General features: G+C 70.4%; 99 protein-coding genes (2 of these 99 running past the window's edge). 52 read left to right on the top strand and 47 right to left on the bottom strand.

What is annotated here, in order from left to right; all coding sequences use genetic code 11:
- On the bottom strand, positions 1–1,140 hold the 5' portion of the coding sequence (locus AB0C30_RS24335; RefSeq protein WP_357947980.1) for a histidine kinase. 66 nt of this gene lie to the left of the window's left edge; the window shows 1,140 of its 1,206 coding nt (coding positions 1–1,140); its start codon is at positions 1,138–1,140; the stop codon falls past the left edge of the window.
- A gap of 215 nt (positions 1,141–1,355) precedes the next feature.
- On the opposite strand from AB0C30_RS24335, the gene AB0C30_RS24330 reads away from it, so the two are divergent.
- Positions 1,356–2,351: an MASE1 domain-containing protein gene (locus tag AB0C30_RS24330; protein ID WP_357947977.1), complete on the top strand. Its 996-nt coding sequence runs from the start codon at positions 1,356–1,358 to the stop codon at positions 2,349–2,351.
- Between the two features lie 12 nt (positions 2,352–2,363).
- Here AB0C30_RS24330 and AB0C30_RS24325 read toward each other — a convergent pair whose 3' ends face one another.
- The 5 genes from AB0C30_RS24325 to AB0C30_RS24305 all read right to left on the bottom strand — a co-directional run bounded on the left by AB0C30_RS24325 (position 2,364) and on the right by AB0C30_RS24305 (position 6,832).
- Entirely contained in the window at positions 2,364–4,205 is a 1,842-nt protein-coding gene (locus tag AB0C30_RS24325; RefSeq protein WP_357947974.1) for a rhamnogalacturonan lyase, read from the bottom strand.
- 21 nt (positions 4,206–4,226) lie between these two features.
- The gene (locus tag AB0C30_RS24320) at positions 4,227–4,745 is read right to left on the bottom strand and encodes a family 43 glycosylhydrolase (RefSeq protein ID WP_357947971.1); all 519 of its coding nucleotides are present in this window, start codon (positions 4,743–4,745) and stop codon (positions 4,227–4,229) included.
- Positions 4,746–4,893: 148 nt separating this feature from the next.
- Positions 4,894–5,202: a hypothetical protein gene (locus tag AB0C30_RS24315; protein ID WP_357947968.1), complete on the bottom strand. Its 309-nt coding sequence runs from the start codon at positions 5,200–5,202 to the stop codon at positions 4,894–4,896.
- 68 nt (positions 5,203–5,270) lie between these two features.
- Positions 5,271–6,263, bottom strand: a complete 993-nt coding sequence (locus AB0C30_RS24310; RefSeq protein ID WP_357947966.1) for a CU044_5270 family protein — start codon at positions 6,261–6,263, stop codon at positions 5,271–5,273.
- Positions 6,264–6,265: 2 nt separating this feature from the next.
- Positions 6,266–6,832, bottom strand: a complete 567-nt coding sequence (locus AB0C30_RS24305; RefSeq protein ID WP_357947963.1) for a sigma-70 family RNA polymerase sigma factor — start codon at positions 6,830–6,832, stop codon at positions 6,266–6,268.
- 103 nt (positions 6,833–6,935) lie between these two features.
- Here AB0C30_RS24305 and AB0C30_RS24300 point away from each other — a divergent pair, with 103 nt between their 5' ends.
- Positions 6,936–7,610 (top strand): MOSC domain-containing protein, encoded by a 675-nt coding sequence (locus AB0C30_RS24300; RefSeq protein WP_357947961.1) that lies wholly within the window; start codon positions 6,936–6,938, stop codon positions 7,608–7,610.
- Positions 7,611–7,628: 18 nt separating this feature from the next.
- Here AB0C30_RS24300 and AB0C30_RS24295 read toward each other — a convergent pair whose 3' ends face one another.
- A complete protein-coding gene (locus tag AB0C30_RS24295) occupies positions 7,629–8,957 on the bottom strand; it encodes a GH1 family beta-glucosidase (protein WP_357947959.1) in 1,329 nt (442 codons plus the stop codon).
- A gap of 499 nt (positions 8,958–9,456) precedes the next feature.
- On the opposite strand from AB0C30_RS24295, the gene AB0C30_RS24290 reads away from it, so the two are divergent.
- Positions 9,457–10,869 carry a glycoside hydrolase family 6 protein gene (locus AB0C30_RS24290; RefSeq protein ID WP_357947956.1) on the top strand — a complete coding sequence of 471 codons (1,413 nt, stop codon included), beginning with the start codon at positions 9,457–9,459 and terminating at the stop codon, positions 10,867–10,869.
- A 118-nt stretch (positions 10,870–10,987) separates the two neighbouring features.
- On the opposite strand, the gene AB0C30_RS24285 is transcribed toward AB0C30_RS24290, so the two are convergent.
- Positions 10,988–12,493, bottom strand: a complete 1,506-nt coding sequence (locus AB0C30_RS24285) for an IclR family transcriptional regulator C-terminal domain-containing protein (protein ID WP_357947953.1) — start codon at positions 12,491–12,493, stop codon at positions 10,988–10,990.
- 187 nt (positions 12,494–12,680) lie between these two features.
- Between AB0C30_RS24285 and AB0C30_RS24280 the strand changes: the two genes are divergently transcribed.
- A complete protein-coding gene (locus AB0C30_RS24280) occupies positions 12,681–13,454 on the top strand; it encodes a CoA transferase subunit A (RefSeq protein ID WP_357947950.1) in 774 nt (257 codons plus the stop codon).
- Positions 13,451–14,080: a CoA transferase subunit B gene (locus AB0C30_RS24275; protein ID WP_357947948.1), complete on the top strand. Its 630-nt coding sequence runs from the start codon at positions 13,451–13,453 to the stop codon at positions 14,078–14,080. Before AB0C30_RS24280 ends, AB0C30_RS24275 begins: the two co-directional genes overlap by 4 nt.
- 13 nt (positions 14,081–14,093) lie before the next feature.
- Here the strand turns inward: AB0C30_RS24275 and AB0C30_RS24270 are convergent, their stop codons facing one another.
- The gene (locus AB0C30_RS24270; protein ID WP_357947946.1) at positions 14,094–15,287 is read right to left on the bottom strand and encodes an Ig-like domain-containing protein; all 1,194 of its coding nucleotides are present in this window, start codon (positions 15,285–15,287) and stop codon (positions 14,094–14,096) included.
- A 306-nt stretch (positions 15,288–15,593) separates the two neighbouring features.
- Between AB0C30_RS24270 and kstD the strand changes: the two genes are divergently transcribed.
- From kstD to AB0C30_RS24255, 3 genes are all read left to right on the top strand, one after another.
- Entirely contained in the window at positions 15,594–17,369 is a 1,776-nt protein-coding gene (gene kstD, locus AB0C30_RS24265; protein WP_357947943.1) for a 3-oxosteroid 1-dehydrogenase, read from the top strand.
- A gap of 95 nt (positions 17,370–17,464) precedes the next feature.
- The gene (locus tag AB0C30_RS24260) at positions 17,465–20,533 is read left to right on the top strand and encodes an NACHT domain-containing protein (protein WP_357947940.1); all 3,069 of its coding nucleotides are present in this window, start codon (positions 17,465–17,467) and stop codon (positions 20,531–20,533) included.
- A gap of 184 nt (positions 20,534–20,717) precedes the next feature.
- Entirely contained in the window at positions 20,718–21,968 is a 1,251-nt protein-coding gene (locus AB0C30_RS24255; RefSeq protein ID WP_357947938.1) for an MFS transporter, read from the top strand.
- On the opposite strand, the gene AB0C30_RS24250 is transcribed toward AB0C30_RS24255, so the two are convergent.
- From AB0C30_RS24250 to AB0C30_RS24240, 3 genes are read right to left on the bottom strand one after another with little or no spacing between them, the layout of a single operon-like run.
- Positions 21,949–22,359, bottom strand: a complete 411-nt coding sequence (locus tag AB0C30_RS24250) for a hypothetical protein (protein ID WP_357947936.1) — start codon at positions 22,357–22,359, stop codon at positions 21,949–21,951. The two genes, AB0C30_RS24255 and AB0C30_RS24250, sit on opposite strands and share 20 nt — an antisense overlap.
- Positions 22,360–22,373: 14 nt before the next feature.
- Positions 22,374–23,549, bottom strand: a complete 1,176-nt coding sequence (locus AB0C30_RS24245; protein ID WP_357947933.1) for a hypothetical protein — start codon at positions 23,547–23,549, stop codon at positions 22,374–22,376.
- Positions 23,542–24,051, bottom strand: coding sequence for a SigE family RNA polymerase sigma factor (locus tag AB0C30_RS24240; RefSeq protein ID WP_357947930.1), 510 nt, complete (start codon positions 24,049–24,051; stop codon positions 23,542–23,544). Before AB0C30_RS24240 ends, AB0C30_RS24245 begins: the two co-directional genes overlap by 8 nt.
- Positions 24,052–24,208: 157 nt before the next feature.
- On the opposite strand from AB0C30_RS24240, the gene AB0C30_RS24235 reads away from it, so the two are divergent.
- From AB0C30_RS24235 to AB0C30_RS24190, 10 genes are all read left to right on the top strand, one after another.
- Positions 24,209–24,580 carry a hypothetical protein gene (locus tag AB0C30_RS24235; protein WP_357947927.1) on the top strand — a complete coding sequence of 124 codons (372 nt, stop codon included), beginning with the start codon at positions 24,209–24,211 and terminating at the stop codon, positions 24,578–24,580.
- 346 nt (positions 24,581–24,926) lie between these two features.
- Positions 24,927–25,922 carry a UDP-glucuronic acid decarboxylase family protein gene (locus AB0C30_RS24230; protein WP_357947924.1) on the top strand — a complete coding sequence of 332 codons (996 nt, stop codon included), beginning with the start codon at positions 24,927–24,929 and terminating at the stop codon, positions 25,920–25,922.
- A complete protein-coding gene (locus tag AB0C30_RS24225; protein WP_357947922.1) occupies positions 25,923–26,285 on the top strand; it encodes a nuclear transport factor 2 family protein in 363 nt (120 codons plus the stop codon). It begins immediately after the preceding gene.
- 178 nt (positions 26,286–26,463) lie between these two features.
- A complete protein-coding gene (locus AB0C30_RS24220) occupies positions 26,464–27,627 on the top strand; it encodes a hypothetical protein (protein ID WP_357947919.1) in 1,164 nt (387 codons plus the stop codon).
- Complete coding sequence (locus tag AB0C30_RS24215; RefSeq protein WP_357947917.1) at positions 27,620–28,651, top strand: glycosyltransferase family 2 protein; 1,032 nt, start codon at positions 27,620–27,622, stop codon at positions 28,649–28,651. Before AB0C30_RS24220 ends, AB0C30_RS24215 begins: the two co-directional genes overlap by 8 nt.
- Positions 28,648–29,856 (top strand): ATP-grasp domain-containing protein, encoded by a 1,209-nt coding sequence (locus tag AB0C30_RS24210; RefSeq protein WP_357947914.1) that lies wholly within the window; start codon positions 28,648–28,650, stop codon positions 29,854–29,856. The genes AB0C30_RS24215 and AB0C30_RS24210 overlap by 4 nt, the downstream gene beginning before the upstream one ends.
- Positions 29,853–30,545, top strand: coding sequence for a hypothetical protein (locus tag AB0C30_RS24205; protein WP_357947911.1), 693 nt, complete (start codon positions 29,853–29,855; stop codon positions 30,543–30,545). Before AB0C30_RS24210 ends, AB0C30_RS24205 begins: the two co-directional genes overlap by 4 nt.
- Positions 30,546–30,547: 2 nt before the next feature.
- Positions 30,548–31,825: an AMP-binding protein gene (locus tag AB0C30_RS24200; protein ID WP_357947908.1), complete on the top strand. Its 1,278-nt coding sequence runs from the start codon at positions 30,548–30,550 to the stop codon at positions 31,823–31,825.
- Entirely contained in the window at positions 31,822–33,057 is a 1,236-nt protein-coding gene (locus tag AB0C30_RS24195; protein WP_357947906.1) for a hypothetical protein, read from the top strand. Before AB0C30_RS24200 ends, AB0C30_RS24195 begins: the two co-directional genes overlap by 4 nt.
- Complete coding sequence (locus AB0C30_RS24190; protein WP_357947904.1) at positions 33,054–34,067, top strand: NAD-dependent epimerase/dehydratase family protein; 1,014 nt, start codon at positions 33,054–33,056, stop codon at positions 34,065–34,067. Before AB0C30_RS24195 ends, AB0C30_RS24190 begins: the two co-directional genes overlap by 4 nt.
- A gap of 40 nt (positions 34,068–34,107) precedes the next feature.
- On the opposite strand, the gene AB0C30_RS24185 is transcribed toward AB0C30_RS24190, so the two are convergent.
- Both AB0C30_RS24185 and AB0C30_RS24180 read right to left on the bottom strand, forming a co-directional pair.
- The gene (locus AB0C30_RS24185) at positions 34,108–36,237 is read right to left on the bottom strand and encodes a hypothetical protein (protein WP_357947902.1); all 2,130 of its coding nucleotides are present in this window, start codon (positions 36,235–36,237) and stop codon (positions 34,108–34,110) included.
- 34 nt (positions 36,238–36,271) lie between these two features.
- Complete coding sequence (locus AB0C30_RS24180; RefSeq protein WP_357947899.1) at positions 36,272–36,484, bottom strand: hypothetical protein; 213 nt, start codon at positions 36,482–36,484, stop codon at positions 36,272–36,274.
- 380 nt (positions 36,485–36,864) lie between these two features.
- On the opposite strand from AB0C30_RS24180, the gene AB0C30_RS24175 reads away from it, so the two are divergent.
- The 3 genes from AB0C30_RS24175 (at position 36,865) to AB0C30_RS24165 (ending at position 39,053) form a co-directional block, all read left to right on the top strand.
- Positions 36,865–37,062 carry a hypothetical protein gene (locus AB0C30_RS24175; RefSeq protein WP_357947896.1) on the top strand — a complete coding sequence of 66 codons (198 nt, stop codon included), beginning with the start codon at positions 36,865–36,867 and terminating at the stop codon, positions 37,060–37,062.
- Positions 37,063–37,154: 92 nt separating this feature from the next.
- Positions 37,155–38,408: an FxsB family cyclophane-forming radical SAM/SPASM peptide maturase gene (locus tag AB0C30_RS24170; protein ID WP_357947893.1), complete on the top strand. Its 1,254-nt coding sequence runs from the start codon at positions 37,155–37,157 to the stop codon at positions 38,406–38,408.
- A gap of 156 nt (positions 38,409–38,564) precedes the next feature.
- Positions 38,565–39,053, top strand: coding sequence for a DUF4832 domain-containing protein (locus AB0C30_RS24165; RefSeq protein ID WP_357948148.1), 489 nt, complete (start codon positions 38,565–38,567; stop codon positions 39,051–39,053).
- Here AB0C30_RS24165 and AB0C30_RS24160 read toward each other — a convergent pair.
- Complete coding sequence (locus tag AB0C30_RS24160) at positions 38,945–40,543, bottom strand: protein kinase (RefSeq protein ID WP_357947890.1); 1,599 nt, start codon at positions 40,541–40,543, stop codon at positions 38,945–38,947. The genes AB0C30_RS24165 and AB0C30_RS24160 overlap by 109 nt on opposite strands.
- A gap of 261 nt (positions 40,544–40,804) precedes the next feature.
- Between AB0C30_RS24160 and AB0C30_RS24155 the strand changes: the two genes are divergently transcribed.
- Positions 40,805–41,707 carry a TauD/TfdA family dioxygenase gene (locus AB0C30_RS24155; RefSeq protein WP_357947888.1) on the top strand — a complete coding sequence of 301 codons (903 nt, stop codon included), beginning with the start codon at positions 40,805–40,807 and terminating at the stop codon, positions 41,705–41,707.
- 124 nt (positions 41,708–41,831) lie between these two features.
- Here AB0C30_RS24155 and AB0C30_RS24150 read toward each other — a convergent pair whose 3' ends face one another.
- From AB0C30_RS24150 to AB0C30_RS24140, 3 genes are all read right to left on the bottom strand, one after another.
- Positions 41,832–42,239, bottom strand: coding sequence for a nuclear transport factor 2 family protein (locus AB0C30_RS24150; protein ID WP_357947886.1), 408 nt, complete (start codon positions 42,237–42,239; stop codon positions 41,832–41,834).
- A gap of 86 nt (positions 42,240–42,325) precedes the next feature.
- Complete coding sequence (locus tag AB0C30_RS24145; RefSeq protein ID WP_357947883.1) at positions 42,326–43,036, bottom strand: dienelactone hydrolase family protein; 711 nt, start codon at positions 43,034–43,036, stop codon at positions 42,326–42,328.
- Positions 43,033–43,722: a type 1 glutamine amidotransferase domain-containing protein gene (locus tag AB0C30_RS24140; RefSeq protein WP_357947880.1), complete on the bottom strand. Its 690-nt coding sequence runs from the start codon at positions 43,720–43,722 to the stop codon at positions 43,033–43,035. Before AB0C30_RS24140 ends, AB0C30_RS24145 begins: the two co-directional genes overlap by 4 nt.
- A 242-nt stretch (positions 43,723–43,964) precedes the next feature.
- Here AB0C30_RS24140 and AB0C30_RS24135 point away from each other — a divergent pair, with 242 nt between their 5' ends.
- Together AB0C30_RS24135 and AB0C30_RS24130 are read left to right on the top strand one after the other, a co-directional pair.
- Positions 43,965–45,122: a DUF418 domain-containing protein gene (locus AB0C30_RS24135; protein WP_357947879.1), complete on the top strand. Its 1,158-nt coding sequence runs from the start codon at positions 43,965–43,967 to the stop codon at positions 45,120–45,122.
- A gap of 58 nt (positions 45,123–45,180) precedes the next feature.
- A complete protein-coding gene (locus AB0C30_RS24130) occupies positions 45,181–48,486 on the top strand; it encodes a glucodextranase DOMON-like domain-containing protein (protein WP_357947876.1) in 3,306 nt (1,101 codons plus the stop codon).
- Here the strand turns inward: AB0C30_RS24130 and AB0C30_RS24125 are convergent.
- Positions 48,458–49,096 carry a helix-turn-helix domain-containing protein gene (locus AB0C30_RS24125; RefSeq protein WP_357947874.1) on the bottom strand — a complete coding sequence of 213 codons (639 nt, stop codon included), beginning with the start codon at positions 49,094–49,096 and terminating at the stop codon, positions 48,458–48,460. The genes AB0C30_RS24130 and AB0C30_RS24125 overlap by 29 nt on opposite strands.
- A gap of 113 nt (positions 49,097–49,209) precedes the next feature.
- Between AB0C30_RS24125 and AB0C30_RS24120 the strand changes: the two genes are divergently transcribed.
- On the top strand, positions 49,210–50,793 hold the full coding sequence (locus tag AB0C30_RS24120) for an MDR family MFS transporter (RefSeq protein WP_357947871.1): 1,584 nt from the start codon (positions 49,210–49,212) through the stop codon (positions 50,791–50,793).
- A 667-nt stretch (positions 50,794–51,460) separates the two neighbouring features.
- Here AB0C30_RS24120 and AB0C30_RS24115 read toward each other — a convergent pair.
- Entirely contained in the window at positions 51,461–55,063 is a 3,603-nt protein-coding gene (locus AB0C30_RS24115; protein ID WP_357947868.1) for a DNRLRE domain-containing protein, read from the bottom strand.
- A 185-nt stretch (positions 55,064–55,248) separates the two neighbouring features.
- Here AB0C30_RS24115 and AB0C30_RS24110 point away from each other — a divergent pair, with 185 nt between their 5' ends.
- A complete protein-coding gene (locus tag AB0C30_RS24110; protein ID WP_357947865.1) occupies positions 55,249–55,563 on the top strand; it encodes a DUF6289 family protein in 315 nt (104 codons plus the stop codon).
- A 91-nt stretch (positions 55,564–55,654) separates the two neighbouring features.
- Here AB0C30_RS24110 and AB0C30_RS24105 read toward each other — a convergent pair whose 3' ends face one another.
- The gene (locus tag AB0C30_RS24105) at positions 55,655–56,521 is read right to left on the bottom strand and encodes a fumarylacetoacetate hydrolase family protein (protein ID WP_357947862.1); all 867 of its coding nucleotides are present in this window, start codon (positions 56,519–56,521) and stop codon (positions 55,655–55,657) included.
- Between the two features lie 106 nt (positions 56,522–56,627).
- Between AB0C30_RS24105 and AB0C30_RS24100 the strand changes: the two genes are divergently transcribed.
- The 10 genes from AB0C30_RS24100 (at position 56,628) to AB0C30_RS24055 (ending at position 67,132) form a co-directional block, all read left to right on the top strand.
- Complete coding sequence (locus AB0C30_RS24100) at positions 56,628–57,329, top strand: FadR/GntR family transcriptional regulator (protein WP_357947859.1); 702 nt, start codon at positions 56,628–56,630, stop codon at positions 57,327–57,329.
- Between the two features lie 8 nt (positions 57,330–57,337).
- Positions 57,338–58,102, top strand: coding sequence for an enoyl-CoA hydratase/isomerase family protein (locus AB0C30_RS24095; RefSeq protein WP_357947857.1), 765 nt, complete (start codon positions 57,338–57,340; stop codon positions 58,100–58,102).
- Positions 58,102–59,280, top strand: a complete 1,179-nt coding sequence (locus AB0C30_RS24090) for a CoA transferase (RefSeq protein ID WP_357947854.1) — start codon at positions 58,102–58,104, stop codon at positions 59,278–59,280. Before AB0C30_RS24095 ends, AB0C30_RS24090 begins: the two co-directional genes overlap by 1 nt.
- Positions 59,268–60,311, top strand: coding sequence for a hypothetical protein (locus AB0C30_RS24085; RefSeq protein WP_357947851.1), 1,044 nt, complete (start codon positions 59,268–59,270; stop codon positions 60,309–60,311). Before AB0C30_RS24090 ends, AB0C30_RS24085 begins: the two co-directional genes overlap by 13 nt.
- Entirely contained in the window at positions 60,308–61,012 is a 705-nt protein-coding gene (locus AB0C30_RS24080; protein ID WP_357947849.1) for an SDR family oxidoreductase, read from the top strand. Before AB0C30_RS24085 ends, AB0C30_RS24080 begins: the two co-directional genes overlap by 4 nt.
- On the top strand, positions 61,009–62,055 hold the full coding sequence (locus AB0C30_RS24075) for an aldose 1-epimerase family protein (RefSeq protein WP_357947846.1): 1,047 nt from the start codon (positions 61,009–61,011) through the stop codon (positions 62,053–62,055). Before AB0C30_RS24080 ends, AB0C30_RS24075 begins: the two co-directional genes overlap by 4 nt.
- Before the next feature lie 367 nt (positions 62,056–62,422).
- The gene (locus AB0C30_RS24070; RefSeq protein ID WP_357947843.1) at positions 62,423–63,817 is read left to right on the top strand and encodes a family 2B encapsulin nanocompartment shell protein; all 1,395 of its coding nucleotides are present in this window, start codon (positions 62,423–62,425) and stop codon (positions 63,815–63,817) included.
- A gap of 21 nt (positions 63,818–63,838) precedes the next feature.
- Positions 63,839–65,113: a family 2 encapsulin nanocompartment cargo protein terpene cyclase gene (locus AB0C30_RS24065; protein WP_357947840.1), complete on the top strand. Its 1,275-nt coding sequence runs from the start codon at positions 63,839–63,841 to the stop codon at positions 65,111–65,113.
- A gap of 55 nt (positions 65,114–65,168) precedes the next feature.
- The gene (locus AB0C30_RS24060; RefSeq protein WP_357947837.1) at positions 65,169–66,023 is read left to right on the top strand and encodes a geranyl diphosphate 2-C-methyltransferase; all 855 of its coding nucleotides are present in this window, start codon (positions 65,169–65,171) and stop codon (positions 66,021–66,023) included.
- 101 nt (positions 66,024–66,124) lie between these two features.
- The gene (locus AB0C30_RS24055; RefSeq protein WP_357947835.1) at positions 66,125–67,132 is read left to right on the top strand and encodes a LacI family DNA-binding transcriptional regulator; all 1,008 of its coding nucleotides are present in this window, start codon (positions 66,125–66,127) and stop codon (positions 67,130–67,132) included.
- On the opposite strand, the gene AB0C30_RS24050 is transcribed toward AB0C30_RS24055, so the two are convergent.
- The 4 genes from AB0C30_RS24050 to AB0C30_RS24035 are packed head-to-tail and all read right to left on the bottom strand — an operon-like array spanning position 67,129 to position 70,948.
- Complete coding sequence (locus tag AB0C30_RS24050) at positions 67,129–68,004, bottom strand: nucleoside hydrolase (protein ID WP_357947832.1); 876 nt, start codon at positions 68,002–68,004, stop codon at positions 67,129–67,131. The genes AB0C30_RS24055 and AB0C30_RS24050 overlap by 4 nt on opposite strands.
- A 12-nt stretch (positions 68,005–68,016) precedes the next feature.
- Positions 68,017–68,802 carry a carbohydrate ABC transporter permease gene (locus AB0C30_RS24045; protein ID WP_357947829.1) on the bottom strand — a complete coding sequence of 262 codons (786 nt, stop codon included), beginning with the start codon at positions 68,800–68,802 and terminating at the stop codon, positions 68,017–68,019.
- A 2-nt stretch (positions 68,803–68,804) separates the two neighbouring features.
- Positions 68,805–69,650, bottom strand: a complete 846-nt coding sequence (locus tag AB0C30_RS24040) for a sugar ABC transporter permease (RefSeq protein WP_357947826.1) — start codon at positions 69,648–69,650, stop codon at positions 68,805–68,807.
- Positions 69,647–70,948 (bottom strand): sugar ABC transporter substrate-binding protein, encoded by a 1,302-nt coding sequence (locus tag AB0C30_RS24035; RefSeq protein WP_357947824.1) that lies wholly within the window; start codon positions 70,946–70,948, stop codon positions 69,647–69,649. Before AB0C30_RS24035 ends, AB0C30_RS24040 begins: the two co-directional genes overlap by 4 nt.
- 285 nt (positions 70,949–71,233) lie before the next feature.
- Between AB0C30_RS24035 and AB0C30_RS24030 the strand changes: the two genes are divergently transcribed.
- Positions 71,234–73,243, top strand: coding sequence for a beta-galactosidase (locus AB0C30_RS24030; protein ID WP_357947822.1), 2,010 nt, complete (start codon positions 71,234–71,236; stop codon positions 73,241–73,243).
- A 65-nt stretch (positions 73,244–73,308) separates the two neighbouring features.
- On the opposite strand, the gene AB0C30_RS24025 is transcribed toward AB0C30_RS24030, so the two are convergent.
- Positions 73,309–73,773 (bottom strand): PPOX class F420-dependent oxidoreductase, encoded by a 465-nt coding sequence (locus tag AB0C30_RS24025; RefSeq protein ID WP_357947820.1) that lies wholly within the window; start codon positions 73,771–73,773, stop codon positions 73,309–73,311.
- Between the two features lie 62 nt (positions 73,774–73,835).
- Positions 73,836–76,319, bottom strand: a complete 2,484-nt coding sequence (locus tag AB0C30_RS24020) for a caspase family protein (RefSeq protein ID WP_357947817.1) — start codon at positions 76,317–76,319, stop codon at positions 73,836–73,838.
- Positions 76,320–76,401: 82 nt separating this feature from the next.
- On the opposite strand from AB0C30_RS24020, the gene AB0C30_RS24015 reads away from it, so the two are divergent.
- The gene (locus tag AB0C30_RS24015) at positions 76,402–76,875 is read left to right on the top strand and encodes a GNAT family N-acetyltransferase (protein ID WP_357947815.1); all 474 of its coding nucleotides are present in this window, start codon (positions 76,402–76,404) and stop codon (positions 76,873–76,875) included.
- Positions 76,872–77,354, top strand: coding sequence for a metallophosphoesterase family protein (locus AB0C30_RS24010; RefSeq protein WP_357947813.1), 483 nt, complete (start codon positions 76,872–76,874; stop codon positions 77,352–77,354). Before AB0C30_RS24015 ends, AB0C30_RS24010 begins: the two co-directional genes overlap by 4 nt.
- Before the next feature lie 30 nt (positions 77,355–77,384).
- Here AB0C30_RS24010 and AB0C30_RS24005 read toward each other — a convergent pair whose 3' ends face one another.
- Positions 77,385–78,146 carry a poly-gamma-glutamate hydrolase family protein gene (locus AB0C30_RS24005; RefSeq protein ID WP_357947811.1) on the bottom strand — a complete coding sequence of 254 codons (762 nt, stop codon included), beginning with the start codon at positions 78,144–78,146 and terminating at the stop codon, positions 77,385–77,387.
- A gap of 72 nt (positions 78,147–78,218) precedes the next feature.
- Here AB0C30_RS24005 and AB0C30_RS24000 point away from each other — a divergent pair, with 72 nt between their 5' ends.
- Entirely contained in the window at positions 78,219–78,755 is a 537-nt protein-coding gene (locus AB0C30_RS24000) for an XdhC family protein (protein ID WP_357947808.1), read from the top strand.
- 24 nt (positions 78,756–78,779) lie between these two features.
- On the opposite strand, the gene AB0C30_RS23995 is transcribed toward AB0C30_RS24000, so the two are convergent.
- The 8 genes from AB0C30_RS23995 to AB0C30_RS23960 form a co-directional block, all read right to left on the bottom strand.
- Positions 78,780–79,013 carry a DUF6289 family protein gene (locus tag AB0C30_RS23995; RefSeq protein WP_357947806.1) on the bottom strand — a complete coding sequence of 78 codons (234 nt, stop codon included), beginning with the start codon at positions 79,011–79,013 and terminating at the stop codon, positions 78,780–78,782.
- A gap of 136 nt (positions 79,014–79,149) precedes the next feature.
- Entirely contained in the window at positions 79,150–80,457 is a 1,308-nt protein-coding gene (locus AB0C30_RS23990; protein WP_357947803.1) for an alpha-glucosidase/alpha-galactosidase, read from the bottom strand.
- Entirely contained in the window at positions 80,454–81,404 is a 951-nt protein-coding gene (locus tag AB0C30_RS23985) for a carbohydrate kinase family protein (RefSeq protein WP_357947800.1), read from the bottom strand. Before AB0C30_RS23985 ends, AB0C30_RS23990 begins: the two co-directional genes overlap by 4 nt.
- A gap of 26 nt (positions 81,405–81,430) precedes the next feature.
- Complete coding sequence (locus AB0C30_RS23980) at positions 81,431–82,309, bottom strand: carbohydrate ABC transporter permease (protein WP_357947797.1); 879 nt, start codon at positions 82,307–82,309, stop codon at positions 81,431–81,433.
- A complete protein-coding gene (locus AB0C30_RS23975) occupies positions 82,306–83,256 on the bottom strand; it encodes a sugar ABC transporter permease (protein WP_357947795.1) in 951 nt (316 codons plus the stop codon). The genes AB0C30_RS23980 and AB0C30_RS23975 overlap by 4 nt, the downstream gene beginning before the upstream one ends.
- Positions 83,257–83,266: 10 nt before the next feature.
- Positions 83,267–84,589, bottom strand: a complete 1,323-nt coding sequence (locus AB0C30_RS23970) for an ABC transporter substrate-binding protein (protein WP_357947792.1) — start codon at positions 84,587–84,589, stop codon at positions 83,267–83,269.
- A gap of 34 nt (positions 84,590–84,623) precedes the next feature.
- A complete protein-coding gene (locus AB0C30_RS23965; RefSeq protein WP_357947789.1) occupies positions 84,624–85,385 on the bottom strand; it encodes an endo alpha-1,4 polygalactosaminidase in 762 nt (253 codons plus the stop codon).
- A 367-nt stretch (positions 85,386–85,752) separates the two neighbouring features.
- On the bottom strand, positions 85,753–86,640 hold the full coding sequence (locus tag AB0C30_RS23960) for a hypothetical protein (RefSeq protein ID WP_357947786.1): 888 nt from the start codon (positions 86,638–86,640) through the stop codon (positions 85,753–85,755).
- A 119-nt stretch (positions 86,641–86,759) separates the two neighbouring features.
- Between AB0C30_RS23960 and AB0C30_RS23955 the strand changes: the two genes are divergently transcribed.
- From AB0C30_RS23955 to AB0C30_RS23945, 3 genes are read left to right on the top strand one after another with little or no spacing between them, the layout of a single operon-like run.
- Positions 86,760–87,068: a hypothetical protein gene (locus AB0C30_RS23955; protein ID WP_357947783.1), complete on the top strand. Its 309-nt coding sequence runs from the start codon at positions 86,760–86,762 to the stop codon at positions 87,066–87,068.
- Between the two features lie 10 nt (positions 87,069–87,078).
- Positions 87,079–88,425: a hypothetical protein gene (locus tag AB0C30_RS23950; protein WP_357947781.1), complete on the top strand. Its 1,347-nt coding sequence runs from the start codon at positions 87,079–87,081 to the stop codon at positions 88,423–88,425.
- A gap of 60 nt (positions 88,426–88,485) precedes the next feature.
- Positions 88,486–88,797, top strand: a complete 312-nt coding sequence (locus AB0C30_RS23945; RefSeq protein WP_357947780.1) for a hypothetical protein — start codon at positions 88,486–88,488, stop codon at positions 88,795–88,797.
- Positions 88,798–88,839: 42 nt separating this feature from the next.
- Here AB0C30_RS23945 and AB0C30_RS23940 read toward each other — a convergent pair whose 3' ends face one another.
- The 6 genes from AB0C30_RS23940 to AB0C30_RS23915 form a co-directional block, all read right to left on the bottom strand.
- Positions 88,840–92,079 (bottom strand): discoidin domain-containing protein, encoded by a 3,240-nt coding sequence (locus AB0C30_RS23940; protein WP_357947778.1) that lies wholly within the window; start codon positions 92,077–92,079, stop codon positions 88,840–88,842.
- A 211-nt stretch (positions 92,080–92,290) separates the two neighbouring features.
- Positions 92,291–93,298, bottom strand: coding sequence for a hydroxyacid dehydrogenase (locus tag AB0C30_RS23935; protein WP_357947775.1), 1,008 nt, complete (start codon positions 93,296–93,298; stop codon positions 92,291–92,293).
- Positions 93,299–93,414: 116 nt separating this feature from the next.
- On the bottom strand, positions 93,415–95,415 hold the full coding sequence (locus AB0C30_RS23930; protein WP_357947772.1) for a DUF2264 domain-containing protein: 2,001 nt from the start codon (positions 95,413–95,415) through the stop codon (positions 93,415–93,417).
- A 72-nt stretch (positions 95,416–95,487) separates the two neighbouring features.
- Positions 95,488–96,207, bottom strand: coding sequence for a cupin domain-containing protein (locus tag AB0C30_RS23925; protein ID WP_357947769.1), 720 nt, complete (start codon positions 96,205–96,207; stop codon positions 95,488–95,490).
- On the bottom strand, positions 96,204–96,326 hold the full coding sequence (locus AB0C30_RS23920; RefSeq protein WP_357947766.1) for a hypothetical protein: 123 nt from the start codon (positions 96,324–96,326) through the stop codon (positions 96,204–96,206). The genes AB0C30_RS23925 and AB0C30_RS23920 overlap by 4 nt, the downstream gene beginning before the upstream one ends.
- A gap of 101 nt (positions 96,327–96,427) precedes the next feature.
- The gene (locus AB0C30_RS23915; protein WP_357947764.1) at positions 96,428–96,766 is read right to left on the bottom strand and encodes a hypothetical protein; all 339 of its coding nucleotides are present in this window, start codon (positions 96,764–96,766) and stop codon (positions 96,428–96,430) included.
- 111 nt (positions 96,767–96,877) lie between these two features.
- Between AB0C30_RS23915 and AB0C30_RS23910 the strand changes: the two genes are divergently transcribed.
- Positions 96,878–97,531, top strand: a complete 654-nt coding sequence (locus AB0C30_RS23910) for a response regulator transcription factor (RefSeq protein ID WP_357947761.1) — start codon at positions 96,878–96,880, stop codon at positions 97,529–97,531.
- A gap of 70 nt (positions 97,532–97,601) precedes the next feature.
- Positions 97,602–98,732 (top strand): ATP-binding protein, encoded by a 1,131-nt coding sequence (locus AB0C30_RS23905; RefSeq protein ID WP_357947758.1) that lies wholly within the window; start codon positions 97,602–97,604, stop codon positions 98,730–98,732.
- Positions 98,733–98,800: 68 nt separating this feature from the next.
- Here AB0C30_RS23905 and AB0C30_RS23900 read toward each other — a convergent pair whose 3' ends face one another.
- Positions 98,801–99,280: an Rrf2 family transcriptional regulator gene (locus tag AB0C30_RS23900; protein WP_357947755.1), complete on the bottom strand. Its 480-nt coding sequence runs from the start codon at positions 99,278–99,280 to the stop codon at positions 98,801–98,803.
- Positions 99,281–99,363: 83 nt separating this feature from the next.
- Between AB0C30_RS23900 and AB0C30_RS23895 the strand changes: the two genes are divergently transcribed.
- Together AB0C30_RS23895 and AB0C30_RS23890 are read left to right on the top strand one after the other, a co-directional pair.
- The gene (locus AB0C30_RS23895; protein WP_357947752.1) at positions 99,364–100,659 is read left to right on the top strand and encodes an MFS transporter; all 1,296 of its coding nucleotides are present in this window, start codon (positions 99,364–99,366) and stop codon (positions 100,657–100,659) included.
- A gap of 126 nt (positions 100,660–100,785) precedes the next feature.
- Positions 100,786–101,640, top strand: a complete 855-nt coding sequence (locus AB0C30_RS23890; RefSeq protein ID WP_357947749.1) for an SGNH/GDSL hydrolase family protein — start codon at positions 100,786–100,788, stop codon at positions 101,638–101,640.
- Here AB0C30_RS23890 and AB0C30_RS23885 read toward each other — a convergent pair.
- Positions 101,629–102,861 carry a helix-turn-helix domain-containing protein gene (locus AB0C30_RS23885; protein ID WP_357947746.1) on the bottom strand — a complete coding sequence of 411 codons (1,233 nt, stop codon included), beginning with the start codon at positions 102,859–102,861 and terminating at the stop codon, positions 101,629–101,631. The two genes, AB0C30_RS23890 and AB0C30_RS23885, sit on opposite strands and share 12 nt — an antisense overlap.
- Positions 102,862–103,013: 152 nt before the next feature.
- Between AB0C30_RS23885 and AB0C30_RS23880 the strand changes: the two genes are divergently transcribed.
- The 4 genes from AB0C30_RS23880 to AB0C30_RS23865 are packed head-to-tail and all read left to right on the top strand — an operon-like array spanning position 103,014 to position 106,497.
- Complete coding sequence (locus tag AB0C30_RS23880) at positions 103,014–103,667, top strand: ABC transporter permease (protein WP_357947744.1); 654 nt, start codon at positions 103,014–103,016, stop codon at positions 103,665–103,667.
- Entirely contained in the window at positions 103,654–104,712 is a 1,059-nt protein-coding gene (locus AB0C30_RS23875; RefSeq protein ID WP_357947741.1) for an ABC transporter ATP-binding protein, read from the top strand. The genes AB0C30_RS23880 and AB0C30_RS23875 overlap by 14 nt, the downstream gene beginning before the upstream one ends.
- Positions 104,709–105,476, top strand: coding sequence for an ABC transporter permease (locus AB0C30_RS23870; protein ID WP_357947738.1), 768 nt, complete (start codon positions 104,709–104,711; stop codon positions 105,474–105,476). Before AB0C30_RS23875 ends, AB0C30_RS23870 begins: the two co-directional genes overlap by 4 nt.
- 55 nt (positions 105,477–105,531) lie before the next feature.
- Complete coding sequence (locus AB0C30_RS23865; protein ID WP_357947735.1) at positions 105,532–106,497, top strand: glycine betaine ABC transporter substrate-binding protein; 966 nt, start codon at positions 105,532–105,534, stop codon at positions 106,495–106,497.
- Positions 106,498–106,633: 136 nt separating this feature from the next.
- Here the strand turns inward: AB0C30_RS23865 and AB0C30_RS23860 are convergent, their stop codons facing one another.
- From AB0C30_RS23860 to AB0C30_RS23850, 3 genes are all read right to left on the bottom strand, one after another.
- A complete protein-coding gene (locus tag AB0C30_RS23860) occupies positions 106,634–109,126 on the bottom strand; it encodes a PEP/pyruvate-binding domain-containing protein (RefSeq protein WP_357947733.1) in 2,493 nt (830 codons plus the stop codon).
- Positions 109,123–109,851: a helix-turn-helix domain-containing protein gene (locus AB0C30_RS23855; protein WP_357947730.1), complete on the bottom strand. Its 729-nt coding sequence runs from the start codon at positions 109,849–109,851 to the stop codon at positions 109,123–109,125. Before AB0C30_RS23855 ends, AB0C30_RS23860 begins: the two co-directional genes overlap by 4 nt.
- 61 nt (positions 109,852–109,912) lie before the next feature.
- Entirely contained in the window at positions 109,913–115,069 is a 5,157-nt protein-coding gene (locus AB0C30_RS23850) for a tetratricopeptide repeat protein (RefSeq protein ID WP_357947727.1), read from the bottom strand.
- Between the two features lie 123 nt (positions 115,070–115,192).
- Here AB0C30_RS23850 and AB0C30_RS23845 point away from each other — a divergent pair, with 123 nt between their 5' ends.
- Positions 115,193–115,343 carry the 5' portion of a hypothetical protein gene (locus AB0C30_RS23845; protein ID WP_357947724.1) on the top strand. 395 nt of this gene lie beyond the right edge of the window, so the window shows 151 of its 546 coding nt (coding positions 1–151); its start codon is at positions 115,193–115,195; its stop codon lies off the right edge, out of view.

Raw genomic sequence — 115,343 nt, 5'->3', positions numbered from 1 at the left:
TCCGCCCAGCGGCAGCGGCCCTGCGTTGATCGTTCCCTGATAAAGCCTGACACGTTCGGTCATGCCGATCAATCCGTGCCCACGAGAACGGGAGCTCCCGGTGGCCGCGGCGCCGTCGTTGGTCACGCGAAGGGCCAGCGTGGCGGGGCCGTACGTCACCCGGATCTCCACCCGGGCGCGACCGGCGTGCTTCAGCACGTTGGTCAGGGACTCCTGGACGATGCGGTAGGCGCACATGTCCAGGCCGGGCGGCAGCGGCCTGACCTCACCCTCGACGATCACCGTGAGCGGCAGACCGGCCGCGCGGATCCGCTCCGCCAGGGGTTCGAGGCTCTGCAGGCCGGGGGCGGTGGAGTAGAGCCCGTCGTCCTCGTCGTCGGCCTCGATCCGCAGGATCGACAGCAGCCGCCGCATCTCGGCCAGCGCCTCGTGGCTGGTGTCGGCGATGACCCCCAGCGTGGCGTGCGCGGTGGCCGGGTCGGACAGGGCGACGTAGCGGCCGAGCCCCGCCTGTACGGAGATCACCGACATGTGATGGGCGACGACGTCGTGCAGCTCGCGGGCGATCCGTACCCGTTCGTGGGTGACGGCGCGGCGGGCGGCGGCGTCCTGCTCCCGGTGGAGCTGGTCGGCCAGCACGGCGAGCTGCCGGGTACGTTCGGCCAGCAACCGCGTGCTCGTGCCCGCGCCCACGGTGTAGGCCGCCACCAGGAGCGACTGCCCTAACGCCGACCACAGCGCGACGTCGGGCTGGCGGACCGAGGCCTGCGTCCACTCCGTCACGATCAGCCCCGCCCCGGCCAGGGTGAACGCCCAGGACCGGTGGGCGGCGACGGTGTAGAGCGTCACCAGCGGCCCCATGCTGTTGAGCCCGAGATGGTAGCCCAGCATGTGGTAGACCAGCGCCGCCCCGGTGGAGACCACCAGGACGGCGACCGGCGCCCGCCTGCGCAGTGCCACCGGCGCGTTCACCAGCACGGTCAGGGACAGGGACAACGTGTCCGGAGGCCGCCCCTTGCCCGGGTCGTACATCTCCCACAGCCAGGTCCCGACGACCAGCGCCAGGGTCAGGGCGCCGTCGAGGAGCAGGGGGTTGACCGCGGACACTCGCCGGACGAGTGATGCGGCGCTGATGGGCATCCGCCACGCTAACTCCGGGATCGGCCGTTACGCATCTACCTGGGGTTTACCTCGGCTGCCGCGGAAGTTGCAGGCCAGCTCGCGCCGGAAACCCCGGCGGGCCCGCGCCGCACGTCGCGTGCGCGAGAGCCCGTCCAGCGGCCGGTGACCGCGGGCCCATCCCGTAGCAGAATGTCATGGGGGCAGTTTTCGCAGGTGAGAGGGAGTGAGGCGGCGTGCTGAACAACATTCGGCCCCGCTCATATGCCGTGAACGGCTTGCGGATGCTTGCCGTCGCAGGCGCCTATTTCGCAGCTGCGAAGGTGGGGTTGGCGCAGGAGCTGGTCGGCGGGCAGGTCACGCCGCTCTGGCCGCCGACGGGCATCGCGCTGGCCTGTCTGCTTCTCATGGGCATCCGAGTCTGGCCCGGGATCACTCTCGGTGCGTTCCTGGTCAACCTGATGCTCGGACCGTCGTTGCTCGCGGTCGCGGCGATCTCCGTGGGGAACACCTTCGCTCCGGTGTGCGCTTACCTCCTGCTCGTTCGCGCGCGTTTCTGCATCGAGCTGGATCGGTTGCGGGACGCGCTGGCGCTGGTCTTCCTCGGCGCCTTGACCGCGATGCTGATCAGCTCGACGGTGGGCAGTGGCGTGCTCCTGCTCGCCGGCGCACTGCGAAGCGGTGACTTCTGGCCGACGTGGTCGGTGTGGTGGACGGGCGACGCGATGGGCGTGCTCGTAGTAACGCCCATCCTGCTGGTGCTGCGCACATCCCGGACTCCGTGGGACGCTCGTCTGTCCCGTTGGGGCGAGGCTGTGGCCTTGGCCGTGGGCACGCTCCTCGTCACGGTGGTGGCAACGGTGAGCTCCATCAACCTGCTCTTCCTCGTCTTCCCGTTCCTGATCTGGGCCGCCCTGCGTTTCCAGCTGGCGGGCGCCGCGGCATGCGCGCTGATCGTGTCGACAGTCGCGATCGTCGCGGCCGCGCAAGGTTCGGGCCCGTTCGCCGAGCACGGCCTCTTCCTCAACATGGTCACTCTGCAAGCGTTCAACGGGGCCGCGTCGCTGACCGCCCTGCTGCTGGCAGCGATCATCGCGGAGCGAAATCAAGCCCATGAGAGACTCGAGCACATCTGTGCGCGCCTTACTGAGGTCGCGGACCGGGTCGACCGGGAACGGACCGCGGCCCAACGGTTGCCGCCCGCACCCGAAGTACGGCGCGAAAGCGGCTGATGTCATAACGATCTAGCGCACGTAGACGTTCGGCTGGGCCGGGGTGGGCATGCCGTTGCCGATGAAGTAGCTCGGGTGCGGCGGCTGGTTGTAGGCGGTGTTCTGCCAGGCGATCGCCACCCGGTACATCGGGTCGTGCATGAGGGTCCACAGCCGCCGGGTCGTCACGGTGGGGGTGCTGTAGATCCGCAGCGCCGTCTCCGACGTCGTCGGCCAGACGACCTCCTCGCGCCAGTCACCGAACAGGTCGGCGGACAGGGACGGGGTCGACTTGGTGCCGTTGTTGGCGTGCACGCCCGAACCGGTGAGCAGGCGGGTGTCGGCGCTGGTGCCGTACTTGTCGATGTGCGTGCCGTCGAGCAGCTCGCGGACCGGGTCGGCGTCCCACCAGATGAGGAAGTTGGTCGAGCCGGGCTTGCGGCCGATGTTCGCGCCGGAGGTGTTGAAGATCCCGGAGACGGCCGACGACCACGATTCGGCGCCCGCGCTGCCCGCGTACACGTCGTCGGACACGCCGCGCCCGTTGTCGCACCCGCAGGAGGGGTTCGTCCAGATGACGGCGCCGGTCCGGGCGTCGACCATGGAGGTGGCCGGCTGGTTGGTGTTCTCGTGCGGCTTGAACACCTCGAGGCCGGAGCGGGCCGGGATCAGGTCGCCGACGTGCAGCGCGTCACCGTGGAACAGCCGGGTGTTCCACAGCGGGCTCCCGTTGTCGTCGATCGCCTCCGAGCCGTAGATGATCTCGTCCCGGCCGTCGGCGTCGGCGTCCGCGATCGACAGCTGGTGGTTGCCCTGCCCCTCGTACTGGGAGCCGGACACGTTGGAGTCGAACGTCCACCGCTGGGTCAGCGCGCCGCTTCGGAAGTCCCACGCGGCGATCACCGTACGCGTGTAGTAACCCCGCGCCATGATCAGGCTGGGCCGCTGCCCGTCCAGGTACGCCGTACCGGCCAGGAACCGGTCGACCCGGTTGCCGTAGGAGTCGCCCCAGCTGGACACGGTCCCGCGCGGCGGGTTGTAGTTGACGGTGGACATGGCCGCCCCGGTCTGACCGTTGAACATGGTCAGGAATTCCGGCCCGGACAGGACGTATCCGGAGGAGTTCCGGTAGTCCGCGGACGCGGAGCCGATGACCCGGCCGGTGCCGTCGACACTCCCGTCGGCGGTCTTCATCGCGACCTCGGCCCTGCCGTCGCCGTCGTAGTCGTACACCTGGAACTGGGTGTAGTGCGCCCCCGCGCGGATGTTGCGGCCCAGGTCGATGCGCCACAGCCTTGTCCCGTTCAGCCGGTACGCGTCCACGTACACGTTGCCGGTGTAGCCGGACTGGGAGTTGTCCTTGGCGTTGGACGGATCCCACTTGAGCACGAACTCGTAGCGGCCGTCACCGTCCAGATCGCCCACGCTCGCGTCGTTCGCGCTGTAGGTGTAGGCGACCCCGTCCGGCGTGGTGCCGCCGGCGGGCCGCTGGATCGGGACGTCCAGGTACCCGTTGGCGAACTGCGTCGCCGCCGCGGAGGGCGCCTGCTCCACCCCGCCGACCACGGCGCGCACGGTGTAGGTGGACGTCGCCGCGGCGCCGGAGTCCAGGTAGTTCGTCGAGCTCGTGATGGGCGACGAGGTCAGCAGGGTCGAGCCGCGGTAGACGTTGAATCCCGTGCTCATGCTCTCGCTGCCGAGCAGCCGCCAGGACACCAGGTTGCCGCTGCCGGAATGGACGCTGATCAGGCCGCGATCCAGGTTCTCCACCTGCCTGGCCGCGGCGGCTGAGGCGGTACCGACGTTCATGGTCCCGGTCAGGGCGAGGACCACGGCGATCACGAGAGAGAGGGAGCGCCTTCGCGCGGGAAGCATGCCTGCTCCTTTCGGACCTGATCAGTAGACGTAGGGCCAGCCCGCGCCGTCGTAGGCGATGAGGTTGATGCCCAGCAGCGAGGCGCCGTTGTCGGCGTAGTAGTGGTAGAACAGGACGTCGGCGTCGCTGTCCGTAATCACCGCCTGATGCCACAGGTAGTAGTACGACCCGTGCCGGAAGATGAACGGCGCCTCCACGGCCGTGCTGGCGCCGGTGCGCTGCGCGATCGAGTAGAGCGCGCTCCCGCTCCGCAGCCCGGTCGAGGAGTTGAGCGGGATCAGCTTGATGCCGTTCCAGAACGAGCCGAAGGACAGCCACCAGTTGCCGGCGGCGTCCGTGACCAGGTTGGGGTCGATCGCGTTGTAGCTGCTGGCGGAGGTGGTGGAGATGACCAGGCCCTGGTTGGCCCACGTACCCGAGGCGCCGGTGGCACTGGTGGCCAGGAAGATCGCCGAGTTGCGGGAGCCGAACGTGGAGGCGGCGTAGGCGATCACCGCCGTGACCAGCATGGTCACTAGAGAGACGAGGAATCGCGCCATGGGCCACCTCGCTGTTATCGCTAACACCTGAGGGGATCGCCGGTGAGTCTTCTCGGCCGTACGGGGAGCGTCAAGGCGCGGGCTCGGAGCCTTCGGGTCTTGCCGGGTCAGCTCGGTGCGGCCGGTGAAACGTTCACCCCGTGATCCATCACCGCGAAACGCGTAGAAGGACCAGCGCTCCCCCGTACGCCACGGCGTACCAAGTGGGCGGCCACGCGCCTCCGGCAACAGCGGCGGCGAGGCTGATCGCCGAGATCGCGGCGATCAGCAGGACGGCTGTGGCCCGCTCCCGTGCCGCCAGCGCCGCCAGGGCGGCCCCGCCCAGGATGCCCGAAGCGGCGAGGAGATCCAGCAGCAGCCACGCGTCCAGCAGGCCGGCCCGGGTCAGCAGGTGGAGCAGTGGGAGCGGCAGCGACGGTGTCCAGATCCAGGTGAGCCCGCCTGCCAGGTTCACCACCGGCGGGAGCACCAGCAGCAGCGACGCCGCCGGCGCCGCCCACCGGTGCGGGCGGGCCGTGCCACCGTTCAGGGCCGTACTCCGGGCTTGTCGGTGATTCCGATGGCGAGGCGGACGGAGCGGCTCATGATCGTCCCCTTCTTGATCGAAAAGACGATGTCCGGGTTGGGGGATACGTAGTCGGCGATGGCGACGGCGCGCTCGCCCAGGTACGTGTAGGTGGTCCGATCGAGCAGGATCTCGTGACCCACCCAGCCGTCTTCGACACAGCCGACGGCCAGCGCCGGACGTCCTGCGACGTCTACCGCGTCCGGGTTCACCGTCACCCCGGGGATCTTGGCCATCGCCTGGTAGACGGCGGCCTCCTGAGCCGGCGGGACGAGGTTGTTGTTGAGCAGGGAGCCGAGTATCAAGTAGGCGGTGACATCCCGCTTCTGGCGAACGCCCACGTTTCCGTACAGCCAGGTCAGGAGCGCATCGGGATCCGTTGGCAGCGCCGCGACCGTGGCGAAGTCGGTGGGGGGCATGCCACCTCCGGTGGGCGAGCGGACCAGCTTGCCGCCTTCGAACATGGCCAATACCTTGCCGTCGGCCCGTGTCCAGGCTCGATCCACCCTGCTCTCCAGCGGCGTCTCCGCGGTCTGCACCTCGCCTGAGGTGGCCTGGGGGACACCCTGGTAGCGCGTCTCCATGTAGATCCATTGCTTCGGGCGGGGTGCTGTGAAGGGCCGGTCCCGGGCGGCGGCGGCCGCCTTGTGGAGCAGTACCTGCGCGTTGGCGGCCGGCAGCGCCAGGCCGGGGACCATCGGGCGCGGTGTGTCTCCCTCGGGGTTCCCGACGACGAACGCGACCGCCGTGATCGCGGCGGCCAGTGCCCCCACCGCGAGGACGCGCCCGCCCGCGCGAGGCAGGCGGAAGCGGCGCGCACGCCGGGGAAGCGCCGCGGTCGCCTCCTGGAGGAGTGCGGTCCTGGCGGCGGAACAGGTGTCATGGGACGGCGGGACGGGCTCGGGCCAGGCCCGGCGCAGGGCGTCCAGATCGGCGTCCGGATGTTCGCTCATGATCAGCTGTCCTTCCTGGTGAGTGCCGGGTCCAGCGCGGCGCGGATCTTCGTCCGGGCCCGGTGGAGCCGGGACCGGACCGTGCCCGCCCGAACGCCGAGCGCCTTGGCCGCCTCTTCGGAGGTCAGGTCGGCCCAGGCGACCAGCAGCAGTACGTTGCGTTCCGCTGCGGGCAGCCTGGCCAGCGCCGCCGCCAGCCAAGGCCGGTCCGCCAGCGAGGCGGCGATCCGGTCGGCGTGGTCCTCGCTGCTCTCCTCGACACCGGCCCTGGCCAGCGCGCGGTACTGCCGGACCTCGGCCCGGTGGTGGCGGGAGATCAGGTTCGAGGCGATCCCGTACAACCAGGGCCGGGCGTCCGGCCGGGACAGATCGTAGGTGTCGCGCCGGCGGAACGCGATCAGGAACGTCTCGGCGGCGATGTCGTCGGCCAGGGGCCGGGTGAGCCGCCGCTCGGCATAACCGTGGATCGGCCCGTGGTAGCGGTCGAACAGCTCGGCGAAGCACTCGGGCTCCCGTAAGGACCGCTCGATGATCGCGGCGTCCTCCGCCCGCTCCGTCATCGGGGCCATGTCGTAGCTCTTCGAGTCATCGCCTGTCTTCCGTCGCGGGGGATCGGTCCCCCCTCCTTCACCGATCGCCCCAAAAGTGTTCGCTCCGCATAGCTTGGGGGTCATGAGACTTCTGTCGGTGAACGTCGGCCGCCCCATGCCCGTGGACTACACCGATGCCCCGGGCGGGATGACGGGCATCGACAAGCGCCCGGTGACGGGGCCGGTCCAGGTGTCACCCGTCGGCCCCAAGGGCACGGCGGGCGGCGGCGTGGCGGGGGACGCCGTCTGCGACCGCCGCTTCCACGGCGGCAGTGACCGTGCGGTGTACGCGTTCGCGCGCGAGGACCTGGACGCCTGGGAGCAGGCTCTCGGCCGTACGCTGGCCAACGGCGCCTTCGGCGAGAACCTCACCACGTCCGGGCTGGACGTGGCCGAGGCGCTCATCGGGGAACGCTGGCAGGTGGGCTCCGACCTGGTGGTCGAGGTGACCGCCGGCCGGATTCCCTGCCGCACGTTCGCGGGGTGGGTCGGAGAGCAGGGCTGGATGAAACGGTTCATCGAGGTCGGCCGCACCGGCGCGCTGCTACGGGTGATCGCGCCGGGAGAGATCCGCGCGGGCGATCCGATCACCGTCGTCCGCCGTCCCGACCACGACATCACGGCGGCTCTGCTGCTCCGCGCCGCCACCACGGAGCGCCACCTGCTCCCGCGTACGCTGGCCGCCGCCGAGTGGATGGAGTCCGAGCTCCTGCGCGTTGCCCGTACATATGCGGAGAAGTACCGGCAACGCGGCTGAACCTATCTCGTGGTCAGTTCACACCAGGCCGCCCTTTCGGATGCGGGCGGCGTACCAGAGGGCGGAGTCCTTCGGGGTGCGCCGCTGGGTGTCGAAGTCCACGTGTACGAGGCCGAACCGCTGTCCGTACCCGTGGGCCCACTCGAAGTTGTCCAGCAGGGACCAGGCGAAGTAGCCCTTGAGCGGGACGCCACTGTTCACCGCCTCGGCGCAGGCGTTGATGTGGCGTTCCAGGTAGTCGACGCGGTCCGGATCGTGCACCGCGCCGTCCTCGCTCACCTCGTCGGCGAAGGCCGCGCCGTTCTCGGTGATGTAGAGGTCGATGGCCGGGTAGTCCTTGCGTAGCCGCTGGAGGAGGCGCAGCAGGCCGTTCTCGTCGATCTCCCAGTTCATCGTGGTGCGCTTGCGGCCGCCGTCCACCCAGCGGACGTCCTCCGCGCCGATCCACGGCGTACTGCCGGAAGGTACGGGCTCGCCGGCCGCCACCAGGGCGGGCGAGTAGTAGTTGACCCCGAGCATGTCGATCTTCCGGGAGATGAGCGCCAGGTCCCCGTCCAGGACGTGGGAGAAGTCGCTGTGGGGCGCCAGGTCGCGGACGACGTCCTCGGGGTAGGAGCCGCGCAGCACCGGGTCGATGAACAGCCGGTTCTGGATGCCGTCTACCCGGCGGGCGGCGTCCGCGTCCGCCGCCGACTCCGTGGCGGGCGTCACGTCCGACATGTTCAACGTGATGCCGATATTTCCGGACAAGATGGGGACGGCTAGGCCGTGGCCCAGCAGCAGGTGGTGCACCGCCTTGACGGCCTCGGACGGCTCCTGACGCCCCGGCGCGTGCTCCCCGTTGGCGTACCCGAGCAGCCCAGAGCACCACGGCTCGTTCAACGTCGTCCAGTTCGCCACCCGATCGCGCAATGCCGTATGCACAATGTCGGCATATTCCGCGAACCGATAGGCTGTGTCCCGGTTGGGCCACCCGCCCGCGTCCTCCAAGTACTGCGGCAGATCCCAGTGATAGAGCGTCGGCCACGGGGTGATGCCGTGCTCCAGCAGCGTGTCCACCAGGCGGCGGTAGAAGTCGAGACCCTTCTGGTTGACCACCCCGCGCTCCGGCACGATGCGCGGCCACGCGACGGAGAACCGGTACGCCCGCAACCCCAGCTCCGCCATCAGCCGCACGTCGTCGGCGTACCGGTGGTAGTGGTCGCAGGCCACGTCGCCGTTCTCGGCGCCCCGCACCTTGCCGGGGACGCGGCTGAAGGTGTCCCAGATGGACGTCCCCCGGCCGTCCTCCGCGAACGCGCCCTCGATCTGATAGCTGGACGTCGCCGCGCCCCAGAGAAAACTCATGCCCTGACGGCCCTCTCCATGATGCCGCCGAGGTGATCCGGCGGCGCAATCCGCTAAAGGTCGTGACCACCGGCTCGATCGTCCCGCCCGCAACGGCCGATCCATTGAGCCGTTGCCACCGCCGCAGGCGACCTCGGCGTCCGGTGCGCGGTCGCGGCTCTCTTGGGAACAGACCTGACCTGTGCCGATCGGCGCCTCAACCGCCTGGGAGCGCTCCCATAAACGGTAGACCATCACCTGTGCCGGAGAGAAGAGGGCCCATGGGATGGATATTTACCACTACCTAATCCCTTGACCGTATCTAGGGTGGTCAGTAATGATCACGCCGACGCCGCGGTACCGCACCGAGAGAGGTCCGGCATGCCTGTTCGAGTGCGGCCGGCGTGTGCGCCGGCCGTGGTGACCCTCCCCCTCCAGCGCCTCCGTCGACGACGCTCTCCTGGTGCGCCAAACCCCACCGAGCCCTTCGGCGCACCACACCCCACTGAAAGGTGATTTAGTGCGATTTATCGCAGCAAAAGCCGCCGCGGCGTTAACCGCGGTCGTGGCCGCTGTCCTGGCCGTCCCACCGCCTGCCTCAGCCGCCGCCCAGCTGATCGGCAACGGCGCCTTCACCAGCTCGACGGCCCCTTGGCAGACGATCGGCCAGACGACGATCACGGCCGAGTCCGGCCGAATGCGGGTGAACGTGACGTCCGTCGTCGCCAACCCGTGGGACGCCATGGTGTCCAGTCCCACCACGACCGCCCTGAACGCCGGCAAGAGCTACACGCTCTCGTTCGACGCGTACTCCACGACGGCCTTCAAGGCCACCACGACCGTGCAGTACGTGGCGACGCCCAGCTCCAACCAGTCGCTGGCCGCGCCCGTCCAGCTCACGACGGGCAGCAGGCGCTACAGCATCCCGTTCGTGGCCGCGTCCGCCACCAACACCGCCGCCGAGGTGACCTTCCAGCTCGGCGGGTCCGGCGGCACCCCGACAGTCCGCTTCGACAACGTCTCACTGATGGAGACGCAGACGACCCGGCCCACGGCCCTGTACGTCAACAACCAGTCGAACCCCGCCAAGTGGGTCGCCGCCAACCAGGGCACGAGCGACGCGACGGCCATCGGCTCGAACATCGCCAACAAGCCGATCTTCGAGTGGTTCGGCGGCTGGTTCACCGACCTCACACTGGCCGTGGACACCTACGTCGGCGCCGCCCAGGCCGCGGACAAGCTGCCGATGCTGGTGGCGTACAACATCCCGAACCGCGACGCCTGCGCGAACCAGTCGGGCGGCGGCGCGGGTGACGCGGCCGGTTATCACGCCTGGATCACCGAGTTCGCCAAGGCGATCGGCAACAGGCACGCGATCGTCGTACTGGAGCCCGACGCCGTCGCCGCCGCCGGCTGCGTGACCCAGATCGGCAAGGATCCGGAAGACCAGTACAAGATGCTGCTGGACGCGACCCAGGTGCTGAAAGCCCAGGCGCCGAACGCCTGGGTGTACCTCGACGCGGGCAACGCCACCTGGATTCCGGCCGCCGACATGGCTCCGCTGCTGGTCAAGTCGGGCATCGCCAACACACGCGGCTTCTCCGTGAACGTCTCCAACTACATCACCACCGCCAACTCCGAGAGCTACGCCGTCGCGGTCAACGGCTACCTTTCGGGGAGCGTGGGCGCCAAGAAGTATGTGATCGACACCAGCCGCAACGGCAACGGCCCTTGGACCGGCGTGGACAACTGGTGCAACCCGCCCGGACGCAAGCTGGGCACCGCGCCCGCCAAGCAGACGAGCGGCGCCGAGTACGTCTTCTGGGTCAAGGTCCCGGGTGACTCAGACGGCAGCTGCAACCTGGGCGCGGGCATCCCGGCCGGCACTTTCAGCCCCAAGCTGGCCATGGCCCTGATCAACGGCACCTCCTAACCCCTAAGTATTTCTGGAGTAGCCCTGGAGGGTGACGTGCCCCGGCCGGCCACGGCGGGCCGGGGTACACGTGGCGCCACCGACCATCGTGGTGGCAAACGTTCAGTGAAGAGGACGTTCAGTGAAGACGCGCGGCACCGCGTGTGTGGGCCAGGTCCGCCTCCATGCGTGCGGCGGCCTCGGTGAGCGCGGGCAGGACGTCGCGGATCAGCTCGGCGGGGGTGGCGCGGCTGGCGTGCGTGGCCACGTTGACGGCCGCGACGGCCCGGCCGCTCCGGTCGCGAATCGGCACCGCGATGGACCGCACGCCTTCCTCGAGCTCCTGGTCGACAAGGGCGTACCCGTCCAAGGCCGTCTGTCGTACGGCTGCCGCCAGGTCGGCGGGCGCGGTGAGCGTGTGGCGGGTCAGCGGGGGCGAGGGCATCCCGGCCAGCCGTTCCTCGGGGAGGTCGGCCAGGAGAACCCGGCCCATCGAGGTGGCGTACGCGGGGAAGCGTGTGCCCACGGTGATGTCGACGCTCATGATGGCGACGGTCGGCACCCGCGCCACATAGACGACATCGTCCCCGGACAGCATCGCGACCGAGGCCGACTCGTGGACCCGCGCCACCAGGTCCGCCAGGTGCGGCTGGACAATCTCGCCGAAGGTCCGGCCCGACAGGTGGGCGTACCCCAATTCCAGCACCTTGGGCAGCAGAACGAAACGCGCGCCGTCGGCGGCGACGTACCCGAGGCGGTCGAGAGTCTGGACCGCCCTCCGTACGGTGGCCCGCGGCAGACCGGTGGCTTTGGCCGCGGCGGCCAGGGTGAGCCCGCCACGCGCCGAACCGAGCGACACCAGCACGGCCAGACCCCTGGCCAGCGACTGGAGATACTCCGCGCCCAACTCCTCCTTCCTGGCACGAGACGTGTCCACGCCCGCAGCACTCGGCACGGGCGGAGCGGACGGGGCAGCCAGGAGAGGCAGGGCAGGCGGCGGGAGTGGCGGGTCGGTCAGGGGCGCGGCCATGTCCGCCGCCGTTTTCAGCAGGCTGGGCAGGGCGTGGTCGCGCAGGCCGGCGGCCGTGTGCCTGCTGGTGTGGCTGGCGACGGTCAGCGCGCAGACCGTCGTCCCGTCCGCGTCCCGTACCGGCACCGCGACCGCGACCAGGCCGGGCTCGGTGAGCTGGTCGTCCTCGGCCCACCGCGCGGCGGGGTCGAGCAGGATCAGACCGGCCGCGCAGCGGTCGGCGGGCAGCAGGTCGCCGACGCGGAAGGCCACCGACATGGTTCGCCGGCGGACGAAGCGCCCGACGAAGCGGACCCCGTCGCCGTCCCGTACGGCCAGCGACACCGACTCGTCCAGCTCGTCGGCGAGCCGCTCGGCGTACGGATCGAGCGCCCCCAGACCGCCGCACGTCAGGTACGCCTCCCCCAGCTCCATCAGGCGCGGCGCGAGCAGCACGTCGCGCTCTTCCGCCCGCGCGTAGCCGAGCCGGACGAGCGTGGCCACGATCCGGTCGACCGTCGACCTCGCCAGGCCCGTGGCCCGCACCAGGTCCGTCGCACGCATCGGCCGCCTGGGACCGGCGGCCAGCACGCGCAGCACGGCCAGCCCGCGCTCCAGAGTGCCCGCCGGTTCCATCCGCCCTCCTCCGACCTCAACCAACCTGCCTCCTCCAACCTCAACCCATCCGCCTCAACCCGCCTCAAGCCGCCCATCCTCGGCCTAAGCCGCCCCAAGGACTTTGACAGGGAGCGATGCGGCTCCGCATACTCGACCAGGATAATGAACTGAAGTTCACCTGGCGAACACTACGAAGCGGAGTGTCGTGCGGAGAGACAAAGTGGTGGCCACCGCCCATGAGGCGCTGGCCGATGTGCGGGACGGCGCGTCGTTCGCGGTCGGCGGCTTCGGTCTCTGCGGCATTCCGGACGTGCTGATCCAGGCGCTGTACGACTCGGGCGTGCACGGCATCAGCGTCGTGTCGAACAACTGCGGCGTAGACGGCGGCGGCCTGGGCACCCTGCTGGCCGATCGGCGGATCGCCCGCGTGACCGCCTCCTACATCGGTGACAACAAGGAGTTCGCCCGGCAATATCTGGGCGGCGAGCTGGAGGTGGAGCTGACCCCGCAGGGCAGTCTGGCCGAGCGGCTGCGCGCGGGCGGCAGCGGCATCCCCGCCTTCTACACCCCGGCCGGGGTCGGCACGCCGGTCGCCGAGGGCGGTCTGCCGCTGCGCCACGCGCCCGACGGGTCGGTCGCGCTCGCCTCGCCTCCCAAGGAGGTCCGCGAGTTCGGGGGCCGGCAGTACGTTCTGGAACACGCCATCACCACCGACTTCGCGCTGGTCCGGGCGGCGAAGGGCGACCGGCACGGCAACCTGGTCTTCAACAAGGCCGCCAGGAACTTCAACCCGCTGGCCGCGATGGCCGCGCGAATCGCGATCGCCGAGGTCGAGGAGCTGACCGAGCTCGATCCCGACGAGGTCCACCTGCCCGGCGTGTTCGTCGACCGCGTCGTGGCTCTCACCCCGGAACAGGCCACCGCCAAGTCCGTCGAACGACGTACCACCTCAACTCCCCCCGAAGGGACCTCGTCATGAGCTGGACCCGGGACGAGATGGTCGCGCGCGCGGCCGCCGAGCTGCGCGACGGCGACTACGTCAACCTCGGCATCGGACTGCCCACGCGCATCCCGTCCTTCCTGCCCCCTGACGTGGACGTGATCCTGCACTCCGAGAACGGCATCCTCGGCGTCGGCCCCTACCCGACGCCGGAGGAGATCGACCCGGACCTGATCAACGCGGGCAAGGAGACGGTGACCGTAAGGCGGGGGGCGTCGTTCTTCGACTCGTCGCTGTCGTTCGGCATGATCCGCGGCGGCCACATCGACGTCGCGGTGCTGGGCGCCATGCAGGTCTCGGCTCGCGGCGATCTGGCCAACTGGATGGTTCCCGGGAAGCTGGTCAAGGGCATGGGCGGGGCCATGGATCTGGTCCACGGCGCCCGCAAGGTGCTCGTGATCATGGATCACACCGCCAAGGACGGATCCCCCAAGATCGTCCAGGAGTGCTCGCTGCCGCTCACCGGCAGGGCGTGCGTGCACCGGATCATCACCGACCTCGGCGTCCTCGACGTCACCGACAAGGGCCTGACGCTGGTCGAGAGCGCGCCCGGTGTGAGCGTCGCGCACCTGCGCGAGCGTACGGATGCGCGGGTCATCACCTGAAAAGCCGACGCGGCTAGCCCCCGTTGACGGGCTTGCCCAGCGCGCTGCCGGCCAGCCAGTCGTCCCATGACTTGGCCCACGGTGTCGGGCCGTTGCCGAACCGCAGCTTCCGTGACGTACCGCTGACCTGGATGATGTCACCCCGCTGGGTGAACTCGAAGAACCAGCGGGCGTTGGCCGGGCTGGCGTTGACGCAGCCGTGGCTGACGTTGGAGTTGCCCTGCGCGCCGGTCGACCAGGGGGCGGCGTGGAAGAAGGTGCCGCTGTAGGTCATCCGGACGTTCCACTTTGTGGGGATGCGGTATTCGCCCGGGTGACCGGTGGTCGCGGAGTCCATGATGATGTCCGCGGCCTTCTCCTGGGCGATCATGGTGCCCGAATAGCTGTCGTCGCCCGGTCTGCCAAGGCTGACCGGGATGGTCTTGACGACCTTGTCCCCGTCGCTCACCTCCGCCTCGTGGGTGCGGGCGTTCACCTTGGTGATGTGCTTGGCGCCGACGGTGAAGCTCAGGCTGCGGTCCTTGGTACCCCACACCCCTTCACCCGCCCGTACGCCGGCCAGATGCGCGACGACCTTGACCTTCTCCCCGGTCGGCCAGTACTCACGCGGCCGGAACTGGACCTCCCGGTCGCTCACCCAGCTCCACGCGCCCTCGACCGGCTCGGACATCTCGACCACCAGGGCCCGCTCGATCGCGGCCCGCTCCTCCTTGCCGGTCACCGACCGCGACAGCAGCAGCTGGACGGGCATGCCGACGCCGACCTTCTCGCCGTCCAGCGGCGACATGCCGCTCTCCAGCGCGCGCTTCGGCTTCAGCGTGGTGAATTTCGCCTGCGTCGTAACCTCCTTGCCGTCCGTGCCGGTCACCTGGGCGCTGACCGTGTACGCGGTCGAGGGGCGCAACGGCCACTTGGGGCGCCAGGTCCCGTCGGTGCCCACGGCGCCGCTCACCTCTCGGCCCTTGGAATCGGCGACGGCCAGCCGGGCGACCTTGCCGTCGGTGACCTTGACGCTGACCCCGGCGTCCGGCGCGACCTTCTTGGTCCCGTCCGCGGGGCTGATCGCCACCTTCGCCACCGGGCCTTGTGATCGGGGGGCGGCCGCCGGGTTCCGCGCGCCACCGCTGGAGGTGCATCCGGCGGTCAGGGCCACCGCCAAGGCGAGCGCGCTCGCGAACATCGTCGTGCCGGTCCGGCCGTTCCGCATCCTTGATGCCTCCCGTACCTGACGAATAGTCAAATTTCACTCAATCATGTTTGCCAATGGGCCGTACGGCCTTTGCCCCGACGCCGCGGGATCATGCGCCGCCACGCCGCCGCGGCATTGATGATCGCCACTCCCGCACAATCTGTTGACAGGCGTTCCCAACCAAGCGCATGCTTCATGCTGTGACGGGGGCCACACCCCCCAGCTCTTCCGTAGCGTCGCACCGGCGCGAGGTGCCACCACGGTTGTTCCTCCGACCACCTGTGCTGCCCGCAGCGCACGCACGTTGAAGGGATCCGATCCACCATGGCCGATTCGACGCCCGCAACGCCCGTAACGCCCACAGATGGACCGAGCCGCCGCACGCTGCTGCGCGGCGCCGCCATCGCCGGCGGCGTCCTCATGACCGAAGCGGCCCTGGGCCGCGCACCCGCGTACGCCGCCGACGTCGAGTACGACGTGGTGGTCGTCGGGTCGGGCGCGGCCGGGATGACCGCCGCGCTCACCGCGGCCAAGCGCGGCCTGCAGTGCGTGGTGGTCGAGAAGGCGCCGACGTTCGGCGGGTCGGCGGCCCGCTCCGGCGCCGGGATCTGGATCCCGAACAACGAGGTGATCCTGGCCGCCGGAGTCCCGGACACCCCGGCCAAGGCCGCCCAGTATCTCTCCCGCGTCGTCGGCGACACCGTGCCCCAAGCGCGACAGCAGGCCTTCCTGACCAACGGCCCGGCCATGATCTCGTTCGTGATGCGGAACAGCCCGCTGCGGTTCCGGTGGATGGAGGGGTACTCCGACTACTATCCGGAGTACCCCGGCGGCATGCCGAACGGCCGCTCCATCGAGCCCGACCAGATCGACGGGCACATCCTCGGCGCCGAACTCGCCCACCTGAACCCGCCGTACATCCCCACCCCGGCCGGCCTGGTCGTCTTCAGCGCCGACTACAAGTGGCTGAACCTCACCCTGGTCAACCCGAAGGGCCTGGAAGTGAGCGCCGCGTGCCTGGCCAGAGGCACGGCGGCCGCGCTGCGCGGCGAGAAACCGCTCACCATGGGCCAGTCCCTGGCGGCGAGCCTGCGCGCCGGACTGCTCGCCGCGAACGTACCGGTATGGCTGAACACCCCGCTGCTCGACCTGCGCGTCGAAGGCGGCCGCGTCACCGGCGTGGTCGTGACGCGGAACGGCGTACAGACGCTGATCAAGGCCCGCCGCGGCGTCATCGTCGGTTCGGGCGGGTTCGAGCACAGCGCGGCGATGCGCGCGGAGTTCCAGCGGCAGCCCATCGGCACCGGCTGGACGGTCGGCGCCAAGGAGAACACCGGCGACGGCATCGAGGCGGGCGAACGCGCCGGGGCCGCGCTGGACCTGATGGACGACGCATGGTGGGGACCGGCGATCCCGCTGCCCGACGAGCCGTACTTCTGCCTGGCCGAACGCACGCTGCCCGGCTGCATCCTGGTCAACGGCAAGGGCGAGCGCTTCGTCAACGAGGCGGCGCCGTACAGCGACGTGGTGCACGTCATGTACGACCGCAACACGGCGGCGTCACCGCACATCCCCGCCTGGCTGATCGTCGACCAGAACTACCGCAACCGCTACCTGTTCAAGGACATCGCGCCGCTGCTGCCGTTCCCCCAGTCCTGGTACGACAGCGGCGCCGCCTTCCAGGCGTGGACGATAGAGCAGCTGGCGCAGAAGATCGGCGTCCCGGCGGCGACGCTGCGCGCCACCGTCACCCGGTTCAACGGTTTCGCGGCGACCGGCAAGGACACCGACTTCCATCGTGGCGACAGCGTCTACGACCGCTACTACGCCGACCCCGTCGTCAAGCCCAACCCCTGCCTGGCGCCCCTGTGGCTGGCGCCCTTCTACGCGTTCAAGATCGTCCCAGGTGACCTGGGCACCAAGGGCGGGATGCGTACGGACGCGCGGGCGCGGGTGCTCCGGGCGGACGGCTCGGTCATTCCCGGGCTGTACGCGGCCGGCAACGCCAGCGGCGCCGTCATGGGACACAGCTACGCCGGCGCCGGCTCGACCATCGGACCGGCCATGACCTTCGGCTACGTGGCGGCGAACGACATCTGAGCCATGGAAGCGACCCCCAGTCACACGGGGATAGATTCTGATCACCTTCCGTAGAGATCCGGACGTGGCCGCCGTCGCCGGTGAACGATGGTCGGATGGTCGGCAAGCTCGTCAGGTGGCTCCTGGCGGCCATCGTTCCCCCGTCGGTGGCGGTGGCCGCGTGGGGACCGCGGATCTGGGACGACCCGGTGGTCACCGGCATCCTGCTCGCGCTCTACGAGGGCCTGCTCGCGCTCGCGCTCTTCGCCGGGCAGATCGCCGGGCAGGTCGTGGAGCGCTGGCGGCAGCGAATCGTCGACAGCCTCGACCGGGCCGTGGGGCGGCGCGTCTCCCGGTTCGACAAGCGCTACCGGGAGTCCCTGCTGGGCAGCCTCCGCTACATCGATCTCAAGGGCTTGCCGACCATCGGCTACTACACCCCCGAGCTGGACGAGGTCTTCGTCGACGTGAGCCTGGCCTATCGGGCGCCGCGTGACGTACGCCAGGACGTGCTCGCCCAGCTGCCCGCCGAGGTGAGCGACCGCCATTCGATCGGCGACTTCCTCGACCGCCGGCGCCCCGTGGTGCTGGCGATCGTCGGCGTTCCGGGCAGCGGGAAGAGCACCCTGCTGCGCCACACCGCCCAGCAGATCTGCCGGGCTGGGCGGGGACGGCGGCGTAGCGTGCCGATCCTGCTCTACCTGCGCGACCACGCCGCCGAGATCGTGGCGGCCCCGACGGTCACGCTGCCGCAGCTCGTACGGAACACGGTGGAGCCGGGCGTCAAGGAGCCGGCCGGCTGGTTCGAGGAGAAGCTGCGCGACGGCGACTGCGTCGTCATGCTCGACGGCCTGGACGAGATCGCCGGCCAGGACGACCGCAGGAGCGTCGCCGACTGGGTGGAGACCCAGATCAGGCGCTACCCCAAGAACGACTACGCGATCACCTCACGGCCGCGGGGCTACCTGTCGGCCCGGGTCGATGGCGCGACGGTCCTCCAGGTGTGCGGTTTCACCGACGAGCAGGTCAACCGGTTCGTCCGGGGCTGGTACACCGCCGTCGAAAAGCACGGCGAGGCGGGCGAGGACGCGCGGCGGCTCGCCGAGGCCGCGGCCGACGACCTGCTCGACCGGCTCAACCACACCCCTGAGCTGTACGAGCTGACGATCAACCCGCTGCTGCTGACGATGATCGCCAACGTCCATCGTCACCCGGGCGCCCTGCCGGAGAGCCGCGAGCGCCTCTACAGCGAGATCTGCCAGGTGATGCTCTGGCGGCGGCAGAAGGCCAAGAAGCTCCCGCTCGAGCTGAGCGGCGACAAGAAAGAGGTGCTGCTGCGCCGGGTCGCGCACGCGATGATGCAACGCGGCGTCCGCGACCTGCCGAGCACCGCCGTACTGGCCGAGATCCGGCCGGCCCTGCGCCGCATGGCGACGCGGCTCACCGCGGAGGAGCTCCTGTGCGACGTCCGCTCGAACGGCCTGCTCATCGAGCGCGAGAGCGACCTCTACTCCTTCGCCCACCACACCTTCCAGGAGTACCTGGCCGCCGCGCACATCCGCGACAAGGGCCGGCCCGACGTGCTGGTCGCCGCCGTCGACGACGTGTGGTGGCGGGAGACGACCCTCCTGTACGCCGCCCGCTCCGACGCCGACCCGATCGTGGCGGCCTGCCTGTCCTCGGGCACCGTCACCGCGCTGTCCCTGGCCTTCGACTGCGCCGAGGAGGGCAGCGAACTCGACCCCGCCCTGCGTACGCGACTCGACCGGCTCCTGGGCTCCGCCTTCACCCCGGACGCCGACCCCGAGCGCCGCCGGCTCATGGCCGGCGTCCTGGTCGCCCACCATCTGCGCCACCTGACCAGGACCGGCGCCGGCGGACGCGTCTGCGCCCGCCCGATCACCGCGGGCATCTACTGGCTGTACGTGCTGGACACGCGGGCTCCGGAGCCGGATGGCCCGGCCAGGGTCGAGCCCATCGCGTACGGGCCGTGCGGCGACCACCCGATCACGGGGGTACGCGCGGGTGACGCGGCGGCCTTCGTCGACTGGGTCAACGGAGTGACCGGCAACGAGCCCGTCTATCGGCTGCCGACCCATGACGAGATCGAGAATCCGGTGGTTCAGCGCTCGCTCAACCCCGGGGCGCCGGCGCTGAGCGTCTGGAGCGAACCCGGCGATCACCGCGCTCCCCGGCTGTGGACGCCTCCCGGCGCCGGGCAGCCCTACGAGGTGGCCGCCGCGACGCTGATCCGGCATGTCAACGATGACGTCCGCCGCTCCATGCCCACCTTCGTCCGCCTGCTCCTGCTGCGCGCCATCGTGGGCGTCCGCGTGCTGCGCCGCGGCCTCGACCTCGTTCCCGTCTTCGACCCGGCGCTCGACCACGTTCTCGACCACGCCTTCGACCTGAGCCGGACCATCAGTCACGTACGAGGGATCGGCGACGCGTTCGGCCTCGCCCACCCGGCCGGCCTCGACCAGATGGAGGCCGACGTTCGCGCGCTCAGCCGATGCCTCGACCACGAGCGTGACCGCGCCCGCGCCCGCGCCATGGCCGACACCCTGGCCGCGTCCTTCACCCACGCCCGGACCGCAAACCCCGGTGGCGGGTGGACGGCGGCCGACGCCCTTGATGTCGTGCTCGACCCCGACCTCGTGCTCGATCACGCGCTCGACCTCGATCACGCCTTCGACCGGGCCCTCGACCGGGTCATGGGACGCGCGCTGTCGCACGCTCTGGCGCGGGTCCTGCGCCTGGACACGGCCCCCGCCGACTGGCCGGCCCAGTTCGCCCGGGCGTTCCTCAAGCAGACCAGCCTCCCGGCCGGCCCGTACGTCGTGCCGCCGGACACGCTGATGAGCAGGCTGCACACAGTGGACGAGGCGCTCAGGAGCGCCCTCGGGCCGCTCGACGCGGGCACGCCGGCTCCGTGGGCGCACCGGATCGCGGACGGACTGCGCGCGGCGGCCGTGCCGCTGTTCACCCGCCGCGAGCGGCTCACCTCAGGCACCGCGACGACGCTGCGGCTGGCGACCCTCTGCCTGGCCGCCGAGGCCGACACCCGCGGCGCCAACGAGCTCGCCGTCGCCTTCCGCGAGCTCGCGGCCGGGATCACCCTTCTCGAACGACGCTCCACCGGAGAACTGCCACCCACCGAAACCATCATTCTCGCGACCGTGTGACAAATATGTGTCACACATAATAACCAATATTGTCATCATAAATCGCAGAATGTCGCTTTTTCCCAATCGCCCTATTACGCCGACGACCCCAGCACAGGTCGCGAATCACGCCCAGAAAGACCACGTCGCGCGTGATACTGACACAATGCGCCATTCCCCCGTCACCGCCGGCCATTTTCGCCCGATGTCGCGCCGCGGCCTCGTCGCGGCCACGATCGGCCACGCGCTGGAATGGTTCGACTGGAACGCGTACGCGATCTTCTCCGTATTCTTCGCCGGCCAGTTCTTCCCCGCGGACGACCCCGCGCTCGCCCAGGTCAAAACCATGATGATCTTCGCGATCGGCTTCCTCTTCCGCCCCCTCGGCGGCATCCTGCTCGGCAGCTACACCGACCGGTTCGGCCGGCGCGGCGGCATGACGCTGGCCGTGCTCCTGGTGTCGGGCGGCAGCCTGATCCTGGCGGTGTGCCCCACGTACGCGGAGATCGGGCTGCTGGCACCGGCGTTGTTGCTGGTGGCGAGGATCGTGCAGGGGCTGTCCACGGGCGGGGAGATGGCCGCCGCCGCCACCTATCTCGCCGAGATCGCCCCGCCCGGCCGCCGGGGGTTCTACTCCAGCTTCGCGTACGTCACCGGCACGCTCGGCCCCCTGACCGCCACCTTGCTGGCGGAACTGCTCTTCAGCGTCCTGGGCGAATCCGGCCTGGCCGAATGGGGGTGGCGCGTGCCGTTCGCGATCGGCGCCGTGTTCGGGGTCTACGGCCTCCAACTGCGCCGCACCTTGCACGAAACCAGTCCCTTCCTGGCCGGACGGGACCTCAGAGTGCGCCGTCCGACCTGGGAGGTGCTCCGCAGGCATCCGGTCAGCGGACTCCGCGTCGTCGGATTCACCGTCGGCGCGACGGTCGTCTACTACACCTTCCTCGTCTACCTGCCCAGCTACGTACAGGACAACTTCGGCATGCCCGCGGAGTCGGCGCTGTGGGCGTCGGTGATCGCGCAGACCGCCATGATCATGGTCCTGCCTCTGTACGGCGCTCTGTCCGACCGGATCGGGCGCAAGCCGTTGCTGTGCGCCTTCGCCGGGGGCTATGTGGTGCTCATCGTGCCGCTGTTCACGCTGCTGAACTCGACGCCCGAGTCGCTGGTGATCGTGATGACCGTCGGGCTGCTGCTGTTCGGCTGCTACGCCTCCGTCGCGCCGACCGCCATGGCGGAGCTGTTCCCCACGCAGGTGCGCTCGGTCGGCCTGGGGATGCCCTATTCGCTGACCGTGGCGGTGTTCGGCGGCACGTCACCGCACCTCGTCGAGCGGCTGACGGACAGCGGCCACGCCAGTTGGTTCCCCTGGTATCTCGCGGCCCTGTGCCTGATCAGCCTGGTGGTCTTCCTGACCGCCCGCGAGACGAAGGGCATCAACCTCGACCAGTGCTGACCGAGGCCGGATGAGGATCGGCGCGACTCTCGGCCGCGTCTCGGCGCGGCCGAGAGCGCGACAGCGTCGCCAGTGCCGCCGCGTACGCCAGGCCGTACCAGAGCGGCGGACATCCTTCCGGCCCGGTCGGGACGGCGGCGAGGCTGACCGCCGCCACCAGGCCGAGCAGTGTGGCGGCGACCGCCGGGCGCCGGACGGCCACCGCCACGACGGCGGCGCCACCCAGCACGCCCACGGCGGCGAGGAGGTCGAGCAGCAGCCACGCGTCCAGCAGCCCGGCCCACGCGATCGCGTGGAGCAGCGGCCCCGGCAGGGATCGAGTCCAGATCCAGGTGAGCCCGTCGTCAGCCAGGTTGACGGCCGTGGGGAGCGCCACGAGCACGATCATCACGCAGGGGCGTCTGATCAACGGACCCGCGCCAGACGGTAGGAGGAGCCGTCGTTCCACAGAAGCCAGTCGCCGGCCGCGTACGCCACGCCCTGGAGCTCGAACGACTGTCCGCTGCGCGGGTCGTAGACCACGGACTGCCAGCCGGGCCTCTCGTCGAACTCGGCGTGCCCGGTGTACACGATGAGCCGATTGCCCGCGGTGAGGTGCGCGCCCAGGTGGGCGTACATGGCTTGATATTTTCCCTTCGACATCCCGGTGAGGCCCCAGTTGAGCTCCACCGCCCGGCCGACACGCGGGCCCTCGGTGACCTGCCAGTCGGCGCGGTCCGCCGTTCTGAGCACGCCGTCGACGACCCAGGCGAACGTGTCACGGTTGGCCGCGGCCAGCCAGAGCTGCCACCGCTCCGCACTGGTCGCCCGGACGTTCACCCCCTCGGGCAGGGGGCGCCGGGCGGCCACCGCCCCCGACTCGACGTCCACCTGGCGCAGGCCCTTGGCGTCGAAGGGGTCGGCCACGAACAGGTCGGGATAGGAGAACGCGACCGCCTCGCCGGAGACGCCGGACACCGGGGCTCCCTGGGTGCAGCCCTTGGCCGTCCACGGCCGCATCTGCGGGTCACTGCCGACGATCGTCCCTCCGCTGACCCAGAACGGCGATCCGACCAGGTTCAACGGCATGACCGGTGTGATGCCGTTCTGGTCCTGGCAGTAGAGCGGGGCGACGATATTGGTCCCCGGCCATACGCGGATACCCGATCCGGTGGCCGGTGTCTCGCCCGCGTCCACGTTCAGCGGTCGCAGCGAGCCGCCGTCCGGACCCGTCTCCCACAGCTTCTTCGCCTTGTCCGACCGGCCCAGCACGGACCCGTCCTCGCCCAGCGCCTCGGGAAAGAACTCACCGGCGTCCTTGGTCTCCTTCTGCAAAGCGACCGAACCAGGCATGTCGACCAGGTCTTCGAGCCCGTCGATGGAGTTGGCGACCGTCTGCTCCCCTCCCCCGATCTGCCGCCACGCCACCGGCACGCCCACCGCCAGCACGACCGAGCACGCCGCCGCGGCGAACGCCAGAGCCCGGCGCCGTCTCCGCCTGACCGCGACGCCCCGGTGGACGCGGTCGGCGAGGTCCGCGGGCGGATCCGTCCGGCCGGGATCGCCCAGCACGTCACCGAGCCGCGACTCCACGTCATCCATGATCGACCTCCTGAGTATCGAGAGCGGTGCGCAGCCTGGCGAGCGCCCGTGACGCCTGGCTCTTGACGGTGCCGGTGCTGCAGCCCAGCAGGCGGGCGATCTCCTTCTCGCTGCGCTCCTCGACGTAGCGCAGGACGAGGACCGCGCGCATGCGCGGGGGCAGCTCGGCGAGCCGCGCCCTGAGGCTCGCGTCGGCGAGCAGACCTTCCAGTCCGCTGTCCTCCATGGCAGGCTCGGGCGGCTCGGCCACGGCGACCTCCCGCCGGGGGCGCCGCCAGCGGTTGGTCATGATGCGCAGCATCGCCGTGCGGACGTAGCCCTCCGGGTCGTCCTTGCGGACGATCCTGCGCCAGTGCACCCCCGTCCTGGTCAGCGCCTCCTGCACCAGGTCCTCGGCGTCGTGCCGGTCGCGGGTCAGGACCATGGCGTAGCGGTACAGCGCCGCCAGCCGAGCGGCCACGAATGATTCGAACGACCTCTCGCCGTCCTGCGGATCCTCCACCCCTACAAGGACACGCAACGGCGGAGGAAGGTTGCGTCCCCCCTCTATTTTCTTTTTCCACCACAATTCGCGGGCCGCCCATTAAACGGAAAGTACGCGTACCCGAGAGCTGCTAAATTCCATGCCATCGACCCCGACCAGGAAATAGGAGAGAGCAATGAAGGCCATCCGTCGCACCATTACCACCGCCCTTTCAGCGCTTACCGTGGCAGGCGGTCTGCTGGCCTTCGGGGCGCCCGCCGTGGCCGCGTCGCAGTGCACGTCGACGGGCGTGGGATATTTGTGTGTAAATATCGACCCGCGCGGATACGACGCCTCCTACCAGAAAGTCGCGGGCAGCACGGCGCACGTGGACTTCAACCTCGTCTGTGCCAACGGGCGCTGGTTCGGCGACGAGGGATCGTTCTACATCTCGGCCGGCGAGACCCGCACCTACACCTTCGCCGTGGGGTCCCAGGGCAGCTGCTTCCTGAAGCTGATCGACATGAACACCGGGGCGACCTGGCAGACGCCCAGCATCAGCCGGTGACCCGCCGGGCCGATTGACGGCGCTCCCGATGGCGGCGCCCTCTGAGGCCGCCGCCATCGGGAGCGGCACGGCCCCGACGCTGGACGGATCGACCAGAACGCAAGCGAGTGGTTACTGAATGGAGGCGGGCGGAAAGCTCCTCTATGACAGATGTCTTGACGCTGGCGAGCAGGCCGACATAGCATCGCCCCGAAATCGCAAAGCGGGACATTAAACATCTTACGCAGCGCAGCCCGCCGCATTACCGGAAATAAAGACAGCGGGCGTTACGCCGCGCAAGTAAGCTGGAGGAATACAACGTGTCCTGTTCGGGCGCCCTGATCTGGCGACTTCACGAGAAGCTGTTATGAACCGCCCCACCGTGGCCATTACCGGTGGGGCCGGTTTTCTCGGTTCGCATCTGTGCGAACGGTTCCTGGCCGATGGTTATCAGGTCGTCTGCGTGGACAACTTCCTCACCGGGTCGCCGGCCAACGTCGAGCACCTCATGGCCGACGAGCGGTTCCGGCTGGTCCGGGCCGACGTGTCGCTGCACCTGGTCGTCCCCGGTGACCTGGACGCCGTCCTGCACTTCGCCTCCCCCGCCTCGCCGACGGACTACCTGCGACTGCCGATCGACACGCTGCGTGTCGGCTCCAACGGCACGTTCAACGCGCTCGAACTGGCCAAGGAGAAGGGCGCGCGGTTCGTGCTCGCCTCGACCTCGGAGACGTACGGCGACCCGCTGGTCCACCCGCAGCCGGAGAGCTACTGGGGCAACGTCAACCCGGTGGGCCCGCGCGGGGTCTACGACGAGGCCAAGCGGTTCGCCGAAGCGATGACCATGGCCTTCCGCAGGGCCCACGGCGTCGACACGGCGATCCTGCGGATCTTCAACACCTTCGGCCCCCGGATGCGGCCGTTCGACGGGCGGGCGATCCCCACGTTCGTCCGCCAGGCACTGCTCGGCGAGCCGATCACGGTGGCCGGTGACGGCACCCAGACCAGGTCCATCTGCTACGTGGACGATCTGATCGAGGGGATCGTCCGGCTGTGCAACTCGGACCTGGGCGGCCCGGTCAACATCGGTAACCCGCACGAGCTGTCCGTGCTCGCGCTGGCCGAGTGGATCAAGCAGCTCACCGGCTCGGCGTCGGGGATCGCGTTCACGCCACGGCCCCAGGACGACCCGACCGTGCGCCGCCCCGACATCACGCTGGCCAGGACCCGGCTGGGCTGGGAACCGCGGACGCCGATCGAGGAGGGGCTGCGGCGCACCATCTCCTGGTTCCAGGAGCACCCGCACTTATGGCAGGCCAAAGGCGCCGAAGACCAGGCCGGCCTCACCGCCGCGGCGCCCTAGATGGAATTCTCACCAGCGCTCGCCGCGCATTTGCGGGCGATAGAAACCCGTGACCTGGCCGGATTCATGGCAACCGTCCACCGGGACGCCACGGTGATTCTGCCCAACGGAAAGCTGCTCACCGGAAAAGACGCGATCGGCGAGTTCCATACCGCCTGGTTCGGCGATCCTGATTGGTCACTCCAGCCGACGGTCATCCGGACGGAGACCTATGGCGAATCAGCATTGGCGGTGCTGTCCGTCGCTTATGCCGACCTGGATGCCGAAGGCCGGCCGTACGAGAAGTCGTACTACCTCACGCTGTACTTCGCCGTAATCGACGGACAGTGGCTGCTCGTGCACGACCAGAACACCTTCAGTTGAGCGAGGTGGCCCCCTGAGCAGGCTTCGATCCACGATCAATCTCGCCCCGGTCGCCTATCATCTGGCCCGGATCCGGCGGCGGGAGCGCCTCGACCACGCCGCGCAGTTACGCCTCCAGGCCACGCTGTTACGCACCCTGGTACGCCACGCCTACGACAACGTCCCCCACTACCGACGGTTGCTCGACCCGGCGCTGGTCCGGCGATTGCAGAGCGCGCGGGACCTGGCCGAGTTTCCCGTCCTGGACCGTACGGACCTGCATGGCAAGGCCGGCGACGAGCTGCTCGCGACCGGCTTCACCCCGGACAACACCCGGGCGGCCACGACCAGCGGCTCCTCCGGCATCCCGATCACGATCCGCAACTCCGAACGGGATCTGGGCTACCTGCGCGCGACCTACCTCCAGGACATGCTGTCCAACGGGCTGCGCCCCACCGACCGGATCGCCTACTTCCGAGTCAATCCGTTCCTGCGCCATCCTCTGGAGCGCTTCGGCGTCCTGCGTAACTTCCACATCCCGACGAGCCGTTCGCTGGACGACCAGGTGGCGGCGTTCCTGGCCGCCCGGCCGACCTTCCTGATCGGGTTCCCCAACGTCATCCGCAGCGTCGTCGAGGAGCTGCGGCGGCGCGGCGTCCAGCATCGGGGCGTACGGACCGTGCTGTTCGGCGGCGAGCGGCTGTCGCCGACCACGCGGGCGCAGATCCTCGACTACTTCGGCGCGGCCCACCGGGAGGTGTACGCCTCCGTCGAGGTCTTCACCATCGCCCGCACCTGCCCGCGAGGGGCGCTGCACCTGCGCTCGGCCGACCTGGTGGTGGAGGTGGAGCATGAGGACGGGACCGTGTCGGTGGAGGACGGCGAAGGTGACATCCTCATCACCCGCCTGCACAGCGAGGCGATGCCGTTGATCCGCTACCGGCTCGGCGACCGGGTCCGGATCGGTCCGAACGACTGCCCGTGCGGGGTGGCCCGAACCCCGATCGTGCGGGAGGTGATCGGCCGCAGCCAGGACCGGATCGCCGGCGCCGACGGCAGGCGCTACTACGGCAGCTTCATCACCTTCCCCGTGCAGAGCTTCCCCGAGGTGAGCCGGATGCAGTTGGTCCAGTATCGGCCGGGGTCCCTGGAGGTGCGGGTCGTACTGGCCCATGACGCCCGTCCTGGCGTGACGGCCGAGATCCGGAACGCGGTCCTGCGCGCGGTACCCGACCACGAGGTCACTGTCCTGCCGGTCGAGGAGATCGCCCCGGAACCCAACGGCAAGATCAAGATCGTCAAGGTGCTCGATCCCTCCGGGAATCTCGCGCCGCCAGAGAAGGGGGCCGCGGCGGATGTCTGATTCCACCCTGAGGGAGAAGCCACCGGCCGCCAAAGCGGCGAACCGCCCCAGGCCCGGCATCACCGCCATGATCCCGTGTTACAACGAGATCGCCTGCGTCGAGCGGGCGTACCGGGAGATCCGCGCCGAGCTGGCCGCCTACGACGACGCCGAGCTGCTCTTCGTCGACGACGGGAGCACGGACGGCACCCTTGAGGCGATCAAGGGCTTCGCGGCCGAGGACCCCCGGGTGAAGTACCTCTCCTTCGCCCGCAACTTCGGGCTGGAAGCGGCGTTCTCCGCCGGGTTCAAATACGCCTCGAAACCGTGGACCGTGCAGTTCGACGCCGATCTCCAGTCCCCTCCCCAGGAGATGCACCGCCTGGTGGACAAGGCACTCGAGGGCTACGACGTGGTGTTCGCGGTCCGCGAGAACCGGCAGGACGCCTGGTACCGGCGTCTCGGCACCCGCGGCCACCAGACGATCGCCCGCCGCTGGCTGGGCATCGAACTGCCGCCCGGCGCGTCGGTGTTCCGCATCGTCAAGACCAGCGTGGCGCGCAAGGTGGTGGACAGCCGGCTCTCCACGCCGTACTTCATCGCCACCGCGCCGCTGCTCGGCGCCCGCTACACGACGCTGCCCACCTCGCATCGCCCGCGCCTGGACGGCCAGGGCAAGTGGAATCTGCGCAAGCTGGCCGCCCACGCGATCGAGCTCTTCGTCGGATTCTCCTTCCGGCCGCTGGTCTGGCTGAGCGCGCTGGCCGCCGCCGTGGTGGTGGCCGGGGTGGCGATCCTGGCGCTGGCGCTGGCGGGCCGGTTCGGCCCGACCGAGCTGGCGGAGGCCAGCCTGGTCACCGGCCTGGTCACGCTCGTCACCCTCGCGGTGGTGGCCCGCTATCTCGTGCGGATGATGCGCGTCCAGGCGATCGGCATGCCGCGCTATCAGATCAGGGAGGCCAACATCCCGATCCGCGCGGACGAGGCCCTGTACGGCTACGCGACCCCCTACGTCGCCACCGAGGTCTGGGAGAACGCCACATGAGAAACCTCATCGTGCTCGGCGGCGGCGAGGACCAGCTTCCCGCCTACCGCGAAGGCCGCCGGCTCGGCTACCGGGTGATCGGCGTGGACCAGCGCCCGGACGCTCTCGGTGCCGCCGAGGCCGACCAGTTCCTCTGCATGACCAGCCGGGATCCGGAGGGGATCGCCCAGGCGCTGGGCCCGATCGACGTGGCGGCGGTCATCTCGCCGGCCAGCGACGCGGCCCAGGAGGCGGTCGCCGAGCTGAGCCGCCTCTACCGCACCGCCCACCAGCCCGCCCCCGACGCGCTGCGCTGCTCGGTGGACAAGGGGTTCTTCCGCGACGTGGTCGGCCGTCTGGGTCTGCCCACCTACCGCCACGCCCAGCACGACAGCATCGACGAGCTCACCGAGGCGGCGGACCGGCTGGGCTATCCGCTGATCGTCAAGCCGGCCGACTCCTCGGGCAGCAAGGGCATCACCGTGCTCGACGATCCCGCCGGGCTGGTGGGCGCCATCGAGCACGCCTGGAAGTACTCCTTCTCCCGGCAGGTGATCGTCGAGGAGCTGGTGGCCGGGCGGCACTGCGCCGTGGAGTCCTTCTTCGCCGACGGCGAGCTCGCCTTCATGGCGGTCACCGACCGCGTCATCACCGGGCCACCGGCGATGATCAGCCTGTCCCACGTCGTCCCCGCCGACCTGGACGACGACGTGCACGCGCGGCTGAGCGCGGCGGTCGCCGCGATCTGCGCGGCCGTCGACCACCGGCACGGGCCGGTCAACTTCGACTTCGTCCTCACGCCCGGCGGCGACATCTGCTTCATCGAGATGGGCGCCAGGTTGGGCGGCAACGGCATGCCGCTGATGGTCCAGCACGCGTTCGGGCTGAACACCGTCGAGGCGGCCATCCGGCTGGCCCTGGGCGAGCCGCTGCGCATCGGCGTCTCGCGCCGCCGAACGGCCGTGCTGCGCATCCTGGCCGCCGACGTCGACGGGGTGCTCACCGCCATCGAGGGCCTGGACGCGCTCCGGCGGATGCCCGAGGTCGTTGACGTCCAGGTGTTCAAGACGGTGGGTGAGCACGTACGCGCCTACACGCAGGCCGGCCACAAGCTCGGCTACCTGGTCATGGTCGCCGACACGCGTGAGCAGCTGGAAACGGCATTGGACGAAGCACTGCGCACCCTCCGGTTCGTGATCGAGCCTGATACGAGAGGTTCAGAATGATCCCCCGCAAGCACCTCGGCTTCCTGATCTTCGCGGCGCTGGCCGTCCTGGCTGCGGCGTTCGTCTGGTTCGGGCTGCCGCACGACCGCCAGGTGAAGTCGCTGTGGATCTTCCTGGTGAAGTTGCTGCCCTTCGTCCTCGCCACCGAGGCCATATCCCGGCTCGACGTGGAGTGGGCCAGGCGCCTCAAGCTGCACGTGCTGGCGATCCCGGCGGCGTTCCTGGTGTACTTCCTCTACTTCGTGCCCAAGATCTTCTTCTTCGGCTCCGAGGTGGCCGGCACCAGGGAGGCGTACTACGACCTCTACTACCACGTCCTCACGCTGACCCCGTTGATCATCGTCTCCCTCGCCATGGCGTTCCGGCTGGGCGGCGGCTCGGCGGGGACGGTACGCAGGCTCGGCTACGGCATGCTGCTGCTGATGCTGTCGGGTCTGGAGGACCTGGCGTTCCTGACGGTCAACAACCACGTCGACCCCGCGTACACCACCATTCCCGAGGTGTGGACGTGGGCCACGCACATGAGCGTGTTCATCGGCCACGCGCCGACCAAGTACGAGGCGTACGCCTTCATCGCCGTTCACGTCGTACTGGCGCTCGTCGTCTTCCTCAGCCCGCAGCGCTGGTGGGAGTCGCTGGGCCGCAGGCTCACGCCGAAGACGCTCCAGGCCCGCTCGGAGAGCGCGTAGCGATGATCATCCGCGAGGCGGGCTACGTCCCGCTCAGCATCGCGCGGCAGTACGGCGGCGCCGCGGGGCTGCGCCGTCGCCAGCTTCGCGGGGTGAACCGGATGCTGGAGCTGGCGCGTACCCGGGTGCCCTACTACCGCGACGACCCCCGCTACGCCCGCGGTCCCCTCCGCGACCTCACCGAACTGGCCGAGCTGCCGGTGCTGGACAAGCAGGTGCTGCGTGAGCAGCCACTGGAACGGCTGCTCGCCGACGGCGTGGACCCGGAGCGGTGCCTGTCCTTCCATACCAGTGGCAGCACCGGGCACCGGGTCAGGGTCCTGCACGATCAGGACAGTCACGACTACCACATGGCGGCCTGCGTACGCCGGTTCCTGGCCACCGGCCGCTACCTGCCGACCGACCGGTTGAGCCACATCCGGCCGTTCGCGCCACCGTCCCGGGCGTTCGAGCGGTTCGGGCTCTTCCGACGGCACGTGATCCTCTCCTACCGGCCGATGCGCGAGATCAAGGCGGAGCTCCTGGCCAACCGGCCCAAGGTGCTGATCGGCTATCCCGTGCACCTGCGGGCTCTGCTGCGCGAGCTCACCCCGGAGGAGCTCGCGCGGCTGCGGCGGACTCTGCGCATCGTCCTGACCGAGTCGGAGCTGCTGCTGCCCGAGCACCGGGCGATGTTCGCCGAGCGGTTCGGCGCTCCGGTCTTCGACGAGTACTCGGCCTTCGAGGTGCTCAACGTCTCCTACGACTGCCGGTACGGCCGGGCGCACCTGGGCGAGGACCGCGTCTACTGCGAGATCGTCGACGCGGCGGGCAAACCGGTCCCGGACGGCGAGGCCGGACAGGTGGTCGTCACCGCCTTCATGGAGCGGGCCATGCCGCTGCTGCGCTACAGCCTGGGCGACATCGGCCTCATCGAGCCGGGCCGGTGCCGGTGCGGCCGCCGGTTCCGCACCCTGCGGCTCACCACCGGGCGCAGCAACGACTACGTCACGCTCCCGTCGGGCAGGCGGCTCTACGCCGACGCCTTCCTCCTCTTGGCCGCCTTCCATCCGGGCATCAGCGAGTGCTTCGTGCACCAGGACGCGGCGGGGCTGGTGCGGGTACACGTCGTGCCCAGCGCCGACGAGCCGGACGAGGTGCTGGCGACCGTGCGGGACAAGCTCTTCGGCCTGGCCGGTGGCGAGTTCCCGCTGGAGGTGGTACCCGCCGAGACCGTCGAGATCACCGCCGGCGGCAAGGGCAGATTCGTCACCTCCGACTACGACGCGCCGTCCCTATGAGGCTCGCGGCACCGAGACAGCTCATGGTGCTGCTCGGCGGGCGGGCCGCGTACCGGGGCACGCTCCTGCTGGCCAACGTCGTGCTGCTGGCGGTCTGGAGCTCCGGAGACTACGCCGGATACGCCCAGGCGATGGGCGGCGCGGCGTTTCTGTCGCCGCTCGCGTCGATCGGCATCGAGAAGTGCGCGCTGAAGCTGATCCCGCGGGCTCGGCACACCGTCGGCCTGCTGGTCGGCGTCTTCGTGGCGCTGGCCGGGCTGCTGCTGGTGATCGCGATCGCGGTCCTGGCGGGCGTGCTGCTGTTCGGGCACAACGGGCCGTGGCTCCTGGCCGGGCTGGCGGGCCTGTACGTGATCGGCGTCGGCGGCAACCAGGTGCTGGTCGGCCTGAGCCGGGCCATCGGCCGGCCGGGGCGGGACGTGGCCAACCATCTCGTCCTGGCCACGGGACTGGCCTGCTGGACCGGGGCGGCGGCGACCGGGCACGCCTCGCCCACGGTGTTCCTGGGTCTGTGCCTGACGAACGTGTCCATGCTCAACGTGGTGCTGCTGGCCGGGTTGCGGCCGAGTTTCGCCGGGCTGCGGCGCCGGGTCCTCGTACGCGTCGCGGTGGGGACGTCCCTGCTGATGGCGATCCCCGACGTGGTCGCGGGGGTGTCGATGAGCCTGCTGTTCGTGACGCTCTCGGTCAGCGGCGCGCAGGCGGAGAGCACCGGGCTCTACATGGCCTCCGTCGCCTCGGGGACGCTGCTCAACGCGTTCGGCTACCTGCTGCGCGTCCTGCAGCCGGGCGTCTCCCAGGCACTGCACCAGCGGGACCTGACCGCGGCGTACGACCGGCTGTCCCGCTGGCTGCGCCTGCTGCTGCTCGCCGGCACCCCCTACGTGGCGGCCGTCTCCTGCGCGGCGCCGCCCCTGCTGCGCCCGCTCGGCGATCTGGGGGTCGTCGTCCTGTACGTGGCCTGCGTCCCGATCATCTTCGCGGTGGGCAGCGCCAGCTACCTGATGGAGAACGCCACTCCCCTGGCGCTGCGCGTGACCGCGGTGGGCGCGGTGGTGTCGCTGGCGGCGGTCGTGGTGCTGGCGGCGGTCGTCGTGCCCTGGGCCGGAGCGCTCGGCGCGGTGGGTGTGCTGGCCGTCGGCGCGCTCGTCCACGCGGCGGTCCTGTTGCGCTGGCTCCGGCCGCGGCGCGCTCTCTCCCCTCACCCTGTAGCGAAGGAGTCCTTGTCATGACGCATACCTCGCTGGTCACCGGCGGCGCGGGTTTCATCGGCTCGCATGTGGCGACCGACCTGCTCCGGGCCGGTCATCGCGTGGTGGTGCTCGACGACCTCTCCGGCGGCGACCCGGCCAACGTCCCGGAGGGCGCCCGCTTCCACCAGGGCAGCGTCTGCGACCCCGAGGTGGTGGACGCGCTGTTCGCGGAGTGGCGCTTCGACTACGTCTTCCACCTGGCCGCGTACGCCGCCGAGGGGCTGAGTCACTTCATCAAGCGCTACAACTACACCAACAACGTGATCGGCAGCGTCAACCTCATCAACGCGGCCGTCAACGCCGGAACCGTCCGGTGCTTCGTCTTCACCTCCTCCATCGCCGTGTACGGCCACGCGGAGCCGCCGATGACCGAAGACCTGACGCCCGCGCCCGTGGACCCGTACGGGATCGCCAAATACGCGGTCGAGCAGGAGCTGAAGGTCACGCACGAGATGTTCGGCCTGCCGTACGTCATCTTCCGCCCGCACAACGTCTACGGCGAGCGGCAGAACATCGGCGACCGCTACCGCAACGTCATCGGCATCTTCATGAACCAGATCCTGCGCGGCGAGGAGTGCACCATCTTCGGGGACGGCGAGCAGACCAGGGCCTTCAGCCACATCGACGACGTCGCGCTGCCGATCGCCCGCTCGATCGGCAACCCGCGGGCCTACGGGGAGACCTTCAACATCGGCGGCGACCGGCCGTACACGGTCAACGAACTGGCGGGCGCGGTGGCGGCGGCCATGGACGCGCCGCTCCGGGTCCGGCATCTGCCGGCGCGGCACGAGGTGGTGCACGCCTACTCCTCCCATGACAAGGCCCGCGACCTGCTCGGTGTGGGGACGGGGTCGGTGCCGCTGGCCGACGGGCTCGCGCAGATGGCCGCGTGGGCGAAGAAGCACGGTCCGCAGGAACCGTCGGTGTTCTCGGGGATCGAGGTGGCCCGCAACATGCCGCCGTCGTGGCAGGCGCTCATCGTCCCGTGACGGCCTACATCGTGGCAGGCGCTCGTCGTCCCGTGACGGCTTATTGACGGGACAGGGCCCGGGTGATGCCGGTGACGATGGTCGTGACCAGGATCCAGCCCGCCAGCACCAGGCCGTAGGCGACCCACTGGGCGCCGCCGACCGGCTGGAACGCCTTCTCCTGGCCGAAGTCGATCAACGGGAACAGCAGGTCCAGGGCGTACACCACGGCGTTGAACACGGGCCCCTTGCCCGCCTCGGCAGGCGGCGGGCGGTCGAGCGCGAACACCGTCGCCCCCACGACCAGCAGCGCGACGAACCAGGCGGCGGCGCGCAGCGGCCGGAAGCCATAGCCGACCGTGACGTCCTGCAGCACGCCCCATGCGCGGGCGGGCCTGCGGAGCGTGGCGCGCCGCCGCCGCTGCTTGGCCAGCAGGACCGTGCGGGCGTCCTCGTCGTGCCCGAGCCGCCGATAGGTGTTGGCCAGTTGCTCGTACGGCTGCGGCACGTACTCGTCCGAGCCGTCTTCCAGCCAGGCCAGCCGCCGGGCGGCGGGCAGCGTGGGATCCAGTGCCTCGTACGTCAGGCCGTCCTGCAGACGCGGCGACCAGGTGGCGGGGTCGTCGCGCAGCACCCCGATGCGGGCGTGCCGCAGGTCGACGGTGCCTTCGGGGGCCGACTTCGGGCGTAGGTACAGCTCACTCGCCTCCAACTGCCAGGCCGCCAGCGCCCGGCCGCCGGGGTTGGCGAGTGTGGCGTCGTTGAAGTACACGTGCCGGCGGACCTGGGTGCCGATCAGCGTGATCTCGCCGTCGGAGGTGAAGCCATGCCCGCAGAACAGCCCGCTGCCGATGGTCGCCGCGGCCGCGTCCAGCGTTTTGCCGCCGGGGGTGTTGCTCAGGCGGGCGCCGCTGAAGTCGGCGATCGTGCCGATGGTGGCGTCGACCAGCCGTACCACGCCCGCGGACCGGAACCCGTCGACGCAGGCCAGCGCGCCGCCGATGGAGATGCCGTCGGCGTCCAGCGCCACCTTGCCCGGGGCGGAGAGGTCGGCGCCGGCCAGGCGCAGAGATCCGGTGACGCGGGCCTGGGACAGGTCGACCCGGCCGCGTGCCGTGAGCCCGCGCGCCTCGATCGTGCCCTCGACCTGGATCTCCTCTGCCTGGAGCGCGTCGCCGCCGGGGTTGTCCAGGCGGGCGCCGGTCAGGTTGAGCTCGCGGTCGACGCGGGAGTCCGCCAGCCGTACCGTGCCGTTGGCGGAGAAGGTCCCGCCCAGGTAGAGGCCGCCTTCGGCGGTGATCCGCGAGCCGCGGAAGGCCATCTCACCCGGGTGGTCGATGGTGGTGCCGGTCAGGGCGAAGGGCCCGGTGACGCGGGCGTTGCGCAGGCTGATCATCCCGGTGACCGTCATGCACCGGCAGAACACGTTGCCGTCGGCGACGAGGCCGTCCAGCGTCAGAGCGTGCCGGTCGGTCGCGGTCAGCCGGGCGTCGTCCATGATCAACGTACCGCCGACCTTGACGTTGGACAGCCGCACGTGGCCCTCGGCCCGCAGCTCGATGGCGGCGATCCCGCGGTCGGCCTGGAGCCGGTCGCAGTCGATCGCGAGCCCCGGCGCCCGCACCTGGGCGTGGTCAAGCGTGAGGCTGCCCGCGATGTGGGCGCCGCGCAGCTCCACCCGCCCCGTGAACAGGCAGCTCTCCAGCCTCAGGTGGCCGCCGATCTGGGCGTTCGACGCCGACAGGCCGGGCAGCCGGGACCGGGTGAAGCTCAGCTGCTGGCAGCGGGCCCAGTACAGGCGCGGCACCTGCTCGAAGTCGCAGGAGAGGAACCGCGCCGGGTGGCCGATGGTGGCGTGGGTCAGGTCCAGGAGTTCGGTGACGCGGGCGCCCTTGAGGCGCAGGGCCGGTAACCGCGCCGATTCCTCCCACTGGGCGGGTACCCGCACTGATTCCTCCCGCAGGGCGGGTGACCGCGCTGATTCCTCCCACCTGGCCGGTAACCGCGCTGATTCCTCCCGCAGGAGGAGCTCAGTGATCACTCCGGCGCGGACCGTCCGCTCCGCGCCCCAGCTCGCGCCGGTCGCCGGGTCGTCCTCGTCCGGTTTCCCGGTGCGGAAGTCGACCAGCTCGCCCCGGGGGAACGCCTCCCACACCCGGCGCTCGGCCGCGGACAGCTCCTCGACGCGCATGGCTGAATTCTGCCGCACGCCCAACGGCCGCCGATCATTTGACGCCGATCGACATCTCCACCTCTGAGCCGGTGCATGCGGTCGCTCCGGCGGGCGGGCTCAGGGCCGCCACCTTCCCGATCCAGTCGCGACCATTCCGGTCGCCGGCCTTCTCCACAGCCGCCTTTCCCGCGTCGAGCGGCCAGCCGCGCGCGCCCGCGGGCAAGCCGACGAGCTGCTCCGGCGCGATGTACGAAGGGGTGCCCATGATCTGACTGGTCGCCGTGGCCGTGGTGTCCGCCTCACGAGCGATGCCGAAATCGATGACGCGCGGCGCCGCAAGAAAGCCGACTCGACGAATGAGACAAATAGTAGAAAAGTTAACATTAAGGCGATTTCCTCTTAGCGGTCCGTTGGATTACGGGTGGCCTTCTCAAACACCATCTCCCCGGACGTAGCCTGGCCGGCCCGCATTCAGCACCGTCCGCGACCTGGCGTTTCGCCACGCCGAGGCCTCGAGCGGCTGCTGCTGTGACATGAAATGTCACGGTCCACTGAAAAGGACGGTAAAAACACAGGCTTGCGGACGAAGATCGCCATGCCTACGATCTGGAGGTAATTAATTCCTTTACAGGAAAGAGATATCACATGCCCGAAAAGTCCAACCTGGAACACCTGCGGCGAGTCGCGGCCCTCGCCGCCGCTACTGCGGCCGCGGCCGCAGCGCTCACTGTCGGCGCGGCCGCGGCTTCGGCCGACACCGGTTCTAGCGCGCTGGGCGCGGCGCTCGACCGCGTGGCCAGCGACGACGCCGTCTACACGCCGGCGCGCTGGTTCAATAGCTGATCCCAGGGCAACCGAGTTCCGGCTGCGCGGCGTCTTGCAGTCCAAGCCGCGCAGCCTTCTCCCTGCGAAAATACAGGGTAAGGATGGTTTAAGTGAGAGAACTCCCCCTGATCAGCCTTAACTCGATGGTGAGCCTAGGTACCAAGGTCAGTGAGTGGCCGACGAAGGATGTCGTCGACGCGGCCCTGGCGGATCCGCAGTGGCGGCCAAAACCATTCGTCGAATTCGTTCTCAAAGTTCACAGCAGGTGCAACCTCTCGTGTGACTATTGCTACGTATACGAGATGGCCGATGACAGCTGGAAAGACAACCCGGCCACTATGTCGAAGGACACCGTGGACCAGGCCGCCGCCCGCTTCGGTGAACACATGCGGGCCCACGCCGATGACATACCTGATGCCAAGGTGGTTCTGCACGGCGGCGAGCCGCTCATGGCGGGCCCCGAACTGATCACCTATCTCACTGAGCGCTTCCACGCCGAGACGCCACCTGGCATCGAGCTCGACATCCGTATGACCACGAACGCGGTGCTCCTCACCCCGGACAACCTCCGGCTGATGCGTGAATGTGGAATCCGCGCCTACGTCAGTCTGGACGGAGGCCGGGAAGCGCATGACCGGCACCGCAAGTACGCGAACGGTCGCGGCAGCTACGACGCGACCATCAGCGGCCTCAACGCCCTGCGCACCCCGGAGTATCGCGACCTGTTCTCCGGCCTGCTGTGCACGGTCGACGTGGCCAACGACCCGATCGACGTCTACGAGATGCTCATTGCCCATGAGCCGCCCATGGTCGACTTCCTGCTCCCGCATGGAAACTGGAACCAGCCGCCGCCGGCCTGGGGTGGCGACTCGAATACCACGACGTACGCCGACTGGCTGATCCCGATTTTCGATCGATGGTATGACGCTCCGGTACGTCCGACGTCGATCCGCCTGTTCGACGAGATCATCAACCTCGTCCTGGGCGGGCACAGCCACGCGGAGACCGTGGGACTCGCACCCTTCCAATCGCTCACTATCGACACCAACGGCTCGATCGACTTCTGCCACCAGCTCAAGTCGTCCTTCAATCGAGCCGCGATCAGCGGCCACCATGTGTCACGTGACTCGCTCGACGCGCTCATGCTGCAGCCCGGCTCGGTCGCCCGGCAGATCGGTGCTGACGCGCTCTGCGACACATGCAAGGCCTGCCCGATCAGCAACATCTGCGGCGGTGGACTCTACGCCCACCGCTACAAGGTCGGAACCGGCTATCTCAACCCGTCCGTCTACTGCGCCGACTTGTCCCGTCTTATCGGCCACATCGTCGAGCGTGTGGCCAAGGACGTACTGGAACACAACTAACCCAGCGGCGCCTTCCCGAGCAGGACAGCCCGAAGACCGCGAACACGACGCGGTCTTCGGGCGTTCGGCGAAATTCTTAAGTTCCTCAGGCCCCGCGCGCCCACCGGGCAGAGTCCTCGGTAACCAGGCCGAACCCGTCCGGGTTCACGAACGCACCTGAACACCGACTACTACCCCGACGTCATCAGCGGCTGGAACAGCGGCGACTGCCTGGCCGAGATCACCCGCCGCCTAGGCCGTGTACCGCTTCCCGCTCAACGCCATCCCCGCCTCTGTCTCGCGGGCGGCACGGCGGCGATCGACCACGTGACGCTGCCGTCGGGCATGTCGGCGGGCACCTACGCGCTGCTGCTCGACCTGCCCGACCCGCAGCTGTCGTCCCGGCCCGAATACTCGATCCGGCTGGCCAACGAGAACGTCTGGGAGGCCACCAACGGCTTCAACAGCCTGCTGCCACCGTCCACAGCCGGCGCTCGGCCGTGGACAGCTCCTCGACGCACATGCCTGAATTCTGCCGCGCGCCCAACGGCCGCCGATCATTTGACGCCGATCGACATCTCCACCTCTGTGCCGGTGCACGCGGTCGCTCCGGCGGGCGGGCTCAGGGCCGCCACCTTGCCGATCCAGTCGGGTCCCTTCCGGTAGCCGACCTTCACCGTGAAGCCGGCCTTCTCCACGGCCGCCTTTCCCGCGTCGAGCGGCCAGCCGCGCGCGTCGGGCACGCGGGCGCGGGCCGCGCTCATCACCAGGTCGACCGTGCTCGTGCCCGGCCGTAGGGCGGCGCGCAGGACTTTGCCGGGCGGGCCACCGGTGGAGCAGTCCGGGGTGAGCTTTCCGGGGGCCAGCCCGGCCTGCTGGAGTCTGGACGCCGCGTCCTTCTGCCGCAGCCCGGCCACGACCGGCACCGTCGGGCTGGGTGTCGCGCTGGGGGTGGCCGGACTGGTCCCGGTCAGGCCGGTCGTGGTCAGGTTGGTTGTGGTCAGGTTGGTTGTGGTCAGGTTGGCTGTGTCCAGGCTGGTCGCGCTCGGGCTGGGCGTCGGGGGGTGGGTGGTGACGGTCGCGCCGGTCCGGGTGTCCGCGCTCACCGTCCGCGGGGCCCACGGCCGTACGGCTGCCGCGCCTACGCCGACACCGACCAGCAGGGCGGCGGCCACCGTGAGCGCCACGCGACGCCCCGACCGCGCACCACCGGACGGCCCGGCGGACGGCCCAGTGGACGGCTCAGCGGGTTGCTCGGTAGGCGGATCAATAGGCGGCTCGGCGGACAGGGCGGCGGGTGGGGCGAGGTCGGCGGCGGCCTTGAGGTCGCCCGACCTGCCCCCGAGCAGCGTCAGCAGGAGCTCCTGCGCGGTGGGCCGGGTCGCCGGGTCCTTGGCGAGGCATCGCTCCACCAGGTCGCGCAGCGGCAGCTGGATCGGGGACAGATCGGGCGTATCGTTCAGCACGCGGTTGATCACCGCAGGAATCGAGTCCTGCCCGAACGGCGCCTTCCCCATGGCCGCGAACGCGATCGTCACACCCCAGGCGAACACGTCGGAGGGGGCGCCCGCGGGCAAGCCGGCGAGTTGTTCCGGCGAGATGTACGCGGGCGTGCCCATGATCTGGCTGGTCGCCGTGGCCGTGGTGTCCGCCTCACGGGCGATGCCGAAATCGATGACGCGTGGACCGTCGGGACCGATCAGCACGTTTCCCGGCTTGAAGTCGCGATGCACGATGCCGGCCTGGTGGATGGCGGTCAGGGCGGTGGCGGTCCCGATCGCGAGCCGCTCCAGCGCGCTCCCGATGACCGGACCGTCCTTCGCCACCCGTTCGGCCAAGGAGGGCCCGTCGATGAACTCACTGATCAAGTACGGCTGACCGCCGAGCATCCCGGCGTCCACCACCTGGGCCGTACAGAATCGGGCCACCTGTTTGGCCAGGGCCACCTCGCGCATGAACATGCGCTGCGCCCGCTCGTCGTCCCACGAACCGGCGTTCAGCAGCTTCGCGGCGACACGCTGCCCGGTCGGCCCTTCCGGCCGGTCCGCTTCCGCGAGGTACACCTCGCCCTGGCCGCCTCTGCCGATCCGGCCGATCACCCGATAGACGCCCAGCCGGCGTGGGTCACCCGTACGCAGGGGTTCGATAGCGCGCATCGCTTCCTCCCGTGGAAAGTCACCCCTTATTCGAGTCAGCCCCACACGCGGATTGCGCACGGCACCAGCAGCCGGAATCGGCAAAACCTATATTTCCTACCTGTTGTGTTGACTATAGGCATCTCCCGATCTACGGTGAGAACTGTGACGACCACGGCTCTCACCATCCGAGGTCACGTGGACTTCTGCCGCGTGGCCAGCGCGCTCTGTCCGTCCTTCCGTTGATCGGCCGACATCCCGTCTTCTGGAAGGACCACATCCATGTCAACCCTGCACATCGACCCCGTAGCGGGCCGGATCGGCGCCCAGGTCAGCGGTGTACGGCTCGGCGGCGACCTGCCCGCCGACGTCGTCGCCGAGATCCGCCTCGCGCTGCTCGCCCACAAGGTGCTCTTCTTCCGCGGCCAGGACCACCTGGACGAGGAGCGGCAGGTCGCCTTCGCCCGGCTGCTCGGCGACCTGACCACCGCGCATCCCACCGTGCCCGCCCTCGACGACAACGCGCACATCCTCGACCTCGACTATCGCAAGGGGCACAAGGTCGACCGCTGGCACACCGACGTCACGTTCGTCGACCGGCCGCCGCTCGCCTCGGTCCTGCGGGCCATCACCATTCCCCCGGCGGGCGGCGACACGCTGTGGGCCAACACCGTGGCCGCCTACGAGTACCTGCCCGCCGAGCTGCGTGACCTGCTCGACCGGTTGCGGGCCGTACACACCAACCAGTACGACTACGCGCGCATCGCGACGTCGGAGGATCCCGCGCGGACCCGCGAGTACGCCGAGGTCTTCGCCGCCACCGTCTACGAGACCGAGCACCCGGTGGTGCGCGTACACCCGGAGACGGGCGAGCGGGCCATCCTGCTGGGCGACTTCGCCAAGCGGCTGATCGGACTGTCGGCGCAGACCTCCGCCTCGGTCATCAAGCTGATCCAGGAGCAGGTCACCCAGGTGGAGAACACCGTCCGCTGGCGATGGGCGCCCGGCGACGTGGCCATCTGGGACAACCGCGCCACCCAGCACCGCGTCGTGCACGACTTCGGCGACCAACCGCGCCGCCTGCACCGGGTCACGATCGCGGGCGACGTCCCGGTGGACGTGGACGGACGGACCAGCACGGTGCTGAAGGGGGACGCGGCCGCGTACTCACCTGTCGCGGCCTGACCCCGCGAACGGCCTGTCGTCCAGGGAGACGACTACGCGGCCTGGCCGAGCGAGACCGCCGATCGATCGAGGGGGTGGTCCCGCCCGGCCAGGCCGGGATGGTGGGCGGCCGGGCGTGCATTTCCTATTGGTCGCGGACCGGGATCGGCTCGGCCAGCGCAGCCCGGCTGGGAGGTGCGGGGAAGGGGTCGGCGAAGTATTGGGTCTCGTGCGTCACGAGGCCATCGGTGATCTCCATGACGCTGAGCGAGTGTGTGGGCACGCCGTCATAGGTGATCACACACTCACTCACCCAAACGCCGCCGCCGCCCAGGATCCGGCGGATGGTGAAGTGGCGTTCGGCCGGGTGCCCGCCGCGTTGCGCCTGGATCCTCGCCCGGCCTCTGAAGCGCTCGCCCGACTGCGGGTAGTCCAGGATCGCGTCCGCGGCGTAGATCGAATGCTCGGCGTCGACATCGCCGCGTTCGGAGGCCGCCCAATGCTCCTGGAGCCGAGCCCGGATCTCAGCTTCGGGATCCCTTGCGCTGTTCACTCGTTACACCCCTCGTGACCAGTAGAAATGTCGCTCGGCCCGCACGATAGATGCTACTTGAGGGTTCGCCTGCGGCTCGGGACGGCTCAGGCCAGTTCGTCGGCGAGGGCCCGTTCGATGCGCTGCCAGGTCTCGGCGTGGTACGGCGAGTCCTCCTGTGCCAGGAAGGCGTGTGGGGCGCCCGCCAGGACGACCATCTCGTGCCTGATCCCGTCGGCCCGAAGGCGCTCGGCGATGGCCGTCCGCTGCTCTTCGGTGATCGCGTGGTCGCGGTCGCCGACGATGTACACCAGCTTGCCCTTGATGCCCGGGGTCAGGTCGAGCGTGGGTTCCGGGCTGCTCACCGGGATGTCGGTGCCCGTCAGCCAGCCCGCGTACAGGACCACGGTAATCGGGAAGCCGAGTTGGGTGGCGGCCAGGTAGGCCAGGTGGCCGCCCAGGCTCAGGCCCACCATGCCGACCGCGCCACTCGTGTCGTCGCGGGCCGCGAGGTAGTCGACGGCCGCGCGGGTGTCTTCCAGCACTCCTGTACGGCTCAGCGTCGCTATCAGTTCGAACCCGCGTGCGCGGCCCTCGTCGGTGGCCGGCAGCTCCACGCCCGGGTCGGCGCGATGGTAGTAGTCGGGGGCCAGCACCACGTACCCCATGCCCGCGATCCGGTCCGCGACCGCGCGCACGTCCTCGGTCAGCCCGAACAGCTGGTGGGCCACGATGACGGCCGGATACACGCCGTCCCCGGCGGGGCGGACGAGGTATCCACCCATGGGACCGTCGCTGGTCAGCACCGTGGGATTCACGGTGCCGTGCCGGTGCCTGAGGCGACGTCGGCAAGGGCGGACAGGACGGCTTCGGCCACACCTGTGGCGGAGGCTGGGTTCTGGCCTGTCACCAGGCGGCCGTCGCGGATCACCTGGGGCTGGAAGTCGGGGGCGGGCACGTGGTCGGCGCCCAGTTCGCGCAGGCGGGAGGCGAGCAGGAAAGGAACCACCGAGGTCAGCCCGACGGCCGCCTCCTCGGCATCGGTGAAGGCCGCCACCCGGCGCCCCGCCACCAGCGGCGTGCCGTCGGACAATGTCACGCCGACCAGGGCAGCCGGGCCGTGGCACACGGCGGCGACTACGCCGCCGTTCTCCCAGATGGTACGGGTCAGAGCGGCCATGGCAGGGTTGTCAGGGAAGTCCCACATCGTGCCGTGCCCGCCGGCGAACAGGATCGCGCTGTACCCGGACGGATCAACATCCTCCGGCCGAGGTGTTTTGCCAAGCGACGGCAGGGCGAGGAAGCGTTGCTGGACGGGGTCGTCCAGGTCCACCCCGTCGCGCGGCGGCTCGCCACCGGCGACGCTCACGAGGTCGACCTCGAATCCGGCCTTGGTGAAGAGCTCCCAGGGATGGGCCGCCTCCGGGACGTAGAAACCCGTGTCCCTGCCGGTGTCGCCCAGTGCGGCGTGGCTGGTCAGTGCGATCAGAATGCGTTGGGTCATGGCCCCATGATCGCCCTCGGGGGCCATCGGCCGCCAATAGCCCCATGTGGGTGCATCCATCAGCATTCTGATAGCTGGCCGCTCCGCCCACGACCGTATCCCTGTGACGGTCCGTGGTGGCTAGGGTCCTTCGGGAAGGACACCTGCTCCGGAGGAACGGAAGGATCCAGCGACTTTGGTCGGCCTTGGAGGCTGCCAAAGGTCGATGTGCCGGTGGGCTCGGCTTCTCTAGCGTCGGGATCATGACACTGACCGAGGCGCCGGGCTCACGGCGTGTGCACGAGATCGACGCCGTCCGGGGGTTCGCGCTGGCGGGCATCCTCGTGGCGAACATCGGGTTCTTCGCCGATCCCGGCTACGCCGTGGGGACGGGCATCTTGCCCATCACCGAGGGGCCGGTCGCGTACCTCGTCAGCACGCTGGTGCTGACGAAGTTCTACATCCTGTTCTCCTTCCTGTTCGGCTACTCCTTCACGCTCCAGACGCGCGACGGGGTCAACGTCAAGGCCAGGATGCTGCGGCGCTGCCTCGGTCTCTTCGTGATCGGGGTGCTGCACGGGTTCCTGCTGTGGGTCGGCGACATCCTCACGCTGTACGCCACCCTCGGAGTGATCCTGCTGGCGATGCGCGGCATCTCGCCCAGGAAGGCCGTCGTCACCGGCTGCGTCATCATCGGCGTCATGTCGGTGATCTGGCTGCTGCTGGCCGGGCTGACCCTGCTCGACCCGGCGACGGGCACGGCAGCGGGCACGGCGGCGGTGACCGACGCGGCGGCCGGGGCGCGGGCGGAGGCGCTGGTCACGGGTGGGCCGTTGAGCTTCCTGTCGTTCCAGGTGGAGACGTACCCGGCGCTGGCCGCGATGGTGTGGATCGGGCAGGGGCCGATGGCGATGGCGATGTTCCTGTTCGGGCTGGCGGCGGGCCGGTCAAGGCTGTTCGAGGAGCCGGAGCGCTGGGCCCATCTCGTGCCGCGCGTCCAGTGGTTGGGCTTCGGCGTCGGCCTGCCCGCCGCGGTCTTCTTCACCTGGGCGTCGTCCTCGTCCGGGGACACGCTGGATCTGCTCGCGCTGGCGGTGAACAACGTGGGCTCGGTGCTGCTGACGGCCGCCTACGTGGTCACCCTGCTCCAGGCGTTCAAGCGCTTTCCCGCCGTCATCGGCGTGCTGTCGCCGGCCGGGCGGGTGGCGGCCTCCAACTACATCGGGCAGTCGCTGCTCTGCTGCCTGGTCTTCACCGGCTACGGACTGGCCCTGGCGGGCAAGTTGTCGCCGCTCGCCGTGATGGGCGTGGCCGCGGTGATCTACGCGCTCCTGCTCGGGCTGAGCTGGTGGTGGCTGCGGAGCCATCGTTACGGCCCGATCGAGTACGGCCTTCGCCGCCTCACCGCGGGTCGGGGTTGACACGGATCAGGGCCTGGTCTTCTCTGCAACGAAAAGGGCGGATCCGAGGGGGCACGGCATGGCCACGGTTCGACGGTTCACACTTGCCCTCGTCGTATCCGCCGCGCTGGTCGGACTGCCCGCCGCGCCCGCCATGGCCCGGGGTCCCGCTCCGGCCGGGCCGGGCGCGGCGTCCCACTTCGGGTTGGCGCGCAAGGACTGCGTCGGTACGGCCGCGGGCCGGGCCTCCAAGGTCTGGTACACGGTCGCGGGCGGCGTGCTGTCCGACGTCTACGAGCCGACCATCGACAACACCAACGTCGAGACGATGCAGTTCGCCGTCACCGACGGCACGACGTTCACCGAGCTGCAGTCCCGCGACACCACCTACAAGGTGAGCACCGACCGCTCCGGCATGACCTGCACGATCACCTCCTCCAGCAAGACCGGCCGCTACCGCCTGACCACCACCTATCTCACCGATCCGGACAGCGACGCCGTCGTGGTCAGGACCCGGCTCCAGCCCGCCGGACTGCGCCTGTACGTACGGCTGGACGCGAGCGTCAACGGCAACGGAGGCGGCGGCACGCCGAACGGCGGGGCAGACAGCGGCGTGGTGGACGGCCAGACCGGCGCCCCGGTGATCTCCGACCCGAACACCGAGACCTCCGCACCCGCCCGCGACTACGCCGTACCCACCCACCTGGCGCTGCGCGCGGAGCGGCGGCTGCCGCAGGCGGGCGTCGGCTACGCGGGAACGCCCAGCGACGGCGCCGCGCAGTTGGACGCCGACCACACGCTGACCCCCAACGCCACCGCGCCGGACGGCAACGTGGTCGCCACCGCCCGGCTGCCCCTGGACGGCTCGGGTGCGGTGACCTTCGCGCTCGGCTTCGGCCGTACGGTGGCCGCCGCGTTGCGGACCGCGGGCGAGGCCGCCACCCGGCCGTTCGAGACCACCCGAGCCCGGTACGAGGCGGGCTGGGCCACCTACGACGCCGGGCTGCGCAAGCCGCCCGCCTCGCTCGCCGACGCCTACCGCTTGTCCGCCAACGTGCTGAAGGCGAGCGAGGACAAGACCTTCCCCGGAGCCGTCGTCGCCTCGCTGGCCAGCCCATGGGGTCAGGCGGTCGGCGCGGGCGAGAAGGTGGGCGGCAAGGCGGTCTATTTCGGGTCGTATCGCGAGGTGTTCGCCCGCGACCTGTACGAGGCGTTCACCGGCTTCCTCACCGACGGCGACCTGGCCACCGCCCGCGCCACGGCCCGCTTCCTGCTGGAACGCCAGCAACTGCCCGACGGCCGCCTGCCGCGCAACTCCCTGCTGAACGGCCAGCTCGCCCCCGACTCGGGCGGCGACCAGCTCGACGAGAGCGCGTACCCGATCCTGATGGCCCACCAGGCCGGGATCGGCGCGGAGCTGTGGGAACACGTCCGCCAGGCCGCGGACTTCCTGGTCGCGCACGGGCCCGCGTTCGGCGTCGAGCGCTGGGAGGAGCAGCAGGGCTACTCGCCGTCCACGATCGCGGCCGAGATCGCCGGTCTCGTCGCCGCCGGGGAGATCGCCGCCGGCCGCGACGACCAGGGCCGGGCCAGGCTCTACCGCGCCACCGCCGACCACTTCGCCCGCTCGGTCAAGGGCTGGACGGTCACCACGACCGGCCCGTACGCCCCCCGCTACTTCCTGCGCCTGTCGCGCACCGGCGACCCGGACGCCGCCGCCCCGTACAACCTCGGCAACGGCGGCCCGACCGAGGACCAGCGCCGGGTGGTGGACGCGGGCTTCCTGGAGCTGACCCGGCTGGGCGTCCTGCCCGCCACCGACCCCGACGTGCTGGCCAGTCTGCCGGTCGTGGACCGGGTGATCGGGCGTACGACGCCGAACGGCCGGGGCTGGTACCGCTACGGCTCCGACACCGCGGGCACCGAGGACGGCTACGGCGACTGCTACGAGCCCGACCCCACCTCCTGCGCCCCGTCCGGGCGGCCCTGGCCCACCGCGAACACCGGCTCGGGCCACCTGTGGCCGGTCCTGTCCGGCGAACGGGCCGAGCAGGCGTTGCAGACCGGCGACCCGCGTACGGCGGCGTCCCTCCTGGCGGCGATGCGGGCCATGTCCTCCGGCACCGGCCTGGTCCCGGAGCAGGCGTGGGAGAACCCGGACCTGGCCGCCGCGCCGTACGGCACCGACCCGGCCACCGCCTCGATCGGCTTCCGCGACGGCGAGCCCGCCGGCTCGGCCTCCCCGCTGACCTGGGCGCAGGCCCAGGAGGTACGGCTGATCCTCTCGCTCGCGATGGGCCGCCCGGCCGAGCAGCCCGAGATCGTACGCCGCCGCTACGCCGCCCACGGCATGCCCGCGACGGCGCCGCTCACCGTCACCGCCCCGGCGGAAGGGAGCACCGCCACCGGCACATCGGTCACGGTCGAAGGGACCACCGCGCCCGGCGCGCGCGTCGACGTCGCGGCCACGCCCATCGACATCGGCGCAGCCACCAAGGTCGTCTCGGTACGGGCCGGAGCCGACGGCCGCTTCACCGCCCAGGCGCCGGTCTCGTTCGGCGAGGTCGTACTCACCGTGACCGCCACAACCCCCGACGGCCGCACAGTGACCACCCCAACGACCAAGACCTTCGACGGCCGCACCGGGTACGCCCGGCGGTCGGTCATCGGCGACATCACCGGCGCCACGACCGTCCTCGACGTCACCGACCCCGAAGGCGACGACGACGGGCCGGGCACCTACGCCTACCCGACGGCCGCCGACTTCCACGCGGGCGCCTTCGACCTGCGCAGGTTCCAGGTGATCACGGACGCGAGCACCGTCTACCTGCGCGCCGAGATCGCCGACCTCACTCCCACCTTCGGCAGCCAGATCGGCGCCCAGCTGCTCGACGTGTACGTCCAGGACCCGGCCGTGACCGCACGCTCGACCGATCCGGCGTTCCCGCAGCGCAACTACCGCATCGCCGAGCAGGACGCCTGGTCGCAGCGGATCGAGGCGCAGGGCTTCGCCGCCCCGGTCTGGGTGACGGCCGCCGGCGCCGCCCGGTCCGGAGCCGCCGTCCGCGGCTCCGGAACCACCCGAACGATCACGATCGCCCTGCCCAAGGCGGACTTCGGCACGCCGGGGCCCGGCTGGCGGTTCGCGGTCGTGCTCGCCGGTCAGGACGGGTTCAGCGCCGACCAGGCCAGGGGTTTCACCGCCACTCCCCAGCCGTACCAGTTCGGCGTGTGCGCCCCCGGCGGGACCGCTCCCCTGTGCTCCGTCGACCCCGGCGGCGTGCCCAAGGCCGTGGACGTGCTCACCCCGGCCGGACAGTCGCAAGCCGACGAACTGAACCCGCTCCTCGGCCCGGTCACTCTGCGGGCGGTTCCGGTCCCCTGAGGCTGAGGAGAGGCAGGTCGGGGAACAGGTGGCTGACCAGGAGGGTCGCCGTGCGCATCGCGGCGGCGACGATGTCGTCGTTCGTCGCCTCGGTGCCCTGAGCGGCCAGCACGGCGCTGTGCACGCTGAGCAGAGCCAGCCGGACGCTGAGCTGATCCTGCACTGAGGCTCCGGGCCCCAGGATGAGCCGGGTGGCCCGGTCGGTCCGCTCCAGCGGGCTGCTCTGACCCGTCGGCATGGCCGTCTTCAGCGCGGTGTGGTTGGCGACGGCGAACCGCATGTTCCGCACCCCCTGCTGGCTGCTCATCGTGAGCCACCGGCTCAGGAGCTCGGCGGCCAGCTCCGGGGAGTGCGGCTGCCCGGCCGCCCAGTCGAGCAGCTCGTCCATCGCGCGCATGTGGTCGGTGAAGAGGCTGACGATGACGGCCTCTTTGCTGTCGAAGTGGTAGTAGAGCGCCGCCTTGGTGATGCCCAGTTGCTCGGCGATCTCGCGCATAGAGGTGGCGTCGTAGCCGTGCTCGGTGAACAGGGTCAGCGCGGCCTCCTGGATCTCGGCTCGCGTCTGGCTGCCCTTGCGCCGCGCACCCGGCGCCGACTCCGTCTTGGTCATGGCTCTTCCCTCTTGCTTCAAAACTGTTACACAGCCTATTTGCCTACCGGTCGGTTAGCAAGTACGCTTGCCGACCGACAGGTAAGTTCTATGGATCGACAGGAGTGCACGTAATGGCCAAGGACAGCGCGGACACCGCCTCGGGAGCGGAAGAAGAGCAGGTCGGGTTAGGGTTCAGCCATCGCCAGATCCTGGTGACCATGAGCGGTCTGGTCGTCGCCATGCTGCTGGCGATGCTGGACAACATGATCGTCGCCCCGGCGATTCCCACGATCGTGGGCGAGCTGGGCGGCCTCGAGCACCTGGCATGGGTGACCACCGGCTATGTCCTGGCCTCCACCGTGGCCACACCGATCTGGGGCAAGCTCGGCGACCTCTACGGCCGCCGCATCATCTTCACCACCGCTGTGGCGATCTTCCTGCTCGGTTCGGTGCTGTGCGGCGCGTCCCAGGATATGGCGCAGCTGGTCGCCTTCCGCGCCGTCCAAGGGCTGGGCGCGGGCGGACTGATGGTCGGCGTGCTGTCGATCATCGGCGAGATGATCCCGCCGCGCGACCGCAGCAAGTACCAGGGCGTGATGATGGCCGTCATGCCGGTCGCGATGATCGGCGGCCCGCTCATCGGCGGTTTCATCACCGACAACCTGAGCTGGCGCTGGGCCTTCTACGTCAACCTGCCGCTCGGCGCGGTCACCCTGGTCCTGTGCTGGATCACCCTGGCCAAGCTGCCCAAGGGCACCGGCAAGGCCGTGATCGACTGGTGGGGCACCGGCCTGCTGACGATCTGGATCACCGCCCTGGTGCTCGTCACCAGCTGGGGCGGCACCCAGTACGAGTGGGGCTCCGGGCAGATCCTCGGGCTGATCGCCCTGGCCGTGGTCGCGTTCGTCGCCTTCATCTTCGTCGAGCGGCGCGTGGCCGAGCCGATCATGCCGCTGCGGGTCTTCAAGAGCCTCAACTTCTCGCTGTCCGGCGCGGTCGCCTTCATCTCGGGGTTCGCGATGTTCGGCGCGATGGGCTTCCTGCCGCAGTTCCAGCAGTTCGTCCAGGGCTCCTCGGCAACCAACAGCGGCCTGCTGCTGATGCCGATGATGATCGCCTCGATGGCCGTCAGCCTGGCCGCCGGCCAGCTGATCAGCAAGACCGGGCACTACAAGTCGGTGCCGATCGTCGGCGCCGTCCTGGTCACCATCGGCCTGGCGCTGTTCGCCACCATGGACGTCGCCACCTCCACCACGGTGACCGCCCTCTACATGGTGGTCCTCGGCGCCGGCATGGGCGGGCTGATGCAGACCAGCACCCTGATCGCGCAGAACAGCCTCGCGCTGCGTGACATGGGCGCGGGCACCGGCGTGTCGACCTTCCTCCGCAACATGGGCAGCTCGCTGGGTGTCTCGCTGCTCGGTGCCGTCTACACCAGCCACCTGACCGACACCCTCGTCGGCACTCCCGCCGTCGCCGGCCAGGCCGCCTCGATGACCCCGCAGCTGCTGCGCCGCCTGCCCGAGGCGGTCCAGAACCTGTTCCAGCAGGCGGTCACCAACGGCATCACCGCGCTGTTCACCTGGGGCGCGGTCGTGGCCGCCATCGGCATCGTGGCCGCACTGTTCATCCGCCAGGTCCCGCTGCGCGGCGCCGTCAAGCCGCAGGCGGACAACGCCAAGGCCGAGGCCGAGTCGGTCGCCATGAGCGGCTGAGTCCGCACGGGCCGGGGGTCTCCCCGGCCACGTAAGGGTGCGGTTCCGATCACCTGATGACCGGAACCGCACCCTTACGGTTTTGTCGGGCCGCTCGAAGAAGCGGCTCAATAGGGCTGCTTCTTCGAGCGAAGCGGCCCGGGATCAGTAGGGACGTTGGAGGAAGCGGCCCAGGCGCGGGTCGTAGAGGCGCCCGCCGATCAGGACCGTCCCGTCCGGCGTGGTCGAGTGGAGCTTCCCGCCGAGCCAGCCGTACCTGCGCTGCTGCGACGCCACTCCATACTCGTCGTAGCCGAGCACGGTGGCCTCGCCGGTGCCGAGGTCGAGCTCGGTCCCGACGCTCCCCCCGACGGTGAGCAGCTGGAGCCGCACCGAGCCCCCGGCGCCCGTGAGCGCGCCCAGCTCGCCTCCGGCCCCGATGACGTTCCTGACGACTTCCCCCTTCTCAACAAGCCACGCGGGCTGATCGCCGGCCGAGCCGTAGTGATGGACCGTGACCGCGCCCCCCGAGGTGGTCTCCGACCTGACGCGGCCCGCCGGGTCGCGGGTCCAGGTGAGGCTGGTGCCGCCGACTGTCTGCTTGACCGGTACGCCGTCGGCGAAGTAGTCGATCCCCCGGCCACCGGGCAGCGAGGTGGTGCGGCCGGCCGGGTCGTAGGCGTAACCGTCACCCACCAGCCTGCCGTCCGCGTACGCGTAGGTCGTGATCTTCGAAGCCGCGTCGTTGGCCTCCGGACACTCCTCGTCGGACTCCTGTACGGCCAGCCGGACCCGGTTGCCCGCGCCGTCGTAGCCGTAGCGGCGCAGCGTGCACAGCGGGAACGCCATGTCCAGCACCGAGGCGAGCTGCCCCGCCTTGTCGTAGCCCAGCTGCCGCTCGCTCATGGTGTCGCTGCGCATGTTCAGCAGTTCCTGACCGTGGATGTTCCGGCCGGTCGTAGGCCGTCACGATCTTCTCCGTGCCGCGCCACCGCTCGGTGGGCCGGCCGCTGGCCGGGCTGTAGCCGATGCCGATCTCGCTCTCCCCGCCGGCTTTGGTCGTGATGGGCCGACCGGCCGCGTCGCGCTTGACCGTGGTGGCGACGCCGCCCTCGATGACCGTGTCCAGCAGGCCGGTGGCGGTGTAGGCGGAGGTCCGTCCGCCCTCCTGGCACACCAGGCCCGCCCATTCCGGCCGCCCGCCGCAAGGGGCGCCGCCGGTCGCCGTGTAGAGGACGGGCGGGGCGGTGTCGGCGGTGACCGCCCGGCCGCCGGGGTCGCGGACCGTCCTGGTCTGCCGGCCGGTGGCCCAGTCGTAGGCGATGGCGGTGGCCTTGACGTCCACGTCCGGCTTGGACTCGCGCCCGACTATGACGGCGCCGGTCTTGACGGGGGTCGGCAGGTCACGGGCCGCCGCGCCGGTCGGGCGGCCCTCGTCGTACGTGCTGACGGTCCGGCTCCTGGCGCCGATGCCGTATCCGGCCGGCAGGTCGTCCACGTCGGACTCCAGGTTGATGATGTGGACCGGGCTCAGCTCCTCGATCTTGCGACGGCCGGAGTCGTCGTAGACCGAGCGGGTGGACAGCAGGTCCGCCCGCTCCTCGGAGCTGTAGGCGGTGATGGCCAGCTCGGCGAGCCGGTTGTCGGTGGTCGGCCGCTGTGACAGCTCCCTGTTCGCCGCGGTGAGCACGCGCGTCGCGTGGCCGAACCGGTCATAGTCGGTGGCGGACAGGTGTCCGCCGGGGGTGAGCACGTTGACCGCCCTGCCCGACTCGTCCAGGTACGTCACGGTGGGGCGGGTGGTGGAGTTCGGGGGGTGGACCGCCGTGGCCGTCACGGGTGCCACCGCCTGCCCCCAGGCCGCGATGGTCGTGGCCGTCAGGTCGGCCGGGCCGCCGGCCGCCTTGCTGAGCGGCACCCCGTACACGATGGTGGTCTTGGCCTCGCCTGCGATCTGGTCGGCGGTGCCGGGCTTGAGCGTGGGGCGGGCGACGCTCTTCAAGCGGCCGTCGGCGTCGTAGCCGAAGGTCCACGGCAGCTCTCCCGGCGGGGTGAGCGTCGTGACGCGGCCCGCGCTGTCATAGCCGTAGGTGGTCTTCAGCGCCGGGGTGATTCTCGGGTCCCAGGTCTCGGACAGGCGTCCGGCGGCGTCGTAAAAGTACTGGGTGACCACGGCTCCCTGGAAGGACACGGTGCTGAGGCGGCCGTCCGTGCCGTAGCCGAAGTCGATCGTGTGGCCGGATCGGGTGAGCGACTTCGGCCGGTCCTGGTCGTAGGTGTACTCGGTGGGCAGGTACCGGTCGCCCTGCTTGGCGAACGTGGTCGTCTGCCCTCGGGAGTCGCTCAGCGTGTACGTGCCGGTGAGCGTCAGGTCCTCGGCGCCCCGCTCGGGCCGCCATCCGTCCTTGGTCCTGGTGAACTGGATTGGCGTGCCGTCGGCCCTGGTCACCTGGACCGAGTTCGGCGAGGTCTCCACGAGTGAGGCGAGGCCCTGGGACCACCCGGGGTTCCGGGACGTGGCCGTCCGGGTCAGAGTCAGGCCGAACGGGCCGCCCCCGGTCGTCTGGAGGCGGTAGTCGCCGGTCAGCAGGTTCACCGTGCCCGGCCCGACCTCGCTGGTCGCCGCCTCGGTGGCGCGGCGGTCGACGACGATCTCGGCGGACGTCGACGCCACCGGGCCCGACGTGCTGCCGACGAGCGCGCGCACCTGCGCCGCCGCGTCGCCGAGCTGGGTTCCGGCGTCCCAGACCAGGCCGGACACCCCGTTGGGCGCGGCCACGGGCCAGGCGGTCAGGGGCCTGCCGTCGGCGGTGAGCACGTTCGCCACGGGGAGGTCGGCCCACTCGTCGGTGTCGGCCCGCCGGTACTGGAACGTCGCCTGGGTGAAGCCGAAGCCGGTCACTGCGAGCGGGACCTTGCCGGTGCTCCGCAGGCCGTCCTTCGGCGCGGCGAGCGTGGCCACGGCCGCGCCCGAGCCCACGTTGAAGGCGTACGCGGTGGCCGGCGAGGCGTTCCCGGCCTTGTCCAGGGTGTACACGGTGAGCGTGTGGGGACCGACGGCGGCCGGGGTCAGCTTGACCGAGACGGCCGCGCCGGTGGTGAGCACCTTCGTGACCGCCGCACCGTCCAGCCGGTAGGCGAGCCAGCCGGAGTCGGTGTTCGCGGGCTTGAGCGTGAAGGTGCCCGCTTTGCCGGCGTCGCCGTGCCAGCCTCCGTCGGCCGGGTAGTCGGCCGAGGCCACCGAGGGGGCGGGCGGCGCGACGGTGTCCACGGCGAACGTGGCCGTCTGGTACGCCTTCGACGTGAGCGAGCCGTCGTTGGCCCACGACCGGATCGTGTAGGTCTTGCCGTTGGCCAGCTTGCCGGCCGGCACGTTCGCGCCGGAGAAGCCGTTGCTGGCCACGTACGCGCCGTAGAGGTTGTCGATGACCAGCGTCGAGCCCGCGTACACGTCGAACAGGCCGCGCACGTTGCCGCCGTCAGGGTCGCGCACGTGGTTGCGCAGCTGCGGCGTGAGCGTGTTGGTCCAGATCGTGCCGTCGTAGTCGGTGTACGGGGACAGCCAGGTGGAGACCGGGGTGCTCGGGTAGGAGTTGTACGTCACCGAGATGTACGGCACGTGGGCCGAGGCGTTGCCCGAGTTGAACCGCTTCCAGGCGTACTCGTCGGTCTCACTCGCGGCCCGCAGGCCCATGCCGGAGTCCTTCCACCCCTCGTTGGCCCAGTACTGGACCAGCGAGGTGACGTTGGCGCTCACCCAGCCGTCCGCGCAGCCGCTCCCCCAGCCCTTGGTCTCGCTGGAGGCGGCATAGCGATCGGCCAGTGCCGGGCCCGGCCAGCGCGAGGACGTCGAGGCCCGGTTGGCCGACCACACCTCCCACGACCTCGTGTTGCACGACCAGGAGTGGAAGTTCCACAGCTTCAGCGACGCCGAGACGATCTTCTTGCCCGCGATGCCGGGGGTCTTCCACGTGATGAACGACCTGGCGACCTGGCCGCTGCCGTTGTTGCCGATCTTGAGCTCGGTCGAGCCGGACTGGTCGGTGCCGTAGCCCTCCTGCACGAAGGTGTCGAAGACCTGGCCGAGGTTGAGCGAAGGGTCGACCGTGACGGGGTACTTGGTGGCCGGGTCGCCGAGGAAGGCGGAGTCGGGGGTGAGGAGGAGGTCCTGGCCGGACACCTTCATGGCGACGGGCGCGCGGTGCGGGTGGTCACCGGACCCCGGGTTCACCGTGGCATCCCACATGACGGGCGCCGGGATGGTGGCGGTCGTCCGGCCCTTGCCGTCCACCAGCTCGAATGTCCTTCCACTATCGGTGGGGGCAACGCACAAACGCCGCAAACGTAAAGATCATTATTGGCCGGTTAGGTGATCTTGGATGGCCGGACGGTAAACGTTTGCTGTCGTCAGCTGTCCCATCACGGAACGCGATGGAACGCCTTCCTTTTGGAGAACTCATAGGAAGGGACGTCTCTATGATCAGATCCAGCCGCCCGCGCGGCGTCGGCTTCGTCCTGGCCTGGATGCTGGCCGTCCTCGTGGCGGCGGCCGTCGCCGCCGCGCTCACGCTGCTACCGGCGAGCACCGCGTCGGCCTCGGCCCCCGTGCCCGAGCCGTCGACCTTCATCTCGACTCCCCCGGGCGGAGGCGACGTCCTGCTTGTCATGGACTACTTCGACGGGAACGACAAGCTCGTCGGCCAGTTCTGGAGGGGCTGTGGCCAGCCCTCCGGAGGCTGGGGCGTACGGCAGGGGATCCTGCGCATCTTCACTCCGCCCTGCGGACCGTAATCACGACGGGCCGTAATCACGACGGGCCGGGCACCGAAGACGGTGCCCGGCCCTGGTCGTGCCTGCCTTAGCGCTATACGGTGAACCGCGCTCAGCCCATGGCGGCCAGGCCGTGCACCACGGTGCTGGTCAGCGTGCCGATCTCGGCGATGCCGATGGTCACCGTGTCACCGTCGCGCAGCGTGAACGGCAGGTCGGGCACCAGGCTGGTGCCAGTGGAGAGCACGGCCCCGTCGGGGAAGGCGTCGGCGCGGAACAGGTAGCCGGCCAGGTCGTCCAGGCGCCGGTGCAGCTCCGAGGTGGACGCCTTGCCGTCCCACACCGTCTCCCCCACCCTGGCGATGGTCAGCGTGATGTCCAGCGCGTACGGGTCGGCCACCTCCCAGACGGGCCGGATCGCCGGGCCGACCGCGCACGCGCCCAGGTAGATCTTGGCCTGCGGCAGGTACAGCGGGTTGACCCCCTCGATCGTGCGCGAGCTCACGTCGTCGACCACCGTGTAGCCCGCGATCTCGCCCGCGGAGTTCAGCACCAGGCCCAGCTCCGGCTCCGGCACGTCGATCTCGGAGTCGGCGCGCACGGCGATCCGGCCGCCGTCCCCCGACACCTTCCAGGCCACCGACTTGAAGAACAGCTCGGGCCGTTCGGCGTCGTAGACCAGCTCGTACACGTCGGCCGCCCGCTCGCTCTCGGTCACCCGCGCCTCGCGCGAGCGCCGGTAGGTGACGCCCGCGGCCCACACCTCCATCAGCCCGTCCACGGGCGCGAGCCTGCGCACGGACGCGGACGGGTGCTGCGGGCCGGCCGCGGCGACGCACCGCTCGCGTAGCTCCGCGACGGGCAGGCGGAGCAGCTCTCCGACGGTGGTGACCCCCTCCAGCTGCGTCACCTGGTCGCCGTCGTCGACGCCGACCGCGTCCGCGCTGGTCAGCGGGCTGACAAACCGTACGATGTGCATGACACTCCCAGCTTCATCTGATGAAGTCCGAACTTCATCAGATGAAAGTCTATGAAAAAACCGACCGTCCCGATACTGTGCCAAACATCCGAATACGGAGGAAACCGTGGCAACTGATCCTTACCCGGACACGGCTCGGCATGCTCACGTCGTGCACGCCCTGGGTGCCCGGATCGTCGACGGTTCGCTGGTGCCCGGCACGCCCATCCCGATCGAGGAGCAACTGGTCAACGAGCTCGGCGTGGGCCGCTCGGCCGTACGGGAAGGCGTGAAGGTGCTGGCCGGCAAGGGTCTGCTGGAGACCAGGAGAAGCGCCGGGACCCGCGTCCGGCCGCGCGAGTCCTGGAGCCTGCTCGACGCCGACGTGCTGAGCTGGCGGTTCGGCGCCGACGCCCATGCCGGGGACATCCGGGTGCTGGCCGACCTGCGCGTCGCGCTGGAGCCCGGGGCGGCCCGGGTGGCGGCCGAGCGGGCCGACGCGGCGGCCATCCAGCGCATCGACGAGGCCCTGGCCGCGCTGCACGCCACAGCCGACGACCCCGACCCCTTCATCGACGCCGACCTGGCCTTCCACCGGGCCGTGTTCGGCGCCGCCGACAACGACCTGCTGCTCTACATCTACGACATGATCAGCATCGCCCTGCGCTCGGTACGGCAGGTGCACACCCGATCGGTCGCGCACAACAAGGAAACGCTGCCCAACCACGAGCGCGTAGCCGTGGCGATCCGGCGCCGCCATCACCGCAAGGCCGAGGAGGCCATGCGCGAGGTGGTCGAGGTCGCCCGCGCCGACGCGCTCCACTGCTGAGGGAATCCATGGACGTCCTGCTCGACGTGGCCGGCCCGGTGGCCGTCATCACCCTGAACAGACCCGCCAAACTCAACGCCATCACCCCCGAGATGGCCGACGCGCTGCGCGCCTGCCTCGACCGCGTGGACGCCGACCCCGCCATCCGGGTGGCCGTGCTCACCGGCGCCGGGGAGCGCTCCTTCTGCGTGGGCAGCGACATCCGCGAGCTCAACGCGTACGCCACGCCGTGGGAGTTCCGCAACCGTGGCGACTACGGCGACGCGGTCCGCGCCCTGCGCAAGCCGATCGTCGCCGCCGTCAACGGCTACGCCTACGGCGGCGGCCTGGAGCTGGCCATGGCCTGCGACATCCGACTGGCCGCCACCACCGCCACCTTCGCCGCGCCCGAGATCAAGCTCGGCTGGATCGGCGGCAGCGGCCAGTCCGCCCTGCTCGCCCACTCCGTCGGCCCCGGCAACGCGGCCACCATGCTGCTCACCGGCGACCCGATCGACGCCGCGCGGGCCAAGGACTGGGGGCTGGTCACCGAGGTGCTGCCTCCTGACGAGCTGCTGCCGGCCGTACGAGAGCTGGCCGGGAAGATCGCCGCCCGGCCGCCGATCGCCGCCCAGACGGCCAAGGCCAACCTCAAGGCGGCCTACACCATGCCGCTCGACCAGGCCATCCAGTACGAGCGCGACCTGCAGACCGTCTGCATGGCCACCGCCGACGCGGCCGAGGGCCGGGCCGCGTTCGCCGCCCGCCGCGAGCCGGTCTTCGAGGGGCGCTGATGGGCGTACTCGATGGTTACCGCGTGGTCGACCTGTCCATCGCCATGGCGGGCCCGCTGGCCGCCATGCGCCTGGGCGACCTGGGCGCGGACGTGATCAAAGTGGAGCCGGTGACCGGCGAGTGGCAGCGCCACGCCCCCGCGGGAGGCGCCACGGGCAACCAGGTCAACGCCTCGTTCCTGTCCCTCAACCGCAACAAGCGCAGCCTGGCCGTGAACCTCAAGTCGGACGAGGGCCGCGACATCGTCCACCGGCTCGCCGCGACGGCGGACGTGTTCCTGCAGAACTACCGGCCCGGCGTCGCCGAGCGCCTCGGCATGGATCACGACACCATCAGCGGGCTCAATCCGCGCGTCGTCTACGTCTCCATGTCCGGGTACGGCGAAAGCGGCCCGTACGTGACGCGGCCGGGACAGGACCTGCTGCTCCAGGCCATGAGCGGCGCCATGCTCAGCACCGGCCGCGACGGCGACCCCCCGGCGCCCGCCGGCACGTACGCGATCGACGCGATCACCGCCTACAGCGCCTTCGAGGGCGCCCTGGCCGCGCTGCTGCACCGCGAGCGCACCGGCGAGGGCCAGCGGGTGAGCGTCAACATGCTGGACGCGGCCATCGCCGTACAGATGCAGGAGCTGTCGGTCTTCACCGTCGGCGGGGTCCCGCAGCGGCGCGGGCGCGAGCCGCACGGCCACACCTACATCCGCGCGCCGTACGGGGTGTTCGCCACCAAGGACGGCTACCTCGCGCTCGGCATGCCCAGGCTCGACGGGCTGGCCGTCGCGCTCGACCTGCCCGAGCTGGCCGGCATGGACGGACACACCCAGCGCGACGAGATCACCTCGACCGTCGCCCGGCGGCTGCCCGAGCGCACGACCGCCGAGTGGCTGGACATCTGCGCCCGCCACGACCTGTGGGCGGGCCCGGTGTACGGCTACGCGGAGCTGGTGGCCGACCCGCAGGTCCGGCACAACGGCTCGTTCGTCACCTACGACCACCGCACCGAGGGCACGGTCACCACGCCCGGCTTCCCGTACGGCCTCAGCGCCGCCCCGCCCCAGGTACGCAGGGGCGCGCCGCTGGTGGGCGAGCACACCGCGGAGATTCTCGGCGAGCTGGGCTACCCGGCGGAGCGCGCCGCCGAGCTGGTGGAGAAGGGCGTGCTGGCGTGCGCGGACTGACCTGGGACCACCCCCGCGGCCACGCCCCGCTCGACGAGCTCACCCGTCTCGACCTGGCCGGGCCGAACCCGTACAGCGACGTGCCCGAGCCGATCGAGTGGGACCGGCAGCCGCTCGAAGGCTTCGAGTCCGAGCCGATCGCCACGCTCAGCGCGTCGTACGACGTGCTGGTGATCGACCACCCCGGACTGGGCGCGTCGCTGGACTCGCTGGTGCCGATGGACGAGTTGTTCGCGCCGTCCGAGCTGGCCGATTTCCGCGCCCGCACCGTCGGCCGCTCCTATGAGAGCTACCACCTGGACGGGCGCCAGTGGGCGCTGCCGCTCGACGCGGCCGCCCAGGTGGCCGCCGCCTGGCCGGGCACGCACATTCCGGAGACCTGGCCAGAGACGGTGGAGTTCGCGCGGAAGGGCGGGCGGCTGACGCTGTGCCTGGGCGGGCCGCACGCCTTCCTCATGTTCTGCGCGCTGTGCTCCGGCGACTTCCTCGACCGCGAGGCGGGACTGCGGGCGCTGGAGCTCATGGCCGAGCTGCTCGCGCTGGCCGACCCCGAGGTCTCCCTGCGCAACCCGATCGGCGTCCTCGACGCCATGGCGGCGGGCGGGCCCGACCTCTGCCCGCTGGTGTACGGGTACGCCACCTACCCGCTGGCCTTCGCCGACGCCCCCGCCTGGCCCGGCGAAGCGCCGGGGAGCGTGCTCGGCGGCACCGGGCTGGCGGTCTCCAAGAGCCGGGTGCGCGACGGCGGGACCAAGGACGCCGTACGAGCCCACCTGCGCCGGTTGCTCTCGGAGCCGGTGCAGACCGGGCTGTTCCCCGCCACCGGCGGCCAGCCCGCCGCCCGCTCCGCCTGGGACGCCTCGGGCTTCTACCGCGACACCCGCGACACCGTGGAGGCGGCCTGGATCCGGCCGCGCTTCCCCGGCTACATCGGCAAGCAGGAGCGGACCTCCGCCCTGCTCCGCGACGGGCTGACCGCCCGCAGACCGGCCAGAGACCTGCTCGACGACCTGCACAGGGAGTGGACATGACCACGGCGCTGGTAACCGGCGCGGCCGGCGCGCTCGGCCAGGCGATCGTGCGCCGCCTGACGGCCGACGGCCACCAGGTGGCGGCGCTCGACCTCGACGCCGGCTCGCTCGACGGCGCGCTCAACCTGGCGGCCGACCTGCGCGACCCGGCCGCCATCGAGGACGCCTTCACCCGTACGGCCGCCGCGCTCGGGCCGGTCGGCATCCTGGTCAACAACGCGGCCATCTATCCCAGCAGACCCTTCCTGGAGGTGCCGCTGGCCGAGTACGACGACGTGCACGCGGTCAACCAGCGCGCCTACTGGCTGGCGGCCCAGCACGCGGCCAGGCAGATGACCTCGCTGGGCGCCGGCGCGATCATCAACATCGCGTCGATCACCATGCACGGCGGCTGGCCCGACCTGGCCGCCTACGTCGCCACCAAGGGCGCCGCCACCGCCCTGACCAGGGCCCTGGCCCGCGAGCTCGGGCCGCGCGAGATCCGCGTCAACTGCGTCTCGCCCGGCGCGTTCCCCACGGCCGCCGAGGAGATCCATTCGGATCCCGAGGCGTACAACCGGTTCGTCCTCGAACGGCAGGCGCTCCAGCGGCGCGGCCGCCCGGAGGAGCTGGCCGCCGTGGTGTCCTTCCTGGCCGGCCCCGACGCGTCCTTCGTCACCGGCCAGACCATCGAAGTCAACGGAGGGTGGGTGATGGCATGACGCCGACCCGCAGGCAACTGGCGGAGCTCACCGGCGACCCGGCCGCGATGGGCGGGGTGCGCCTGGTGACGCTCGGCGACGGCGCCGAACGCGGCATCCGGACGCTGGAGTTCCGCACCGGCTCGGGGCTGGCCTTCGACGTGCTGGTCGACCGGTGCATGGACATCGGCGCGGCCGAGCACGCCGGGCGGTCCTTCGGCTGGCGCTCCCCCACCGGCTTCCGCCATCCGGGGCTGCACGAGAACAACGACGAGGACGGCCTGTCCTGGCTGCGCTCGTTCTCCGGGCTCATGGTCACAGGCGGCCTCGACCACACGCTGTTCGGCGGCGAGGTCCCCGCCGACACCTACCGATATCCGCCCCGCCAGTCCGTACGGCATGGCCTGCACGGCCGCGCGGGCAACCTGCCCGCCCGGCTGACCGGCTACGGCGAGCGCTGGGACGGCGACCGCTGCGTCCTGTGGGCCGAGGGAGAGGTACGGCAGGCGGCGGTCTTCGGCGAGAACCTGACCCTGACCCGCCGCATCGAGGCCGACCTGGGCGGGGACGAGATCCGGCTGACCGACACCGTGACCAACGCCGGGTTCGAGCCGACGCCGCACATGTTCCTCTACCACATCAACCTCGGCTGGCCGCTGCTGGACGAGGGCGCCCGGTTCGAGGCGGACATCCGTGAGACCCTGTGGCAGAGCGACAGCGTCGCCGAGCAGGGGGCCGACCACCTGACGCTGCCGGGGCCGGTGCCGGGCTTCGTGGAGCAGGTGTACGAGCACGCGCTGAACCCCGGCGCCGAGGGCCTGCACCGGGTCGCGGTGGTCAACGACCGGCTGGGCATGGCGGTCAGCGTGGAGTTCCGGGCGGCGCAGTTCCCGTGCTTCTTCGAGTGGCTGAACCTGCGCTCCGGCAACTACGCGATCGGCCTGGAGCCGTCCACCCACCACGTGGGCGGCGACGCGGCGGCCCGCGAGGACGGCAGCATGATCTGGCTGGGGGCTCAGGAGTCGCGCACCTACCAGACCACGTTCAGGGTCGAAACGGCCTGAGTTCATGAGGAGGACCCGGTCCGCACCTGACTTTCGGTGCGGACCGGGTCCTCTGCTTTTTCCGCCGGTAATTCATGAATTATCGTCTAAATCAGACGTGCTTGAATGGTCGAATAGCCAGAGAGAGCCATTGATTGGCTGCGGAACGGCCTTTAGCATCGAAGACGCCTCGACCGGACCACCAGCGTGAAGGCGACCGAGAATTCGATGACAGAGCCGCTCACATTCCGCGCCACCACGACCGAGGAATTACCCTCATCGCTCTGATGCTCTCCGGAAGAGATTTCCCACCCGTACTCTCAAAGCCGCAGAAATCGGCCCGCTGAGCCGACGGGTTACATTCCACGATCAGAGAGTGCGAGGAAACATGCCCCCCGAGCAAGCGGAACACCGGCTGAGCCTGGACACCCGGGCCGCGCGCAACCTGGCCACCACCACCAAGACCCGTCCGCAGATGCAGGCCATCACCTCCCGCTGGCTGCTGCGCATGCTTCCGTGGGTGGACGTGGCCGGGGGCACCTATCGGGTCAACCGCCGCCTGACCCACGCGGTGGGACGCGGCCGGGTCAGCGTGGTGCAGAACGGCGCCGACGACGTGTGGATCATCTCGGAGACGCTCACGGAGCTGCCCGCCCTGCGCGGGTTCGGCGACCTCGACGTACTGAGCGCGCTCGCCTCGACGTTCACGGCTCGCCACTTCCAGGCCGGGGAGGTCATCGTCGAGGCCGGGACGCCGGTCACCGAGACCTTCGTCATCGCCCACGGCCGGCTCAACCGGCTGTCCACCGGCCAGTACGGCGGCACGGTGGTGCTCGGGGTCATCGCGGACGGCGATCAGTTCGGCGACGAGGTCTTCGCCCAGGACGATGCCCGGTGGCCGTGCTCGATCCAGGCCACCACCGCCGGGACGGTCATGGTGTCGCCGCGGCGGGAGTTCCAGCGGCTGCTCGACCAGTCGCCCGCCCTGCGGGAGCACATCCAGCGTTACCTGGAGGGCACCCGCAAACCGGTCAACAAGCGCGGCGAGGCGGCGGTCCACGTGGCCGCCGGGCACGTCGGCGAGCCGGACATCGGCGGCACCTTCGTGGACTACGAGCTCCACCCTCGCGAATACCCCCTGAGCGTCTCGCAGACCGTCCTGCGGGTCCACACCCGCGTGGCCGACCTCTACAACGAGCCGATGAACCAGTTCGACGAGCAGCTCCGCCTGACGATCCACGAGATCCGCGAGCGCCAGGAATGGGAGCTGCTCAACAACCGCGAGTTCGGGCTGCTGCACAACGCCGACTACAGCCAGCGGATCAACACCTGGTCCGGTCCCCCGACCCCGGACGACCTGGACGACCTGATCAGCATGCGCCGCAAGACCCGCCTGCTGCTCGCGCATCCCAAGGCGATCGCGGCCTTCTTCCGCGAATGCAACAAGCGCGGCCTGACCGTGGGCAGCGCCAACGTCAACGGCCACGAGATCCCGGCCTGGCGCGGAATCCCGATCTTCCCCTGCGGCAAGATTCCGATCACCGACGGGCACACCAGCTCGATCGTGGCCATGCGCACGGGCGAGGAGGACCAGGGAGTGGTCGGCCTGCACCAGGTCGGCATCCCCGAGGAGTACGAGCCCGGCCTGAACGTCCGCTTCATGGGGATCAACAGCCAGGCGGTGATGTCCTACCTGGTCAGCGCCTATTACTCGACGGCGATCCTGGTGCCCGACGCGATCGGGATCCTGGAGAACGCCAACATCGCCGCCCCCCGCTCCTGACAATCTTAGGAAGAGGGCCGCATGCCCGCAGACGACACCGCAGAACCTCCGGCCGCCATCACGCTGCCGACCGGCCCGTCCATCCGCCGACCCGCCGAATCCCGGCTCCAGGCCGTACCAGACAAGCCCGCCGGAGCGGACGCGCCGGCCCGGATGGTGGCGGGCCCCACCGGTCTGGGCACCTCTGCGCTGCGCGTCCCGTCCCCGGACCAGTGGCCCCCGCCCAGGGTCTGCGAGCACGACGGGCACGAATCCCCGCAGCCGCGGCTGACCCTGTCGAGCGCCATGCTCACGTACGACCTCGAGCCGCTCGCCTACCAGGAGCGGGAGTGGGGCGACGGGTCGTACCCCCCGCTGTACTGCCCCGAGACCGTACGCGACGACGAGGACCTGGGCGACGAGGTCAACCGGCGCCTGGTGGCGTGGGCGGAGCGGGTCGGGCTCCACGAGGGCCGGATGAAGGAGTTCAGCGACACGGGCTACGGCCGGCTGGCCATGCTCACGCACCCCGACGCCGACGACCCCGACATGCTGCTGATCGCGGCGCAGACGAACGCCGCCTGGTGGGCGGCCGACGACTACTACGCCGACGAGACCGACCTGGGCGCGACGCCGACCGAGCTGCCACCGCGGCTGGCCCTGGTGACCTCCGCCATGGACCCGCCGCCGCCCGCGGGCGACTACACCCGCCGGCTCGAGGAGGCGATCCAGGCCGACCCCGTCCTGGTCTCACTGAGGTCGAGCATCAGCCACATCTCCCGCCACGCCAGCTCGGCACAGATCGGGCGCGTCTGCAACATCACTTCCCAGATGTACGTGAGCTGGGCGGCCTATGCGGCTTGGCGCTATCTGGAGACGCCGCCGCCGGTCTGGCGCTACCTCGCGGCACGTCAGCACGACAGCTTCTACACCTCTATGACGCTGATCGACATCGTGGGCGGCTACAACCTGGGCGCCGACCTGTTCTTCATGCGGCGCTTCCACACCGCGCTCATGCAGGCGGGCACCGCCAGCGTCCTGGTCAACGACCTGTATTCCGTCGAGAAGGAGGCCGCGGACGAACTCCCCGACTCCAACGTGATCCTGCTCATCGCGGCCGAGGAGAAGTGTTCCATCCGCGAGGCGACCGAACGCGCGGTCGCCCTCCACAACGATCTCGTCAAGGGCTTCGAATCCAGCCATCGCGCGCTCATTTCCCTCCGGTGTCCCGAGCTCCACCGGTTCCTGCGCGGCGCGCAGGCGTGGATGGCCGGATGCCTCGAATGGCACGGCTCCACCAGCCGCTATCAGTCTTGACCGCACCCCCCGAAGTTCATTGAAGAGCAGTTCATTGAAGAAGGGAATCCCTCAGGTGACCGCTACGCAGGACTCCTCCGTTCTCAGCAGCCTCTACCAGCGATCCGTCGCCGACTACTGGAACACCGAGCAGAACCCGGTCAACCTCCGGCTGGGCGAAGTGGACGGCATCTACCACCATCACTACGGCATCGGCGAGGTCGACTGGACGGTCCTGGACGGCCCCGCGGAGACCCGGGACGAACGCGTGATCAAGGAGCTCCACCGGCTCGAATCCGCGCAGGCCGACTTCCTCATGAGCCGGCTCGGCCCGCTCGAACCCCACCACCGGGCCATGGACGCGGGCTCGGGCCGAGGCGGCTCCAGCATCGTCGCCAACCTGCGGTTCGGCTGCCACGTGGACGGCGTCTCCATTTCCGAGTCGCAGGTCGCCTTCGCCAACGAGCAGGCCAGGAAGCGCGGCGTGGCCGACAAGGTGCGCTTCCACTTCCGCAACATGCTCGACACCGGGTTCGAGTCTGGAACGTTCCAGGCGATCTGGAACAACGAGAGCACCATGTACGTCGAGCTCTCGCTGCTGTTCGCCGAACACGCCCGGCTGCTGCGCCGCGGTGGCCGATATGTGTGCATCACCGGCTGTTACAACGACGCCTACGGCCTGCCGTCCCGTGCCATCAGCCAGATCAACGCGCACTACATCTGCGACATCCATCCGCGCAGCACGTACTTCAGGGAAATGGCGGCCAACCGCCTCGTCCCCATCAGCGTCGTGGACCTCACGCCCGCGACGATCCCCTACTGGGAGCTCCGCGCCCAGACCGCCCTGGCCACCGGCATCGAACAGCCCTTCCTCGACGCCTACAAGAACGGCAGCTTCCAGTACCTGCTCATCGCCGCCGATCGCGCCTGACAGACCTGCCGTCCCGGCCGCCGGCGACGCGAGCGTCGCCGGCGGCACCCCTCCCCGGGCGGCGCTCAAAGGCGTGTACCGGGCGGTAAAGTGGTGTGATCGTGGTAACCCGTAACGACGTGGCGCGCCTGGCCGGGACCTCGCCCGCCGTGGTCAGCTATGTGATGAACAACGGCCCCAAGCCGGTGTCCGCGGCGACCCGGAGCCGGGTGCTGGCGGCCGTCGAGGAGCTGGGCTACCGTCCCAACGCCGTGGCCAGGTCGCTGCGCGCGCGGCGGACCTGGACGATCGGCGTCATCGCCTCCGACAGCGCGGGCGGCAAGAGCCCGTTCTTCGGCGAGTTCACCAGATCGTGCGAGGACGTGGCCTGGGAGCGCGGCTACTCCGTCCTGCTCGGCAACTCGGCCGAGGATCCCGCACGCGCCGAGGGCTACGTACGCTCGTTCATGGAGCGGCAGGTCGACGGCCTGGTGCTGATGCGGGTGCGCCCGTCGCCCCAACAGGTCAAGGAGATGGAGGGCGGCATCCCGGTCGTGACGATCGACCACGAGGCGCCCCCCTTCTTCTCCAGGCTGGCCGTGGACGATGAGGAGGGCGGCCGGCTCGCGGCCGCGCACCTGGCGGGGCACGGCCACACCCGGCTCGCGTTCATCGGAGGGCCGCTGGACATCACGGCCGTCGAACTGCGGTTGGCGGGGTGGCGCAGGGGGCTGGCCGAGGCCGGGCTCGACAGCTCACTGGTCGCGCTGGGCCCGCTCAGCATGGAGGGCGGCTATTCGGCCGCCGTCGAGCTGCTGGCCCAGCGGCCGACCGCGGTGTTCGCCACCACTGACCATCAGGCGATCGGCGCCATGCGCGCCGCCGCCGACCTGGGCCTGCGGGTGCCCGGTGACCTGGCGATCGTCGGGTTCGACGGGGCACGCGAGTCGGCGTTCACCGTGCCGGGCCTGACGACGATCAGGCAGCCGATCGACGAAATGGCCCGCTTCGCCACGGAGACGCTGATCGCCGGGGTCGAGCAGGGCGCCCACCAGCCGGTGACGAAGATCTACCCCGCCGAGCTCGTGGTCCGCGGCTCGTGCGGCTGCCAGGACCGGCGGACGCCCTAGGTGGCGTGATCCGCCGCCACGGTCCTGGCGACGATCTGCGCGGCGACCTCGTCCGCGCGCGCCGCGACCGTGATCCTCGTGCGGCCCGCGCCTTCCGTGAACACGCTCCCCCCATCGGGACCGATCGCCACGTGGCCCTCCGGCGTGAATCCGAACAGATCGGGCGCCAGCAGGGTCAGCACCGTGATCGGGTCGTGCGGGCTGTTCCACTCCTCGTTCCAGAACCGCCACCACTGCTCGATCTCCGCCTTCAGCGCCTGCCCGAACTCGCCTGCCTCAGCGATCCTGGCCACGTCGCCGGCCTCCAGCCGCACGGTCGTGGTGATCTCCAGCCCGGTCACGGTGATCGGAGCGCCGGAGTCGAACACGATCTTCGCCGCCTCGGGGTCGCACTTGAAGTTGTGCTCCGGCTTCGCGGAGTCGAAGCGCCCGCCCATGATCCACAGGTGCCCGACGTTCGCCGCGAACTCCGGGTCGGCCTGGATGGCGTTCGCGATGTTGGTCAGCGGGCCGATCGCGACGACGTCGATCTGGCCCGGTGCCTGGCGTACCAGCTCGGTGAGGTAGGCGGTGGCGTCCGGCTCATGAGAGATCCGCTCGGTGTCGAGGTCGGGGAAGAGCTTGCCCTCGTGGCCCGCCCACCAGACCTCGCGGTCGGTGAGCGTCTTCTCCGCGCCGGGCACCACGGTGAGGGTACGGCCGGCCAGCCGTACCAGCCGCTGGGCCAGGCGCGCCCGCAGCGCCGTGTCACCGTAGACGGTGACGCAGCCGAGCAGGTCCACCTCCGGCGACCCGAGCAGGACGGCCAGCGCGAGCGCGTCGTCCACGTCGGAGCCGAGGTCGGTGTCGAGAACGATCTGACGGTCAGCCATGATGGCCTTTCTCTATTTGAGCCCGGTCGTCGCGATGGACTGGGTGAACTGGCGCTGGAAGCGCAGGATGATGACCAGCGGGATCACGGTCAGCACGACCGAGCCGGCGAACAGCTGCCCGTAGTCGATGGTGAACTGCCCGCGCATGTTGGCCAGCGCGATCGGCCCCAGCTGGTGCTCGGCGTCGGTGCCGATGAGCAGCGGCCAGACGTACGCCTGCCACTGGAAGATGAACAACGTCAGACCCGCACTGACCAGGGCGGGACGCGACAACGGCAGATACAGCCGGGCGAACACCCCGAACCACCCCAGCCCGTCGATCCGCGCCGCCTCCACCAGTTCGGCCGGGACGGCCAGGAAGAACTGACGCAGCAGGAAGATCGCCAGGCCGTGACCGAGTCCGGGCAGGATGAGGCCCGCGTAGGTGTTCTGCAGGTTCCAGTCGCGAAACAGCGTGGCCAGCGGGATCGCGATCGCGTCGAACGGGATGAGGAAGCTCAGCACGACGAGGCCGAAGAGCACGCCCTGGCCCCGGAACCTGATGGCCGACAGGCCGAACGCCGCCGCCGCGGAGATGGCCAGGCCGATCAGGACGGTGGCCAGCGCGACGAGCAGCGAGTTGGCGATGGCCCGGCCGAAGCCGCCCGTCAGCAGCGCCAGATAGTTGGCGAGCGTCGGGTCGGCGGGGATCAGCGAGTTGCCGAGGTTGCCCGTGCCGCGCAGCGAACTGCTGAGCGCCCACAGCAGGGGCAGCGCGAAGGCGAGGCCGACGACGCCGGCGAGTGTCTTTCTGAGCATGCTCAGTCCTTGGCGCGCAGCAGGCGGAACTGGACGATGACGACCGCGAGCACGACCAGCACCAGCAGCATGACCTCGGCCTGGGCCAGATTGAGGTCGCCGACGCTGTAGGCGCGGGTGAAGATGTCGAACATGGTGACGTTCGTGGAGCCCTGCGGGCCGCCGTTGGTCAGCATCTGGACCGGGGCGAAGACCAGGAAGTTGGAGACCGTGTCGGCCACCAGGACGAACGCCAGCGGCCTGCGCAGCAGCGGCAGCGTCACGTGCCAGAATCTGGCCCAGGACGAGGCGCCGTCGATGGCCGCCGCCTCGTAGAGCGCGCGCGGGATGTCCTGCATGCCGGCGATGAGGAACATCATCCAGTAGCCGACCCCGATCCACGACAGCAGCACGATCAGGCACCACAGCGCCTGCTGCGGCGAGGTCAGGAACGGCTGCTGCGGGATGCCCAGCACGTGCAGCACGGCGTTGAGCATCCCGTCGGGCCGGTAGGCCACGCTCCAGATGGCCGCCGACACCGCCGGCGGCACCGCGATCGGCAGGATCACCAGGGAGCGCAGGAAGCGCACCCCGGCGAACTTCTGCGTGTAGAGGACCGCCAGCGCGAGGGCGACCGCGATCTGCAGCGGGTTCACGATCAGGCTGAACACCAGCGTGACCTTGACGCTCTGCAGGAACGTCGGGTCGTCGAACAGCGTCGCGTAGTTGCCGAGGCCGACGAACGACGTCTCACCGGTGACCAGGCTGGTGTGCCGCAGGCTGCTGCCGATGGCGATGCCCGCGGGGATCAGCCGGAGCGCCAGCAGAGCCACCAGCGCGGGCGCCAGAAAGGCCAGCGCGACCTTCATCGAAGCTGCTTCCAGGCGGTGGTGATCTCCTGGGTCGCCTGGTCGAGCCGGGCCTTGGGGTCGGCGCCGTTACGGATGTCGGCGAACGCCTTGGTCATGATGTCCTCGAACTGGATGTAGCCGACCGACGCGGGCCGCGCCACCGCCGTGTTCTGGGCGTCGTACTTCATGATCTCGCCGACGCCCTTCGCCTTGGCGTCGAGCAGGGGTACGTACTTGCCGAACGCCGCCTTGTTCGACGGGATGATCGTGGTGTTCTGCGTGGTCTGGAGGTTGCCTTCGGGGTCGAGCGCGGCGTACTCGATGAACTTCTTCGCCGCCGCCTGCCTCTTGGAGGCCGGGTTGACGCCCCACGACCACGAGCCGGTCGGGGTCACCGGCTTGCCGCCCTGGAAGTAGGGGTACGGTGCCACGCCCCACTTCAGCCCCTTGGCCGCGGCGAACGTGCCCACGTCCCAGGGGCCGCCGGCGAAGAAGGCCACCTTGCCCTCGCTGAACAGCGGCGAGGTCTGGAAGGAGCCGACGCCGCGCGGGGCCAGCTTGTTCGCGAACAGGCCGTGGTACCAGGTCATCGCCTTGAGCCAGCCGTCGGTCGTGATGGCGGGCGTCAGCATCTCGGGGCCGGTGATCCCGGATCCGCCGCCGAGCGACTCGGCGAGGCTCTGCAGCTGGTAGAACTGCTCGATCTGCTCAGGGATGACCGCCCACTGGGCGCCGGCCTTCTCCTGCGCCTTCTTGCCGGCCTCGACCGTCTGCTCCCACGTCCACCGCTTGGCCGGGTCGCTCGGCGGTGGCTGGACGCCCGCCTTCTCCAGCAACTCGGTGTTGTAGAAGAGGAACTGGTCGGAGGTCCAGATGGGCAGCGCCCACAGCTTGTCTCTGAAGACGTTGACCTCGTACTGCCCGGGGAGCGCGGCGCTCTTGGCCTTGTCCGTCAGGTCGCTCAGGTCGGTGAGGAAGCCGCGGGTGGCGAGCGCGGCGACGCGCGGCTGGTCGACCGTGTAGACGTCGATCGAGTCGTCCTTGGCCGCGAGGCGCTGCTGGAGCACGCTGTTGAGCTGGTCGAAGGGGACCTGGGTGTAGTTGACCTTGGTCCCCGGGTTCTTGGCCTCGAACCCGGCGATGACTGGGGCGAAGGTCTTGGGGTCCTCGGGGCCGACGAACTGGATCGGGCCCGAGGCGTCGGCGGCCTGGCTCGCGCCGCCCGACCCGCCCGACCCGCCCGACCCACCTGAGCCGCAGGCGGCCAGGGCGCCGGCCAGGGCTGTCGTGGCGATAACCACCCTGAAGAACTTCATCCCCTAGCTCCTTCTGGACCGAGGTCTACACGTGTCACCTTCAGGCGGCCAGGATGCCACCAAGCGCGCAGAAGGACAAGGGCCAGGTCAGGCGGCTCGTACGCCGCCCGACTGGACATTTAGGACGCACCACCTAAAGACGTTGACATACCCGCAAACCGGGCCATAGATTTTTTGCGAAACGTTTTCACCGACTCGTCTCGGCCCACTGCTGCGCCGAGCCGCCCAGGCCGGAGTGGAATGACTTCGTTAGGCTCGGGCCCGGCGCGACGGAGCAGGCATTCGATGGCCTCGCCGCGACTGGGCACGCACACCCTCACCGAAGAGCGCGGGCTGCTCTTCGGCGGCGACTACAACCCCGAGCAGTGGCCAGAAGAGGTCTGGACCGAGGACGTCGAACTGATGAGGGCGGCCGGGGTCAACCTGGTCACCGTCGGCGTGTTCAGCTGGGCGCGGATCGAGCCGAGGCCGGGCGCGCGCGACTTCGGCTGGCTGGACCGGGTGCTCGACCTGCTCGGCTCGGCCGGGATCGCGGTCGACCTGGCCACCCCGACCGCCTCGCCGCCGCCGTGGCTGGGCCACCGCTGGCCGCGGACCCTGCCCGTGGACGAGTCGGGACACCGGCTCTGGTACGGCTCGCGCAACCAGTTCTGCCCATCGTCCCCGGCCTACCGGGAGAAGGCACTGGCCATCGTCACCGACCTCGCCGACCGCTACGCCGACCACCCGGCGCTGGCGCTGTGGCACGTGGGCAACGAGTACGGCCAGGTCTGCCACTGCGGTGACACGGCGGCGGCGTTCCGTACCTGGCTGCGGGAGCGCTACGGCGACCTGGACGCCCTGAACGAGGCGTGGGGCACCAGCTTCTGGAGCCAGCATTATGGCGAGTGGGCCGAGATCATCACCCCGCGCCGCGCCCCGTACATGATCAACCCCACACAGCAGCTCGACTTCTGGCGGTTCTGCTCGGACGCGCTGCTCGCGCACTACCGCGCCGAACGCGACATCCTGCGCGAACGAACACCGGACGTGCCCATCACCACGAACTTCATGGGTCTGTTCAAGCCCGTCGACTACTGGGCGTGGGCGCCAGAAGAGGACATTGTCTCAAACGACTGGTACCCCGACCCCGCCGACCCGCTCTCTCCCGCCCGCTCGGCGCTCACCCACGACCTGACCCGCTCACTCGGCGGCGGACGGCCATGGTTGCTGATGGAGCAGGCCACGAACGGGGTGAACTGGCGCCCGCACAACCTCCCCAAACAGGCAGGACAGCTGCGGCTGGAGTCGCTGCAGGCACTCGCCCGCGGCGCCGACGGGCTGTGCTACTTCCAGTGGCGGGCCTCCCGGTTCGGGGCCGAGCGCTTCCACGCCGCGATGGTGCCGCACGCGGGGCCGGAGACGCGGCTGCACGCCGAGGTCCGCGCCCACGGCAACGAGCTGCGCGGGCTGGCCTCGGTGGCGGGCACGCCGGTGCCCGCCAAGGTGGCGATGGTGCACGACTGGGCCAGCTGGTGGGCACTGGAGGAGCGCGGCCGGCCCAGTGACCGGCTCACCCTGCCCGACCAGCTCCTGCGCTTCTACCGGCCGCTGTGGGAGCGCGGCGTGACCGTGGACCTGGTGCCGCCGTCCGCGGACCTCAGTGGGTACGCGCTGACCGTGGTGCCGAACCTCTACCTGATCAGTGACGGGGACGCCGCGTCCCTGACCGAGTATGTGCACCGCGGCGGTGTGTTGCTGGTCGGCCCCTTCTCCGGGGTGGCGGACCCGCGGGCGCACGTCCGTACCGGCCGCTTTCCCGCGCCGCTGCGCGAGGTGCTGGGCGCGTCCGGCGAGGAGTGGCTGCCCGCGCCGGAGGACCGGCCGGTGCGCTGCCACTGGGCCGACGGCACCGGCTTCACCGCGCGGATCTGGACCGAGCTGATGGCCGCCGAGGGCGCCGAGCCGGTGGCCACATTCGCCGACGGCGATCTGGCCGGCCGCCCGGCGGTGCTGCGGCACGAGAGCGGCGCGGGCGTCGCCTGGTACGTGGCGACGGTGCCCGAGGCCGACGGGCTGGCCGAGCTGACCGCGCGGGTGCTGGCCGACGCGGACGTGACCGGCGCCCTGCCCGAGCTGCCGCCCGGCGTCGAGGCGGTACGCCGGGGGCCCGTGCTGTTCGTGCTCAACCACGGTGACGAGACGCGGCGCGTGCCGATCCCCTATCCGGCCGAGGACCTGCTGACCGGGTCCACGGCCGACGGCATGGTGACACTGGCGCCGCGCGCGGTCGTCGCACTACGGCCTCTCGACTGATCCCGTCAGAGCTGATCCCGTCAGAGCTGATCCCGTCAGAGCTGATCCGGTCAGAGCTGCTCCGGTCAGAGCGCCAGACGGGCCGGGAATCCACCGGTCGCGATCGGACTCCAACGGTCGATATGGAGGCGGATGAGGGACTTGCCCTGCCGCTCCATGGCGGCCCGATAGTCATCCCAATCGGGGTGCTCGCCGGAGATGCACCTGTAGTAGTCCACCAGCGCGTCGAGCGCCTCGGGCATGTCCAGCACCTCGGCCCGTCCGTCGACCTGGACGTACGGGCCGTCCCAGTCGTCGGACAGCACGCAGATCGACGCCCGCTCGTCACGGCGGGCGTTGCGCGTCTTGGCCCGGTCGGGATAGGTCGACACCACGATCCGGCCGCCTTCGTCCACCCCGCAGGACACCGGCGAGAGCTGGGGCCGCCCGTCGGCACGGGTGGTCGACAGCAGGCCGTGATGCCTGGGACGGAGAAAATCGAGGAGTTCGGGCAGTTCGACACGGCGGGCGGTCGCGACCCTCGGAGCCATTTCTTCCCATACCTTTCCGCGCCCGGCCATCGGCGGCGGCCGGCGCCAAGACTCCGATCCTTTCACCTCCTCGGTTCAGACGACGGGTCGCGTTCCGTTGTGGCGCTCGGACGGCTCAGATAGGCGCCGACCGCGACGCAGACCGCCGCGAGAGACAGGACCAGCAGTCGCGCCGGCTGAGTCGGAGCCGCCTCCGGGGTTTCCGGCCCCCACTGAGAGAGATTGGGGAAGGAGTTGTAGTAGTAGCCGACCCCGTACAGCAGCCCGACGATCACCGAGAGCCGCGCGGCGGCCAGGAAGTACGATCGCGGACGCGCCGACAACGCGGCGATCAGCAGCATCACGAGCAGCGCGGGCTGGTAGGCGGCGGCCAGCTGGTTCCTGCCGGTGGTCAGGTGATACACGTCGACCAGGTCGTACGTCACGAGCAGGGTCGCGGCCAGCCCGAGCGCCATCGGGCCCCATGGCAGGCCCTGGCGCGCGTGACGGACAAGGTGGAGGACGGCCAGCACGACGAAGCCGCCGGCGAGGGCGACCGTGGCGATCCATATCGCGGTCTCCCCCGGACCACGCGTGATGGCTTCGGGGGCGGCGAGATGGGCGGTGATCGCGGCCAGAGCCAGGACGGCCACGACCCGGTCGAGGAATCTCCACCGGCCGGGGGCGGCGGATGTCGTCTCGAACAGCACGGCCGCGAGCACCAGGACGCCCGCGGCGGCCGCCACCCATCCGGCTACGGACTGCGGTCCCCGTGCCCAGGAGAAGACGGACAGCCCGCCGAGGTAGACGGCGGCGAGCCCGAACGTGGCGCCGACGGCCACATCGCGCTCAAGGCGGCCGGGCGGCAGCAGGCCGACCAGGACGGCGGCGGTCACCAGAAGCGCCAGCCAGATCGAGGCGATCGGCGTGGCGAGCGCGATCATCGGCGTGCTGACCAGCAACAGGGCCGCCAACAGCGCCAAGGCCCGCACGGGAATGAGCCACCTCGACGGCCCGGCCGCCGATGACACGGGCACGGACGGGGAGACCGTAATGGTCGCAGGCGTGGGTGTCGGTGTCGCGGGCGTCGGTGTCGGCGACGCGGGTGTCGCAGGCGCGGGCGTGGGTGGAGCGGGCTTTGGTGTCTTGGGTGCTGCCCCGACGGGCTCGGCGGGCCCACTGGCCCGTTTCGCGACCCGGGGAGCCGTGGCCTCGGCGCCCAGAGCCTTGGTGGCGGCCCCCGACACGAGTCGGCTGTCGTCGTCGGCCAGCGCCTCCAGGGCCAGCCGCGCCGCCAGGGCCAACCCTTCGTGCCTGCTGTGGCGCAGCCGTTCCAGTTCCCCGACCGCACCAGCCCTGATCTTGGCGATCGGGTGGTCGATCGCGTGCTGGAGTTCTTCCGGCAGTGACACCGGCCGGCTGACGGGCCGCGCTCTCCTGGCGATGTACATGTCGCCCTGCACGTCGAACGTCCACTTGCCCGGTGTCTGGCTGGCTGTGGTGCGCCGTACGGTGTCGTAGACGTGGTCGTACAGCTCGTCGATGGCGACATAGCCATCCGAGTCCCGGTCGGCCTCGCCGCTCTCCAGCCCTTCCACCAGGGCGCTGGTGAAGACGGAGGGCGACAGCTCCTGGGTGTCCGCCAGTTCGGTGCCGTCGAAGGCGTACTCCATGGCGTTGGACGCGGTGATCACCACGCGACCGCGCCCGCCGAACTGCTCCTCGACGTTGACGCCCAGTCCGGCGCGCGGCAGCGCCCCGCGCGCGAAGGCGCCCGCGTAGCAGCAGTCGAGCAGCAGGACGATGCGGCGCGACCGGCTGCGACTCATCCGCCGGTTGACGAACTCGGCCGGCACCGCGGTCGCCGCGAGCCGGTTGAGCTTGGTGGTGGGCGTGGCGAAGTACAGTTCGCCGGATTCGTCCTTGACGCCGTGACCCGAGAAGTGCAGCAGGAGGAGATCGTCGGGATCGCGGTCGGCGAAGAACTCCTCCACCGCCTCGTTGACGTCCTGCGTGGTCTCGTTGAGCATCGTCCGGACATCGAACCCGCCGATCCGGCGGTCTCCCAGCACGCGGGCCAATGCCTGGGCGTCCAGCGACGGGGCGCGCAGCCGCCGCAGCCCGGGATCGGCGTACTCGTCGCTCGCCACGATCAGCGCCATCCGAGTGCCGCTCAGCGGACGCTCGCCGCCGCGGGCGGCGCGCCGGCGCAGCCACTCGTCGGTGAGCCGCCGCTGCTCGCGGGACGGTACCCCGGTCAGTTCGAGCAGGTCGCCGTCGACACCGAGCTTGACCGAGCGGTTCTGATCGCGCTGCAGCCAGGCCGTCACCGCGTTCACGACCGCCGCGAGCAGGTCCATGCCCGCCAGCGAGATGACCAGGCCGCCCACGGCGAATGACAGGATCGCCCTGGCCCCCGGCGGCGGCTCTCCGGTCTCGGGTGCGACGTCCAGTACGTCGAGTTCGAGTAATTCGCCGCGCAACCCGGCCGTCAACCGCTCCAGCTCCTGCGCGTCCGCGCCGCCGTCGACCACGTGCACGGTCAGCCGCGTCACCTCATCGGCCATCCACTACCCCCCGCCCCGGAGCGTGTCGAGCGCATCATAAGCCCGGGGATAGACCCTCGAACAGCCCGGATATCGTGAGCGTATGGACATGATCGAAGCCCCACGGCTGGTCCTGCTGCCCCTGCGGGTCGAGCACGCGGACGAGATGGCCGTCGTGCTCGCCGATCCCGCCCTGCACGCCTTTATCGGCGGCGCGCCCGCGACCGCGCAGGAGTTGCGCAGCCGCTACGAGCGGCTGGTCGCCGGGCCGGTCGGCTGGCGCAACTGGGTGATCCAGCTGCGTGAGGACGGCGCTCTGGTGGGCTACGTGCAGGCCACGATCGACCGCCGCACGGCCGAGCTCGCCTGGGTGGTCGGCACCCCCTGGCAGGGCCGCGGCCTGGCCGGCGAGGCCACCAAGGCGCTGGTCGGCTGGATCGCGGGCCAGGAGATCGACACGATCGTCGCGCACATCCACCCCGACCACGCCGCCTCGGCCGCCGTCGCCGCCTCCGTCGGGCTGCGCCCCACCGACCAGTGGCAGGACGGCGAGGTGCGGTGGGAGGCGCCGGTATGAGAGTGGCGGTCCTGTCCGACACCCATGCCCCTCGGCATTGGAAGTCGTGTCCGGACCGGGTGGCCGCGCAGTTGCGTGGGGCCGACGCCATCCTGCACGCGGGCGATGTCTGCACGGGCGCGGTGCTGGCCGAGCTGGCGGCGTACGCGCCGGTTCACGCGGTGAAGGGCAACAACGACGGACCCGACGTGGACGCGCCCGAGACGCTGGAGCTCGAGCTCGCCGGGCTCCGGGTGGCGATGATCCACGACAGCGGTACGGCCAAGGGGCGGTGGGACCGCATGCGGCGGCGTTTCCCGGACGCCGAGCTGGTGGTGTTCGGGCACTCGCACATCCCGCTCGACCATCACGAGGACGGGCTGCGGATCTTCAACCCGGGCTCCCCTACCGACCGCCGCCGCCAGCCGCACGGAACGATCGGTCTGCTCGTGATCGAGGAGGGGCGCCTGGTGTCGACGGAGATCGTGCCCGTCACCTGATGGCGCCGCGTCGACGGACCGCCCCCGATATCAGTCGCTCAGGGCCTTGTTGATCACCGCGGTGTAGGCGTAGAACGCCTTGGTGCGGTTCGCCGGATTCTCGATCGAGCTACGGGTGAGATCGCCGTCGGCGAAGAACCGCTTCCGCTGGGCGCTGCTGATCTCCAGCTGAAGGCCCTTGCCCCGGCGGTTCTTGTTGGCGATGTTGTCCGGGCTCGACCCGTCGAGACCGTCCGGGATCTCCCGCGCGACCGTGAACCCGGCGGCGCGCAGCCCAGCGGTGACCCGCTCGACCAGCGCCGTGTCCCGGCCGCCGACGTACGTGCTCGCCTCGGTGCTGTCAGAGTAGCCGTGCCAGGAGACGGTACGGTCGACCCGGGACAGCAGCGTGAGCGCCCGCGGCTCGTCGAACCGGCTGGCCGTGATGTGCAGGGTGCCGTTGCCCGTGGGCTTAATGCCCTCGAACGCGTAGAAGGCGGCCTGGCTCGCTTGGGCGCTGTAATCCGCGAGCTGGGACGTGCCGGCCTCGATGCTCCCCCCGTGGATGGCGATGTGCGCCACCTTCGCGCCCTGGGGGAAGCGCTTGACGCGCCGGTAGTCGGTGCCCTCGGTCTCGTGCGCGGCGAGCTCGGCGTAGTTCGGGTACGTGTCGGCGAGGCGGTGCTGGGCGGCGACGGGAGCGCGGTGCTGGGCGGCGGCGGAAGCGGGCGCCGGAACGAGCGCGACACCGCTCGCGACGAGGGCGACCCCGGCGAGACCTCGTACCGTCGGGAGAACGCTTGCCATGGTCATGCCCCCAGCTTTGGAAACGGTTGATGGGTCCACGGTAATGGAGCCGATCCGATCGCGTGCGAGACTGCTGGCATGGCCCATTCGCATGACGCCCACGCGCATGACGCGGACGCGCTCTGTGACGTCGCCCATGGCGAGGCGGCAGCCGGTGCCGAAGGCCGCACCCTCGTCGCCGTGTTCGCCTCACCGGTCGCCGACTACCTGCTGCGTTACGGCGCCGACCTGGGATTCCGCGGGATCCTCTTCGAGCCCGACCCCGGCCGGGCCGCCGCACCGGAGGGGTTCGAGGTCGTCACCACGCCCCCGGCGGACCTGGACGGCACCGCGGACATCGTGCTCACCGACCACCACCGTCCCGAACTCGCGGCTGTGCTGCACGAGCTGCTCGCGCACAAGTGCCGGTGGATAGGGGTGATGGGCAGCCCGCGCCATCCGGCGCCCTATCTCCAGGCGCTGGCCGAGCTGGGCTCGCGGGAGGAGGACATCGCCCGGGTGCACCGGCCGATCGGGCTCAACATCGGCTCGCGCACGCCACCGGAGATCGCCGTCGCGACGCTGGCCGGTCTGCTCGCCGACCGCAACGGACGGCCGGGCGGCTTCATCTTCTGAAGCCGCCCGGCCACGGTGCCCGGTTCAGCAGGGGGTCTCGACGAAGTCCTTGTAGATCGAGCGGGAGCCCCATCTGGACTCGGCGCCCTCACAGTCCTCGTACATGGCGCCCACCACCGTGGTGTAGCTGGAGTCGGAGTAGTACGTGGTGACGCAGTGGTTGCCGAGCGCGCAGACTCGGGCGTACGCGGGAGCGCTGGTGAAGGTCGTGAGGGTGGCGAGGGCGAGGAGTACGGCCAGCAGTACGCGGCGAATCATGAAGATCCTTCCCGATCGAGGAAGTGGCACTGCCGTCGATGATCGATCACCGGGGGCCCGAGCTCAAGATGCGTGAGGATCTTGACTTCTACTGTCCTGAGCTCGGGTAGCCGACGGTCATGAAAAGGCGGCAGGCCTAGCCGAGGGTGGCGCGCAGGGCGGGCTGCAGGCGATCGGCGTGGGCTCGTACCATGTCGTCGCACAGCTCCCAGATCCGCTCCACGGGCAGGGCCGCGGCGGTCGCCGGGTCCGTCATGGCGGCGTGGCGGATGTGGCGTGGATCGTCCTCCAGCGCGGCCCGTACGACCAGGTCGTTCATGCTGAGGTAGGTACGGTTGAGTGCGGCCAGTTGCGGGGGCAGCTCGCCGACGCGGGTGGGCTGCACGCCCATCGCGTCGACCAGACAGGGCACCTCGACGGTCCCCCGGGCGGGGAGGTTGCTGATCAGGCCGTGGTTGGGCACGTTCCCGTAGATGGTCCTGGGCGTGCCCGTGGTGATGCTGTGGATGATCTGCGGGGCGTACTCCATGGTGCCGTCGACCGGTAGCGGCTCTCCGGCGGCCAGGGCGTCGCGGGTCCGCTCGTAGATGGCCACGTTCTCGTCGACGATGTCCAGGTAGGCGCCGATGGGCAGGCGCAGCCGCTCGATCTCGCTGTCGTGGCCCAGGTACCAGGGCACGTACTCGGAGGAGTGCTCGCTGGTCTCGGTCGGGTAGTAGCCCAGCCGCCGGTACATGTCGACGCGGACGCGGCGGCGCAGCTGCTCGTCCGCGGCGATCAGGGCGTCGAGGCGGGGGTACAGGTCAACGCCGTCGTGCTCGAACCGCAGCACCCACGCCTGGTGGTTGACGCCCGCGGCCCGGTAGGTCACCTGTTCGAACGGCACGCCCACCAGGTCGGACAGGTCGCGCATCGTCCAGTAGACCGAGTGGCACAGCCCCACCACGCGGGTGAGCCCGGTGGCCTCGGCCAGGTATTGGACGTTCATCGCCATCGGGTTGGTGTAGTTGAGCAGCCATGCCTCGGGGCAGACGGCGGCGATGTCCTCGCCCAGGGCCTTCAGCAGGGGGAACGTACGCAGCGCGCGGAAGATGCCGCCGACGCCGAGGGTGTCGCCGATGGTCTGGCGCACGCCGTACCGGGCGGGGATCTCGAAGTCGGTGCGGGTCGCCTCGCCCATGCCGACCTGGACGATGTTGATGACGAAGTCGGCGCCGGTGAGCGCTTCGCGCCGGTCGGCGTGCGCGGTGATCAGCGGGCTCGCCCCGCGCTCGGCGGCGATGTGCCGGGCGGCGGCGGTCGCGGTGCTCAGGCGCTCGTCGTCGATGTCGTGCAGGGCGATGCGGGCCTCCTTCAGCTCGGCGAACGCGAACAGGTCCGCCAGGAGGCCCTGGGTGAAGACGACGCTCCCGGCGCCGATGAATGCGATCTTCGGGGTGTTCATGTCGGCTGCTGATCCTTGCTGGGGACGTGTGCGACGGCCTCATCCCAGGTGGGCTGGGCCGGGGTGCCGCCTTGGGCACGGGTGGACAGGGCGCCGCAGACGGCGGCGAGGTCCAGGGCTCGGGCGGGGGGCAGTCCGGCCAGGGTCGCGGCGATGAAGCCGGCGTCGAAGCTGTCGCCCGCGCCGACCGCGTCCACGGGTGTGACAGTGATGCCGCGGGTGGTGACGAGCGTGCGCCCGTCGTGGCAGAGGGCGCCGTCCGCGCCGTTCTTGACCACCACCAGCGGACCCCGCGCGGCGAGCGCGGCGGCGGCCCCCTCCAAAGACCCGTCCATGGAGCGCGCGAGGTGACGTGCCTCGTGCGCGTTGGGGAGCAGGATGTCGGTCTCGGCGAGTACGGCGGCCAGCCCCGACGGATCCCACAACCCGGCGGGGTCGTCGTTGGTGTCGAGCGAGGTCGTGGCGCCGTGGCCCCGCGCGGTGCGCAACAGGCCGGGCAGCGCCTTCGCCAGCCCCGGCATGAGGAAGTAGGAGGCGGCGTGCACGTGCCGGGTGGTGGCCAGCAGCGACTCGGGCACGTCGTCTCCGCCGGTGGCGGTCAGGGTGCCGGGTGCGGTCAGGATCGCGCGGTCGCCGCCGTCGCGGGTGAGCACGACGGTGAGCGGGGTGGACAGCTTCGGATCCACGCGCAGCGCCTCGGTGTCGACCCCGCGCGCGTTCAGGGCGTCGCGGACGTAGCGGCCGGCGTCGTCTTCGCCGACACGCCCGGCGAACGCGACGCGCAGGCCCAGGCGCGCGGCTCCGCAGGCCATGATCGCCGCGGAGCCGCCGAGGGTGAGCGCGCCGGCGCCGACCAGTTGCTCGCGCTGCTCGAAGGCGAGCGGGGCGTCCAGGGGGCCGAGGACGACGTCGGGGTTGGCGTCGCCGATGACAAGCAGGTCGAACATGGACTTCCTGTAGCTGGAGATGGATTTCAGCCCTTGAGGCCGCTGGAGGTGATGGACCGGATGAAGGACTTCTGGGCGCCGACGAAGGCGAGCAGCACCGGCAGGACCGTGATGACGTTCCCGGCCATGACCGCCGCCCACTGCGTGTGGTGCCTGCCCTGGAAGGTGGCCAGGCCCAGTTGCAGGGTGTACTGGGTGTCGTGGTTGATGGCGATCAGCGGCCAGGTCAGATCGTTCCAGGTGGACAGGAACGTCAGGATCGCCACGGTGCTCAGCGCGGGCCGCGACAGCGGCAGCACGATGCGGAACAACACCCGCAGCCGCGAGCAGCCGTCCATCCAGGCGGCCTCCTCCAGCTCCCTGGGCAGCGAGAGGAAGAACTGCCGCAGCAGGAACACCGCGAACGGCGTGACCAGCGACGGCACGATCAGCGCGCCCAGCGTGTCGATGAGCCCGAAGCTCTTCATGACCAGGAACGTCGGGATCATCGTCAGCTGGAACGGGATGGCCATCGTGGCCAGCATCAGCACCAGCAGGACGCGGGAGCCGAAGAACCGCATGCGGGCGAAGGCGTAGCCGCCGAGCGCGCCGAACACCAGGTTGGACACGACCGCGACACCGGAGACGATGAGCGAGTTGACGAACCAGCGCGGGAACAGCGCGTTGTTGAGCACGTACCGGTAGCCGCCCAGGTTGATTCCTGACGGCCATAGCGCGGGCGGGAACCGGTTGATCTCGGCGTTGGTCATCACGGAGCTGATCAGCAGCCAGACCAGCGGGATCGCGAAGACCAGCGCGAGCGGCGCCAGCAGCAGGTGCCAGGGGCTGAAGGGCAGCCGCGCGCGGCCCGGGCGGCGCACGCCCGCGTGCGCGGCGCGGCGTTGGGTGGTGGCGGTCGCCGTCATCGGGTGGCTCCTTCGAGGCGCTGGCGCTCGCGGCTGCGGATCACGCGCAACCCGGCGGCGATCACGAACAGGGCCACGGCGAGGACGTATGCGGCGGCGGCTCCGTAACCGGCCGTGAAGTTCTTGAACGCCTGCTCCCAGATGAAGTAGACGATCACCGTGGTGGCGCCGAGCGGGCCGCCCTTGGTCGTCACGTACACCAGGTCGAAGACCTGCAGGGCGTTGATGGTCTGCCAGAGCACCAGGAACACGCTGACCGGCGTGAGCGTGGGCAGGGTGACGTGGCGCAACAGGTGCCACCGCCCGGCACCGTCCAGCCGCGCCGCCTCGATCAGCGGCTGCGGTACGTCCTGGAGGGCCGCGAGGTATACCACCACGCAGAACCCGAGGCCGCTCCACAGGCTGACGGCCACCAGGACGGGCAGGGCCTGGGCGGGGTCGGTGAAGAACCCCTGGGGAGAGACGCCGAGCCAGTGCAGCACCGAGTTGGCCGCCCCGAACTGCGGGTCCAGGATGAACGAGAACAGCGTCCCCTGTGCCGTGGCCGAGATGACGAACGGCACGACGAACAGCGTGCGGTAGAGGCCGACGAACCTGATCCGCCGGTTCAGCGCGAGGGCGAGGGCGAGTCCCAGCACGATGCTGAGCGGTACGTACAGGACCGTGTAGAGCAGCGTGTTGCGTACGGCCTGGCCGAAGTGCGGGTCCTTGGTCAGCGCGTAGTAGTTGTCCAGCCCCACCCAGCGGCTGGGCGTGACCAGGTCGTCGGCCTGGAAGGACAGCAGGAACGACCAGACCGTGGGCACGATGCTGAGCCCGAGGATGATCAGGACGGCGGGGGTGATGAACGTCCAGGCGGTCGCCGACTCCTGGCGGCGGGCCTGGCGCCGGGCCCGTTGCCGCAGCTCGTGGCCGGAGATGGTGATGGGGGTGGGCAGAGACGACATGCGAGGCTCCTCAACGCGGGATGAGCAGGGCGGCGTTGGCCTCTTCGGCACAGGTGCGCAGCGCTTCGGCGGGGGTGCTCCTGCCGAGCAGCACGGCGATGACGGCCTGCCCGAGCGCCTGGGAGATCTGCGGGTAGGCGGGGTGCGTGGGGCGTACCCGGGCCGTCTCCAGCGTCTTGACGAACACCGGCAGGCCCTCGGTCTCCGCCTCCGGCTTGCGCCAGGCGGGCAACTGCTGGGTGGAGCGGCTCAGCGGCAGGCTGCCCGCCTCCACGTCCCAGCGCACGTCCTGCGTGGGTTGCATGAGCCAGGTCAGGAAGGTACGGCTGGCCTTCACGCGCGCTTCACCGTTGTCGAACATGGTCCAGGTGTCGGGGCCCGAGATCGTGATCGGCCGCCCGCTGAAGGTGGGCAGGGGCACCACCTGATAGTCGATCTTGGCGGTCTGGATGTCGGGCAGCTGCCACGGGCCGGTGACCGACATCCCCATCAGGCCGGACAGGAACACCTGGTACATCTGCTCGCTGCCGGGCTTGGGGTCGATGTAGACGCTCTTGTCCTTGGCGAGCGACTCCACCACCTGTAGCGCCTGTACGCCCACGTCGGCGAACCCGATGCCGCGCCCGTCCTTGCCGATCACGTCGCCGCCCAGGTCCCAGATCAGCGGCCACAGCCGCCAGACCGTGTCCTCGTCGGCCGCGCCCGGCCAGCCCGTGCCGAACCGGCCGCGGCTCGCGTCGGTCAGCCGCTTGGCCGTCTCGATGAACTCCGGCCATTTCCAGCCCGGCTGGGGCAGCGGCACCCCGGCGTCGCGGAACACCTTCTTGTTGCAGACCACGGCCAGCGAGTCGAGCAGCGCGGGAGCCGCGCGTACCCGGCCGTTGATCGTGACGGCGGCCCGCGCCGGCGCCCAGAAGTCGTTCCACGGCGTGGGACCGGACTCGACCATGCTGGTCAGGTCCACCACCTGCGGGCTGCGTGCGACGTTCGCCAGGTCCGAGCCGAAGATATAGGCGATGTCAGGGTAGGAGCCGGACGCGAGCGCTGCGGTGATCTTCTGCAGCATCGCGTCGGCCAGCACTCCCCCGCCCATGTCCACCCGGATGTCGGGGTGGGCCCGCTCGAAGTCGGCCACCAGTCGCGCCATGGCCTCTTTGGCGGTGTCGGTCTGGCCGTGCCAGAGCTCGATCGTGACCCGCCCGTCGGCGCCGACACCGTCGCCGGCGCCGCTCGCGCACCCGGCCAGCGCCGTTCCCGCCACCGCCGAGAGCGCCAGGGCATATCCGCCGCGCAACACGTCCCGGCGGGAGGGCGGTGGGGCAACGCGCTCCATCTTTACCTCCAAAAACCGTGGGTCAGGAGACCGTTCAGCAGGTTTTGCGGACGTATCCGCTGGCGCCCTTGGGCGAGACGTCCACGTCGCGCTGGACGATGCTCAGCTTGGTGCCCCAGCCCGAGCACGCCTTCTTCAGGCCCGACGCGGTGTACTCGATCACGATCACGTTGTTGCCGAACGCCGCCGTGTAGTCGCCGCACTCGTCCCAGGTGCCGCACTCTTCGGCGACCGCGAAGTCGAGCCCGTTCGCGACGCGCGATCCGGCCAGTTCCGAGGTGTTCTTCTGGGCGATGGCCACGCCCTGGGCGTGGGCGTGGGTGCTGAGCAGCCGGATGTAGGCCTGGGCGTTCGAGGCCGTCAGCAGCTTCTTCGAGCGGGTGTAGCTGTCGTAGTTGTCGGGCTCGATGGCCTGGTAGCCCTTGGCCTTGCAGCCGTCGATCCAGCCGTTCACCTTCGCGGCGACCCGCTTGCGCTTGGCGTCGGTCCGCAGGTCCAGCAGCGCCTCGCCCCAGTCCTCGTCGATGACCACCTTGCCGTTGGCGTCACGCAGCAGCAGGTCGGAGTCCCAGTCGTCCTCCTCGCCCGGCTGGACCTGGAAGGCGTTGACGTAGCAGATGTTGTACAGCCCCGCGGCGGGCGCGGCGCCCCGGTCCCTGCTGACCACGGTGACCCCGGCCGGCGGCGTGTACGCGCCGCCGATCTGGTAGTCGAACCCGGCATGTACGGGGGGCAGGGTCACCGCGGCCGCCGAGGCGGTCGAGGGGACGGCGACCAAGGCGGCCGAAAGGGCCACGGCAGCGCCTAAGCATCTACGGGTGGGGCTCATCGTCGCGTCTCCAGACGATAGGGGGTACGTCCCCGCCTCGGACGCTGACAGCGATCCTGGCGACTTAGTCCGGGCTTGTGGCGGTGGCCACTTACCGGCTAGGCGTACCTCTGGGGCCGGTGCTCGATACCGGCGTTCCTCGGAGTAAATCGAGCACCAACGCTCCTGTCAAGAGTCCGGAGCTGCTCACTTCTGGCACATTCAGCGCAGCATTGCACAGGGGATACGTCACCGCAGTGCGGAGCAGCCTACCGGTGCGCGGAAGCCGGGGCGGGGCGATCAGTCCGCCCGTACATGCCGTCAAACCCACCCATCTGCTCGCCCGCACCCGCCGTCAGACCCGCCCGTTGCGGAGCAGAATGCCGAGCGCGCCGACGGTCGTGTAGCCGCGCCAGTCCAGGACGCCCGCCGGTGAGATCTTGGCGTAGTCGACGGTCCAGCCGCCGTCGTCCTTCTGCATCCCGGCCAGGCGGTAGAGGTCGGCCTCGATCACCTCCGGGGCGAACAGGGCCCGCACCGGACGGTCCGGGAACGGCGCGAAGTCCAGCGGGCGCAGCATCTCGTGCTCGGTGCCGCCTTCGACGCGCACCTGGCCGCCGGCCGGCAGGTACGCGCCCAGCCGCTCGAGCAGCCCGGCGGCCTCCGGGTGGGTGTCGTGCACGGCGTCCAGGAAGCGCAGCGCGAAGGCGAGTATGTACGCGGGCGGCTGCCGGTCGAGGGCGGCGATCGTGTCCAGGCAGTACCGGGTGGCCCGCTCCAGCCACGGATGTGCGGCCACGTCGGGCAGGTGGGCGGCGACGCGGTGCGCGACGGCCGCGGTGACGGAGGTGATCTGCAGCGAGGACACCGTACTGTCGGCGCCCGCCCACCAGGGGGCGTTGCCGGCGTTCGAGGTGCGGGGCAGCGCGAACGGCAGCCCGCCGTCGGGCAGCGAGACCGACTCCAGCCAGTCGCACAGCTCGCTCGCCCGCGGGCAGGCGGCCGGTGCGACGTCCTCGAACACCTCGAAGGCGTGCAGCGCGGCCCCCGGCTGACTCTCGGGCGAGCGCAGGTCGGGCTCCAGGCCCCAGCCGTAGCCGCCGTCCGGATTGCGGTAGCCGTCGAGCGCGGCCAGCACGGCGGCCGGATCGCGCTCGCCCATCAGAAGCTGGAAGCGACGGCGGTCCAGGACCCGTGCGTGGGTGGCCATGAAGTCGGCGGCCACGGAAAGATCGATGTTCATGCGTTCATCATGACCCGGTCACCGTGCCCCGGTCTTGAAGGAAACAGCCATGCTCACGCCTGGTCTAGCATGGGACAAAAGGGGCTATAGGTGCCCCTGTGTCTGTATGAGGGTGACCGTTGGGCCAGGAGCTTCTCTTCGACCACGCAGCATTGAGCGGCGCCGGGCGGCACATGAAGGACTCCGCTGCCCTGTTCCGGCGCCATGCCGACAACCTGCTCCTGTCCGTGGGCGGCAGCGGCGGGTCGGCGTTCGGCGGCACCCTTCTGGGCGCGGCCGTGGACCAGCTCAACGAGCTGCTCCACCAGGCGTGCGGGCAGACGCACCACAACCTGCACGCCACCGGCACGGGCATCGAGGTGATGGCCGACGACCTGCGCAAGGGCGTGGCCGCCGCGGAGGAGGCCGTCCGGGCGACGGGTTCGTGAGGCGGGCCTCATGCCGGTGACCCTCACGCCCGAGCTGGAGCCGGGGTTCCGGCTGCTCGGTGTGAAATGGCCGAAAGAGGACGAGGACGGCATCCGTACGTGCGCGACGGCGTACCGTACATGCGCCACCTCCCTGCAGCGCGAGGTGAGCCCCGCGGCGCACGGGGCCGTCGCGCGCGCCGGCACGAACAACGCCGGCGACCACATCAACGCGGTCAACGCCTATTGGGCCGACTACAGCGAGCCCGGCTCCGGTCACCTGGACAGCCTCGCGGCCTCGCTGCACGCCATGGCGGACGCCCATGACCTGCTCGCCCGGCTCATCGAGATGCTCAAGCTGCTGCTGAAGCTGCTCGCGATGTACGTGCTCATCGCCCTGACCTGGGCGCTGGCCTCGGCGGTGATCTCGGGCGGGCTCGCCGCGCTGCGGGCGCGGGCCACTGTCGGGATGCTGCGCACCTTCGCCAGGCAGGCCGTGGCCACCCTGCGCCGCAAGCTGGAGCGCTACTTCGGCCGGACGCTGATCCGGGCGCTGGAGACCCGCCTGCGCCGCCTGCTGGGCGCCAAGCCGCCCAAGTTCCCGGCCGTGGCCACGGCCTCGCGGCTCAAGAAGGCGCTGGGGCCCGCCGGAATGCTGGCGGCGTCCGGAGGCGCCCTGTTCCTGGACGAGGAACGGCCGGAGCGTCACCCGCACGACCCGCCGATTCCCCCCAAGGGCGCCCCGTTCACCGGGGAATACCGTATCGGCCCGCCCCAGGACCCTGGCATCCACTTCGACGATCCCTGGCCGTACGACCCCGACGCCAAGCCCACCGCTGAGGACTACGCGAACTGGTACAAGTGGCGGGGCCTCATGCACGGCGAGGAGGCGATGCCGGGCTGGGACGACGCCGCCGCCACGGTCAAGCACTATCTGGACGGTTCCGGCGCCGACTTCGAGGTTGACTACCAGAAGGCGTACGACGAGGACGAGAGCGTCCGCCAGTCGGTCGACGCGGCGGTCCGCCAGGCGCAGGAGCAGGCCGAGCGGCTCTACCGGGAGAGCGGCAAATCGGAGTTCCAGATGACCGGCCAGCCGCTCAAGGCCAAGACCGAGACGGACAACTGGAACGGCGCCCTGGGCAGCCACTCGATCTGGGGCAGCGGGAACGTCCGGATCGACGGGAACCAGGCGACGATGGAGATCACCGTCCACGCCCACGACCGGTACAACTTCAACAAGTACGACGACAACGGCGCCAAGACCGGGTGGATCAACCAGGAGAACGGTCGTTTCGAGGAGCTCGGCTGGGCCAGGTCGTACACCACGCGCGGGCAGCTGACCCGCACCGTGACGTGGACCATCCCCTCCCATTGACGGTCGCAACCATTCTTAGGAAACTTTCCTAAACGATTCTCGCCGACCCAGGAGCCCTGTATGAACGCGAGAAAATGGTCCGCCTCGGCCGCGACGCTCACCCTCACCATCGGGCTGGAGCTCGGCCTGGGACCCAGCGCCTTCGCCGCCCCCACCGGCTGCAGCTACCAGCTCAACACCGCGGAGCGGTGGGCCTCCAGCTACTGCACCTCGGGCACCGGTGAGCACCGGATCCACGTCCTGCAGCGGCACTTCCTGCCGGAGGTCGGGCTCATCCCCATCGAGGGCCCGTGGGCGCCCGCCGGAGCCACCTCGTACACCGGCATCAGCCCGCACACGACGATCAGCGTGTGGATCGACACCCGCGGCTGAGACCGTGAAGGGGGCGTGCCCCGAAAGGCACGCCCCCGCCGGTCACGGTCCGTACGCCTTGACCTCCAGGAGGCCGACGGAGCTGGTGCCGTTGCCGGTCATCAGCACCCGCAGGCGGGTGGTGTTCGTCGCGGTGAAGTTGACGGTGTTGTACTGGTTCTTGGCCAGCCCGTACGCGCTCGCGCCGGGCACGTCGACATAGGCGCTGCCGTTCCAGTACTGGAGCTTCCAGGACGCGGGCATGTCGATGCCCTCGTCATCGTCGAAGAAGTACACCTCCGCCTTGTTCAGGTTCTGGGCCGAGGACCAGGTCAGGTCCACCCACTGCTGCCCGGTCTCCGGCCAGCAGCCCCAGCGCGGGTTCACGGTGTCGTTGGAGGAGGGCGGGTCGATCCCGTCGTTGACGGCGGCGACGCTCTCCCAGGAGGAGGTGTTCGACGCCGACGGGGTCGCCGAGGCGGCCAGGTTGCCGCTCGGCGGCTGCTGGGTGCCGCCGCGGTTGAACATCTTGATCTCGGTGAGCCCGGTCTTGGCCCCCGAGGCGTTGGTGGCCAGCACCCGTACCCGCTGGGCGCTGATCGCCGGGAACTGCACCACGTTGTAGTTCGCCCGCGGCGCCGACGGGCTCTTGGCCTGGCTGGGCACGCTGACCCAGGTGCTGCCGTTGTAGTACTGGATGTCGTACGAGGCGGGTGCCCGGTAGGTGGCGCTGGCCGGGCGGCTGTCCTTGAAGTAGAGCCGGACCTCGTTGAGCGTGCGGGCGGCCCCGAAGTTCACCTCGTACCAGTCCTGACTGGCGCCCGTGCCGCCCCAGAACGGCTCGTTGATCGGGAAGCCGTCGACCGCGCCCGCGGCGCTGCTGCCCGACGCGGTGGAGGAGGTCGAGACGCTCGCCCCCTGAGCCAGGTTGGTCAGGTTGGCGGTCAGGTCGACCCCGGCCTTGGCCAGCAGGTCCACCATCCGGGCGCTGCTCTGCGTCACCTGCGCGGGCGCCTGCAGCCCGGGCGAGGACACGTGGTAGGTGACCGTGCCGCTCGTGGTGACGTCACCGGTGGCGGGGTCCCAGGTGAACGGCACCAGCGAGTTGACCGTGGCGACCCTGCTGCCGTTGATGAAGATCGAGTAGCCCTCGGGCACGCCCGGATAACGGACCACGCCGTCCGCCGGGTCGTCCCAGACGATGGTCAGGTCGGCGTTGCGGTAGCGCAGGTTGTTGACGGTGAAGTTGGGCCAGCCGATGTTGATCGGCGAGAGCTCCACCTTCGCGTCGTTGCGCGGGCGCAGCCCGGCCACGTCCTCGATCACGGTCCAGTTGCTGCTGCCCAGGATGTTGTGGTGGATCCAGGAGCGGTAGGTGATCGAGGAGCCGTTCCAGTCGGCCCAGAACTCGTTGGCGTCGGGGTACTGGGTGTTGCCGTTGATGTACTGGGCCCAGGCGTTCCAGTACAGCAGCTTCTTGTACCAGGTGGCGTCGATCCACGAGTTGGAGTAGTTCCGCAGCACCGAGGAGAGCAGGCGGAACTGCACGGTGGAGTTGATCGTGGAGAAGTTGTTGCTACCGGTGCCCGAGGCCGCCTTGTCGGCCTGGTTGGCCGTGTAGAAGGGGAAGATCGGATACTGCGCCGGATCGTCGAACAGGCGCAGCGCCTGCTTGTACGTCGCGGTGTTGGGGATGGCGCCGACGGCGAACGGGTAGTAGTTGTTGATCTCCTTCCACGGCACCCACTCGTTGGTGGACTTCAGCCGGTGCTCGAACAGCTGCCGGTTGGGGTTCCACAGCACGTTGACGATGGCGTTCTGGATCTGCGTGGCGAGCGTGCGCATCTCGGTGGCCTTGGCGGTGTTGCCGACCGCCTCGTACGCCTGCGCGGCGGCCAGCGCGCCACTGTACTGGTAGGCCGACTCGGCGCGGTCCATGTTGCCGGGCTTCCAGTGGAAGGAGACGGCGTCGGCATCGTTGCCGGTCAGGGCGCCCCAGTCGTACTCGATGAGCTTGTTGTTGTCGTGGTCGTAGTACGACAGCTGGCCCTTGACGTCCCCCTCGGCGTAGCGCGCCAGGTTGGCGGCGATCGCCGGCTGGCCGCCGTGGATCTGGTAGCTCTTCCACGCCGCCTCGGCGATGTACTGGGTGTAGCTGTTGGACCAGTTCTCGGGATCGCCCGGATTGTCGAGGAAGCGGCCGTTCTTGGAGATCTGCCCGACGCTCAGCCAGTCGCCGTAGGAGTAGATCGGGTTGCGCAGGTACTTCAGGTCGTCGATGTGCATGGGCTGGGTGAGCGCGATGGCGTTGTTGTAGCCCAGCACGCCTTCGGTCGAGGTGGGGAACTGGAACGTCTGCCCGGGAATGTCGGCGTCGAGGTTGTTGAAGCGCATCAGCCACCAGCGGTAGTAGATGTTCTTCTTGATGGCCGGCTCGGGCACGTCGATGTAGGGCACGTTCTGCGCCCACCACAGGTTGTAGGCCCGTACGTGGGTGGCGAAGGCGGTGGCGTTGGTGTATCCCGCGTAGGCGTCGTACTCGGTCCGCGACTCGGGGATCTCGTTGGTGACGAAGCCCATGACCACCTTGGCGGTCACGGTCCCTCCGGCCGGGATCGTCACGGACCTGTTCAGGCCGCCGCTGGAGACGGTGAAGCCGTCACCCGTCAGCCGGGGATAGATCGTGGTGAGGTTGTTGTAGGCGTTGACCTGCCCGGTCAGCTCGCTGCCGCTCCCCGAGGTGGCGTACGGGGAGGTGGCCCGCAGCTGCAGCGTGGTCGAGCTGGAGCCGCCGTTCGTGATCGACAGGTTCGTCACGGCGACGTTGTTGTTGGTGATGAACTTCGTCTGGTTCACCGTGATGGAGCCGCTGGTGTGCACGCTCTTCCAGTAGCTCGGCGCCTGCCAGCGGGAGTTGACCTGCTCGGTGAAGGTGCCCGGCGTGATGGCCACGGTGTAGGCGTCGTTGTTGCTGATGCTCTCCCAGTACGCCACCTGGCCGGCGAAGCCGAGCGTGCCCGGTGTGTGGGTCTTCATGAACAGGGCGCGTCCGCGGGACATCAGCCAGGTTCCGGCCGGGTCGTTGCCGGGGCGGGCCAGCAGCCGGTCCATCCAGAAGTCCGTGCCCGAGCTCTCCGCGTCGTAGATGGCCTGCATCATGTTGCCGGTCGTGTACGAACCGGGCGCGGCCGGGATCGACGGGCCGTTGAAGGTGGGGTATCCGATGGTCTGGGCAGCCTGCGCGGGAGCGCCTAAGACGAGTGATCCCGCGATGAGCAGGAGGGCCGTGATGATTCTTCTCATGCAGAGTGATCCGATCCGATCGAACGCTTGGGGGTGTGATCGAACCTAGCGCTTGGTTGTGGTAGCGCTAACAATCCTTTCTGTCGAATCGGTGAAATAAAAGGTTTTCGGCAACGTAAACCGATATAAGGGCCCTGTCAATCGGCGTGGCAGCCTGCCTTGGCGAGCGTTGCGAAAAGGTTTTCGGCTGTTTTCGGCTTTCGGCAGGTCGTCAGGCCAGGCGAGCGAGCTGCTCGGCCGTCACCCGGCCGCGCATCGGGCGTCCCCGCATGAAGTGTTCAAGGTCGGTGATCGCGTACTCGCCGAGCCGCCGCAACTCACGCCCCTGCGCGCCCGCCACGTGCGGGGTGACGAGCACGTTGGGCAGGCCGAAGAGGGGATGGCCCGGAGGCAGCGGCTCGGGTTCGGTCACGTCGAGCACGGCCGAGACGCGACCGGACGCGCACGCCCTGGTGAGCGCCTCGGTGTCGATCAGCGAGCCACGGGCGGTGTTGATCACGACGGCCCGGTCCGGCAGGAGCCCGAGGCGGCGCTCGTCCAGCAGATGCCGGGTCTCGGCGAGGGCCGGAGCGTGCACGGTGACCAGGTCACTGCGCCGGCACAGCTCGTCCACGTCCACCAGCTCGGCCCCCATTTCGGCCGCCTCCTCCGGTGAGACGTAGGGGTCGGACAGCAGGATGTCGACCTCGAAGTCGCGCAGCCGCCGCAGCACGTGCCGGCCCACCCGGGAGGCCCCGATCACGCCCACGGTGCAGTCGTACAGGCCGGTGCCCGCGCCCTGCTGCCAGGCGGACCGGTCGGCGCCGGCCGCGTAGTGACCGGCCCGTTCGAAGACCCGTTTCGCGCCGAGCACCAGCATGGCGATGGTGTACTCGGCGACGGGCACGGCGTTCGCCTCCGCGGCGGACGACACGAGGATCCCCCGCTCGAACACGACGGGATCGACGATCGCCTTGACGGAGCCGGCGGCGTGGACGACGGCCCGCAGGCCGGGCGCCGCCTTCAGCACCTCGGCGTCGATCCGCGGGCAGCCCCATCCGGTCAGCAGGAACTCCGCCCCGGCCAGGGCCCGCGCCGCCGCCTCTCCCTCGAACGAGGTGAACGTCACCGTCGCGTCGACCTCCACCGACTGCCGCAACCGTTCGATGAGGTCGGCGGGGAAGACGTCGTGGAAGGCCCAGGGCGCGATGGCGAAGACCGCGACGGGTGACCGTGACATCAGGCAGGCTCCTCAGGTGGGTGAACGGTTACGCGGGGTGCCACTTCACGTGCGGTCTCGGTGAGGCGGGGCGCCACCTCACGCGGGATGCCGGTAGGGAGACCGTCGCCGTCACTTCACGTCGGGTTCTTCCCGCCGCCGGCGACGCGGACGCAGGTGGGGGTCTCGGTGAGGCGGACCGTCGCCGTGTCGCCGCCCGGCAGGTCGAGGGTGACCTGGTCGCCGTCGACCCGCACCTCCGGGGGCGGCGCCTCGGCCGTGCCGGTGAGCAGGACAAGGCTGACGTACACGGCGGTTCCGCCCGGGTGGGCGTCCGCGAGCACGTACGGGGTGGCCGAGTGCCGTCCGAAGGCGTTCGCGCCCGTCGCGGTCGCCACCCCGGCCGTCGTGTAGCCGTGCAGCCCGCGCACCACGCTGACCAGCCCGTCCGCCCGCCGAGCCGACGCCCAGAGCTCGCCGCCGCGCGCCGTGGGCGGCGCCTCCCCGGCGATGGCGTGGCCACCGTCCCTGACCTGGTGTCCGGCGGGCGCGGTGACCCGGTGGATCCGTACCTCGGCCGCCCCGTCCACCACCGAGGCCGTCACCACGTGGACCGGCCCGGCCGGGAGGTCGTCGCGGTAGGCGGAGGCGGCGAACCGGTCGCCCGTCGTGAGCGGCTCGATGCGCCGCCTGCGGGAGACGGCCCCGTCCGGCGCGACGACGACCACCTCCCCGTCGACGCCGACCACTGCCCTGTCGAAACCGACCGCCTGCCCTTCGGCTCCGGCAGCCTTCCCTTCGAGACCGGCTCCCGCCCCTTCGTTGCCGGCCGTCTCTCCTTCGCCGCCAGTCACCTCGGCCAGGTTGGGGCCGGTGTGACTGGTATAGGCGAGCTTGAGATAGTGCGGATCCGGCACCCCTGACGGGTCCTGAATCCGGTCCCGGTCACTGCCGTGGTTGACCAGCCGGACCACGCCGTCCTCGCAGGTGGCGTGCAGCAGCCACCCCGGCGGGCGCATCGTCACCGCCTGGTCCGCCAGGTCGATCGGCGCCGGGACCTCGGCGTCCGTCCATACCGGGTGTTCGGGGGGCAGCAGCAGGCCGAGGAACGCCTTGCTGGCCCAGTAGGGCGAGCCCGGCCCCGAGTAGCTCTGCGTGACCGGCAGGAACGTGTCGTACCAGCCGAGCGTCAGCAGCCCCTGCTCATCCGGCACCCCCCGCTCGACGAAGTGACGCAGCACCCCACCGGCGATCCGCCGGGTCCGGCCGGGCGGGAGCGGCGAGGAGCCGGTCAGCGCGCCCAGCCAGAGCGGCGCGACCGTGGCGAACCGGTAGGTCAGCGACCGCCCCTGGTGCACGGGCCCGCCGTCGGCGGCGAACAGGTGCTGGTACTGGCCCAGGAAGGCCCGGAGCCGCTCGCTATAACGTTCCAGGCGGGCCGCGTCCCCGGCCATCCTGGCCCACAGCAGCGGGTAGAGGTGCAGAGCCCAGCCGGCGTAGTAGTCGAAGTTCTTGCCCGCGCCGTCGGAGTACCAGCCGTCCCCGACGTACCAGTCCTCGATCCGCTCCAGGCCGCCGGTGATCTCGTCAGGCTTGTACGGCCCGCCCACCTCGGCCAGGAACTGCTCGACGACCACCCGGAACAGCACCCAGTTGTTGTCCGGTGTCCGCCTGCCGACGAAGCCCGCCAGCCAGGCCACCACCCGCTCCTGCTCGGCTGGGGACAGCCGGTCGTACAGCCAGGGCCGGGTCTCGTGCAGGGCCAGCGCGATCGAGGCCGCTTCGACCAGCGGCTGGGACATGTCGGTCAGCGGCGGCCAGGCGTACGGGTGCGCCGGGTCGGTCCCCGCCACGAGTCCCCGGGCGTACCGCTCGAGGAGAGCGGGCGGCACCGCGCCGCCCGCCCCGGCGATCCGGAACGCGGCCAGCAGGAACGTGCGGGCGTACCCCTCCAGGCCGTCACTCACCGGCCCCGACCGGCTCTCCCTGCCCGGCATGCGGTACTGCGCGAAGTCGTCGGTGGCGTACGGCACCACGGATTCCAGCAGGTGATCCGCCACGGCCTCCCAGTGCGCCCGGGTCCAGCCGGTGTAGGCGGACAATGCGGTATCGGCAGGTGGGAGGCGCAGCGATGACATAAGCGGATAATACGGCTCGCGATCAACGAGCCCGGGGAGGGGTGCTGTCGCGCAGGATCACCCGCGTCCCGATCAGCTGGGGGCCGAGTGGACGTGCGGGTGGGCGACGTCGTGGGTGTGCAGGTGGCCGCACATGCCCCAGCGGGCTTCGGGTGGGGATTCGAGCAGCGTGGCCTCGCCCAGGTGCGTCCCGTCGCCGCGTTCCAGCGCGTCGAGCACCTCGGCGGTGTGGCGGGTCTGCCGGGCGACGGTGTCCTCCCAGGTACGCCGCCAGCCCGCGACCCTGGGACGTACCAGCGCGACCGCGCTGTCATAGAACTCCCGCAACGGTCCCGGATCCCCGTCGGCCAAGCTCTCGGACAGCCGCAGGAACCCCGCCACCGCCAGATCACGGCGATGCCGCACAGCCTCCTCCGCGCCCGCACCGGAAGGCAGCGTGGCCGCCTCCCGGTATCGGGCCGCGTCCGCCACGATCTCCGGTGGGAACGTCATCACCGCGTCACCCGCCTCGGGCAGCCCGGCGTTCTGCATCACCACGACCACCTCCAGACCGCCCCGGTTGATCGCCCGGTGGATCGTGCCCGGCGTGAACCACACCGTCGAACCGCCGCTCAGCTCCGTCTCCCGGAAACCGCGCGGGTCGAGGGTCTGCAACGCGCCACTGCCGCCTATGACGACGTACGCCTCGGTGGAGGCGGTGTGCATATGCGGCGTACCGCCCTCCAGACCATCGGAACACGCGCCCGAGTAGACCGACAACCGGGTGACCGAGGTCCCGCCGGGGAACGTCATGCTCGCACCCCCAACACGGCACGCCCCTGGTCGGCCAGGTGCCGGGTGCCTTCCTCGCCGTGGTCTCCGACGGCCACCACGACCCCGTACCGGAAGCCGACCGTCTCCCTGTCCGCCACCCGCGCCTCCTCGCTGAAGATTCCATGGTCCCCTCGCGCCAGGCGACCGGCCGATAAACCCGACCATAACGGGAAACGGTCACACCCGGGTGGTCGCAGACTCAGGACCGGAGCGGCGGCGTGGTCGGTGCCACGGGAGCGTTCGGCGCGCCCGGCAGTCGCGCGCCGGAGGGCAACAGCGGCTCGCACGCCTTGACCGCCGCCCCGTACTTGCTGGAGAGGACATCGACGCGTTCGCCCTTGATGTCGAGGTTGATCAGCCCGTCCGAGGACACCGCGACCTCGGGAAAGTCGGGCAACCCCTTCGCACGCATGCACTCGGTGAACGCCTTGCCGTCCCCGTCGGAGGTGTGGCCCGGAGCGGACAGCACACCTCCACCCACGGCCGCGGCAACGGCCGCGGCGGCGAGGATCACGTTCCTGATCGTTGAGCCGAACATGATGGCTCCTCCGTTCTGTCGGTGAAGCCAGCAAAGCCGGAGCGCGGTTACAGGCGTGGAACGGCGGCGGTTACCCCGCTGTAACCGCCGGCGCGGCATCCTGGGGAGATCATGAGGGTGTTGATGGTCGAAGATCACGAGGAGCTGGCCCAGACGGTGGCCGCCGGGCTGCGCCGCGAGGGTATGGCCGTCGACGTGGTGCTGGACGGCGACGCCGCGCTCGAACGGACCTCGGCCAACCACTACGACGTGGTCATCCTCGACCGCGACCTGCCTGGACTGCACGGCGACGACGTGTGCAGGTCGCTCGTGGGGGCGGGCTACCCGGCGCGGGTGCTGATGCTCACCGCCGCCGGGACGATCGATGACAAAGTGACCGGGCTGGGCGTCGGCGCCGACGATTACCTGCCCAAGCCGTTCGCCTTCGCCGAGTTGGTCGCCCGGATCCGGGCGCTGGCCAGACGGTCGAGCCCGGCCCTGCCGCCGGTGCTCGTCCACGGCGACCTGCGTCTCGACCCGGCCACCCGAATCGCCACCCGCGACGGGCACCGGCTGCCATTGAGTCCCAAGGAGTTCGCCGTACTGGAGCTGCTACTGGCCGCCAGGGGTGCCGTGGTCTCCGCCGAACAGCTCCTGGAGCAGGGCTGGGACGAGTTCGCCGACCCGTTCACGCAGACGGTGAAGGTGACGATCAGCCGGTTGCGCCGCAAGCTGGGCGATCCGCCGCTGATCGAGACGGTCCCGCAGGCCGGGTACCGATTGTGAGGCGGGCGTTTGTGAGACGGCCGGTTGTGGGGCGACCCTTTGTGGGGCGACCGGTTATGAGGTGGTGTTTATGAAGCGGACCGCCCGGCTGCGTCTGACCCTCCTGTACAGCGGTCTGTTCCTGCTGGCCGCGGTGGCGCTGGTCGCCCTCATCTACTTCCTGGTGGTGTACTCGCCCTTCCCGGGGCCGCCCGCCGCTCCCCCTGCGCCCGGGGGGATCGACCTGCCCGTACTGGAGCCTCAGGTGAAGGGGCAGCAGGCCGAGAGCCTGCGTCGGCTGCTGGTCAACTCACTGATCGCGCTGGCGGTGATGGCGTTCGCGTCGGTACTTCTGGGCAGACTCACCGCCGGTCGCGTACTGCGGCCACTGCACGACATGACGGCCACCGTCCGGCACATCACGGCCGAACAGCTCGACCGGCGGCTGGCGGCCTCCGGGCCGGACGACGAGCTCAAGGAGCTGGCCGACACCTTCGACGAGCTGCTGGATCGGCTGGAGGCCGCGTTCACGGCGCAGCGGCGGTTCGTGGCCAACGCCTCCCACGAGCTGCGTACCCCGCTGACGCTGCAGCAGGCCATGGTCGAGATCGCGCTCGCCGATCCGGCGGCCGACGTCGGATCATTGCGGACCGTACTGGAACGGCTGCTGGCCAACGGCAAACACCAGGAACGGCTCATCGAAGCCCTGCTCATCCTGGCCCGCAGCCAGCAAGGACTGCACCACCGGCAGCCCCTCGACCTGGCCGCGATCACCGGGCAGGCCCTCGACCAGCGTGGCGACCAGGGCGTCCGCGTCGAGTACGCACTGCACCCGGCCCCCGCGTCCGGCGACCGCGCCCTGCTCGACCGCCTGGTCACCAACCTCCTGGACAACGCCGCGCGACACAACATCCCAAACGGCCCAACCCCGGACGGCTCGCCCCCACGCGGCTGGATCAAGGTGGCGACCGCCGTGGAGTCCGGTCGGCCCACCCTGAGGATCTCCAACAGCGGCCCGGTGATCCCGCCCGACCGGGTCCAGACGCTCCTGCAGCCCTTCCAGCGTCTGGAGACCGGCCGGAGAGCCACGGGCGACGGCCTTGGGCTGGGCCTGTCGATCGTCGCCGCCATCGTCGAGGCCCACCACGGCACGCTGGAAGTCCATGCTCTCCCGGCCGGCGGGCTGGAGGTGACCGTCACCCTGGCGGGCTCGGCTTCCTAGAGCCGCAGGTCATGTTCCTGGGGCTCCTCAACCCCCGGTCATGTTCCTAGAGGTTCCTCAACCGCAGGTCACGCCGAGGCGGCCAGCCAGCGGCGTACGTCCGCCATGGCCGTACCGTCACTGTCGGCGTCGATGCCCGCCGCGAGGTCCGCGATCGTGATGCCCGCCAGCGCGCCGGACCAGGCCTCCTGCGCCGAGGCCATCGCGCGGGCGATCGCGCACGGCCGGTCACACCGTTCGGCCGGTACGGCCAGCGGCCCCTGCTGCCGGATCTCCGTGCACCGGTAGGCGGGCGCGTCGCCGTCGATGGCCTGGACCACCTCCAGCACGGTGATCGCGGCGGCCGGCCGGGTGAGGAGGTAGCCGCCGACCTGCCCGGCCGTAGACCGTACGATGCCCGCTCGGGAGAGCGCCTGGAGGTGCTTGGCCAGATACGCCGGCGGGGTGCCGTGCAGCTCCGCGAGCCGCGCCGCCGGCACCGGATCCTGGCCCTGGCTGAGCGTGACGCAGCTGTGCAGCGCCCACTCCACTCCGTTGGACATCTTCATGTCAGACAGCCTACCCATTCCGGACAATGAATGTCCGTGATAGAACTCGGATGGCAAATATCCGAGATCAACTGGGAGCCCCCATGACGCGTACCGCCCTCGGCGCGGCCGCCGTCGCGCTGTTCGTCGCCGCGGCGAACCTGCGACCCGCGATCGCCGCCGTGTCCCCTCTGGTGGACCGCATCCGAACCGACCTCGACCTGTCCGCCACGGGAGTGGCGCTGCTGACGACCATCCCGACGCTGGCCATGGGGGTCTGCGCGCCCCTGGCCGCCGTGGTCGGCCGCAGATTCGGGCTGCGGCTCGGCGTGCTGTTCGGGCTGGCCGTCATCGCCGTGGCGACGGCGGCCCGCGTCTTCGGCGGCTCCGCCTGGCTGCAGCTGATCTGCGCAGCGGCCGTCGGCGCCGGGATCGCGATCGCGCAGACGCTGTTGCCGGCCGTGGTCAAGACGCGCTTCGCCGACCGCGCGGGCCTGGTCACCGGCATCTACACCGCCGGCCTCGGTCTGGGCGGCGCGGTCGCGGCCGGGGTGACCGCGCCGCTCGCCGACGCCATCGGCTCCTGGCCGGGCGCGCTGGCCTCCTGGTTGGTGCTCGCGGTGGGGGGCATGGCGATCTGGTCGGCCTCCCGCACCTCCCTGGCCCTCGACAGCACCCCAGCCCTCATGGGTACGAACCGGACCGGCGCAGGCCAGACCGGCACGAGCCAGACCGGCACGAGCCAGACCGGCACGAGCCAGACGGCGGCTCCAGCGGGGCCTGTCACCAAAGGGCTGCCCTGGCGGAGCGGCTTGGCCTGGCGCATCACCGTGCTGTCCGCCGTCAACTCCGCCCTGTACTACTGCGAACTCGCCTGGATCGTCCCCCTGCTCCACGAGGACGGGCACCGTGACGCCACCGGCGCGGGCGTGCTGCTGACCGCGATGATCTCCATCCAGGTAGTCGCCATGCTGGCCGTACCGGCGCTGCTGGGTGAAGGGCGGGACAGGCGCGCCGGGCTGGTCCTGACGACGACGTTGACAGCGATCGGGTTCGCGGGGCTGGCGGCGGCTCCGGCGACGGCCACCTGGGTGTGGATCGCCGCCCTGGGCGTGGGTCACGGCGGGCTGTTCACGCTCGTCCTGACGCTGCCCGTGGTGGTGAGCCGCGACGCCGCCGAGGCCGGGCGGATCAGCGCGATGGCGTTCTTCGTCGGCTACGCCTGCGCCGCGCTGGCGCCCGTGCTGGTGGGAGCGCTACGTGACGCGACAGGAGACTTCCACCTGGCGTTCGGCCTGCTCAGCGGGCTGACCGCCGCGATGCTGCTCCCCATCGCCCGGCTACGTGAGGGCGGGCGCACGGAAGTGACCGGCCCAACAGCGAGCGCCCGGGATTTGTGAGGCGTCACAGATTTGACAGCGCGGATTTACCGCCCGGTCCAATTCACAGAATGACCTTCGCGGCTCATCGTTTGTCTGCACCTCGAACTCCTCACCCCCCACCAACCCCTCGCCGAAGGAGTCTCCATGGTCCGACGGATGTTGACCGTGCTCGCAGCGGCCGCCCTGGTGTTAGGTCTCGCCCCCGCCGCCCAGGCCGCGCAGAGCGACGTGTACGTGGCCCTCGGCGACTCGGCTGCCTCGGGACCGCTCGTGCCCAACCAGGTCATCCCCGACCTCGGCTGCTGGCGCTCCGACCACAACTACGCCCACCTGACGGCGCAGGCCATCGGCGCCCGTACGTTCCGCGACGTCACGTGCTCCGGCGCCGACACCGGCGACATGTACCAGCGGCAGAGCACGGATCTCGGCTCGGTCGCGCCGCAGCTGGACGCGCTCAGCCAGGACACCACCCTCGTCACCGTGCAGATCGGGGCGAACGACGTCGGCCTGACGGGCTTCATCGAGGACTGCCTGAACCTGCTGCCGCCGCCCGTCGGAGACGCCTGCAACGACGACTACATCGTGGACGGCCAGGACAGCTGGCGGGTGAAGACGGACGCGCTGCGCTCGCGCCTGACCACGCTCATGGACGACATCCGGGCCCGCGCCCCGCAGGCCCGGATCTTCATGGTCGGCTACGCCACCTACGCCCCGCCGAACGGCTGCTACCCGCGCGTCCCGATCATCAAGGCCGACGCCAACTACATCCGCGCCACCCTCAAGTACTTCAACCAGATGCTGGCCGAGCAGGCGTCCGCCGCCGGTGTCGGCTTCATCGACCTGCAGACCCCGAGCGTCGGCCACGACCCGTGCGCGTCGCCGGGGGTGCGGTGGATCGAGCCGTACGTCCCGGCCGCGCCCGCCGCCCCCTTCCACCCGAACGCGCTCGGCATGAGCAACTTCGCCACCGTGGTCACGGCCGCCGTCTCAGGCGTCTAACCAGTCCAACCCGAGCCGGCGACGCGCGGCCAGCGCCGCGCCGATCCGCTGGAGATGCGCGGGGTCGACGGGATCCAGCCCGGTCAGGCTGACGGCCCTGCGCAGGCGGTAGTCGACCGTGTTCGGGTGTACATGCAGGAGTGAGGCCGACCGCCGCCGATCGAGTCCCGTGTCCAGGTACACCTTGAGCGTCCTGAGCAGGTCGGGATTGCCCAGCAGCGGATCGAGCAGCCCGGCCAGGGCCGCCGTCGCCTCGCTGGACCGGGTGAGCTGGTATTCGAGCAGCACGTCGGCCAGCCGGTACGCGCCGGGCGGCCGCTGGAAGAGCCGCACCACCTCCAGCACCTCTTCCGCGAGCTTGGCCGCGGCCGGCACCCCGGCGGGCGGCGCGAGCTCGGCGGCGACCCACACCGGCACCCCAGCGGCCTTGCTCATGTCGGCGCGAGTAGCGGCGGCCATCTCACCGACATGAGCAAGGCGCCCGTCAAGCGGACCGCAGGGCACCAGCACGAGCCCGCCCGTGGTGTCGAGCACCGACAGCACCGGCTCCGCGGCGTGCCGGCGCAGCGCGGTGGTGATCCGGTGCAGCTTGCGCCGCCCGGCGATGGACCCGCCCGGCTCGTCGGAGTCCTCGTCGGCGTGCCGGCCCGCCGCGACGGCCAGCACGAGGTAGCGCCGCGCGAGCCGTACCCCTGCCAGAGCCGCGCTGTCGCCCGCGAGCAGCGCGGACACCGTCGCGTGCATGGTGTGCTGCTCGTGACTGAGCATGCTCTCGCGCTCTTCCAGGTACGCCGTGCACACGGCGCCCGTCACCGCCTGCGTGTAGACGAGGATGAGCCGGTTGGCCGCCAGGACGTCCTCGAAGTCGGCCGGCGTCGCGGCGGCGAACAGGTGCTCCCACACCATCCGCGCCCCACGGGCGTAGGCGTTGAGCAGGTCGTCCAGCGGCACTCCCTCCCGGGCCCGGCGCGCGGACGAGGAGCGCAACGGCGCCAGCTCCGCCCTGGTCGGCGGGCGGCCGTCGCGGAACATCCGGGAGATCAGCCGCAGGTTGTCCTCGGTGATCCGGGTGATGTCGCCGTCGAGCTCTTCCCTGGGCAAGCGCCGGTAGATAGGGATCTCCTCGGCGAAGCTCCGCACCAGTCGCCTGGCCAGTTTGGTGGTCTGGCGATCAAGCGTCTCATGTACGGGGCGGCCGGCCAGAGTAAGGGGGCACGCCACCGTCAAACCATGCCAAAACGGACGCATTTCCGCAATGGACAGGGCCTCACGAACGCCATTGCAAGCCTCTGACCTTGACTGACTTTGCGCTGACGGCCATTAGTCACATACGTTTACAGACTCATGCAAGCGTAAGTAAAGGCGGTCACTCTATGAATTTCAGCGAGTACGTCGTCTCACGCTGGGACACCCTCTCGCTGGCCGCCGGGGAACACGCCCTCGTCGTCGGCGTCGCCATCGGCGTCTCCACGGCAGTCGGCGTCGGCATCGGGCTGCTCGCCCACGACCTTCCGAAAACCCGGGGATTCTCGCTGGCGATCTCCGCCGCGATCCTGACGGTCCCCTCCCTCGCCCTGCTCACCCTGCTCATCCCGATCACCGGACTCGGCTGGGGATCCACGCTGGTCGCGCTGACCGCGTACGCGTTCCTGCCGATCATCAGGAACACGGTGGCCGGGCTGCGCGGCGTCGACTCCGCCATGGTGGAGGCCGGACGTGGGATGGGCATGAGCCGGACCCGCGTCCTGTTGAAAGTGCGGCTGCCACTGGCCTGGCCGCTGATCCTCACCGGGGTGCGCGTGGCCACGCAGATGCTCATCGGCATCGCGGCCATCGCCGCCTACGTCGACGGCCCCGGCCTCGGCACGCAGATCTTCGAAGGCCTGTCCCGGCTGGGCTCGGTGAACGCGCTGAACGCGACGCTCGCCGGCACGCTCGGCATCGTGGTCATCGCCGTCCTGTTCGACCTGTTCTTCTTCGCCGTACGTCAACTGACCATTCCTAGGGGGCTTCGTGTTCGATCGTGACACCGGAGGCGCAAGCATCGAGCTGCGGGCGTTGACCAAGCACTACCCGGGACAGCCCGCGCCGGCGGTGGACCACGTCGACCTCGACATCCCCGCCGGCGAGCTCGTGGTCTTCGTCGGCCCGTCAGGCTGCGGCAAGACGACCACGATGAAGATGATCAACCGCCTGGTCGAGCCCACCTCGGGCGAGATCCGCATCGGCGGCGACGACGTGCTGAGCCTGCATCCCGACGAGCTCCGCAGGCACATCGGCTATGCCATCCAGCAGGTGGGGCTGTTCCCGCATCTGACCATCGGCCAGAACATCGGCCTGGTGCCGAAGCTGCTCGGCTGGACCCCCGCCAAGACCGCCGACCGGGTGGAGGAATTGCTCTCCCTGGTCAACCTGGAGCCGTCGGCCTACCACGACCGCTACCCCCGCGAGCTGTCCGGCGGGCAGCAGCAGCGCGTGGGCGTCGCCAGGGCGCTGGCCGCCGATCCCCCCGTGATGCTGATGGACGAGCCCTTCGGCGCGACCGACCCCATCACCCGCGAACATCTGCAGAACGAGTTCGTCAAGCTCCAGAAGCAGCTGCGTAAGACGATCATCTTCGTCACGCACGACTTCGAGGAGGCCATCAAGCTCGGCGACCGCATCGCCGTGCTCAAGGAGCGATCGCACATCGCCCAGTACGACACCCCCGCGAACATCCTGGCCAACCCGGCGGACGACTACGTCGCCGGCTTCATCGGCCAGGACGCCACGCTCAAGCGCCTCGCGCTGCTGCGCGTGGCGGACGTGGAGTGCCGGCAGCAGCCGGGCAGCGCGAACCTGCCGCAGATCACCGCGGACGCCAGCCTGCGCGAGGCTCTGGACGTCATGCTCGCGCACGGCACCGACCGCTGCGGCTCGCCGTCCGGCGTCCTCACCTACAACGCGCTGTGCGAGGCCGTGGGAACCGAACCCGCACCCGCCCCTCGACTGAAGTCGGTGGGCTCCGGACCGAAGCCGGCGAGCGCCGCGCCCGTGCCGGACACCGCCCGAGAGGAGGCGGTCGGCAGGTGACCACCGCGACACTCGGCGCGGACCGGACCCGCCCACTCGGGCGCCTGACAGGTCTGCGGTATGTCATCACCCCCATCGCCCTCTGCGGCGTACTGATCGCCCTGTACGCCTGGCTCGGCGCGCAGAATTTGGACTCGATCGAGAGCCGCAGCCTCACCCGTGAGGTCCTCCTGGCCAAGGCCGTGGAGCACATCCAGATGACGCTCGTGGCGACCGCGCTCGTGGTGGTCATCGCGATCCCTCTGGGCATCGTCGCCTCGCGGGCCCGCAACCGGCTGATCACCCCCATCATCCTCACCCTGGCCAACCTGGGCCAGGCGATCCCGGCCATCGGGCTGCTCGTGCTGTGCACGTTCCTGCTGGGGGTCGGCTTCCAGACCGCCCTGGTCGGCCTGGTCGCCTACGCGGTGCTGCCCGTACTGCGCAACACGATGGTCGGCGTGCAGCAGGTCGACCCCGCGCTCATCGAGGCCGCGCGCGGCATGGGAATGACCAAGGGACAGGTGCTCCGCCGCGTGGAGCTCAAGCTGGCCGTGCCGGCCATCCTCGCCGGGCTGCGGACCGCGCTCGTGCTGACCGTCGGCGTCGCCACGCTCGGCGCGTTCGTCGCCGCGGGCGGCTTCGGCGAGCTGATCATCAACGGGCTCAAGCTGAACCGCATGCCCGTGACCATCGCGGGCGCCGTGCTGACGGCGAGCATCGCCTTCTTCATCGACTGGCTCGGCGGGCTCGCCGAGAACCTGCTCAAGCCGCGCGGCATCTGACTCCCCCTCTCATACCGCAAGTACCGTAAGCCCAGCTTCAAGAGGTGTTTTTCGTATGCGTGTCCGCAAGACGTTCACCCTGCTCACCGCCGCCGCCCTGACTCTGACCGCCACGAGCGCCTGTGGCTCGGGCGGGGAGGTCGAGGCCGCCAGCGCGGGCAATGAGCTGTCCGGCGCCAAGTTCGTCGTCGGGTCCAAGGACTTCACCGAGAACATCGTGCTCGGCCAGATCGCCGTGCAGCTGCTCAAGGCGCACGGGGCCGAGGTCGTGGACAAGACCAACCTCGGCGGCACCGTGCCGAACCGGCAGGCGCTGACGTCCAAGGCGATCGACATGTACTGGGACTACTCGGGCACCGGCTGGATCGAGCACCTGAAGAACGCCACTCCCATCCCGGACTCGGCCAAGCAGTTCAAGGCCACCGCGGAGGAGGACCTGGCGAAGAACAAGATCCGCTGGATCGGGCCGACGCCGCTGAACAACACCTACGCGCTGGCGATCCGCTCCGAGAAGGCCCAGCAGCTGGGCGTCAAGACGGTCTCCGACGTGGCGAAACTCGCCAAGACCAACCCGAACGAGGCGTCGTTGTGCGTCGAGTCGGAGTTCTCGACCCGCGACGACGGGCTGCCGGGGCTGTCCAAGGCGTACGACCTGAACATCCCGAAGAACAAGATCAGCCAGCTGGACACCGGTGTCGTCTACACCGAGACCGACAAGGGCCAGACCTGCAACTTCGGCGAGGTGTACACCACCGACGGACGCATCTCCGCGCTCGGCCTGACCGTGCTGCAGGACGACAAGCGCTTCTTCCCGATCTACAACGCCGCGGTCAACGTACGGGACGAGACCTACCAGAAGTACCCGGCGCTGGAGAAGGTGCTCAAGCCGGTGATCGCCAAGCTGGACGACACGACCATGCGCAAGCTCAACGCCCAGGTCGACGTCGACGGCGAGGAGCCGAACAAGGTCACCGCCGACTGGCTCAAGACCGCCGGCTTCCTCGGTAAGTCAGCCGCATAGCAAGTCATCGCCACCGGCCGCGCAGCCAGCCGATCGTGGCCCGGCGTGAGTGCTCGCGCCGCTCCCTCAGGTGCGGGGCGTGCGGCCGGTGGCGTGCATGATCTCCGGCCTACCCCATGGCCGCCCCGAGCACCCCTCAGCCCAGCAACTCGACCGTGCCCGCCTCGCCGTCCACCCGGACCCGGTCGCCGTCGTGCAGCCGCATCGTCGCGTTCCCCGTGCCGACCACCGCCGGTATGCCCAGCTCGCGGGCCACGATCGAGGCGTGCGACAGCGGCGCCCCCATGTCCGTGACCACGGCGGCGGCGCGCGGGAACATCGGGGTCCAGCCGATGTTGGTCAGCGTCGTCACCAGGATCTCGCCGGGCTTGAGCCGGTCGCCGTCCTCAGGCGAGGAGATCACCCGGGCGACGCCCTCGACGATGCCCGGCGCGCCAGGGAAGCCGGTGACCGTGTCGCTGACGGGCGCGCTCCCGCCGCGCGCGTCGTAGATGTCGCCGCGCCGGTCGGGGTCGGCGGCCCAGCGCACCGGGTCGAAGTGGCCGACGATCAGCGTCGGGTACGGCGGCAGCGCCGCGTACATCTCGTAGGTCGCCCGCCGGGCCGGAACCCGCTCCAACGCGGACGTGTCGCCGCGCAGGAGGCCGAGGATCTCCTCCAGGTAGAGGAAGAACAGGTCGTCGCCGTGCCCCGTGAGCTCCCCGGCCCGCAGCACGAAGGCGCGCAGCACCCAGAACGCCCGCATGTTCTCCGATCGGGCGGTCTCGCGGTCGCGGACGACCTTGTTCCACCTGGTGACCCGGTCGCGCATCCTGGCTTCCTTGCGGGGGTAACGCTGGGCGAAGCGTGCCCACGCCTCCTCGCGCGCCTTCTTCTGGCGGGCGAGGAGGGCCTCGGTGTCGGCGCTCACGTCACGGAGCCCGGCCAGCTGAGCGTCGATCCACGCCGGATCCTCGCCGGGACGCGGAATGAAGACCTCGAACTCGTGGGGCCCCCGATGCCCGTACAGCTGGGCGAAGGTGTCCCGGTCGATCTCTCCCCTGGCCAGCCTGCCCAGCCCGATGACCGGGCCGAGGCTGGCCAGTTCGCCGTCGATGTTGACGCCGGTGAGCATGGCTTCGGCGTCGACGTCGCCCATCATCTTGCGCAGCTTGTCGCGGGTGTAGACGAGTGTGGCCCCGCCCTGCCGGCCGGCGGCCTCCAGCATGCGGCAGCTGGTGACGACGTACGGCTCGATCTCGCGCTCCCACAGGGCGGCCAGCTCGGGGCCGGTCTCCATGGTGGCGACGCGGGCGCGCAGCTCCTCCGCTTGCCGCCGCGCGGTGGCGAGGAAGGCGGGCATGCCTTTGAGGTTCGTACGGACGCGCTTCTGGATGTCGATCCCCAGCGGCACGACCTTCTTGAGGATCTCCCAGCGGGAGACCTTCAGCAGCGGCACGTCGAGGCCGGGCGGCAGCTTGCCGAAGATCTGCTCGACGGCGCTCAGCCGTGACCGCATGCCGAGCGAGACGGCCATCGTGTACATGACGCTCAGGTTCATGTAGAAACGGCCGCCGATGTTGCCGACCAGGTCGAATCCGGGCAGCGCCGAGGCGGCCATCGCCTCATGGATGAACAAGCGGACGAACGACCAGGTCACGGGCGTCATCACGTCGGGGATGGCCTCGCCGAGGTTGCCGCCGGTCCACAGGTTCTCGCCCTTGAGGCTGTCGTTCCACTCCTCGACCGGCTGCTTGAGGCCGGTGATCGGGCGGGCCTGGACGATGAAGAATGAGCCGTCGCGCCTGGCCCATTCGACGTCCATCGGCGTGCCGTACAGCTCCTCGATGCGCGAGCCGACCCCGGCCAGCTCGGCGGCCTGCGCCGGGTCGAGGACGGCCCGGCGCCGCAGCTCCTCAGGCACGGGCTCCTCGTGCGTGCCGGACGGCGTGCGTACGGTCATGACGGTCTTGTCGCCGATCCGCGACTCGGTGACGGCGCCGTGGCGGACCACGACGGTGTCGGGGGTGACCTGGCCGCCGACGACCGCCTCGCCCAGGCCCCAGGAGGCGTTGATGACGATCTCGTCGCGGGCGCCGTTGACCGGGTTCGCGGTGAACATGACGCCGGCCGCGTCGGCGTCCACGAGCTCCTGCACGACGACGGCCAGCGCCACGTCGTCGTGCGGCACGCCGTTCTGCTCGCGGTAGGCGATGGCGCGGGCGTTCCAGAGCGACGCCCAGCAGCGCTTGACGGCGTCGAGCAGCGCCTCGCCCCTGATGTTGAGGTAGGTGTCCTGCTGTCCGGCGAACGACATGCCGGGCAGGTCTTCGGCCGTGGCGGACGAGCGGACGGCCACCGGCACGTCGTCGCCCATCGCCTCATATGCCGTGCGGATCTCCGCGGCGACGGCGGCGGGCATGTCGTGCCCGGCGAACAGGGCGGCGATCCCGGCGGCATCGCCGGCGGCGGCCGCGTCGAGAATCCGGTCGCGGAAGTCCGCGGCGAAGGCCCGGTAGGCCTCGGTGGTGATGTGGAAACCGCCGGGAACGGGCAGTCCCGCCCTGGTCAGCCTGGCCAGGGAAGCGCCCTTTCCGCCCACTGTCGCGAGGTCCGCGGCGGCATCGTCGAGAGGGAGTAGCACCCTCACGTGACACGCTCCTTAGCGCCCAGGGAGAGCGCGAGCTTCCGCTCCGCGATCTCCTCCATGGTGTCGAGATAGCCGAGAGTGGCCAGCCTGACGGCCCGCGCGTCGTCGTCCGACAGCGTGGCGCCGGTGCCCATCGCGCGGACGCCGGTGTCGGCGACCAGCTCGACGAGCCGGTCCTCCGGCATCCGCATCTGCTCGGGCATCATGTTCTGCGTGAGCAGGAACCCGTAGATGACCGAGGCGAGGGTCGCGAGGTGCTCGGCGGGAGTCAGGTCCGAGCGGAGCACATCCCGCCCGGCCAGGTCCTGGAGGTAGGTCCCGAACGCGGCGCCCAGATCGAGCGTGCTCTGGCTGCTCTTCTTCTGCCTGCTGAGCTTGCCGAACACCTCCGAGTCGTCCAGGATCAGCGCCCTCATCAACGGCCGGCGCAAGAGCCCGCCGACCAGCTCCCGGAGCAACTCGCGCAGGTCCGCGGGCGCGCGCTCGCGGACCTCACGCACCAGAAGGACCCGCTCACGGCGGATCAGCGCCGCGAAGAGCATCTCGCGGGTCTTCCAGTGCAGGTAGATCGTGCCCTTGGCGACCTCTGCCTGCCGGGCCACGTCGTCGATGGTCGTCTTGTCGTAGCCCCAGCGCAGGCACAGCTCGGCGGCGGCGTCGAGAATCCGGTGCGCCCGCTCCAGCTGACGCTTCGGATCCTGCGGGGGCCGTCCCACTCTGGCCATCTCGTCTCACCTCAAATGTTTGACTAGATGAGACTATGCAGTCATTTAATTAACCGCAAGTTCACCCCAGCTTCGCCAGGAGCTCTTCGGCGTCGGCCGCGAACGTCGAGTCGTCGGTGCCGGCGGCGAGCCGGAGCATCCGCCTGGCCACGGTGAGGTCGCCGTGGGCGTACCGGATCTCCCCCAGGCGGAAGGCGGCCTCGGCGACCAGCTCGGGCTGCTCGGTCAACCCCAAGGTGAGCTCGTAGTAGCGCACGGCCCCGTCGCGGTCGTTCAGCCAGTAACAGAGCTCCCCCAGATGCGCGGCCGCCATGCCCGACTCGGTGTCTCCCGAGTCGATGACCCGCTGGTACCAGCCGAGCGCCTCCGGGAAGTCCCGCTCCCGCTTGGCCAGCGCCCCCAGGTACATCGCCCCGAGCGCGCTGACGTGCCCCGTGCCCGAGTTCACCGCCTGGATGTACCACTTGCGGGCCTCGTCCTCGTCCTCGTCGTGGTAGCTGTGGCCGAGCGCGACCATCGCCCTGGCCGCCAGCTCCTCGTCGCCCGCGCCCAGCACCCGCTCGTACACCTGCCTGCCCTCGGCCACCTCTCCGGTCCCGACCAGGGCCTGGGCCAGCACGCTCAGGGCGGTGGGCTCACCGCCCTCGGCCGCCTCCCGCAGCGTGCGCAACGACGCCTCGGTGTCGCCCTGGCGACCCTGGAGCATGCCGAGCAGGCTGCCGAACACCGACCGCACCGGGCTGTCGGCGTCCCCCGCCTGCTGTTCGGCCAGGCTGTAGAAGGCGGCGGAGTCGCCCTCGGCGTCGAGGAGTGCCAGCAGCCTGCCGCCCGCGACGAACCGCACATCGGGATCCTCGTGTTCGTTCAGCCGCTCGTAGACGGCCCGCGCCCGCTCCGTCTCACCGAGCTCGGCGAGCCGCTCGGCCACCCCCAGCTCGGTGAAGGCGTCGGAGCCGACCAGCTCGTAGTAGAGGTGGACGGCCTCGGGGTCGTCGCAGAGCTCCGCGAGCTCCCTGGCCTTGGCGCCGGCGTGCGGCCCCAAATGCGCCAGCACCTGTACGGCCAGCGCGTGCTCGCCCCGCTCGTACGCCTGGTAGGCCAGGGTGTTCAGGTTGTCCAGGGCGGTCTGGGCCAGCGCGGACCCAGTCCCCGCCGCGGCGCCGAACGCCTCGGCCGCCCCGAGCAGGTCACCGTCCTCGTGCAGCCAGCAGCCGAGCTGGATGCCGCCCCTGGCCGCGGCGTCGGCCTCACCCGACTCGACGGCCAGCCGCGCCTGCCCGACGGCCGCCGCCTTGTCGCCCAGCGCGTGCAGGGCCTCCGCGAGATCGGCGCGCATGCCGGGGATCTGCTGACCGGTGTCGATCCCCTTGCGGTACAGGTCGACCGCGCCCGCCAGGTCACCCGTCGCCTTGCGCGCGTCGCCCCACACCCAGTAGCCCATGGCCACCGTCTCGGGATCGCCGGTGCCGACGGCCAGCTCGGCCTCGGCGGCGATGGCCGCGTACTCCTGCCGCTGGAGCAGGTTGACGAGCAGGTGGCACCGGCAGGCGAGATCGCCGGCCGCGGCGCCACGTTCGAGCACGTCACCAGCGCCCGTCAGGTCGCCGCGCTCCTCCAGCAGGGCGGCCAGCTCGACGGCGGTGGCCGGCAGCGCGGCCCGCAGCGCCTCGGCGGCTCCGTCCAGGTCGCCGCGCCGGCGTCGGACGACGGAGACGTTGCGCCACGCCATGAGGGCGATCTCGTCGTCGCCGCTCTCGGTCGCGGGCAGGAAGCACAGCTCGGCCTGGCTGTGCTGACCGTCCCCGGCCAGCTCGGCGCCGAGCCCGAGACCGGCGCGCGCGGCCCACTGGGGGTCGCCCACCTCGATGACCAGTTGGTAGAGCGCCCTGGCGAAGTCCTCGTCGCGGCTCGCCCTGGCCATCTCCAGCGTCTCGGCGAACGCGTCGTCGGTGGGGAACCCGCTCGCCTCGGCTCGGCTCGCGGGGAACTCGCTCGCCTCGGTGAGCGCTCCTTCCGCAAGGACCCCGGCTGTCGCGGTCGCGTGGGATTCCGTCAGCAGACGGCGTACCTCGGCTATGTCGCCGGCGTCCAGCGCGAGCAGGAGCCCCGCCATCGGCGCCGACCCGGTCAGCTCGGTCAGCGCCGCCAGCGCGCCCTGCCGGTCGCCCTCGGCGGCCAGTACCCACGGCCGTTCCTCCGGCGACGCCGTACCGAGCCGGACCCGGGCCGTGGCCGCGGCCCGCGGGTCCGCGTCCTGGGCCGCCGCGCGTTCGTAGGCCGAGCGGGCGCCCTCCGGGTCACCCGCCTCCTCCAGGTGGCGCCCGGCCTCCAGCAGCGTGGCCCCCGCCGCCTCAGGATCGATCGCCACGGCCCGCTCGAACGCCGCCCGCGCGCCCTCGAGGTCGCCGGTCCGCGCGAGGAGCCCGCCCAGCAGGCACTCGGCCTCCGCCGCCTCCTCGTCCGGCCCGGTCCGCACCGCGGTGGCCGCCGCCACGAGGGCTCCGTCCAGGTCGCCGCCGTCACGCAGCAGCCGGGCCAGCCGCGGGGCCGCCGCCACCTCGCCGAACGCCTCCCGCAGCACCTCACGGGCCTCGCCGGGCAGGCCGGTCGCGACCAGGATCTCCCCCAGCCGCAGCGCGGCCTCAGCCACATGCGCCCCGTCGTCCCCGGCGAGTATCTCTCGGTACGTCCGCGCCGCCGCGTCGAGGTCGCCGAGCGCGTGCCAGGCCCGGCCGAGGTCGCGCCGCGCGACGGCGGCGAGGCGCTCGTCAGGACCGGCCACCGCCTGCTGCCAGGCGGCGATCGCACCGTGCGCGTCACCGGCGTCGTGGCGCAGGGCGGCGAGGTAGCAGGCCGCCTCCTGCCGGAAGTCCGGGTGACCGACGCCGACCAGCAGGGACAGCGACCCGTCGGCAGCGGCCGTCTCGCCCTGCCGCCGCCACGCGTGCGCGGCCTGCAGAGCGAGCATGGACGCCATCCACGACCTGCCGTCATCAGCGATCGCCTCGAACGCCGCAGCCGCCGCACGGAAGTCACGGTCGAGCAGGAGCCGGGCGTAGCTTCCCGTCTCCCCCTCTTCCGGGTGAGACTCCGGAACGCGGCCGAACGCGGCCCGCGCGCCGTCGAGGTCGTCGATCCGTACCCGGGTGAGCCCGAGCAGCCACGCGTGACGCGGCGCCTGGACCGGATCGCCCTCGGCGACGAGCCGCTCATGCAGGCGGCACGCGGCCAGCAGGTCACCCTGGCGCTCGAACAGCCCGAGCAGCGCGCCCACCGCCTCGAGCCGGAGCCCCCGATGGCCGGTCTCCATCGCGGCGGTCAGCGCCGCCCGCGCCTCCGCCAGGTCATGCTCGCGCGTACCCGCGTCCACATCCCCGTCGGAGTCCTGACCGAAACCCTCAGCGCCGCCCTCGCCGGACTCGTTCACGCGCTCACCGAGCAGCTCACCCAGCCCGTACGCCACCCACGCCGCCAGCACCGGATGCCCGTCGGCCCGCGCCCGGCGCAGCAGCGCGACCGCCTCCTCGCTCTGGCCCTGGTTCACCAGGACGTCCTTGAAGATGGTGGCCGTATAGGAGAGCGCGAGCGGGTCACCCGAGTCGGCCGCCGCGTGGAACAGCCGGGCCGCGTCCGACAGGTCGTACCCGATGGAGGCCAGCACCTGCGCGAACACCGCGGTGCCGATGGCGGCCGTCGCGGGGTGTTCCATGGCCTCGCGGTAGCGGACCAGCCCCTCCTCCCTGCCCAGGCGCTGGTGGTCGATGACCGCCCGCAGCACCGGGTGCGGTTCGTCGCCCGATTCGCGCAGCAGATGCAGGAAGAACTCGGCGCTGAAGCCCTGCAGCAGGTCGTCGCCCTCGGCGACGTACGACAGCAGCTCGTCGGCCTGCTCCCGATCACCTTCGCCCAGTTCCAGCTCGGCCAGCGTCATCATGGCCCGGACCGACTGCGTGGCGGCGCCGGAGTCGATGGCGCCGCGCAGCAGCCGTCGCGCCCCGGCCAGGTCGCCCGCCTGCAGGTGGCGCAGCGCCTCGTCGACGTCCAGGAGCGCCTGTTCCTCCACCGGGTCGGCGAGCGGCTGCTGCCGTGCCGCGTGGTCGAGCAGCAGCGCGGCCTTGAACGCCGCGTCGGGGTCGTCGTGCTCGGCCGCCTCGGCCACGAGCGCCATGACGCTCTCCCGCTCGTCCGGGTGCCGGTCGAGCAGCAGGCCGAGCAGCGTGATGGAGATCGAGGACCAGTCCGACTCCCCCGCCTCCAGTACGGCCCGCAGCGCCGCGAGCGCTTCGGTCACCTCTCCGGCCTCGGTGTGCATCTGCGCCAGGCACGCCTGGGCCTCGACGGCGTACTCCCGCTGGCCGCTGGCGACCACCCGGTGGAAGATCGCCTTCGTCGCCGCCACGTCGCCGAGCTGCGCGGTCACCTTGGCCTGCTCGATGAGCGCGGGCAGCCGCTCCTCGGGCCTGGGGTCCTCGGCGGCCTCGGCGTAGGAGGCGGCGGCCTCGGCGTACTCGCCGAGATCGACCAGGACCGCGCCGAGCAGCCGGTGGGCGGTGGCCAGGTGGTCGGGGTGTCCCACGGCGATCGCGTGCTCGCACACCTCGCGGGCGGCCGCGAGATCCCCCTCGTCGGCGTGGATCCGGTAGAGCCGGAACGCCGACAGCGACACCACATCGGGATCGCCGCAGGTCAGCAGCTCACGGTAGTCGTCCTCGCTGTCCGCCAGCTCGAACAGGTCACGCGCCGTACCCGGATCTTGGGGGGCGAAGTCGGGCAGCTCCAGCTGGGCGGCCATCGCGGCCACGGCGGGACTGTCGCACCGGCGCGCCCGCTCCAGCGCCTCCTTCGCGCCCTCGACATCGCCCAGCTCGGTCAGGACGAGCACCAGCGCCGTCTCGGCGAGCGCGGCCACCTCGAAGTCGGCGCCGTCGCAGGCGATCATCAGCACCCGGTGCGCGGCGGGCCATTCGCGGGCGGCGACCAGCATCATGCCCATGGCGATGGCCGAGCGCTGCCCGAAGACCGGGTCGCCGGAAAGGATCACCGACCGGTGGGCGGCCTCCGCGCCGTCGAGATCGCCCTGCTCCTCCAGCAGACAGGCCAGCAGGTGTGACGCCTCGGGATCGCCGGTGGCGGCGATCTCCCTGAACAGCACGGCCGCCGCGTCGGGATCCCCCGCTTCCCAGCACTTCATCGCCGCGGCCAGCTGCTCTGACTCCATATTGCACTCCCCAGTCATTTAATACTGTGAAAAAGCTACACATGTGTCGCTCTGGTCACAGCACGTTCCCCGATCTCGGGACCTTCCGACCATCCCGGTTCGGAGCGCCGTAGCGTAGGGGCCATGGCTAAAGCGTTCTGGATCGACCAGGAGTTCGACAGGGATCGTGACGGGCGCTATGCCGTACACGTGCGCAAGAACCTCGAAGAGTTCGAGTGGGGCGACATCGCGCCGGTCAGGTTCGCCTGCGCGGCCTGGCGGCTGGCCACGCCGC

The sequence above is a fragment of the Nonomuraea sp. NPDC048901 genome (genome assembly GCF_040649695.1).
GTDB lineage: Bacteria > Actinomycetota > Actinomycetes > Streptosporangiales > Streptosporangiaceae > Nonomuraea.
This window is presented reverse-complemented; position numbering and strand designations above follow the sequence as displayed.

Coding starts and splice junctions, on each gene's coding strand:
- AB0C30_RS24045 (WP_357947829.1), bottom strand. CDS start 68,802: ATGCTCAGAAAGACACTCGCCGGCGTCGTCGGCCTCGCCTTCGCGCTG.
- AB0C30_RS24285 (WP_357947953.1), bottom strand. CDS start 12,493: ATGGAACCGGCGGGCACTCTGGAGCGCGGGCTGGCCGTGCTGCGCGTG.
- AB0C30_RS24050 (WP_357947832.1), bottom strand. CDS start 68,004: ATGGCTGACCGTCAGATCGTTCTCGACACCGACCTCGGCTCCGACGTG.
- AB0C30_RS23865 (WP_357947735.1), top strand. CDS start 105,532: ATGCGTGTCCGCAAGACGTTCACCCTGCTCACCGCCGCCGCCCTGACT.
- AB0C30_RS24255 (WP_357947938.1), top strand. CDS start 20,718: ATGTCGCGCCGCGGCCTCGTCGCGGCCACGATCGGCCACGCGCTGGAA.
- AB0C30_RS24035 (WP_357947824.1), bottom strand. CDS start 70,948: ATGAAGTTCTTCAGGGTGGTTATCGCCACGACAGCCCTGGCCGGCGCC.
- AB0C30_RS23890 (WP_357947749.1), top strand. CDS start 100,786: ATGGTCCGACGGATGTTGACCGTGCTCGCAGCGGCCGCCCTGGTGTTA.
- AB0C30_RS23925 (WP_357947769.1), bottom strand. CDS start 96,207: ATGACGTTCCCCGGCGGGACCTCGGTCACCCGGTTGTCGGTCTACTCG.
- AB0C30_RS23940 (WP_357947778.1), bottom strand. CDS start 92,079: ATGAGAAGAATCATCACGGCCCTCCTGCTCATCGCGGGATCACTCGTC.
- AB0C30_RS23960 (WP_357947786.1), bottom strand. CDS start 86,640: ATGAACATCGATCTTTCCGTGGCCGCCGACTTCATGGCCACCCACGCA.
- AB0C30_RS23970 (WP_357947792.1), bottom strand. CDS start 84,589: ATGGAGCGCGTTGCCCCACCGCCCTCCCGCCGGGACGTGTTGCGCGGC.
- AB0C30_RS24110 (WP_357947865.1), top strand. CDS start 55,249: ATGATCAGATCCAGCCGCCCGCGCGGCGTCGGCTTCGTCCTGGCCTGG.
- AB0C30_RS24300 (WP_357947961.1), top strand. CDS start 6,936: ATGAGACTTCTGTCGGTGAACGTCGGCCGCCCCATGCCCGTGGACTAC.
- AB0C30_RS24080 (WP_357947849.1), top strand. CDS start 60,308: ATGACCACGGCGCTGGTAACCGGCGCGGCCGGCGCGCTCGGCCAGGCG.
- AB0C30_RS24040 (WP_357947826.1), bottom strand. CDS start 69,650: ATGAAGGTCGCGCTGGCCTTTCTGGCGCCCGCGCTGGTGGCTCTGCTG.
- AB0C30_RS24245 (WP_357947933.1), bottom strand. CDS start 23,549: ATGGATGACGTGGAGTCGCGGCTCGGTGACGTGCTGGGCGATCCCGGC.
- AB0C30_RS24210 (WP_357947914.1), top strand. CDS start 28,648: ATGAGAAACCTCATCGTGCTCGGCGGCGGCGAGGACCAGCTTCCCGCC.
- AB0C30_RS24230 (WP_357947924.1), top strand. CDS start 24,927: ATGAACCGCCCCACCGTGGCCATTACCGGTGGGGCCGGTTTTCTCGGT.
- AB0C30_RS24195 (WP_357947906.1), top strand. CDS start 31,822: ATGAGGCTCGCGGCACCGAGACAGCTCATGGTGCTGCTCGGCGGGCGG.
- AB0C30_RS23935 (WP_357947775.1), bottom strand. CDS start 93,298: ATGTCACGGTCACCCGTCGCGGTCTTCGCCATCGCGCCCTGGGCCTTC.
- AB0C30_RS24225 (WP_357947922.1), top strand. CDS start 25,923: ATGGAATTCTCACCAGCGCTCGCCGCGCATTTGCGGGCGATAGAAACC.
- kstD (WP_357947943.1), top strand. CDS start 15,594: ATGGCCGATTCGACGCCCGCAACGCCCGTAACGCCCACAGATGGACCG.
- AB0C30_RS23945 (WP_357947780.1), top strand. CDS start 88,486: ATGAACGCGAGAAAATGGTCCGCCTCGGCCGCGACGCTCACCCTCACC.
- AB0C30_RS24125 (WP_357947874.1), bottom strand. CDS start 49,096: ATGACCAAGACGGAGTCGGCGCCGGGTGCGCGGCGCAAGGGCAGCCAG.
- AB0C30_RS24130 (WP_357947876.1), top strand. CDS start 45,181: ATGGCCACGGTTCGACGGTTCACACTTGCCCTCGTCGTATCCGCCGCG.
- AB0C30_RS24160 (WP_357947890.1), bottom strand. CDS start 40,543: ATGCGCGCTATCGAACCCCTGCGTACGGGTGACCCACGCCGGCTGGGC.
- AB0C30_RS24005 (WP_357947811.1), bottom strand. CDS start 78,146: ATGACCATGGCAAGCGTTCTCCCGACGGTACGAGGTCTCGCCGGGGTC.
- AB0C30_RS24105 (WP_357947862.1), bottom strand. CDS start 56,521: ATGCACATCGTACGGTTTGTCAGCCCGCTGACCAGCGCGGACGCGGTC.
- AB0C30_RS24030 (WP_357947822.1), top strand. CDS start 71,234: ATGGCCTCGCCGCGACTGGGCACGCACACCCTCACCGAAGAGCGCGGG.
- AB0C30_RS24320 (WP_357947971.1), bottom strand. CDS start 4,745: ATGGCGCGATTCCTCGTCTCTCTAGTGACCATGCTGGTCACGGCGGTG.
- AB0C30_RS23915 (WP_357947764.1), bottom strand. CDS start 96,766: ATGTTCGGCTCAACGATCAGGAACGTGATCCTCGCCGCCGCGGCCGTT.
- AB0C30_RS23895 (WP_357947752.1), top strand. CDS start 99,364: ATGACGCGTACCGCCCTCGGCGCGGCCGCCGTCGCGCTGTTCGTCGCC.
- AB0C30_RS23990 (WP_357947803.1), bottom strand. CDS start 80,457: ATGAACACCCCGAAGATCGCATTCATCGGCGCCGGGAGCGTCGTCTTC.
- AB0C30_RS24015 (WP_357947815.1), top strand. CDS start 76,402: ATGGACATGATCGAAGCCCCACGGCTGGTCCTGCTGCCCCTGCGGGTC.
- AB0C30_RS24070 (WP_357947843.1), top strand. CDS start 62,423: ATGCCCCCCGAGCAAGCGGAACACCGGCTGAGCCTGGACACCCGGGCC.
- AB0C30_RS24120 (WP_357947871.1), top strand. CDS start 49,210: ATGGCCAAGGACAGCGCGGACACCGCCTCGGGAGCGGAAGAAGAGCAG.
- AB0C30_RS23880 (WP_357947744.1), top strand. CDS start 103,014: ATGAATTTCAGCGAGTACGTCGTCTCACGCTGGGACACCCTCTCGCTG.
- AB0C30_RS24260 (WP_357947940.1), top strand. CDS start 17,465: ATGGTCGGCAAGCTCGTCAGGTGGCTCCTGGCGGCCATCGTTCCCCCG.
- AB0C30_RS23995 (WP_357947806.1), bottom strand. CDS start 79,013: ATGATTCGCCGCGTACTGCTGGCCGTACTCCTCGCCCTCGCCACCCTC.
- AB0C30_RS23950 (WP_357947781.1), top strand. CDS start 87,079: ATGCCGGTGACCCTCACGCCCGAGCTGGAGCCGGGGTTCCGGCTGCTC.
- AB0C30_RS23900 (WP_357947755.1), bottom strand. CDS start 99,280: ATGAAGATGTCCAACGGAGTGGAGTGGGCGCTGCACAGCTGCGTCACG.
- AB0C30_RS23855 (WP_357947730.1), bottom strand. CDS start 109,851: ATGGCCAGAGTGGGACGGCCCCCGCAGGATCCGAAGCGTCAGCTGGAG.
- AB0C30_RS24065 (WP_357947840.1), top strand. CDS start 63,839: ATGCCCGCAGACGACACCGCAGAACCTCCGGCCGCCATCACGCTGCCG.
- AB0C30_RS24190 (WP_357947904.1), top strand. CDS start 33,054: ATGACGCATACCTCGCTGGTCACCGGCGGCGCGGGTTTCATCGGCTCG.
- AB0C30_RS24205 (WP_357947911.1), top strand. CDS start 29,853: ATGATCCCCCGCAAGCACCTCGGCTTCCTGATCTTCGCGGCGCTGGCC.
- AB0C30_RS24275 (WP_357947948.1), top strand. CDS start 13,451: ATGAGCTGGACCCGGGACGAGATGGTCGCGCGCGCGGCCGCCGAGCTG.
- AB0C30_RS24090 (WP_357947854.1), top strand. CDS start 58,102: ATGGGCGTACTCGATGGTTACCGCGTGGTCGACCTGTCCATCGCCATG.
- AB0C30_RS23980 (WP_357947797.1), bottom strand. CDS start 82,309: ATGACGGCGACCGCCACCACCCAACGCCGCGCCGCGCACGCGGGCGTG.
- AB0C30_RS23975 (WP_357947795.1), bottom strand. CDS start 83,256: ATGTCGTCTCTGCCCACCCCCATCACCATCTCCGGCCACGAGCTGCGG.
- AB0C30_RS24155 (WP_357947888.1), top strand. CDS start 40,805: ATGTCAACCCTGCACATCGACCCCGTAGCGGGCCGGATCGGCGCCCAG.
- AB0C30_RS24175 (WP_357947896.1), top strand. CDS start 36,865: ATGCCCGAAAAGTCCAACCTGGAACACCTGCGGCGAGTCGCGGCCCTC.
- AB0C30_RS24235 (WP_357947927.1), top strand. CDS start 24,209: ATGAAGGCCATCCGTCGCACCATTACCACCGCCCTTTCAGCGCTTACC.
- AB0C30_RS23850 (WP_357947727.1), bottom strand. CDS start 115,069: ATGGAGTCAGAGCAGCTGGCCGCGGCGATGAAGTGCTGGGAAGCGGGG.
- AB0C30_RS24140 (WP_357947880.1), bottom strand. CDS start 43,722: ATGACCCAACGCATTCTGATCGCACTGACCAGCCACGCCGCACTGGGC.
- AB0C30_RS24215 (WP_357947917.1), top strand. CDS start 27,620: ATGTCTGATTCCACCCTGAGGGAGAAGCCACCGGCCGCCAAAGCGGCG.
- AB0C30_RS24000 (WP_357947808.1), top strand. CDS start 78,219: ATGGCCCATTCGCATGACGCCCACGCGCATGACGCGGACGCGCTCTGT.
- AB0C30_RS24075 (WP_357947846.1), top strand. CDS start 61,009: ATGACGCCGACCCGCAGGCAACTGGCGGAGCTCACCGGCGACCCGGCC.
- AB0C30_RS24305 (WP_357947963.1), bottom strand. CDS start 6,832: ATGGCCCCGATGACGGAGCGGGCGGAGGACGCCGCGATCATCGAGCGG.
- AB0C30_RS24200 (WP_357947908.1), top strand. CDS start 30,548: ATGATCATCCGCGAGGCGGGCTACGTCCCGCTCAGCATCGCGCGGCAG.
- AB0C30_RS24180 (WP_357947899.1), bottom strand. CDS start 36,484: ATGGGCACCCCTTCGTACATCGCGCCGGAGCAGCTCGTCGGCTTGCCC.
- AB0C30_RS24295 (WP_357947959.1), bottom strand. CDS start 8,957: ATGAGTTTTCTCTGGGGCGCGGCGACGTCCAGCTATCAGATCGAGGGC.
- AB0C30_RS24020 (WP_357947817.1), bottom strand. CDS start 76,319: ATGGCCGATGAGGTGACGCGGCTGACCGTGCACGTGGTCGACGGCGGC.
- AB0C30_RS24270 (WP_357947946.1), bottom strand. CDS start 15,287: ATGCGGAACGGCCGGACCGGCACGACGATGTTCGCGAGCGCGCTCGCC.
- AB0C30_RS23905 (WP_357947758.1), top strand. CDS start 97,602: ATGAAGCGGACCGCCCGGCTGCGTCTGACCCTCCTGTACAGCGGTCTG.
- AB0C30_RS24325 (WP_357947974.1), bottom strand. CDS start 4,205: ATGCTTCCCGCGCGAAGGCGCTCCCTCTCTCTCGTGATCGCCGTGGTC.
- AB0C30_RS24135 (WP_357947879.1), top strand. CDS start 43,965: ATGACACTGACCGAGGCGCCGGGCTCACGGCGTGTGCACGAGATCGAC.
- AB0C30_RS23985 (WP_357947800.1), bottom strand. CDS start 81,404: ATGTTCGACCTGCTTGTCATCGGCGACGCCAACCCCGACGTCGTCCTC.
- AB0C30_RS23930 (WP_357947772.1), bottom strand. CDS start 95,415: ATGTCATCGCTGCGCCTCCCACCTGCCGATACCGCATTGTCCGCCTAC.
- AB0C30_RS23910 (WP_357947761.1), top strand. CDS start 96,878: ATGAGGGTGTTGATGGTCGAAGATCACGAGGAGCTGGCCCAGACGGTG.
- AB0C30_RS24310 (WP_357947966.1), bottom strand. CDS start 6,263: ATGAGCGAACATCCGGACGCCGATCTGGACGCCCTGCGCCGGGCCTGG.
- AB0C30_RS24025 (WP_357947820.1), bottom strand. CDS start 73,773: ATGGCTCCGAGGGTCGCGACCGCCCGCCGTGTCGAACTGCCCGAACTC.
- AB0C30_RS24095 (WP_357947857.1), top strand. CDS start 57,338: ATGGACGTCCTGCTCGACGTGGCCGGCCCGGTGGCCGTCATCACCCTG.
- AB0C30_RS24010 (WP_357947813.1), top strand. CDS start 76,872: ATGAGAGTGGCGGTCCTGTCCGACACCCATGCCCCTCGGCATTGGAAG.
- AB0C30_RS24185 (WP_357947902.1), bottom strand. CDS start 36,237: ATGCGCGTCGAGGAGCTGTCCGCGGCCGAGCGCCGGGTGTGGGAGGCG.